Source organism: Shewanella basaltis, assembly GCF_023283885.1.
Lineage (GTDB): Bacteria > Pseudomonadota > Gammaproteobacteria > Enterobacterales > Shewanellaceae > Shewanella > Shewanella basaltis.
Map to the genome: position 1 here is coordinate 1 of NZ_JAKILA010000018.1, position 106,212 is coordinate 106,212.

General features: G+C 43.4%; 95 protein-coding genes, 2 tRNA genes, 1 other RNA gene and 2 pseudogenes. 57 read left to right on the top strand and 43 right to left on the bottom strand.

All coding sequences use genetic code 11. The features are described 5' to 3' along the window. Window positions 1-129 precede the first annotated feature (129 nt). From L2703_RS13010 to L2703_RS13120, 23 genes are all read left to right on the top strand, one after another. Window positions 130-205 (top strand) — tRNA-Gly (locus tag L2703_RS13010). 83 nt (window positions 206-288) lie between these two features. Continuing rightward, a tRNA-OTHER gene (locus L2703_RS13015) sits at window positions 289-380 on the top strand. A gap of 504 nt (window positions 381-884) precedes the next feature. After that, entirely contained in the window at window positions 885-1,340 is a 456-nt protein-coding gene (locus L2703_RS13020) for a hypothetical protein (RefSeq protein ID WP_248971522.1), read from the top strand. Window positions 1,341-1,513: 173 nt separating this feature from the next. Next, window positions 1,514-1,972, top strand: coding sequence for a tRNA (adenosine(37)-N6)-threonylcarbamoyltransferase complex ATPase subunit type 1 TsaE (gene tsaE / locus L2703_RS13025; RefSeq protein WP_248971523.1), 459 nt, complete (start codon window positions 1,514-1,516; stop codon window positions 1,970-1,972). 2 nt (window positions 1,973-1,974) lie between these two features. Continuing rightward, the gene (locus L2703_RS13030) at window positions 1,975-3,315 is read left to right on the top strand and encodes an N-acetylmuramoyl-L-alanine amidase (RefSeq protein ID WP_428848659.1); all 1,341 of its coding nucleotides are present in this window, start codon (window positions 1,975-1,977) and stop codon (window positions 3,313-3,315) included. Window position 3,316: 1 nt separating this feature from the next. Continuing rightward, a complete protein-coding gene (mutL, locus tag L2703_RS13035; protein ID WP_248971524.1) occupies window positions 3,317-5,176 on the top strand; it encodes a DNA mismatch repair endonuclease MutL in 1,860 nt (619 codons plus the stop codon). Window position 5,177: 1 nt separating this feature from the next. Beyond that, window positions 5,178-6,104, top strand: coding sequence for a tRNA (adenosine(37)-N6)-dimethylallyltransferase MiaA (gene miaA, locus L2703_RS13040; protein ID WP_248971525.1), 927 nt, complete (start codon window positions 5,178-5,180; stop codon window positions 6,102-6,104). A gap of 85 nt (window positions 6,105-6,189) precedes the next feature. After that, entirely contained in the window at window positions 6,190-6,447 is a 258-nt protein-coding gene (hfq, locus tag L2703_RS13045) for an RNA chaperone Hfq (protein WP_248971526.1), read from the top strand. A 19-nt stretch (window positions 6,448-6,466) separates the two neighbouring features. Next, window positions 6,467-7,774 (top strand): ribosome rescue GTPase HflX, encoded by a 1,308-nt coding sequence (hflX, locus tag L2703_RS13050; protein WP_248971527.1) that lies wholly within the window; start codon window positions 6,467-6,469, stop codon window positions 7,772-7,774. Between the two features lie 33 nt (window positions 7,775-7,807). Further along, window positions 7,808-8,968, top strand: coding sequence for an FtsH protease activity modulator HflK (gene hflK / locus L2703_RS13055; protein ID WP_248971528.1), 1,161 nt, complete (start codon window positions 7,808-7,810; stop codon window positions 8,966-8,968). Between the two features lie 2 nt (window positions 8,969-8,970). After that, entirely contained in the window at window positions 8,971-9,849 is an 879-nt protein-coding gene (hflC, locus tag L2703_RS13060) for a protease modulator HflC (protein ID WP_248971529.1), read from the top strand. Between the two features lie 387 nt (window positions 9,850-10,236). Then, complete coding sequence (petA, locus tag L2703_RS13065; protein ID WP_248971530.1) at window positions 10,237-10,827, top strand: ubiquinol-cytochrome c reductase iron-sulfur subunit; 591 nt, start codon at window positions 10,237-10,239, stop codon at window positions 10,825-10,827. Next, complete coding sequence (locus L2703_RS13070; protein WP_248971531.1) at window positions 10,827-12,041, top strand: cytochrome b; 1,215 nt, start codon at window positions 10,827-10,829, stop codon at window positions 12,039-12,041. The genes petA and L2703_RS13070 overlap by 1 nt, the downstream gene beginning before the upstream one ends. Further along, a complete protein-coding gene (locus tag L2703_RS13075; protein WP_248971532.1) occupies window positions 12,041-12,739 on the top strand; it encodes a cytochrome c1 in 699 nt (232 codons plus the stop codon). Before L2703_RS13070 ends, L2703_RS13075 begins: the two co-directional genes overlap by 1 nt. A 95-nt stretch (window positions 12,740-12,834) precedes the next feature. Further along, entirely contained in the window at window positions 12,835-13,464 is a 630-nt protein-coding gene (gene sspA / locus L2703_RS13080) for a stringent starvation protein SspA (RefSeq protein ID WP_248971533.1), read from the top strand. Then, entirely contained in the window at window positions 13,464-13,934 is a 471-nt protein-coding gene (locus L2703_RS13085; protein ID WP_248971534.1) for a ClpXP protease specificity-enhancing factor, read from the top strand. The genes sspA and L2703_RS13085 overlap by 1 nt, the downstream gene beginning before the upstream one ends. A gap of 75 nt (window positions 13,935-14,009) precedes the next feature. Beyond that, complete coding sequence (locus L2703_RS13090) at window positions 14,010-14,579, top strand: anthranilate synthase component II (protein ID WP_248971535.1); 570 nt, start codon at window positions 14,010-14,012, stop codon at window positions 14,577-14,579. Window positions 14,580-14,999: 420 nt separating this feature from the next. Next, window positions 15,000-17,489, top strand: coding sequence for a prolyl oligopeptidase family serine peptidase (locus L2703_RS13095; protein ID WP_248971536.1), 2,490 nt, complete (start codon window positions 15,000-15,002; stop codon window positions 17,487-17,489). 100 nt (window positions 17,490-17,589) lie between these two features. Beyond that, window positions 17,590-18,732 carry an HDOD domain-containing protein gene (locus L2703_RS13100; RefSeq protein WP_248971537.1) on the top strand — a complete coding sequence of 381 codons (1,143 nt, stop codon included), beginning with the start codon at window positions 17,590-17,592 and terminating at the stop codon, window positions 18,730-18,732. Between the two features lie 336 nt (window positions 18,733-19,068). Then, window positions 19,069-20,286, top strand: coding sequence for an aspartate aminotransferase family protein (locus L2703_RS13105; protein WP_248971538.1), 1,218 nt, complete (start codon window positions 19,069-19,071; stop codon window positions 20,284-20,286). Window positions 20,287-20,405: 119 nt separating this feature from the next. Then, the gene (astA, locus tag L2703_RS13110) at window positions 20,406-21,425 is read left to right on the top strand and encodes an arginine N-succinyltransferase (RefSeq protein WP_248971539.1); all 1,020 of its coding nucleotides are present in this window, start codon (window positions 20,406-20,408) and stop codon (window positions 21,423-21,425) included. A gap of 9 nt (window positions 21,426-21,434) precedes the next feature. After that, window positions 21,435-22,895, top strand: a complete 1,461-nt coding sequence (astD, locus tag L2703_RS13115) for a succinylglutamate-semialdehyde dehydrogenase (protein WP_248971540.1) — start codon at window positions 21,435-21,437, stop codon at window positions 22,893-22,895. Between the two features lie 74 nt (window positions 22,896-22,969). Beyond that, on the top strand, window positions 22,970-23,770 hold the full coding sequence (locus L2703_RS13120; RefSeq protein ID WP_248971541.1) for a DUF1338 domain-containing protein: 801 nt from the start codon (window positions 22,970-22,972) through the stop codon (window positions 23,768-23,770). 56 nt (window positions 23,771-23,826) lie between these two features. Here L2703_RS13120 and L2703_RS13125 read toward each other — a convergent pair whose 3' ends face one another. From L2703_RS13125 to crp, 4 genes are all read right to left on the bottom strand, one after another. Then, window positions 23,827-25,161 carry a sensor histidine kinase gene (locus L2703_RS13125; protein WP_248971542.1) on the bottom strand — a complete coding sequence of 445 codons (1,335 nt, stop codon included), beginning with the start codon at window positions 25,159-25,161 and terminating at the stop codon, window positions 23,827-23,829. After that, window positions 25,158-25,832: a response regulator transcription factor gene (locus tag L2703_RS13130; RefSeq protein WP_248971543.1), complete on the bottom strand. Its 675-nt coding sequence runs from the start codon at window positions 25,830-25,832 to the stop codon at window positions 25,158-25,160. The genes L2703_RS13125 and L2703_RS13130 overlap by 4 nt, the downstream gene beginning before the upstream one ends. Continuing rightward, entirely contained in the window at window positions 25,813-26,160 is a 348-nt protein-coding gene (locus L2703_RS13135) for a PepSY domain-containing protein (RefSeq protein ID WP_248971544.1), read from the bottom strand. Before L2703_RS13135 ends, L2703_RS13130 begins: the two co-directional genes overlap by 20 nt. 115 nt (window positions 26,161-26,275) lie before the next feature. Next, complete coding sequence (gene crp / locus L2703_RS13140) at window positions 26,276-26,911, bottom strand: cAMP-activated global transcriptional regulator CRP (RefSeq protein WP_011638731.1); 636 nt, start codon at window positions 26,909-26,911, stop codon at window positions 26,276-26,278. A 360-nt stretch (window positions 26,912-27,271) separates the two neighbouring features. On the opposite strand from crp, the gene L2703_RS13145 reads away from it, so the two are divergent. Next, entirely contained in the window at window positions 27,272-28,051 is a 780-nt protein-coding gene (locus L2703_RS13145; protein ID WP_248971545.1) for a tetratricopeptide repeat protein, read from the top strand. A gap of 461 nt (window positions 28,052-28,512) precedes the next feature. On the opposite strand, the gene L2703_RS13150 is transcribed toward L2703_RS13145, so the two are convergent. The 3 genes from L2703_RS13150 to L2703_RS13160 all read right to left on the bottom strand — a co-directional run bounded on the left by L2703_RS13150 (window position 28,513) and on the right by L2703_RS13160 (window position 30,798). Beyond that, window positions 28,513-29,409 carry a phosphoribulokinase gene (locus L2703_RS13150; RefSeq protein ID WP_248971546.1) on the bottom strand — a complete coding sequence of 299 codons (897 nt, stop codon included), beginning with the start codon at window positions 29,407-29,409 and terminating at the stop codon, window positions 28,513-28,515. A 132-nt stretch (window positions 29,410-29,541) separates the two neighbouring features. Next, window positions 29,542-29,790 (bottom strand): YheU family protein, encoded by a 249-nt coding sequence (locus L2703_RS13155; RefSeq protein WP_248971547.1) that lies wholly within the window; start codon window positions 29,788-29,790, stop codon window positions 29,542-29,544. Between the two features lie 21 nt (window positions 29,791-29,811). Further along, the gene (locus L2703_RS13160; RefSeq protein ID WP_248971604.1) at window positions 29,812-30,798 is read right to left on the bottom strand and encodes a hydrolase; all 987 of its coding nucleotides are present in this window, start codon (window positions 30,796-30,798) and stop codon (window positions 29,812-29,814) included. Between the two features lie 112 nt (window positions 30,799-30,910). Between L2703_RS13160 and L2703_RS13165 the strand changes: the two genes are divergently transcribed. Then, the gene (locus tag L2703_RS13165; RefSeq protein ID WP_248971548.1) at window positions 30,911-31,423 is read left to right on the top strand and encodes a TAT leader-containing periplasmic protein; all 513 of its coding nucleotides are present in this window, start codon (window positions 30,911-30,913) and stop codon (window positions 31,421-31,423) included. Window positions 31,424-31,448: 25 nt separating this feature from the next. Then, the gene (locus tag L2703_RS13170; RefSeq protein WP_248971549.1) at window positions 31,449-33,038 is read left to right on the top strand and encodes a GMC family oxidoreductase; all 1,590 of its coding nucleotides are present in this window, start codon (window positions 31,449-31,451) and stop codon (window positions 33,036-33,038) included. Here the strand turns inward: L2703_RS13170 and L2703_RS13175 are convergent. Together L2703_RS13175 and L2703_RS13180 are read right to left on the bottom strand one after the other, a co-directional pair. Then, window positions 33,031-33,501: a TIGR02444 family protein gene (locus L2703_RS13175; RefSeq protein WP_248971550.1), complete on the bottom strand. Its 471-nt coding sequence runs from the start codon at window positions 33,499-33,501 to the stop codon at window positions 33,031-33,033. The genes L2703_RS13170 and L2703_RS13175 overlap by 8 nt on opposite strands. Before the next feature lie 47 nt (window positions 33,502-33,548). Continuing rightward, window positions 33,549-35,459 carry an ABC transporter ATP-binding protein gene (locus L2703_RS13180; protein WP_248971551.1) on the bottom strand — a complete coding sequence of 637 codons (1,911 nt, stop codon included), beginning with the start codon at window positions 35,457-35,459 and terminating at the stop codon, window positions 33,549-33,551. A gap of 146 nt (window positions 35,460-35,605) precedes the next feature. Between L2703_RS13180 and L2703_RS13185 the strand changes: the two genes are divergently transcribed. Next, window positions 35,606-35,803, top strand: coding sequence for a YheV family putative zinc ribbon protein (locus tag L2703_RS13185; RefSeq protein ID WP_248971552.1), 198 nt, complete (start codon window positions 35,606-35,608; stop codon window positions 35,801-35,803). 17 nt (window positions 35,804-35,820) lie between these two features. Here the strand turns inward: L2703_RS13185 and L2703_RS13190 are convergent, their stop codons facing one another. From L2703_RS13190 to sfsA, 8 genes and pseudogenes are all read right to left on the bottom strand, one after another. Continuing rightward, on the bottom strand, window positions 35,821-36,339 hold the full coding sequence (locus L2703_RS13190) for a DUF4124 domain-containing protein (protein ID WP_248971553.1): 519 nt from the start codon (window positions 36,337-36,339) through the stop codon (window positions 35,821-35,823). Window positions 36,340-36,787: 448 nt separating this feature from the next. Next, window positions 36,788-37,645: a pantoate--beta-alanine ligase gene (gene panC / locus L2703_RS13195; RefSeq protein ID WP_248971554.1), complete on the bottom strand. Its 858-nt coding sequence runs from the start codon at window positions 37,643-37,645 to the stop codon at window positions 36,788-36,790. Between the two features lie 63 nt (window positions 37,646-37,708). Beyond that, the gene (gene panB, locus L2703_RS13200) at window positions 37,709-38,503 is read right to left on the bottom strand and encodes a 3-methyl-2-oxobutanoate hydroxymethyltransferase (protein WP_248971555.1); all 795 of its coding nucleotides are present in this window, start codon (window positions 38,501-38,503) and stop codon (window positions 37,709-37,711) included. A 60-nt stretch (window positions 38,504-38,563) separates the two neighbouring features. Next, complete coding sequence (folK, locus tag L2703_RS13205; protein ID WP_248971556.1) at window positions 38,564-39,049, bottom strand: 2-amino-4-hydroxy-6-hydroxymethyldihydropteridine diphosphokinase; 486 nt, start codon at window positions 39,047-39,049, stop codon at window positions 38,564-38,566. A 5-nt stretch (window positions 39,050-39,054) separates the two neighbouring features. Continuing rightward, window positions 39,055-40,526 (bottom strand): annotated as a pseudogene (gene pcnB, locus L2703_RS13210) (polynucleotide adenylyltransferase PcnB). 74 nt (window positions 40,527-40,600) lie between these two features. After that, complete coding sequence (gene gluQRS / locus L2703_RS13215) at window positions 40,601-41,488, bottom strand: tRNA glutamyl-Q(34) synthetase GluQRS (RefSeq protein ID WP_248971557.1); 888 nt, start codon at window positions 41,486-41,488, stop codon at window positions 40,601-40,603. A gap of 124 nt (window positions 41,489-41,612) precedes the next feature. Beyond that, window positions 41,613-42,056 carry an RNA polymerase-binding protein DksA gene (gene dksA, locus L2703_RS13220; RefSeq protein ID WP_248971558.1) on the bottom strand — a complete coding sequence of 148 codons (444 nt, stop codon included), beginning with the start codon at window positions 42,054-42,056 and terminating at the stop codon, window positions 41,613-41,615. A 137-nt stretch (window positions 42,057-42,193) separates the two neighbouring features. Then, entirely contained in the window at window positions 42,194-42,898 is a 705-nt protein-coding gene (sfsA, locus tag L2703_RS13225) for a DNA/RNA nuclease SfsA (protein WP_248971559.1), read from the bottom strand. A 233-nt stretch (window positions 42,899-43,131) separates the two neighbouring features. On the opposite strand from sfsA, the gene pepB reads away from it, so the two are divergent. From pepB to mrcB, 4 genes are all read left to right on the top strand, one after another. Beyond that, window positions 43,132-44,406, top strand: coding sequence for an aminopeptidase PepB (gene pepB / locus L2703_RS13230; protein WP_418358155.1), 1,275 nt, complete (start codon window positions 43,132-43,134; stop codon window positions 44,404-44,406). A gap of 1,034 nt (window positions 44,407-45,440) precedes the next feature. Continuing rightward, window positions 45,441-47,747 (top strand): putative bifunctional diguanylate cyclase/phosphodiesterase, encoded by a 2,307-nt coding sequence (locus L2703_RS13235; protein ID WP_248971561.1) that lies wholly within the window; start codon window positions 45,441-45,443, stop codon window positions 47,745-47,747. A gap of 212 nt (window positions 47,748-47,959) precedes the next feature. After that, entirely contained in the window at window positions 47,960-50,554 is a 2,595-nt protein-coding gene (gene hrpB / locus L2703_RS13240) for an ATP-dependent helicase HrpB (RefSeq protein ID WP_248971606.1), read from the top strand. A gap of 62 nt (window positions 50,555-50,616) precedes the next feature. After that, window positions 50,617-52,917 carry a penicillin-binding protein 1B gene (mrcB, locus tag L2703_RS13245; RefSeq protein ID WP_248971562.1) on the top strand — a complete coding sequence of 767 codons (2,301 nt, stop codon included), beginning with the start codon at window positions 50,617-50,619 and terminating at the stop codon, window positions 52,915-52,917. A gap of 83 nt (window positions 52,918-53,000) precedes the next feature. Here the strand turns inward: mrcB and L2703_RS13250 are convergent, their stop codons facing one another. The 8 genes from L2703_RS13250 to L2703_RS13285 form a co-directional block, all read right to left on the bottom strand. Then, entirely contained in the window at window positions 53,001-53,828 is an 828-nt protein-coding gene (locus L2703_RS13250) for a potassium channel family protein (RefSeq protein WP_248971563.1), read from the bottom strand. A 110-nt stretch (window positions 53,829-53,938) separates the two neighbouring features. After that, window positions 53,939-54,274: a hypothetical protein gene (locus tag L2703_RS13255; protein WP_188737852.1), complete on the bottom strand. Its 336-nt coding sequence runs from the start codon at window positions 54,272-54,274 to the stop codon at window positions 53,939-53,941. Between the two features lie 23 nt (window positions 54,275-54,297). Beyond that, the gene (locus L2703_RS13260) at window positions 54,298-54,951 is read right to left on the bottom strand and encodes a hypothetical protein (RefSeq protein WP_248971564.1); all 654 of its coding nucleotides are present in this window, start codon (window positions 54,949-54,951) and stop codon (window positions 54,298-54,300) included. Window positions 54,952-54,956: 5 nt separating this feature from the next. Continuing rightward, the gene (locus L2703_RS13265; RefSeq protein ID WP_248971565.1) at window positions 54,957-55,646 is read right to left on the bottom strand and encodes a PspA/IM30 family protein; all 690 of its coding nucleotides are present in this window, start codon (window positions 55,644-55,646) and stop codon (window positions 54,957-54,959) included. Between the two features lie 10 nt (window positions 55,647-55,656). After that, entirely contained in the window at window positions 55,657-56,070 is a 414-nt protein-coding gene (locus tag L2703_RS13270) for a YjfI family protein (protein ID WP_160052590.1), read from the bottom strand. A 79-nt stretch (window positions 56,071-56,149) separates the two neighbouring features. After that, window positions 56,150-57,907: a polyamine aminopropyltransferase gene (locus L2703_RS13275; protein WP_248971566.1), complete on the bottom strand. Its 1,758-nt coding sequence runs from the start codon at window positions 57,905-57,907 to the stop codon at window positions 56,150-56,152. Window positions 57,908-57,910: 3 nt separating this feature from the next. Continuing rightward, entirely contained in the window at window positions 57,911-58,810 is a 900-nt protein-coding gene (locus L2703_RS13280; RefSeq protein WP_248971567.1) for a DUF350 domain-containing protein, read from the bottom strand. A 13-nt stretch (window positions 58,811-58,823) separates the two neighbouring features. Next, the gene (locus L2703_RS13285) at window positions 58,824-59,792 is read right to left on the bottom strand and encodes a hypothetical protein (RefSeq protein WP_248971607.1); all 969 of its coding nucleotides are present in this window, start codon (window positions 59,790-59,792) and stop codon (window positions 58,824-58,826) included. A 158-nt stretch (window positions 59,793-59,950) separates the two neighbouring features. Here L2703_RS13285 and glnE point away from each other — a divergent pair, with 158 nt between their 5' ends. Next, a complete protein-coding gene (gene glnE / locus L2703_RS13290; protein WP_248971608.1) occupies window positions 59,951-62,806 on the top strand; it encodes a bifunctional [glutamate--ammonia ligase]-adenylyl-L-tyrosine phosphorylase/[glutamate--ammonia-ligase] adenylyltransferase in 2,856 nt (951 codons plus the stop codon). A 283-nt stretch (window positions 62,807-63,089) separates the two neighbouring features. On the opposite strand, the gene L2703_RS13295 is transcribed toward glnE, so the two are convergent. Beyond that, window positions 63,090-64,043 (bottom strand): sodium-dependent bicarbonate transport family permease, encoded by a 954-nt coding sequence (locus tag L2703_RS13295; RefSeq protein WP_248971568.1) that lies wholly within the window; start codon window positions 64,041-64,043, stop codon window positions 63,090-63,092. 149 nt (window positions 64,044-64,192) lie between these two features. Here L2703_RS13295 and L2703_RS13300 point away from each other — a divergent pair, with 149 nt between their 5' ends. Together L2703_RS13300 and L2703_RS13305 are read left to right on the top strand one after the other, a co-directional pair. Beyond that, window positions 64,193-64,504, top strand: coding sequence for a DUF3081 domain-containing protein (locus L2703_RS13300; RefSeq protein ID WP_248971569.1), 312 nt, complete (start codon window positions 64,193-64,195; stop codon window positions 64,502-64,504). A gap of 740 nt (window positions 64,505-65,244) precedes the next feature. Continuing rightward, entirely contained in the window at window positions 65,245-66,009 is a 765-nt protein-coding gene (locus tag L2703_RS13305; protein WP_248971570.1) for a bactofilin family protein, read from the top strand. A gap of 89 nt (window positions 66,010-66,098) precedes the next feature. On the opposite strand, the gene L2703_RS13310 is transcribed toward L2703_RS13305, so the two are convergent. From L2703_RS13310 to L2703_RS13325, 4 genes are all read right to left on the bottom strand, one after another. Next, a complete protein-coding gene (locus L2703_RS13310; RefSeq protein WP_248971609.1) occupies window positions 66,099-67,016 on the bottom strand; it encodes a L,D-transpeptidase family protein in 918 nt (305 codons plus the stop codon). Between the two features lie 326 nt (window positions 67,017-67,342). After that, window positions 67,343-67,558, bottom strand: a complete 216-nt coding sequence (locus L2703_RS13315; RefSeq protein WP_248971571.1) for a TIGR02450 family Trp-rich protein — start codon at window positions 67,556-67,558, stop codon at window positions 67,343-67,345. Between the two features lie 46 nt (window positions 67,559-67,604). Beyond that, complete coding sequence (locus tag L2703_RS13320; protein ID WP_248971572.1) at window positions 67,605-68,192, bottom strand: HAD family hydrolase; 588 nt, start codon at window positions 68,190-68,192, stop codon at window positions 67,605-67,607. A gap of 42 nt (window positions 68,193-68,234) precedes the next feature. Then, window positions 68,235-68,816, bottom strand: coding sequence for a CIA30 family protein (locus tag L2703_RS13325; RefSeq protein ID WP_248971573.1), 582 nt, complete (start codon window positions 68,814-68,816; stop codon window positions 68,235-68,237). Window positions 68,817-69,168: 352 nt separating this feature from the next. Here L2703_RS13325 and L2703_RS13330 point away from each other — a divergent pair, with 352 nt between their 5' ends. Next, window positions 69,169-70,305 (top strand): endonuclease/exonuclease/phosphatase family protein, encoded by a 1,137-nt coding sequence (locus L2703_RS13330; protein WP_248971574.1) that lies wholly within the window; start codon window positions 69,169-69,171, stop codon window positions 70,303-70,305. Window positions 70,306-70,605: 300 nt separating this feature from the next. Here the strand turns inward: L2703_RS13330 and L2703_RS13335 are convergent, their stop codons facing one another. Further along, complete coding sequence (locus L2703_RS13335) at window positions 70,606-71,055, bottom strand: GNAT family N-acetyltransferase (RefSeq protein ID WP_248971575.1); 450 nt, start codon at window positions 71,053-71,055, stop codon at window positions 70,606-70,608. A gap of 483 nt (window positions 71,056-71,538) precedes the next feature. Between L2703_RS13335 and mdh the strand changes: the two genes are divergently transcribed. Next, complete coding sequence (gene mdh, locus L2703_RS13340; protein ID WP_248971576.1) at window positions 71,539-72,474, top strand: malate dehydrogenase; 936 nt, start codon at window positions 71,539-71,541, stop codon at window positions 72,472-72,474. 66 nt (window positions 72,475-72,540) lie between these two features. On the opposite strand, the gene L2703_RS13345 is transcribed toward mdh, so the two are convergent. Beyond that, window positions 72,541-73,386 carry an SDR family NAD(P)-dependent oxidoreductase gene (locus tag L2703_RS13345; RefSeq protein WP_248971577.1) on the bottom strand — a complete coding sequence of 282 codons (846 nt, stop codon included), beginning with the start codon at window positions 73,384-73,386 and terminating at the stop codon, window positions 72,541-72,543. Window positions 73,387-73,397: 11 nt separating this feature from the next. Next, on the bottom strand, window positions 73,398-73,787 hold the full coding sequence (locus L2703_RS13350; protein WP_248971578.1) for a thiol-disulfide oxidoreductase DCC family protein: 390 nt from the start codon (window positions 73,785-73,787) through the stop codon (window positions 73,398-73,400). Window positions 73,788-73,955: 168 nt separating this feature from the next. Between L2703_RS13350 and folX the strand changes: the two genes are divergently transcribed. The 4 genes from folX to L2703_RS13370 all read left to right on the top strand — a co-directional run bounded on the left by folX (window position 73,956) and on the right by L2703_RS13370 (window position 77,338). Next, complete coding sequence (gene folX, locus L2703_RS13355) at window positions 73,956-74,318, top strand: dihydroneopterin triphosphate 2'-epimerase (protein WP_238106627.1); 363 nt, start codon at window positions 73,956-73,958, stop codon at window positions 74,316-74,318. Window positions 74,319-74,336: 18 nt separating this feature from the next. Further along, the gene (gene folE, locus L2703_RS13360; protein WP_238106628.1) at window positions 74,337-75,005 is read left to right on the top strand and encodes a GTP cyclohydrolase I FolE; all 669 of its coding nucleotides are present in this window, start codon (window positions 74,337-74,339) and stop codon (window positions 75,003-75,005) included. A gap of 173 nt (window positions 75,006-75,178) precedes the next feature. Then, the gene (gene folM / locus L2703_RS13365; protein ID WP_248971579.1) at window positions 75,179-75,907 is read left to right on the top strand and encodes a dihydromonapterin reductase; all 729 of its coding nucleotides are present in this window, start codon (window positions 75,179-75,181) and stop codon (window positions 75,905-75,907) included. Between the two features lie 138 nt (window positions 75,908-76,045). Next, window positions 76,046-77,338, top strand: a complete 1,293-nt coding sequence (locus L2703_RS13370; protein WP_248971610.1) for an O-acetylhomoserine aminocarboxypropyltransferase/cysteine synthase family protein — start codon at window positions 76,046-76,048, stop codon at window positions 77,336-77,338. Window positions 77,339-77,619: 281 nt separating this feature from the next. Here L2703_RS13370 and L2703_RS13375 read toward each other — a convergent pair whose 3' ends face one another. From L2703_RS13375 to zapA, 3 genes are all read right to left on the bottom strand, one after another. After that, complete coding sequence (locus L2703_RS13375; protein WP_248971580.1) at window positions 77,620-78,315, bottom strand: 5-formyltetrahydrofolate cyclo-ligase; 696 nt, start codon at window positions 78,313-78,315, stop codon at window positions 77,620-77,622. A gap of 9 nt (window positions 78,316-78,324) precedes the next feature. Next, a non-coding RNA gene (gene ssrS / locus L2703_RS13380) (6S RNA) lies at window positions 78,325-78,506 on the bottom strand. A gap of 43 nt (window positions 78,507-78,549) precedes the next feature. After that, window positions 78,550-78,858 (bottom strand): cell division protein ZapA, encoded by a 309-nt coding sequence (gene zapA / locus L2703_RS13385; RefSeq protein WP_248971581.1) that lies wholly within the window; start codon window positions 78,856-78,858, stop codon window positions 78,550-78,552. Window positions 78,859-79,105: 247 nt separating this feature from the next. Between zapA and L2703_RS13390 the strand changes: the two genes are divergently transcribed. The 6 genes from L2703_RS13390 to gcvP all read left to right on the top strand — a co-directional run bounded on the left by L2703_RS13390 (window position 79,106) and on the right by gcvP (window position 87,160). Next, on the top strand, window positions 79,106-79,681 hold the full coding sequence (locus L2703_RS13390; protein WP_248971582.1) for a UPF0149 family protein: 576 nt from the start codon (window positions 79,106-79,108) through the stop codon (window positions 79,679-79,681). A 29-nt stretch (window positions 79,682-79,710) separates the two neighbouring features. Beyond that, on the top strand, window positions 79,711-80,955 hold the full coding sequence (gene ubiH / locus L2703_RS13395; RefSeq protein WP_248971583.1) for a 2-octaprenyl-6-methoxyphenyl hydroxylase: 1,245 nt from the start codon (window positions 79,711-79,713) through the stop codon (window positions 80,953-80,955). 23 nt (window positions 80,956-80,978) lie between these two features. Further along, window positions 80,979-82,202 (top strand): FAD-dependent monooxygenase, encoded by a 1,224-nt coding sequence (locus L2703_RS13400; protein ID WP_248971584.1) that lies wholly within the window; start codon window positions 80,979-80,981, stop codon window positions 82,200-82,202. Window positions 82,203-82,421: 219 nt separating this feature from the next. Continuing rightward, window positions 82,422-83,516 (top strand): glycine cleavage system aminomethyltransferase GcvT, encoded by a 1,095-nt coding sequence (gene gcvT, locus L2703_RS13405; protein WP_248971585.1) that lies wholly within the window; start codon window positions 82,422-82,424, stop codon window positions 83,514-83,516. A 128-nt stretch (window positions 83,517-83,644) separates the two neighbouring features. Next, window positions 83,645-84,034: a glycine cleavage system protein GcvH gene (gene gcvH, locus L2703_RS13410; protein WP_248971586.1), complete on the top strand. Its 390-nt coding sequence runs from the start codon at window positions 83,645-83,647 to the stop codon at window positions 84,032-84,034. Window positions 84,035-84,271: 237 nt separating this feature from the next. Then, on the top strand, window positions 84,272-87,160 hold the full coding sequence (gene gcvP / locus L2703_RS13415) for an aminomethyl-transferring glycine dehydrogenase (protein WP_248971587.1): 2,889 nt from the start codon (window positions 84,272-84,274) through the stop codon (window positions 87,158-87,160). 1,205 nt (window positions 87,161-88,365) lie between these two features. Here gcvP and L2703_RS13420 read toward each other — a convergent pair. Continuing rightward, window positions 88,366-88,514, bottom strand: a pseudogene (locus tag L2703_RS13420) (IS4 family transposase); the annotation flags it as partial. A 257-nt stretch (window positions 88,515-88,771) separates the two neighbouring features. On the opposite strand from L2703_RS13420, the gene L2703_RS13425 reads away from it, so the two are divergent. Together L2703_RS13425 and L2703_RS13430 are read left to right on the top strand one after the other, a co-directional pair. Continuing rightward, a complete protein-coding gene (locus L2703_RS13425) occupies window positions 88,772-89,497 on the top strand; it encodes a CBM9 family sugar-binding protein (RefSeq protein WP_248971588.1) in 726 nt (241 codons plus the stop codon). An 88-nt stretch (window positions 89,498-89,585) separates the two neighbouring features. Further along, window positions 89,586-90,011 (top strand): CBS domain-containing protein, encoded by a 426-nt coding sequence (locus tag L2703_RS13430; protein WP_248971589.1) that lies wholly within the window; start codon window positions 89,586-89,588, stop codon window positions 90,009-90,011. 212 nt (window positions 90,012-90,223) lie between these two features. Here L2703_RS13430 and L2703_RS13435 read toward each other — a convergent pair whose 3' ends face one another. Further along, the gene (locus L2703_RS13435) at window positions 90,224-91,417 is read right to left on the bottom strand and encodes a serine hydrolase domain-containing protein (protein WP_248971590.1); all 1,194 of its coding nucleotides are present in this window, start codon (window positions 91,415-91,417) and stop codon (window positions 90,224-90,226) included. A 193-nt stretch (window positions 91,418-91,610) separates the two neighbouring features. On the opposite strand from L2703_RS13435, the gene L2703_RS13440 reads away from it, so the two are divergent. Both L2703_RS13440 and L2703_RS13445 read left to right on the top strand, forming a co-directional pair. After that, window positions 91,611-91,859: a DUF3297 family protein gene (locus tag L2703_RS13440; RefSeq protein ID WP_248971591.1), complete on the top strand. Its 249-nt coding sequence runs from the start codon at window positions 91,611-91,613 to the stop codon at window positions 91,857-91,859. A gap of 219 nt (window positions 91,860-92,078) precedes the next feature. Next, window positions 92,079-92,720 carry a LysE family translocator gene (locus L2703_RS13445; RefSeq protein ID WP_248971611.1) on the top strand — a complete coding sequence of 214 codons (642 nt, stop codon included), beginning with the start codon at window positions 92,079-92,081 and terminating at the stop codon, window positions 92,718-92,720. 209 nt (window positions 92,721-92,929) lie between these two features. On the opposite strand, the gene L2703_RS13450 is transcribed toward L2703_RS13445, so the two are convergent. After that, the gene (locus L2703_RS13450) at window positions 92,930-93,550 is read right to left on the bottom strand and encodes a protein-disulfide isomerase (protein ID WP_248971592.1); all 621 of its coding nucleotides are present in this window, start codon (window positions 93,548-93,550) and stop codon (window positions 92,930-92,932) included. Between the two features lie 80 nt (window positions 93,551-93,630). Next, on the bottom strand, window positions 93,631-94,332 hold the full coding sequence (gene trmH, locus L2703_RS13455) for a tRNA (guanosine(18)-2'-O)-methyltransferase TrmH (RefSeq protein ID WP_248971593.1): 702 nt from the start codon (window positions 94,330-94,332) through the stop codon (window positions 93,631-93,633). A gap of 256 nt (window positions 94,333-94,588) precedes the next feature. On the opposite strand from trmH, the gene L2703_RS13460 reads away from it, so the two are divergent. The 4 genes from L2703_RS13460 to L2703_RS13475 all read left to right on the top strand — a co-directional run bounded on the left by L2703_RS13460 (window position 94,589) and on the right by L2703_RS13475 (window position 98,612). Beyond that, window positions 94,589-94,975: a ribosome recycling factor family protein gene (locus L2703_RS13460; protein WP_248971612.1), complete on the top strand. Its 387-nt coding sequence runs from the start codon at window positions 94,589-94,591 to the stop codon at window positions 94,973-94,975. A 287-nt stretch (window positions 94,976-95,262) separates the two neighbouring features. Next, entirely contained in the window at window positions 95,263-95,472 is a 210-nt protein-coding gene (gene cspE / locus L2703_RS13465) for a transcription antiterminator/RNA stability regulator CspE (RefSeq protein WP_248971594.1), read from the top strand. Between the two features lie 479 nt (window positions 95,473-95,951). Further along, window positions 95,952-96,188, top strand: coding sequence for a hypothetical protein (locus tag L2703_RS13470; RefSeq protein WP_248971595.1), 237 nt, complete (start codon window positions 95,952-95,954; stop codon window positions 96,186-96,188). Between the two features lie 237 nt (window positions 96,189-96,425). Continuing rightward, the gene (locus tag L2703_RS13475) at window positions 96,426-98,612 is read left to right on the top strand and encodes an OsmC domain/YcaO domain-containing protein (protein WP_248971596.1); all 2,187 of its coding nucleotides are present in this window, start codon (window positions 96,426-96,428) and stop codon (window positions 98,610-98,612) included. Window positions 98,613-98,678: 66 nt separating this feature from the next. Here L2703_RS13475 and L2703_RS13480 read toward each other — a convergent pair whose 3' ends face one another. Beyond that, a complete protein-coding gene (locus L2703_RS13480) occupies window positions 98,679-100,163 on the bottom strand; it encodes a CotH kinase family protein (protein WP_248971597.1) in 1,485 nt (494 codons plus the stop codon). Window positions 100,164-100,432: 269 nt separating this feature from the next. Here L2703_RS13480 and L2703_RS13485 point away from each other — a divergent pair, with 269 nt between their 5' ends. Next, entirely contained in the window at window positions 100,433-100,681 is a 249-nt protein-coding gene (locus tag L2703_RS13485; RefSeq protein ID WP_248971598.1) for a hypothetical protein, read from the top strand. A gap of 83 nt (window positions 100,682-100,764) precedes the next feature. Here L2703_RS13485 and L2703_RS13490 read toward each other — a convergent pair whose 3' ends face one another. After that, on the bottom strand, window positions 100,765-101,979 hold the full coding sequence (locus L2703_RS13490) for an ammonium transporter (protein WP_248971599.1): 1,215 nt from the start codon (window positions 101,977-101,979) through the stop codon (window positions 100,765-100,767). Window positions 101,980-102,303: 324 nt separating this feature from the next. Between L2703_RS13490 and L2703_RS13495 the strand changes: the two genes are divergently transcribed. After that, complete coding sequence (locus tag L2703_RS13495) at window positions 102,304-103,473, top strand: lipid-transfer protein (RefSeq protein ID WP_248971600.1); 1,170 nt, start codon at window positions 102,304-102,306, stop codon at window positions 103,471-103,473. Window positions 103,474-103,586: 113 nt separating this feature from the next. On the opposite strand, the gene L2703_RS13500 is transcribed toward L2703_RS13495, so the two are convergent. Then, entirely contained in the window at window positions 103,587-104,681 is a 1,095-nt protein-coding gene (locus L2703_RS13500) for a PepSY-associated TM helix domain-containing protein (protein WP_248971601.1), read from the bottom strand. A gap of 666 nt (window positions 104,682-105,347) precedes the next feature. On the opposite strand from L2703_RS13500, the gene L2703_RS13505 reads away from it, so the two are divergent. Further along, window positions 105,348-106,034: an energy transducer TonB gene (locus L2703_RS13505; protein WP_248971602.1), complete on the top strand. Its 687-nt coding sequence runs from the start codon at window positions 105,348-105,350 to the stop codon at window positions 106,032-106,034. Window positions 106,035-106,212: the final 178 nt, after the last annotated feature.

Consider the following 106,212-nt stretch of genomic DNA (forward strand, 5'->3'; position numbering starts at 1 on the left):
GATGATGCCAGATAGAATCAGTTAGCAGAGCGATACCTTGCCAAGCTAAACGAGATAACAGCGTCATCGGTTCGAACCTCTTTTTGTTTAAAAGAAAGTTCGCTCCAAATTACAAATACTTTTTGATTTGCGACATTAGCTCAGTTGGTAGAGCGATACCTTGCCAAGGTATAGGTCATCGGTTCGAACCCGATATGTCGCTCCAAATCAATATTCTCTTTTCAAGCTCTCCTTGTTAACAATTCCTAGCGAAACTCTAGGCGCTAAATCTGTATTGATTTTTGATTTGCGGCATTATCTCAGTTGAGTTAATTATAAGAGTCGATACCCATCTTTTTCCAAGGTATAGGTCATCGGTTCGAACCCGATATGTCGCTCCAAATCAATATTCTCTTTTCAAGCTCTCCTTGTTAACAATTCCTAGCGACACTCTAGGCGCTAAATCTGTATTGATTTTTGATTTACGGCATCAGCTCAGTTGAGTGAGTTATAACGCTCTCCATCTTTTTTACCAAGCCAAAAACAGATAACCGCGCCATAGATTCGAACCACTTTTTATCCAATAACGGCCGCTCCAAATCCGCTTTTCGCACAGGGCTAGTGACGCAATCTAAAATAGATCACATTCTAATAAGGATTGTTATTACTTATTTATACGCTGGTATATAAGTATCTGCTTTTATGCTTTGTTCCTGTTTACACCATAAAAGACCGTTTATTTAGCCAAACGCGTGATCTATCACTCACTTCTTCATGAATATCTAAATTAGAAGCTTTTGGAGAATGAAAAACATGACATTGCTCAAGTAATTTGCGCTCGAGATCTTTAATAATCAACCCAAGATAAATTTTCAAGCCGTAGTGCTTTAGACGAGGTAAGAGCTATGCGTATTCAACAATTGAGCGAGTTACTAGATTATGTCGCTAAATGTCATCTTGATATGGAAAAACTGTATAAGCGCTTAGATCGTAATGCTGACTCTTCTCGCGTTAAAATGATGTTAACTTATTTTCAACAACATCAAAGACATATATACGAAACCCTAGAAAGTTACATTGAAGATGCGCCAGCAAGAATATTAAACACTTGGTATAAAGACATTACATTTGAGGATTTTAGTAAGCGTTGTGCTGAAACTTCATTACCGGCTAATATGCATGAAGATCAAGTGCTTGAGCTGCATCTTGACCTAGAGAATCGTTTGATTGCATTACTAGAGAAAACAGCGATTAGTAGCCCAACAGATGAAATTAGGAGTGCATTAATGGATCTGGTTCGTGTGGCGCAAACGCAGCAAAAACGTCTTGTTCATAGCACCATTCGTATGGATGACATCTAACTGACCCATTGATATTTTAACATAACTTCCTAAAGTGCGAATTTGCCAGCTATCCCCAGTAGCTGGTTTTTTTTATTAACAAAAAATAACCGCCATAACTGTGGGAGTTAACACATAACTTCTGGTATATTTAGCATTCTTGTAACTCTTTTGTACGGAAGTTGATTTTCTACATGACATCGCTGCTTAAAACCCTTGAAAATGAACAAGCTACAGTTGCACTTGGACAACAAATTGCGCAGTGGATTGTCCCGCCCTTAACACTTTACCTTACAGGCGACCTAGGCGCAGGTAAAACAACGTTTAGTAGAGGGATTATTCAATCTTTAGGTCACCAAGGCGCAGTAAAAAGTCCAACCTACACCTTAGTAGAGCCTTACGAGTTTAGCGAAATGGATGTATTCCATTTTGATTTGTATCGTCTAAGCGACCCTGAAGAATTAGAGTTTATGGGGATCCGTGATTACTTTACTCATAGAAGTGTGTGTCTTGTTGAATGGCCTGATAATGGCCATGGCCTGCTACCTAAGGCTGACATCCATTTGCATTTGCGCTATAAAGAATCTCAACGAGAGGTTGAAATACAAGCTTTATCTCCTGCAGGGCAGGCAATTTTAAGTAAAATAAAATAATAATGACTTTAAAACATATACTTTTTACCGCTGCAGTAAGCATGCTGTTGTTTTTTTTGCCTAATGTCAGTTGGGCAGCAAACCAACTAGACAGCGTGCGCATTTGGGCAGCACCAGAATCAACACGAGTGGTGTTTGACTTAACTCAAGCGCCAAAATATGACAGTTTCAGTTTAACGGGCCCTCATCGTTTAGTGGTGGATATTCAAGATGCAGGTTCAAAAATTAATTTAAATAACATTGCTAACAACAGCAGTATTATTAAAAAAATCCGCTTTAGTACACCACCCCAAAAAGGCATGCTTCGTTTAGTGATGGACTTAACCAAGCCTGTTAAATCAAACCTATTTACATTACCTCCCACAGCACCTTATGGTAACCGTCTCGTTGTCGATTTAGAGGACGCAGCAGGAAGTTCATCGCCAGTGCAGCAAATTGTTGGTCGTTCGGCCAATCAGTCTTCTCGCAACATTATTGTTGCAATTGATGCCGGTCATGGCGGAGAAGATCCTGGTTCTATCGGTCCATCGGGGATGCATGAAAAACGTGTTGTTCTTGAAATTGCTAAACGTTTAGCGCGTAAAATTGACTCCACACCAGGGATGCGCTCAGTCATGACCCGTAGCGGTGATTACTTTGTTAATTTAAACAAACGCTCTGAACTGGCTCGTAATAGTAAAGCTGACTTATTGATTTCGATTCATGCTGATGCATTTACCTCGCCGCAACCTCGTGGAGCATCTGTGTGGGTGTTATCTATGCGCCGAGCGAACAGTGAAATTGGTCGTTGGTTAGAACAAAAAGAGAAACATTCTGAGTTATTAGGCGGCGCAGGGGAAATTATTCAAAATACCGATAGTGAGCAATACCTCGCCATGACGTTACTCGATATGTCGATGAACAGTTCTATGGCTATTAGCCATTCGGTTGCGGGTGATATTTTACGCGATTTAGACTCAATTACACATTTGCATAAAAGAAAACCAGAGTCTGCGAGTTTTGCGGTACTCAAGTCACCTGATATTCCGTCCATTTTGGTTGAGACAGGGTTTATTTCTAATCCGGGTGAAGAGCGTTTGTTGGCAAATGGTAATCATCAAGAAAAGCTTGCTAATGCAATTTACAAAGGGGTTGTTCGTTATTTTCAAAACAACCCACCTGCTGATACTTTAATGGCAAATAAAACAAGCTCTTCAACGACTCGTCACAGTGTAAAACGTGGGGAGTCTTTATCGATTATAGCCCAGCGTTACAGCGTTTCAGTGAGCAGCTTGAAGCAAGCTAATAATTTAAAGTCTGATGTGGTTCGTATTGGCCAAACATTAGTCATTCCAAGGGCTTAGAATGGCAATTCAACTACTTCCTCCACAATTAGCTAACCAAATAGCTGCCGGCGAAGTGGTTGAACGCCCTGCGTCTGTGGTAAAAGAGCTGGTCGAAAACAGTCTAGATGCAGGGGCTACTCGTATTGATATTGATATCGATAAGGGCGGTAGTAAGCTTATTCGCATTCGTGATAACGGTGAAGGCATAGCTAAAGAAGAGCTCGCCCTTGCATTGTCACGTCATGCCACCTCTAAAGTTCACACTCTCGATGATTTAGAAGCTATTTTAAGCTTTGGTTTTAGAGGTGAAGCGTTAGCCAGTATTAGTTCTGTGTCTCGCTTAACACTAACCTCTAAAACGGCCGAGCAATCAGAAGCCTGGCAAGCGTTTGCTGAAGGTTCACAAATGGATGTAAAACTGACCCCAGCAGCGCATCCACAAGGTTCTACCATTGAGGTTGTTGATTTATTTTTTAATACCCCAGCGCGGCGTCGATTTCTTAAAAGTGATAAAACTGAATTTACTCATATTGATGAATGGTTAAAACGGATAGCAATAGCGCGCAGTGATATTTACTTTACATTAACGCACAATAGTAAATTGGTGCGTCAATACCGTCCTGCAAATACCGATATTCAAAGCCAGCAACGTTTGGCCCAAATTTGCGGCCGGGCATTTGCTGAGCAAGCATTAAGTATTGCATGTGAACACGATGGTTTGTCGCTTCGTGGTTATTTACAATCGCCACAAGATACAGTGATTTCAGACACCAGTTTCTTTTATGTCAATGGCCGATTAGTCCGAGACAGATTAGTTAACCATGCGGTTAAACAGGCATTTGCTGAGCAGGGTGTTGAGCATCAGCCTGGTTATGTGTTGATGTTAACACTTGATCCTCACCAAGTAGATGTGAATGTGCACCCAGCAAAACATGAAGTGCGCTTTCATCAGTCTCGCTATGTCCATGATTTTATTTTACAAGCGATACAGTCCGCTTTACTGCAAATGCCAGATTTAGCTCTTACTGAGCAAGCTACAAAGGATTGTGTAGCACGCTCCGTTAATGATGCAACGCCAACAGAAACCGTCGATGTGGCTATTGCAACTCAGGCAAATGCATCGTCTTCAGTTGCTGCAAATAGAGCCATAAATAGCACAAGCCAATACGGCTCAATGCATGTACCGGGTAAAAATAATCCATCCTATGGTGGTTCTTCAGCTGCAATTAAGCCAAGTTATGATAAAAAGCCTCCTGTAAGTACCTCGGCAGGTATGACTAAAACAGCGATAGCAAATTATGGTCAATTATTACAAACACATTCAAGGCATGATGAAAAACACATCAATGAACTCAGTTTGCAAAAGGCCATGCCGCCATTACTCTCTGGCAGCCATTGGGTGATTTGCCAAGATGACAGCCTATCTTTATTATCGTTGCAAACCGTACTGTTAGCGGTGAGAAAAGCCGAAATTAGTACAAAGTTGGTCAATGGTTTAGTGGCTCAGCCATTGCTAATGCCTATTGCGATTGCAACGGATCCTGACTGGCATGAAATTATCGTGGCTCGTGATCAATTATTACGTCAAATGGGTATTGAGTTAAGTATTCGATACCAGCAGTTGATAATTAAAAAAGTGCCCCCATATTTGAGGGAGAGTCAACTAGCGATAGTGATACCAGAATTACTGCAATGGATTTTATTAGAGCAGCCCAATGAGACTGCGATTTCAGACTGGTTAGCTAAGCAAAGTTTAGTGCAATTTGAGTCAGCTCAACAGGTGTGGCAACAATTCTGCCTCTTAGACGATAACATAAAGCAAACTATTTATGCCCAGGCAATTGATTTACCTTGGCAAACCTGGATGAAAAATAATTAACGTGGATACTATCAACAGGCCAAAAGTGGTATTTTTAATGGGGCCTACCGCCTCAGGTAAAACGGCATTAGCCATTGATATGGCAACACAACATAATTGTGAAATTATTTCCGTTGATTCAGCGTTAATTTATCGTGGAATGGATGTTGGAACGGCAAAACCCACAGCTCAAGAGCTTGCATTAGCGCCACACCGATTAATTGATATCCTCGATCCTAGCGAAAGTTATTCGGCGGCAGATTTTCGTCGTGATGCACTTACTGCAATAGAAGATATTATTGCTCGTGGTAAAACCCCGTTACTTGTGGGTGGTACCATGATGTATTTTAAGGCATTGTTAGAAGGTTTATCACCTTTGCCTAGTGCTGATGACGCCATAAGGCAACAGATTTTATTGCAGGCAGAAACCGAGGGATGGGAATCATTACACCGTGAATTATGCGCCATTGATCCTGTCGCGGGACAACGAATTCATCCCAATGATCCGCAGCGATTATCTCGGGCGTTAGAGGTTTACCGTATTAGCGGTAAAACAATGACTGAATTAACACAAACTAAATCGGCTGGTTTGCCGTATGATGTTGTTCAGTTTGCCATTGCACCAAACGATAGATCGGTATTACATCAGCTAATTGCGAAACGATTTGCTATGATGCTGGAGCAAGGTTTTGTCGACGAGGTTGCGCGTTTAAAGGCTCGTGAAGACTTGCATTTAGATATGCCTTCAATGCGCTGTGTAGGGTATAGGCAGTGTTGGCAATATCTTGATAATGAATTTGATCATGCGACTATGGTCGATAAAGCGACTGCAGCTACTAGGCAATTGGCTAAACGTCAATTAACATGGTTAAGAAGTTGGCCTGATTTACAGTGGCTTGAAAGTGGTGTAGAAGGTAATTTAGTTACACTTATGCGACAAAGCCGCTAGCTTATTAGCCGTTGCTGTATAATACTAAAACTAAACAATAAAACTTAATTCAACATATTTTTAAAATAAAAAAAGGAAATTGAAAATGGCTAAGGGGCAATCTTTACAAGACCCATTTTTGAACGCATTGCGTCGAGAGCGTGTACCAGTCTCTATCTATTTAGTGAATGGTATTAAGTTACAAGGCCAAGTTGAATCATTCGATCAATTTGTCATTTTACTTAAAAATACTGTGAGCCAAATGGTTTACAAGCACGCTATTTCTACTGTTGTACCAGCGCGCCCGTTTAATGTCTCTAGTCATCAGGGTGCAACCCATGGTGAAGACAACGCTGCTGAATAATTGAAAAGGAACATACTTTTTGTTTGATCGTTATGAAGCGGGTGAAACAGCGGTACTGGTTCATATCGACTTTTCTGACGAAGAGCGTCGAGAAGATTTGCTTGAGCTTCAACTATTAGTTGAGTCGGCAGGAGCGCGTTCTGTTGGCGTAATCACCGGCAGTAGACGCTCGCCCGATCGTAAGTTTTTTATCGGTACGGGTAAAGCTGAAGAGTTGGCAGCCATGGTTGCGGCTACTCAAGCCAATGTGGTGATTTTTAACCATGCCTTGAGCCCAGCTCAAGAACGTAATCTTGAAATGGTTTGTCAGTGCCGAGTACTAGACCGAACCACGTTAATTCTCGATATCTTTGCACAACGAGCGAGAACTCATGAAGGTAAGTTACAAGTGGAGCTAGCGCAATTGCGCCACATGTCAACTCGGTTAATTCGTGGTTGGACTCACTTAGAAAGGCAAAAAGGTGGTATCGGGATGCGTGGGCCGGGAGAAACCCAGCTCGAAACTGACCGTCGTTTATTGCGTGGCCGGATTAAAAATATTAATCGCCGTCTTGAGAAAGTAGACAAGCAGCGGGAGCAAAGTCGCCGTGCTCGTAAGCGAAGTGATTTAGCGACAGTGTCATTAGTGGGTTACACCAATGCCGGAAAATCGACGTTGTTTAACTCGCTGACATCTTCGGATGTGTATGCCGCCGACCAGTTGTTTGCAACCTTAGACCCAACGCTTCGTAAGTTAGCGTTACCTGACGGGGCGGTAATATTAGCCGACACAGTAGGTTTTATTCGCCATTTACCGCATGACTTGGTTGCCGCGTTTAAAGCGACATTACAAGAAACTCGTCAAGCAGAAATTTTGCTACATGTTGTTGATTGTGCAGATGAAAATATGACTGAAAATTTCGACCAAGTACAAAGCGTGCTAGAAGAGATTGAAGCAGATCAAATCACACAATTAGTGGTATGCAATAAAATTGATTTACTTGAAGATTTTGCGCCTCGTATTGATTACGCAGAAGACGGAAAACCTGAGCGAGTATGGGTTTCTGCGCAAAAACGCATTGGATTTGATTTGCTGTTGAAAGCCATCACCGAGTTAATCGGTGAGGTTATTCGCGAGCTTACATTGAAAATTCCTGCATCTGCAGGGCATTATCTTGGCCAGTTTTATCGACTGGATGCAATACAGCACAAAGATTATGACGATCTGGGGAACTGTATTTTATCTGTTCGTTTATCGGATGCCGATTGGCGCCGGTTAGCTAAACAGAGTCAGGGGGAATTAGAGGCATTTATTTTTGAACCTTCAGAAGTAGACGTCACTTGTTAATCTCATTTATTTCATCCAATTATGGAGTGCTAAATGGCTTGGAATGAGCCCGGTAACAAGGGAAATAAAGACCCTTGGGGAAATAAAGGTGGTAACGATAAAGGACCACCAGATCTCGACGAAGTGTTTCGTAACTTATCAAAACGTTTTGGTGGCAAAGGCGGTAATTCCGCATCTGGCCAGCCATTCAACTCATCAATTTTAATTGTGGTAGCGGTTATCGCATTAATTATTTGGGGGTTGTCGGGTTTATATACAGTTAAAGAAGCTGAGCGTGGTGTATTACTTCGTTTTGGTCAACACATTGGTGAAGTGAGTTCAGGTTTACACTGGAAAGCGACCTTTATTGATGAAGTGTATACCGTAGACGTTGAAACATTCCGTTCAATTCCTGCTTCTGGCAGTATGTTAACGTCTGACGAAAACGTAGTAAAAGTTGAATTAGTTGTTCAGTACAGTGTTTCTGACGCTTACTCTTACTTGTTCAGTGCTGTTGAAGCGAATGAAAGTTTACGTGAAGCGACAGACAGTGCACTGCGATATGTGATTGGTCATAACCGCATGGACGATATCTTAACCACAGGCCGTGATGCTATTCGTCGCGACACTTGGAAAGAGTTAGAACGTATTATTGAACCTTATAAATTAGGTTTACAAATCCGTGATGTCAACTTTTTGCCGGCTCGTCCACCTGAAGAAGTCAAAGATGCGTTTGATGACGCCATTTCTGCACAGGAAGATGAACAGCGTTTTATTCGCGAAGCTGAAGCTTATGCCCGTGAAATTGAACCAAAAGCTCGTGGTCAAGTTGAACGTATGGCGCAGCAAGCTAATGCATACAAAGAGCGTGAAGTGTTGGAAGCTCAAGGTAAAGTGGCTCGTTTTGAAAAGCTACTACCAGAGTATAAAGCAGCACCTGATGTAACACGTAATCGTTTATATTTAGACGCCATGCAATCAGTGATGTCTGATACTAACAAGGTGTTAATTGATGCCAAAAACAATGGTAACTTGATGTATTTACCTTTAGACAAGTTAATGGAATCGTCTAAAAGTACACGCCAAGAATCTGAACCAGAAGTTGAGCGTCATGTTAACTCTGTATCAAATAACAGCGTAAGCACACCTGTAACGAGTATGTCGTCAGACGGACGTCTCAGCCGCGAAGAACGCCTTCGCCAAGGGAGGAACTAATCATGGGTAGATTTGCTCTGATCATCTTGGTTGTTGTTTTAGGGATTGGTTTTTCATCTTTAATGGTTGTTAACGAGGGCGAAAGAGCCATTGTGTCTCGTTTTGGTAAAGTCCTTAAAGAAGAAAATGTCACTAAAGTGTTTGCACCAGGATTACATTTTAAACTACCGGTTGTTGATAAGGTGCGTTATTTAGATGCCCGTATTCAAACGCTTGACGGCGCAGCCGACCGTTTTGTGACTTCTGAAAAGAAAGACCTTATGGTTGATTCTTATGTGAAGTGGCGAATTCGTGATTTTGAAAAGTACTATCTTTCAACTAATGGCGGTATTAAGGCCAATGCTGAAAGCTTGTTACAAGCCAAAATCAATAACGATTTACGCACAGAATTTGGTCGTCGTACGATTAAAGAGATTGTGTCTGGTAAACGTGATGAGTTACAAACCGACGCATTACAAAATGCCTCAGAAAGTGCTGAAAATCTAGGTATTGAAGTGGTTGATGTGCGGGTTAAACAAATCAATTTACCTGCTAACGTGAGTAACAGTATTTACCAACGTATGCGTGCAGAACGCCAAGCGGTAGCAAAAGAGCACCGTGCGCAAGGTAAAGAACAGGCTGAGATTATTCGCGCAACAATCGATGCCAATGTGACGGTCAAGGTTGCAGAAGCAGAGCGTAAAGCGTTAACCATTCGTGGTGAAGGTGATGCGCTAGCGGCTAAGATTTATGCTGATGCTTATAGTAAAGACGTTGAGTTCTATAACTTTTTACGTAGTTTAGAAGCCTACAAAGAAAGCTTTGCGGGTAAAAATGACGTGATGGTATTAGAGCCTGAAGGTGATTTCTTCAAATACATGAAATCATCTAGCGGCAAGTAAGCGACCGTTGGTGTTAGACAGAAAAAGCTCAGTGAAAACTGAGCTTTTTTTATATTTACTCAACAGCAATTTTTATCATTGCTTTGATAAAGACCGCTCATTTATGGCTACTTTAAATAAAATTATTTATAAGCAGTTGATTAATGATAAAATAAAACAGCCATTTTGAATAATTCACATCAAGTGGCATATTTAAAGGTTATGATTTTTAAAGCATTTTTAAATAAATATTAATATCCTCATCATAGATGCGTGTTTTCACTATGATCTGCTTCTAATTTTTCGCTATAATGAGCACCGCCTCAAACTATGATTTTAGCGTTTCACTTTTTTGATCGCTAAAGTATTGAAATATAAAAATTCCAACACCCTCTGGGAGATAAGTGGATGAGCAATGCGCCAGTCGATACCGGACGTCGCAGATTCCTGACAGCCGCAACCGCCGTAGTAGGTGGTGCTGGTGCCGTCGCTGTAGCGGTTCCTTTCATCAAGTCATGGAATCCGAGCGCCAAGGCGAAAGCTGCAGGTGCGCCGGTCGAAGTAAATATTAGTAAAGTAGAACCAGGTCAGTTAATTCGTGTCGAATGGCGCGGAAAACCGGTTTGGGTCGTTCGTCGTACAGAAGCTGTATTAGAGAACCTTAAGTCTCTAGACAGTCAATTACGCGATCCTGCTTCAGAAGAAATGCAGCAACCAGAATATGCAGCTAACCCTGCACGTTCTATTAAGCCTGAATTCTTTATTGCAGTCGGTATCTGTACTCACTTAGGTTGTTCGCCAACTTATTTACCTGATTCATTTGGTGAGCAGGTTGAAGGTGTAACATCTGGTTTCTTCTGTCCATGTCACGGTTCTAAATTCGACATGGCTGGCCGAGTGTTTCAAGGTGTTCCTGCACCATTGAACCTTGTGATCCCGCCACACAAATATGTCAATGACGCTACCGTGCTTATCGGTGAAGACACAGGAGCGGCGTAATGGTTAAGAACATTATTGATTGGATTGATGCGCGTATCCCAATGACGGCGACTTATAACCGTCACGTGGGACAGTATGCGACACCAAAAAACTTCAACTTTTGGTATTTCTTTGGTTCTTTAGCGCTTTTAGTGTTAGTTAACCAATTACTTACTGGTATTTGGTTAACCATGAATTACGTACCAACAGCTGAAGGTGCGTTTGCTTCAGTTGAATACATCATGCGTGATGTAGAGTACGGATGGTTACTGCGCTATATGCACTCTACGGGAGCATCGGCGTTTTTCTTTGTTATTTATTTGCACATGTTCCGTGGCTTAATCTACGGTTCTTATCAAAAACCAAGAGAGCTATTATGGCTGTTTGGTATGTTGATTTTCCTTGTGCTAATGGCTGAAGCATTCATGGGTTATCTGTTACCTTGGGGACAAATGTCTTACTGGGGTGCACAGGTAATTATCTCATTGTTTGGCGCTATCCCAGTTATTGGTGATGACCTTACATTATGGATCCGTGGTGACTATGTTATTTCTGGTGCAACGTTAAACCGTTTCTTTGCATTACACGTTATTGCCTTACCTCTTGTGTTGGTTGTACTAGTGTTTTTACACTTAATTGCACTGCATGAAGTGGGTTCAAATAACCCTGATGGTATTGAAATTAAAAAGAACAAAGATGAGAACGGATGGCCTGTTGATGGCATTCCATTCCACCCATATTACACCGTAAAAGACATCATGGGTGTAGCGGGCTTCTTAATCGTGTTCTGTTATGTGTTGTTCTTCATGCCTGAAGGCGGTGGATACTTCCTTGAAAAGCCAAACTTTGAAGCGGCTAACCCAATGAAGACACCTGAGCATATTGCGCCAGTTTGGTACTTTACACCTTTCTATGCCATTTTACGTGCGATTCCAGATAAGCTAGTTGGTGTTATTGGTATGGGTCTGTCTATTGCAGTGTTATTTATTCTGCCATGGCTTGACCGTTGTAAAGTGAAGTCAATTCGCTATCGCAGCACTATCCATAAAATTAACATCGCACAGTTTACAGTGTCGTTTATTATTCTAGGTTATTTAGGTGTGGTTCCAGCTACTCCTGAGCTAACTATTGCGGCACGTATTTTCACTTTCACTTATTTTGCTTTCTTCGTAGCCCTATGGGTTTACAGTAAGAATGAGAAAACAAAAGAAGTACCAACGAGGGTGACACACTAATGAAAAAGTTATTAATCGCATTAGTTACTTTGTTGCCATCTTTGGCGATGGCAGCGAGTGGTCATAATGTTCACTTAGAAAGCGCTAACGTTGACTTACATGACAAAGCGTCACTAGAGCGTGGTTTGGGTTTATTCCAACAATACTGTTCGGGTTGTCATAGCACTCAATACCAACGTTATGAGCGTGTTGCTAACGATATCGGTATATCAACTGATGATATGCGCAGCAAATACATTCTTAACGATGCAAAAATCGGCGACTTGATGGAAAATGCCATCCCTACTGCTGATGCTGCGAAATGGTTTGGTGCTGCGCCACCAGATTTAACCTTGGTGGCTCGTGTACGTGGTGAAGACTGGGTATATTCATACCTTAAAGGTTTTTATGCTGATGAGACTCGTCCATTTGGCGTAAATAACACAGTGTTCCCATTAGTGGGTATGCCACACGTTTTACAAGACCTACAAGGTATTGCAGTAAAACAAGAAGACGGCACTTTTGTTACCACTGGTGGCAAAATGACGGCAGAAGAGTATGACCAAGCGGTTCGTGATATCACGGGTTTCTTAGTGTACTCGGCCGAACCTGTACAATTAGAGCGTAAAGCTTTAGGTATGTGGGTACTTGGATTCTTGTTTATTTTCTTCATCATTGCGTATTTGTTGAAGAAAGAATACTGGAAAGATGTACACTAGCTATCAATAACGGTTATTATACATTATCCGCATATTGTAAACGGGGGGCTTAGCCCCTCGTTTGTTTTGTTTTTTTTAGATTCTGGAGGGTATCAATGGCTGTTGCTGCCAACAAGCGCTCTATCATGACACTTTTTTCTGGTGCCGATGATTTATATAGTCACCAAGTACGTATCGTATTGGCTGAAAAAGGGGTTACTGTTGATGTTTTGCAGGTAGACCCAAGTGAAATGCCTGAAGAGTTACTTGAAGTAAACCCATATAACTCTGTGCCGACCTTAGTTGATCGCGAGTTAGTGTTGTATGAGTCTCGTATTATTATGGAGTATTTGGATGAGCGTTTTCCTCATCCTCCATTGATGCCTGTGTACCCAGTGTCTCGCGGTCAAAGCCGTTTGATGATGCACAGAATCGACACAGATTGGTATGCCTTAGTTGAGCGTATCCGCAAAGGTGAAAAAGCCGATGCAGCTCGTAAAGAGTTGACTGAAAGCTTAGTCGCATTAGCGCCTGTGTTTGCTGAAATGCCATATTTTATGAGTGAAGAGTTTGGTTTGTCTGACTGCTACCTAGGCCCATTATTATGGCGCTTACCGGTATTAGGGATTAACTTAGACCCTCGTACAGCAAAAGAAATCAATGCTTATATGACTCGTATTTTTGAACGCGAGTCGTTTAAGGCATCGTTAACTGAGGCTGAGCGCGAAATGCGCATGGGCATGTAATGAAACCGATAACACCCAATCGTCCGTATTTATTGCGCGCTTATTATGAATGGTTAATGGATAATCATTTAACACCGCATGTAGTCGTGGACGCTTTTGTTAAAGGTACCCAGGTTCCGCAGCAATTTGTTAAAGACGGTCAAATTGTCTTAAACATTGCAACGGGAGCCGTGGTTAATCTTCATATGACAAACGATGCCGTAGAGTTTAATGCTCGTTTTGGTGGTGTACCACAAAATGTGTTTTTACCTATGGCTTCTATCGTAGCGATATATGCCCGTGAAAACGGTGCAGGTACGGTTTTTGATATGGAAGATGCGTACATGGTTGAGGATGAGCTCGATGAACTGTCATCGGTTCCATCTTCAGTTAAGTCAGTTGAAGAGCCTTCTACATCGCCTGACTTGGCTAAACCGAGTGGTTCAGACGATAAAGCTAAACGCAGAAGTCACCTAACTGTTGTTAAGTAATTTATTATGGTTAGGACATAAAACCAGTCGCAAGGCTGGTTTTTTTTAAGCTAAAAAAAGTGATGAGAATCGATAATGCTATTGATGATTGATAATTATGATTCATTTACCTTTAACCTTGTTCAGTATTTCCAGACACTGGATCAAGCTATAGTTGTCAAACGTAATGATGACATTACCATTGCACAAATTGAATCATTAGCACCAAGCCATTTAGTGATATCGCCAGGCCCTTGTACCCCTAACGAAGCGGGGATCTCATTGGCCGCAATAGCTCATTTTGCTGGTAAAATTCCAATTCTTGGTGTGTGTTTAGGCCACCAAGCCATTGCACAAGTATTTGGAGCAAATGTGATCCGGGCGAAGCGGGTGATGCATGGCAAAACCAGCTTGATTGAACACAATCAGCAAGGCTTATTTGCTGGACTTGCCCGACCTTTACAAGTCACTCGTTACCATTCTCTACTCATCGATGATATTCCCTCCGGCTTTGAATTAGATGCCTGGTTTGACGACCCGGTACACGGCCGTGAAATTATGGCCATGAGCCAGCCAAATTTACGTATATACAGTGTTCAATTTCATCCAGAATCGATATTAACTCAGCAAGGGCATGAATTACTGGCTAATTTTTTGCGTGTATAAACCTAGGGCCTGTTGACCTTTCAAGGTTGTTTTTGCAGCGAATTGTTGGCCATTACTCATATACAAGTGGGCGGCAGAGACTTTGAGGTGTAGTTATTCTACATAAAAAGTCGATAACGCAGTAAAAATGACCAACAAACGCTGCCCACAGGGTTCGGCTAAAAACGTTTTACTCTTTGTTGAACGATGCTTTACAAATAAAGAGTTGCTTAGGTGACTAGGCTACAATCCATTCGCCTCGATTAAAACGTTTTTAACTCGAACAACATTCAACCAGCAAAGATCAACAGGCCCTAGTTTGTTGTTTTAGGTTATTCATATCATAGTGGTATTTTATGTTACAACTTCGGCGTTCTGCGATGGCTGATCTATTAGTATAATGTGCCTCAACTGGCGTTTAAAATAATAAAAAGGATGAACATGAACAGCTTTTTGCGACATTTTGCCATTAGTGCAGTTTCAGTAACCATGATGGGAGGCTGTGCTGCCATCGCTGACTCTAGCGCAGTGACCACTCCTCAGGTACCTACACAAACACAGGCAAGCGTAGCGTTAGCGACGCCGCCTCAAGTTGATCAAGCCCTTACGCTCAAGCAAATTATGGCAAATCCAGATTGGATGGGGATTTTGGCCCAAGGTGCTTATTGGAGTGATGACAGTCTGTCTGTGTATTTTAGTCGTCAAGCTCACCAGTCTGCTGTGCGCGATTATTATCAGCAAAGTATTACGGCCACTAGCGCCAATCAACTTGCACTTTCTCAGTTACATTTAGCTGATCAACGTATTGGTGTTCTTAATTCAGCTAAATCCCAAAAGGCATATATTTATCAAGGCAATGTTTTTGTTAAAAACTTGCAAAGTGGGGATGTTAGTCAAATTACTCGCCAAAATGATGCCATTGATGGCGTACGTTTTTTGAATAACGGTGATCTGGCTTACTGGCAAGGCAACAACATTTTTCGTATACATCAAGCCGATGGCATGGTTGAACAAATTGCGGCTATTCAAATGGCCAATGAGCCTACAGGTATTCAAGATCCAGACAGCTATATTGCTAAGCAACAACACCGATTAATCGGCTATGTGGCTCTGCAACATCGTAATGATAAAACCCGTGCAGATTATAGCCAATCGTTAGCTAAACAAGATCCGACCTTTTCTTCACCGCCATGGTATTTAGGCGAGGCTGAGGTCATTTCTGAAATGAGCCTGTCGCCAGATGGTCGCTATGTCATACTTGCTCTGACCGACAAAAATTACAGTTGGCGAGCAGAGCACGACATCATGCCTAATTATTTGGGTAAAGAGGGTTATGTCGATGCTGTGCCAGCACGAGCCCGTGTAGCAGAAGATGCGTTTCCTGGTCAGCGGTTAGTGTTGCTTGACCTAGTTGAACACACTAAAAAAGACATTACTATCGAGGGATTGACCGGCTTTGATGAAGATGTGCTGGCCAGTGTTAAAGCCGAAAATGCCAAAGCTCAAGGAAAAAGCTATCAAAGTGTCAAAGCACCACGCTTGATCCAGTTGATGCAAGACTGGGAGTGGAGCCAAAGTGCGATGCAGTGGAGTGAAACCGGACAGCAGTTGATGCTGATGCTTGAAGCTGTTGATAACAAAGATCGTTGGATTGCACGTGTCGATTTGCAAAAAGGCAAACTGATCACAGAGCATCGCTTACATGACGATGCGTGGGTTAATTACAATTACAATCAGTTTGGTTGGATACCACAGACAGACTCATTTTACTATTTATCAGAAGAGTCGGGTTTTTCACACCTATATACAAAAACGTTAGCAGGTAAAGTTAGCGCACTGACCAGCGGAAAATTTGTTGTTGATAACGTAACCTTATCTCCTGATGGGCAGTATTTATATTACCGTGCAAACAAAGATCATCCTGGCAGTTACAATGTTTATCGAGTCGAAGTTGCGACAGGCAAAAATGAGCAATTAACCCAATGGTTTGGCACGTTAGATTACAGTTTAAGCCCTAATGGCAAGGCGTTATTGTTAACCGCATCGGCAGCGACTCACCCTGATGAGCTTTATGTTCAGGCCATTGGCGGTGAAATAAAGCAGCTGACTGATTACACAAGCAACGATTTTAAGCAATACCCTTGGCAAGCGCCGCAAGTCGTCGCCGTGCCCTCAAATCATGGCGCAGGCCAGGTTTATGCTAGAGTGTATTTACCGCAAGGTTATGATGCTAAGCAAGCTGAGAAATATCCCGCAGTGTTGTTTAACCATGGTGCGGGTTATTTACAAAATGCCCATTATGGATTTTCTGGTTACTTCCGTGAATTTATGTTCCATAACTTGTTAACACAACAAGGTTATGTGGTGATGGACATGGATTATCGTGGCTCCAAAGGTTATGGTCGTGACTGGCGCACGGCTGTTTATCGTAATATGGGGCACCCAGAAGTAGAGGACTTAAAAGACGGTGTGGCATGGTTAGCCGCAAATGCGAATGTTGATCCTCAACGAGTCGGCACTTATGGTGGTTCTTACGGTGGCTTTTTAACGTTTATGGCATTGTTTAATGAGCCAGCGCTTTTTCAGGCAGGCGCTGCATTACGTCCAGTAACCGATTGGGCTCATTATAATGCACCTTATACAGCCAATATCCTCAACACGCCAGATGTCGACCCTATTGCTTATGAGCGTAGCTCCCCGATAGAACACGCTCAAGGTTTACAAAAGCCGTTGTTGATTATGAGTGGCGTGTTAGATGACAACGTGTTTTTTCAAGACAGTGTGCGCATGGTGCAACGGTTAATTGAACTTGAGAAGCCGATGTTTGAAACGGCGATTTATCCGGTAGAACCTCACGGTTTTGTTCAACCTTCTAGCTGGTTAGATGAATACCGCCGGATTTATAAATTATTTGAACAAGAACTCAAATAACGACTATGCGCAAACAGTGTAAATAAAATCGGATTAAGGCTTTCTTTGGAGAGCCTTAATTTTTATGATTAACCTAAATATTTATCAAGGGTAATGTTGAGTGGCAATTTCAATCGCAGGTGGTGTAAGACCTGGAAAAGTTATCGAAATAGAGCGTCGTCTCTACAATCAGATTATTGTAGGTAAACAACCTGTCAGCTCTATGCTCGATGCTTTTAATACTGAGATAGAAGAAAGTGCTACTAAGCTTGATATTGAACGTAAAGCGTTGAAGTTACGCATTGAAAAACAAGTACAAGAGCGACATATTTATCTTAACGTTGCTAACCATCTGACCCTGACTGTAAATAATGCTATTGAGCACCAATTGGCCATTCCTCAGTCAATTATTGATTCTTGTGGTATCACTGAAAGCCAAATTTTATTATTAGATCTTTTATTAAGTGCCGATCTTAATTTAAATCGCTTACGGCCCATTATTGAAGATAATAGCTGGCTTTGCCGTGATTTGATTAACTTAATTAATAGCCCCTCATCGCGCCATAGACGGCCTAAAAATTCAGATGTACAAGTTACCGATATAAAATTAGCATTAAATTACATTGGCTTAGAAAACCTTCGGTTATTAATACCCTATTTTTGTTTGCGCAACTGGTTACCGTCTGGCAATGCTAATTTACTGTGGATAACCCGTAAATTATGGCGTTATAGCATCATGAGTGCCATTGCTGCACAAGCCCTTGCTGCGCTGCATCACAAAGACCCCAGCCTGACCTATACTTGCTCATTAATGTATCAATTTGCGACATCGATGATCTTAAGCCAAAGCGGACGGACTTTTGATAAAACATGGGGCACCTGGTTACGAGAAGCCAGTCAGAGCCGCGATAAACAAGTGTATGATGCGATTATGGCGACTGATTTTCCTGCAGAGTCGATATTTGAGCAAGTCATGCAACATGGGCATACCTTGAATTGGAAATTACTTAATCTATTAAAATTTGAAGACTCTGCAATCACTCGTGTTTTAAAAGAGCTTGACCATGATTATCACTTTTCAGAGTTATCACCCGATGCCGCAATCGTCGCCAAAGCAAGTTGTTATGCCAAAGTGCTATTATTAGAAGAGCAACAGCTAATTGACCCGCAAGAAAAACGGATCATGTTCGATTATTACGAGTTTTCGGCCCAAGAATTATTACGTCTCAAAGCGCAAAATTTTCGTAAGCTTGATTTACTGTAAGCGGAGTCAATCGTCTATATGGCTGAATGTTAAATTTGTGTAGTTATTCACTTTTGATGAATAGCTACACAAAATCAGCCCAAATAACTTTTTTTGTGACTATTTATGCTTGTTATCCCCCAGATAAACGCTTTGTTTAGTCATATTTTTCAATCTTTATGCAGAATAGACTGAATGCCTGCAGAAGTTAATTGTACAGAACTGGTATTTTGATCACATTTTCGCTAATAATGTCCCATAAATAACACAAGCTTCCGCCGATGCACTTACAGAATATAAAGCAAACAGCGGAAATAGCGGCTTTAAAGCTGCTTTTAACCTGAAGGATAAAATGCAATGAGTCTAGAAATGAATCTAACCCGTGCCCAATTTGATGAAGTTATGGTGCCTAATTATGCGCCTGCAGCCGTTATTCCTGTCCGTGGCGAAGGTAGCCGAGTATGGGATCAAGAAGGTAAAGAGTTCATCGATTTTGCAGGTGGCATAGCAGTGAATTGTTTAGGCCATTGTCACCCAGCGTTAGTGTCTGCGTTAAAAGAGCAAGGCGAAAAGCTATGGCACTTATCAAACGTCATGACCAACGAGCCGGCGCTTGAGTTAGCGACTAAATTGGTTAACTCAACATTTGCTGAACGTGTTTATTTTGCTAACTCTGGTGCAGAAGCAAACGAAGCGGCACTTAAATTAGCCCGTCGTTATGCATTAGATAACCATGGTGCAGACAAAGACCAAATTATCGCTTTTGATAAAGCCTTCCACGGTCGTACTTTCTTTACTGTAACCGTTGGTGGACAAGCGGCATACTCAGACGGTTTTGGTCCTAAACCACAAAGTATCACCCATGTTCCATTTAATGATATTGCAGCATTAGAAGCGGTAATTTCAGACAAAACCTGCGCCATCATGCTTGAGCCGCTACAAGGCGAAGGTGGGATTATTAATGGTGACCCAGAATTTTTAAAAGCAGTGCGTCGTTTAGCCGACAAGCACGATGCGTTAGTTATTTTTGATGAAGTGCAAACCGGGGTTGGCCGTACAGGTGAGCTATTTGCTTACATGGGAACAGACATAGTGCCAGACATTTTAACCAGTGCTAAAGCATTAGGTGGCGGTTTCCCTATTGCGGCAATGCTAACCACGGCTAAAATTGCGGCTCACCTAAAGGTTGGCACACATGGTTCTACTTATGGCGGTAACCCATTGGCTTGTGCTATTGGCAATGCTGTTATGGATGTAGTTAACACCAAAGCAGTATTAGATGGTGTTAAACACCGTGAGCAGTTATTCCGCGATGGTTTAATGGCAATTAATGCTAAATACAATGTCTTTAGTGAAGTGCGTGGTAAAGGCTTATTGCTTGGTGCGGTATTAAACGAAAAATACGAAGGCCGTAGCCGTGATTTTTTAGTGGCATCGGTTGACGAAGGTTTAATGAGCTTAATTGCAGGTGCAAACGTAGTGCGTTTTGCTCCGTCATTGGTGATCCCAGAAGCTGATATTGCTGAAGGCTTAGCACGTTTTGAACGCGCAGTAGCAAAGGTAGTCGCAGGTTAATGAGCAACTGAGCGCTAGCGATATTAGCGCTCTTGTTGTTTGGATTCGCCATAATGGTTTGTTGCGTTGGTATGAAAACTACCAGCGCAGCAAGCTAGTGGCGCAATGAGGAGATTAAGATGTTAATCATACGTCCTATCCGTGCAAGTGATTACGATGCACTTTACAGTATCGCAGTTGAGTCAGGTCACGGTTTCACATCTTTACCAGTAAACGAAGAGTTACTGCGTTCAAAGATAGCTAGGGCAGAAGCATCTTTTACTAAGCAAATTGATAAGCCTTTTGACGAAGGCTACTTAATGGTGCTTGAAGACACCAAAACCAATGAAGTTGTTGGTACTTGTGGTGTTGAAGCTGCCGTCGGCATGCAAGATGCGTTTTATCATTACCGTTTAGGTACTGAAGTTTACCATTCTTCACAAATTGCTGTTCGAAATGAAGTTGAAACCCTCACTCTATGCCATGACTACACTGGCGCTGCTGAAGTGTGCACCCTGTTTTTAAAAGAAGCTTATCGAAAAGGTCACAATGGCCGCATGTTGTCTCGTTCACGTTTTTTATTGTTGGCGCAGCACCCTCATCGATTTGGTGAAACGGTTATTGCTGAAATGCGCGGCGTCAGTGATGAGCATGGTGATTCGCCATTTTATGAATGGTTACAACATCACTTTTTAGGTATCGATTTTGTAGAGGCAGATTATTTATCTGGATTAGGCAAAAAAGCCTTCATGGCCGAAATGATGCCGCGCAATCCCGTGTATGTCTGCATGCTGCCTAAAAAAGCGCAAAAAGTGATTGGTGAAGTACATAAAAATACCAAACCAGCACTGCGTTTATTGCAGGCTGAAGGATTTAAGTTTCGCAATTACGTCGATATTTTTGATGGTGGTCCAACGGTTGAGTGTGCTTTAAGCGACATTCGCTCGGTTAAAAAAAGCCGTTTACTAACGGTTTCGATTGGCCGTATGCCGCATGCCGATCATCATTTTATTATTTCCAACACTTCGCTTGCTGATTATCGTGCATCGGCAGCCAAATTGTTGGTCTCTGACGAACACGATAATGTCGTGCTGAGCCCTGAAATTGCCGCCGGTTTGCTGGTTGGTGAAGGCGAGCAAATTCGTGTTCTCGCAATGTAGGAGAAAGAAATGACACAATATATTCAAGGTCAGTGGTTAGCTGGCGAAGGTCATGACGTTAACTCAATTAACCCAGCAAATGGTGAGGTTATCTGGCAGGGTAAAACGGCCACACCTAGCCAAGTTAATGCCGCGGTGGATGCTGCACGCGCAGCGCAGTTTGATTGGTTTATGTTGGGCTATGAAGCCCGTTTGGCTATTGTCGAAGCGTATCGTGCACAACTAGAAGCAAATAAAGACGAGATCGCAGAAACCATCGCCCAAGAAACCGGTAAGCCACAGTGGGAAACGGCCACTGAAGTGGGCGCAATGATTGGTAAAATTGCGCTGTCTGCCAAAGCGCATGACAAGCGCACAGGGACAGAAACCAATGACCTGCCTGCAGGGCGTGCGGTACTTCGTCATAAGCCACATGGTGTGGTGGCGGTATTTGGTCCGTATAACTTTCCGGGGCATTTGCCTAATGGTCACATTGTGCCGGCATTATTGGCTGGTAATACCGTGGTGTTCAAACCGTCAGAGCTGACACCCAAAGTGGCTGAGTTAATGCTGACATGTTGGGACAAAGCCGGTTTGCCTAAAGGTGTTGTCAATTTAGTACAAGGTGAAGTTGAAACCGGTAAAGCACTGGCGTCGCACCCGCAAATTGATGGGTTGTTCTTTACCGGAAGCTCACGCACTGGGCACCTTTTACATCAGCAATATGCTGGTCACCCTGGCAAAATTTTAGCGTTAGAAATGGGCGGCAATAACCCGCTTATCGTTAAAGGTGTTACCGACACCAAGGCAGCCGTACATGACATTATTCAATCTGCGTATATTTCGTCTGGCCAGCGTTGCACCTGTGCCCGTCGTTTGTACATAGAGGAAGGTGCACAAGGTGATGCTTTAGTTGCTGAGCTTGTAAAAGCCATTAAGCAAATTAAAGTGGGCCCTTGGAATGCACAGCCACAACCATTTATGGGCTCGATGATTTCTGAAACGGCCGCTCGTGGTATGGTTGCAGCACAAGCAACATTACAATCGTTAGGTGGTGTATCGTTAATCGAACTAACACAAGTTGAAGCTGGCAAAGGGATTGTGACTCCTGGTTTAATTGACGTGACTCACGTTGCTGAATTACCAGATGAAGAATATTTTGGTCCTTTATTGCAATTAGTGCGCTACAGCGACTTTGACCAAGCTATTCATTTAGCCAATGCAACACGCTACGGATTATCCGCAGGATTGCTTGCTGACAGTCGTGAAGATTACGACTACTTTTTAGCCCGTATTCGTGCCGGTATTGTAAACTGGAACAAGCAAATTACAGGTGCTTCAGGTGCCGCCCCATTTGGTGGCGTAGGCGCATCAGGCAACCACCGTGCCAGTGCATTTTATGCCGCTGACTATTGTGCTTACCCTGTTGCTTCGATGGAAGCTGATTCTGTCAGTTTACCCGCAACCTTAAGCCCTGGTTTATCAATTTAGTTGATAAGCCCTTCGCATGTCCGTGCTGGTAATACATAAGCCATATTGCCAGCCACATTGATAAGGATTTAACCATGCATACAGATGTAAATACCTTGTTTGCCCAGTTATGGCAAGATTATATAAAGATGACTCCTTCAGCGGCGAAAATTCATCAACTGCTTGGCCAGGGCTCGGCAATCATTAATGATCATATTGCGCTGCGTACGTTCAATATAGCTAAAGTTAATCTTAACGTATTAGCTAAACACTTTACCTCGATTGGCTATGTTGACTGCGGCGATTACAAGTTTGAACAGAAAAAACTGGTAGCTAAACACTTTGAGCACCCAGATCCAACGCAACCTAAAGTGTTCATTTCTGAGTTGTTGGTTGAGGAGTTCAGTCCAGAATTGCAAAAAACCATTCACGGTTTAATTGAGCAAGTTGATGTCGCCGCGACAACGGCGGATAACTTTATTTATTCTGGCCGTCACTGGGACTTAGACAAGGCGACCTACAAAGCGCTATTGGCTGAAAGTGAATATGCTGCATGGGTTGCAGCTTTAGGTTACCGTGCTAATCACTTTACGGTGTCGATTAACGACTTACCGCAGTTTGAGCGCATTGAAGATGTTAATCAGGCACTTAAAGATGCCGGTTTTGTTCTTAATGCCTCTGGCGGTGAAATTAAAGGTACCCCTGAAGTGTTGTTAGAGCAATCATCTACTATGGCCGATAAAGTGGTGGTTAACTTTACCGATGGCGATGCAGAAATACCCAGTTGTTTTTACGAGTTTGCTCGTCGTTACCCTATGGATAACGGCAAACTGTATACGGGTTTTGTTGCCGCCTCAGCAGATAAAATATTCGAAAGTACCAACGTGATGATGTAGCGTTGTCTGTGATAAAAGACCTAATTGAACTTAGGTCTTTTTTATGCGCATTGATTTTATTGTGGTATCAGTACCGTCACGTTTAAGCCTTGCAAGGATTGGCTGCGCCTAAATTGCAAAGTAAAACCATATTGGTCACAAATTTCTTTGACAATAGACAACCCTAAACCATGCCCCATGGTGGCTTCATCTAAGCGAGTGCCTCTTGCGGTTAAGAGTGCCAATTTATCTTGCTCTACACCGCTACCATCATCTTTAATTTGTACCAATATGTCACCATTTTGCATTTGCTCTATGCACACGTTGACTTGGCTATTGGCCCATTTAAACGCATTGTCGAGTAGGTTGCCAAATAATTCCATGCCATCCTCTCGATGAATGGGGATCCTGCTTATCTGGTTTGGATTAACCACCATGCAATGTATGGTTTGATTACGATGCACTTTATGTAAGGTATTAATTAAACTGTCAAAATCTTTTGGAACCGCCAATTGAGCAGCAGGTAACATATTGCCTGTGATCCTGGCCGCAGCCAGTTTTCGCTCTATCATTTTGTGTACTAAATCTAATTGTTGCTGCATTGCCTGCGCTTCATTAGGGTGAGATAAACCCAGCGCTTCAACTTGTTGCTGCATCACGGCAAGCGGTGTCTTTAAGCCGTGACTCAAATTACCTAAATTATTGCGACTGCGTTCTATTTGCTTAGCGGTGTAATCTAATAATTGGTTATAGGTTTCCGCAAGGGGTCTAATTTCTGCCGGAATTTGAGATATTTCTAGCGATGCAATATCGCCTTCGCGAAGTTTTGCGAGCGCATCTTGAATTTGATTTACCGGCTTAAATGATTGTCGAAGAATGATGAAAATCCCCGCGATCATGGCCAATAACATGCCGATATTAATTGCTAGTTTGGTGCCAAAAACCTCACTAAACACTCTACGGCCAATACTTAAATCTTGCGCTACTGTGAGGGTTGCAGTGTTATTGCTATTAGGGGCACCAATGCCAATAGACAGTAATTGCATATCATTATTTTTTGGGCCTTTAGCCTGCCATACTCTCTTTTGTTGGGACGCTAAATTAACAATGTCTAATTCGGCATCCCACAGCGAGCGTGAGCGGATAGTTTGGTTGGGTAAATTAAGTTGAAAGTATCGCCCCGAGTAAGCAGGGCGATAAAAACTAGATAATTGATTTTGGTCGATAACCAGTTCACCATCATCTAGGCGAGTGGCAATGATAATGTGTTCTAAATCTTCTTCTAAACGATTAATGATTGAGTCGTGAAAAGCATCTCGCAACATCGACTCAAACAGAAATAAACCGATTAACGTTGCAATAATAATAAGCGCGCTTAACCATAAACTGAGCTTAAATCGTATCGACATCATTGGGCTAAACCGTGGAAGATATAACCTTGTCCACGGCGGGTCTCTATTGAGGTTTTACCGAGTTTTTTGCGTAAATGGGTCACGTATACTTCTACGACATTACTTTCTTTTTCGTCGTCAAATTGGTACAGCTTATCTGTTAATTGCGACTTTGACAGGAGCTTTTTAGGTGACATTAAAAAGATTTTTAGCAGCCTAAACTCCATCGATGTTAACTCAAACTCTTGTTCACCTACAGTGACTTTTTGTTCGTTCTCATCTAAATGAACGCCGCCATAGGACAGTTGTTTAGAAGATGAATTTGCGCGTCCATGAGCTCGATGAATGAGCGCCTGAATACGGGCTAATAACTCTTGTGCATGAAAAGGTTTACCTAAATAGTCGTCGGCACCCGCATTGAAACCTTCTACTTTTTCGTGCCATTGGCTGCGGGCTGTGAGCATAATCACTGGAGTATTGACTCCTCGCTCACGCCACTGAGTGACAAGTGATAACCCATTTCCATCGGGCAGGCCAATGTCTAAAATCACACAATCGTATTCGGTTTCTTTCATTAGATAATCGGCTTCTACCGCTTTATCGGTAATGTCGGTAATGTAACCAGCCTGCTTAAGTTGTTTTTCAAGCTCAGCAACCAGTAATGGGTTGTCTTCAACGAGTAACAGTTTCATGTTTAGTACATTCGCTCGGTAATTGTGACAATGGATATTTCATGCCATTGACTGCATCTAATTGCAGGTTAATAACATGGCCTTGTGCAAGTTTAAATTGTAAATCGTAGCGCCATTTATCTTCATATTGATAAAGCTGAGCATCAACAAGCTGACCATCACAATACTGTGACACCCACGTTAAATAATCATCTAATGGGCGTATATTACCAGAGGTTACTAATTTTTGAACGTTATCATGATCGAGTGGGAACTCGTTAACAGGAATATCTTGCTGATTAATGGACAGTGCCATTAAGCTAATAGTGGTGATGAACAAGCTATTCATGTTCGCTCCCAAATAAAAAAAGTGGCGTTCAGAGTATGAACACCACTTTAATTATCTTGGCTTAAATCAAGCTGAACAGGGTAACCTGAGGGTTAAATAACCTCGATGCACAAGATTAGCGTGTACCGTAAACCACTATCGTTTTACCGTGTGCTTGAATCAAATTTTGTTCTTCAAGCATTTTTAAAATACGGCCAACAGTTTCACGCGAGCATCCAACAATTTGACCAATTTCTTGACGGGTAATTTTAATTTGCATGCCGTCAGGATGTGTCATTGCATCAGGTTGTTTGGCAAGGTGCAATAATGTTTGTGCAATTCGCCCAGCAACGTCTAAGAAGGCAAGGTCGCCGACTTTTTGGCTAGTGCTTTGTAAGCGATACGCCATTTGTGCAGACAGCTTCATTAGGATTTCAGGATTGACTTGGATAAGCTGTTTGAATTTCTTATATGAAATTTCTGCAATTTCACAAGCTTGTTTAGCACGAACCCAAGCAGTACGCTCAGATTGTTCTTCAAACAAGCCTAGCTCTCCGATAAAGTCGCCTTGATTAAGGTAAGAAAGGATCATTTCTTTTCCTTCTTCATCTTTGATCAATACAGCAACAGAACCTTTAACGATGTAATATAAGGTGTCAGAATCTTCACCCGCATGGATTAATGTGCTTTTTGCTGGGTATTTATGAATGTGACAATGTGAAAGAAACCATTCTAATGTTGGGTCAGGTTTTGGCTTACCAATCAGAGCCATACGATATTCCTCGATTGATTAAAAATGAAAGTAAGTAATGTCTAATTAAGCATTCTACGCTATTGAAACCGTAAAAACTTTGATAGAGATCGTATTTAGAAGTGACAGTAGTGTATATTAACTTATTAACATTTAGATAAAATATATTGTGTTTGTGATCAAGGTCTGTTTTTTATTTAACACCTTACCCGATTGTATTTCACTTAACTAGAGCCAGTTAATGTTTACTGTCAAAATAGCCTTAAAAGATCAACAGGCTCTGGCCAGTTGATTGAATTATTCACTTTTGCGGTTGTCTATTGAACATAGCAGGCGAGTTAGCTACTGTTAAAACTATCTTATATTGTTGTAGAGGTGTGCGTGAAAAAACAGAGTCAAATTAGAGTCGCCGCATGCTTATTGGCACTGAGTGCCCTTAGCTTCTCATCAAATGCATTTTATGTTCCGCCAACGGCAGAGTCTCAGGCTGCCAGTAAATTGGTGCATATCCAAATTAAAGCCAAGCAGGGCGATACAGATGCGCAGTTTTTATTAGGTTTGATGTACCTATCGGGGCGATTTGTTGCTCAAAATACCGAGTCAGGTTTGTATTGGGTTTCACAGGCTGCCACACAAGATCATGTTAAAGCACAACAAACCTTGGCCGATTTGGCCTTTGAAGGAAAGTTATTTCCTCGTAATTTAGCCCTGGCCGAAAAATGGTATCTTGTAATGGCTGAACAAGGTGATAAATGGGCTAACTTCCGTTTGGGTTTTATTTATTCTGCTGGTGGTGATGGCGTAATACGCAATTGTGGTAAAGCAATGGGGCAATTTAATGCAGCGGGTGATGCCATATCATTGGGTAATGTTGCCTGGATTTTAGCCACCTGTCCTGAAGCCGAATACCGTGATGGCTCTCGCGCGGTGTCTATTGCGCTTAAGCTATTAGAGCAAAACCAAAATGACCCAACCGTACTCGATAATTTAGCCGCTGGTTACGCAGAAATTGGCGATTTTAACTCGGCTATTGATGCACAAAAGAAAGCCATAGAAGCATTAAAACAAAACCCAGAGATTGCTCGCAGTGATGAGTTTATTATGCGATTAAAGCAGTATCAGAATAAGCAAGCATACCGTGAAGTTATTCCGTTGATGTAAATAATACCCCTCCTTATTAGCATCTGATCTATTTTAGGCTGCTTCACTAGCCCCAGTCATTTGAAGCCGTAATGGGGCTTATGACGCCCCCCCCGAAGGGCGAATTTATTTGCGTGGTCTTCTTTGTTAGCCTTTCTTAACCAAGTGCACTATGACCTAATGCACTATGCCCTCAAAAAGCTACCTCAAATACCGCACTGATCATTTTCGCTAACAGAGCACATTCTAATGCGGGTTGGTGTAACCTATTGATTTTTTATTATCAATACATCTCTTATCCAGAGTTCAGGTTAAATTGGATTTTGCTTGTGAGGGGGGGAGAATCAAAAAATCAGTTTTCGTTGATGTGCTTAATACGCTAACAGATTAAAGGGGGAATTAGCGTGCCAAGCACATCAACTGTCGTTATTTCGTCTGAAATCACGATAACTCAATGGTAGTACCAATGACTTAAACTAAGCTTAATCAGGTTTTATATCATTGATGTTTTGTAATTCTATTCGCTTTTGTAAAAGATCTTTAATTAATGGTGTCAGAATTAATTCCATTGCGAGTGACATTTTTCCTCCCGGTACAACAAGGGTGTTGACTCGGGACATAAATGATCCCTGGATCATATTGAGATAGTATGGAAAATCGACATTATTAATGCCTCTAAATCGGATTACCACAAAGCTCTCATCAAGACTTGGGATGTCTTTTGCACTAAAGGGATTTGAGGTGTCGACTGTGGGTACTCGTTGAAAGTTAATATGTGTTCTTGAGAATTGTGGTGTCATGTGATTAATGTAATCATCCATGCTGCGCACAATCGAGCCCATGACTTTTTCTCGACTATGGCCGCGTTCTGTGGTGTCGCGAATGATTTTTTGAATCCACTCTAAATTGACAATAGGCACCATACCAATTAGCAGGTCAACGTGTTTTGCAACGTCTGCGTCATCGGTGACCACTCCGCCATGCAGCCCTTCATAATAAAGCATGTCTGTGTTTTCTGGCAGATCTCGCCATTGAGTAAAGGTGCCAGGCATTTGGTTAAAAGGCACGGCCTCGTCGAAAGTGTGTAAATAGCTACGGGTTTGGCCATTACCGGTTTCGCCATAGCTAATGAAGCATTCTTCTAGTTTTTTAAAGTTATTTGCTTCGGGGCCAAAATAGCTAATGTTGCGATTTTCAGCTTGCGACTTACGGATTAATACTTCCATTTCTGCGCGAGTGAAATGATGAAAGCTGTCGCCTTCAACAAATGCGGCATTAATACCAAGTTGCCTGAATATATGAGTAAAGGCTGTTGTCGTGGTAGTGGTGCCAGCACCAGATGAACCAGTTACAGCAATAATAGGGTGTTTTGCTGACATGTTGTTTGCCTACGTTTGTGATTCACCAAAGAAAATCGAGTCACTAGTTATACGGTAATCATCACCTTTTGGTCAATTAATCCCAGGTGATAATGTTAATATTTATAACAAATTATTGCTTAATCATGCAGCTTAATCATTAACTCTTGCTGAAATCTGCTCACGGTGACGAATCGCAATGGACTCGTCATCTTCACTGTATTCAACCACTAACTCTCCTTTTTTGAGCGCCAGTTTACAACGCTCGGTTGCCTGGATCAGTTGCTCTTCATTCACATCGCTGAAGCTGCCGTCTTCAAGTTGCGTGAGTAAATATTCTTTGATCATTGCTTGCAGAGTTTCTTGAGGTAAAGACAGTAACGCTTCGTATGGCACAAGCATGGTTAATCATCCTATCACTGTTTATTGTTGGGTTGTGATGTCGTTGTCAGCAAGTAAAAAGTTAATGATGCGTTGTTCTAAATAAAATGTCGGTTTCCAAGGCCAACCGCCATTTACAAACCCCACATGCCCACCAAATGGGTGAAGCTCATATTCTACCATTGGTGAAAGTTGATCTTTGTTTGGGATCACATCATCGGTCATAAAAGGATCATCTTGCGCATGGATAACTAATGTTGGTTTAGTGATGTGCTGTAAGTAGCTCAATCCGCTCGATTGCTGGTAATAATCATTGACCCCAGTAAAACCGTGTAAAGGCGCTGTGACTTTGTCATCAAATAAATAAAAAGTATTGAGCATTTTAAGTTGTTTTTTACTAATGGGCATTTGTGCCGTGAGATCGGCAGTGTTGATTTTGTCGAGCATTTTGCGTTGTAAACGCTTAATTAAAAAGCGCTGATACACGGTTGAAAAACCACTTTCTAGGCGCTTGGCGCATGCCGCTAGCGTTAACGGGGCAGACACCACAACCGCTTTTTCTATTAAACTGTTTTGCTGCGCGCTGCCCTGGTATTTTGTTAATACATTACCTCCTAAACTGTATCCTACGGCATAAAGCGGGGAGTTTGGGTAATAATGCGTTAATTGCGACAAGGTAAAGGCTAAATCGTTGACATCGCCACTATGATAACTGCGAGCTAAACGATTAGGCTCGCCTGAGCACCCTCGGTGATGATGAACCACGGCGGTTATTTTGGCTTTTTTAGCTTCGGTGAGGATTCGGCGCACATAATGCGATTCTGTGCTACCTTCAAGGCCATGAACCACCACTAAAATGGGCTCACCATTTTGTGCTTGGCCTAACCAATCTAAATCAATAAAATCGCCGTCGGGTAATTCTTGTCTTTGCCTAAAGGTTACCGGTTTGGTCACTTTAAAAATAAACGGTAGAATCGTTTGTATGTGTGGGCTTGTTGCCCACCATGGCGGAGAAAACAACTTGTTCATAAAGGACATGTATCTGCATTAGTTTGTGAATATTTAAACGTGTGTTTAAATGTTGCTCATGCCACTTTAGCATATAAAAATTACTGACAACAATAATCCTAAGGGGAAGTAAATGAAGCGACGTACCTTTCTCACAGGTGCTTTTGCGGGTACGGCCGCACTTGCACTTGGCGTTAATCTGTATTCGCCAACATTAACAATAGCGCCAGATGATATCCATCATCGAGTACTGTTTAGTGTATTCATCCCTATTTTTCTCGACGGCAGCCTGCCAGAGGTCCCTAGTCATCGAGAAATGGCCATTAATCGTACATTAGATGCCATTTCGATATCGATTAGTCATTTACCTCAGGCACAGCAAGATGAGTTACTGGAGCTGTTAGAGTTGCTTGAGGGACGCTTTGGCTTGTTGTTGCTCAGTGGCAGTATGGCGCCATTGTTAGGGCGTGAGCCGCAGCAATTAATTAATATGTTAGAGTTTTGGCGATTTAACTTTCTCGATATGCTAAAAACAGCCTATTCTGGGTTACGTGAGCTGATCATGGCCAGTTATTATTCTTGTCCTGAACATTGGGGGAGCTTACGTTATGCCAAGCCAACGTTTTTGGTGAGTAGTGCAAATTAACCCTAGTGTATAAAGGAGTGCTTTCTTGGCTATTATCGATCCGATTATTACAGGGCTCAGTGCTGGCTGGCACCACATTGATGCCAGTACGCTAGAAAAAAATCGTCATTTTGAGGCCGATGTCGTCATTGTTGGTACCGGTGCCGGTGGCGGCACTGCGGCTGAGATTTTGTCTCAGGCGGGGCTTAAGGTCATTATGATTGAAGGCGGGGCATTAAAATCGTCAAGTGATTTTGATATGGAAGAGCGTCATGCATACCCCAATTTGTATCAACAAGCCGCCGCATTAAAAACCGCCGATAAAGGCGTGAGTATTTTTCAGGGGCGCACGGTTGGCGGCTCAACAACGATTAACTGGACCACATCGATAAGAACACCTCAACCTACACTGGAGTTTTGGCAGCAAGCTAAATCGGTAAAAGGATTGTCTGCGGCAGAGCTACAACCTTGGTTTGAAAAAATGGAACAGCGGCTCAATATAGAGCAATGGCAATATGAAGCCAATCGTAATAATGCAGCGTTGCGTGACGGTTGTGAAAAACTGGGCTGGCAACATACTGTTATAAAACGCAATGTTAAAGGTTGCTGGAACACAGGTTATTGTGGGATGGGTTGCCCAGTAAATGCCAAACAGTCTATGTTGGTTACCACTATTCCCAGCGCGCTTGAGCATGGTGCAACGTTAATTTCACGTGCCAAAGTGGTTAAACTTGAGCACAAAGGCGATAAGGTCGTAGGGCTAACCGCACAAGCCATGACAGAAGGGTTTAAGCCCACAGCATTAACAGTAACATTTAGTGCCAAACATTATATTTTAAGCGCTGGCGCAATTCACACGCCAAGCATATTAATGCGTTCAAATACGCCAGATCCTCATAAACTGCTGGGTAAAACCTTTTTGCATCCGTCATTATTATCTGGTGCGATGTTTTCTGAGCAAATTAATGGTCACAGTGGTGCGCCGCAGTCTATTTATTCTGATGAGTTTGTTTGGCAAGACGGTGCCGCAGGCGAGTTAGGTTATAAGCTTGAAGTCGCGCCGGTGCATCCGGTATTGATTGCTTCTAAAACCATTGGTTATGGGGTTACGCATGCGCAATTAATGGCAAACTTTAATCAAATGCAGGTCACTATAGCGCTTATCCGTGATGGTTTTAATGAACAAAGCCCTGGTGGCCAAGTGCGGTTAACCGATGACAGTTTTGTGCTTGATTATCCATTAACTGAAGGTTTTTGGCGTGGAGCAAAGCGGGCTTTTTTATCCATGGCAGAATTACAATTTGCAGCAGGAGCCAAAAAAGTATTGCCTATGCATGATGGACTGAGTTTTTTTGACTCCTGGAATGATGCTAAACAAGGCATTAATCAGCTTGATTTAGGTTTAATTAAAACGATTGTTGCTTCAGCGCATGTGATGGGCGGCTGCGCAATGGGTGAAGATAAAACCCAAGCCATGGTAGACAGCAATGGGGCTTCTCATTATTTTGAAAATTTGTCTGTGATGGATGGCTCGGTATTTCCGACAAGCCTAGGTGCTAATCCGCAACTATCAATTTATGGTATTGTTGCGCGTAATGCCACGGCATTGGCACAAAAATTAACGGGTGCTACGTGATAATGTGGGGGTATTGTAGCGCCTTGCTGTCTAATGAAAATAAGCGTAAGTAGTTGTCTACATTGGTCGTTGAGCAACAATCGTGTTGGATAGATGGTCGGGTTAATGTATTGAGCTTTTGCTGGATATATTGCTGCGATTTACGCTCCATAATTAATTCGACATCCAACATTTTTTGGTATTCATCAGGAGCTAAATGACGTTTTGCGATGCGGCGCAATTGACGATAAGGCACCAACACTTGGTTATTCCATGGCGCAATAGTATCTGACAACATTTGCCATTGCTCTGTAGTTAAAAAATACACATGTTGGTCAAGGTATTGCGCTAATAGTAGTAAGTTTACATTGACCTGATGGCTGTCCTGCAAAGAGATGTACCACTGAGGATTTTTTGAGTAAGTGTGCTCGCATTCTTGCCATAATGCTTGTGAAAACACAAAAGGATTCATTTTCTGGGGCATGGATTTTCCTAGGGCGTTTACGGGTAAACGCCGCAGTAAAAAAGGGGTTATTGAACCGCTTGTTCAATCTCTTCAATTTGTTCTTGCAGCTCTAACCAGTTCATTTCACTTTCGTCCATCTCCTGGGTCAAGCTTGTCCGCTCGTTAAGCACTTGAGTCATTTTAGCTTTATTTTCAGCGTCGTATAAACTGCCATCTGCCAGTTCGGTTTCTAACTCTGCCAATCGCTGAGCTATCTTTTGTTGTTGGGTTTCCAGTTTAGCTTGCTGCTTTTTTAGCGGAGATGTTTTTTGTCTTAGCTCTGCCTCAATGCGTTTTTGTTGCTTTTTATCAATTTGCTCGCCAGGCGTTTGGTTGTCACTTTTATGGCTAGCCTGTGCAGCTTTGGCCGCGTCGAGTAACCATTGGTGATAATCATCTAAATCGCCTTCAAAAGACTTTACCACGCCTTGATCAACCAAATAGTAATCACTACAACTAAGGCGCAACAAATGGCGGTCATGGGATACAATCACCATCGCCCCTTCAAAACTTTGTAATGCCATGGTGAGAGCATGACGCATTTCCAAATCTAAATGGTTGGTGGGTTCATCGAGTAACAATAGGTTAGGGCGTTGCCATACCAATAATGCCAATACCAGGCGGGCTTTTTCGCCACCAGAAAATGGCCTAACAGGGGCAAGTGCCATGTCGCCATTGAAACCAAATCCACCTAAAAAGTTACGTAATTCTTGCTCGCGAGTGTTTGGCGGGGCAAGGCGAACTAAGTGCTGTAGTGGCGAGTCATCTAGGCTTAAAAATTCAATTTGATGTTGAGCAAAGTAACCAATGTTTAGCCCCGGATTGGGTTGGTACTTACCGGTTTGGGCTTGCAGTTGTCCTGAAAGTAATTTGATCAATGTTGATTTACCAGCGCCATTACGCCCAAGTAGACCAATACGCGCACCTGGCACGAGGTTCAGTTGTACTTGTTTTAAAATGGTTTTTTCGCTGTAACCTATTGATACATTTTCCATGACAACAAGCGGATTTGGCAGGGCTTCTGGTTCTCTAAACGCCATTTGAAATGGGTTATCTACCTGTGAGGGTAATAATTCAGCCATGCGCTCAAGTGCTTTTAAGCGGCTTTGGGCCTGTTTGGCTTTACTGGCTTTATAACGGAAACGGTCAACAAATGACTGCATGTGCGCACGTTCTTTTTGTTGCCGTTCAAAAGCCACTTGTTGTTGTGCCATGCGTTCAGCTCGCACGCGTTCAAAAGCGCTATAGTTACCTTTGTAGAAATTTAATTTATGGTTTTCAACGTGGACAATTTCATCAACGATACCATCAATAAAATCTCGATCGTGACTGATAAGAATTAGCGTACCTTGATACGACTTTATCCAGCCTTCAAGCCAGTACATGGTATCTAAGTCTAAGTGGTTAGTTGGCTCATCAAGCAATAATAAATCTGAACGGCATAAGAGTGCTTGAGCTAGGTTAAGCCGCATGCGCCAGCCACCCGAAAAGCTTTTAACGGGGTTGCTTTGTTCATTTTCGCTAAAGCCTAAACCAGCCAGCAGGGCACCTGCTCTAGCCCTTATAGAATAGCCACCAATGGCGTCTATTTTTCCGTGGATCAGTGCGATAGCGTTACCATCGTTTTCATGCTGAGCCTGATTAAGTTGAGCTTCAAGCTGTCGAAATTCAACATCACCATCTAATACGTATTCTAGCGCTGAGACATCAAGCGCTGGTGTTTCTTGGGCTACAGTGGCAATTTGCCAACCCGCTGGCAAACTAAAATCACCTTTATCAAGATGTAAGTGACCTAATATTAGCGCGATTAAGGATGACTTACCGGTACCGTTAGCACCAACTAACCCAACTTTATGGCCTGGGTAAATAGTCAGAGAAGTGTCATCGAGAAGCGTTTTACTGCCGCGAATTAATTGTGCTTGGCTAATGTTGATCATTAATTACAACTTGAATACTGAATAGAGAATAATGGCCTAGATAATATCTCATCTGCAATTTATTTCCCACAATCGCGGGACGTAACAAGACTAATAGGGCAAAATAGTCGTATACACTTTTATCAAAAATAGACGTAGAGTAAATCATGACCAAAATAAAAAAACGCTTTGTTGCAGGGGCTAAATGTCCTAAGTGTGGTGCACAAGACAGTATTTTGTTGTTTAAAGAAAACGGTATAGAAACCGTAGAGTGTACCGACTGTGATTACCGCGCTCTGCAAACGGACATTGAAGTGCCGAAAAAAGCCAGCGGCAATATGATAGGTGTGTTTAAACCAGATTAAGCCGTTAAGTTATCTGGTTAGTTACTCATGTATTCATCGGGTGGTGTTTCAGCAGATATTTTCATTTTATGCTGATTCAACACCCTAATAACATTAATATTGTTTTTAGTTAATTCATTAAAACGATTTGTAATTTCTTGTAACTCTATACCATAGCTTGGGTCGTCTTTTGGCTTAGTCTGCCAATAGCGTTTTCTGTCAAGCTTCTGAATTTCGCTAGCGCGAAGGATTTCAAAGTAGCTGTTTTCTTGCTTTAGTCGATAGATTTCAGCATCCAATAACTGCAGTAGCTTTTCTTTGGATATCGTTTGTTTGTTTAGCAGGGCTTTAAGCGGATCTTCTTTTAATTCACGCTTGTCTGAGTCTACTTCAGTGGTAATACCGAGCTGATATTCAATTTTGTGTTGACGAAATTCTTGCGGGCAAACCGTTTGACTAAACACGACTTTGTCGTCTTTCATGCATTTGTAAATAGTATTAGCATGAGCACCAAAAGAGCTCAATACGAACAACATGAATAACAGTCTTTTTGCCATGCGGCCACACATCCTTTTGCAGTACTATTCTGATTTTATAACTAAACTCAGTCTATTTTATGACTCTGTCATTTGTGCAACTGACCACCATGTCTAGTGCATAACAAATGATCCAGGCCGTGATTTAACCAGACACTCTTGGGTGTCTGTTTGTTCGACAAGCTAATTGTTCTGATGGTAAAAATCCATCAATTAATAGAGCAGATTAACATAGTTTTACCGTATACAAGTAAGACATTAGCCATCAACGCTACCGGATATTCACTACATTTGAATGCTGTTTACTCGATTGTACAACCATTAGCTGCTCAATGTGGTCTTAATACTGCTTAAATATGGAGCAAGTTTATCGATAAAACCAGTTTTTTGACAATTGATTTTTTATTATAAGAACAATCTTTGTTTTTTATTTTAGAAGCTTAGCTTGTTTTACACAGTCAGGTACTGATTATTCGTTTATGTGACGAGAAAATGACACATTATCAATTAAGCGGGCTTTACCTAGGTAAGCGGCTGCAATAACAACAAGTTGGTTATCATTGGCGGTGGCTTGGGCTAGTGTGTTGGCATTTCTGACATCAAAGTAATCGGGTGTAAACCCTGCATTTTTGAGCTGTTCCAGTGCAAGTTCAATGGCTTGCTGCTGGTCTTCATTACGCTTAATTGCGTGGATGACACTGTCTATAGCCCGTTTTAATGCGGCAGCATTGTGTTTTTCATCTGCACTTAGATAGCCATTACGTGAACTCATCGCTAAGCCTGATGCTTCGCGAATAGTATCAATGCCAATGATTTCGATAGGCATTGATAAGTCTTCTACCATGGTTTTGATGATCAATAACTGCTGAAAATCTTTACGACCAAAAAGTGCCATATCTGGTTGAACAATGTTAAAAAGCTTAGCGACAATCGTTGCAACACCACGAAAATGCCCCGGACGGCTTGCACCACACAGCTCATCTCCAATGTTTGGCACTTCAATATAGGTTTGCTGGGCTAAACCCTTGGGATAAATAATCTCTGGCGTTGGGGTAAATAACAACGCTGCACCAGCATTGATTAGCTTTTCGCTGTCTTGAGCCAATGTGCGTGGGTAGCCGTCTAAATCTTCTTTTGGCCCAAATTGCATGGGGTTAACAAAAATAGACACCACAACGTGATCGGCGCGTTTTTTCGCTTCATTTACCAACGTGATATGACCTTGGTGTAAATTGCCCATTGTCGGTACAAAAGCAACGGTTTCGCCTTTGGCACGCCAAGCTTTTACATGTTCACGAATTGTAGAAATTGCCGCTGTGGTCATCATGGTGTTGTCGAACCTTTATCAAAAATGGTGTGGTGGCGCAGTGTTAAAGGGCTGCACAAACAGTTAATTAAAAGTGTGTTCTTCGGCTGGGAAGGTGCCATTGGCCACTTCGTCAATATATGCTCGAATAGCTGAGCGGATCTCACCTGTTTGTTTGAGGTAGTTTTTAGAAAAGCGAGGAATATAGCCGCTGGAAATCCCCAATACATCATGCATAACCAAAATTTGGCCGTCGGTGTCAGCGCCTGCACCAATGCCAATAACAGGGATAGTAAGGGCTTGTGTTATCGCTTTAGCCAATTGTGGTGGGATACATTCAACCACTAATAATTGCGCGCCAGCAGCTTGCAATGCTTTGGCTTCATCAAGAATTCGTTGGGCATTTTCAGCATCGCGGCCTTGCACTTTAAATCCGCCAAACACATGTACTGACTGCGGAGTTAAGCCTAAATGAGCACATACTGGAATACCTCGTTCTGTGAGCATTTTGACGCTTTCAAGTAACCAGTGTCCGCCTTCAACTTTGACCATATTGGCACCCGCTTGCATTAACAATGCGGCGTTGGTCATGGTTTGTTCTGGCGTGCTGTAGCTCATAAATGGCATGTCGGCTATTAAAAGCGAACGTGAAATACCGCGTTTGACACAAGCGGTATGATAAGCAATATCGGCAATAGTGACGGGTAACGTGTCGTCATGACCTTGCAACACCATGCCCAAAGAGTCGCCAACGAGCAGCACGTCTACACCTTCGCTATCAAATGCGCCGGCAAAACTGGCGTCGTAAGCGGTTAATGCTGTAAACTTTTTACCTTCTTTTTTGAACTTAATCAGGGTAGAACTGGTAACTTTTGACATAGTAGACTCTTAAAAATTAATGATTAAAAACTGAGCTTAATGTGCGGCTTATGCTCAACTTTACTCGATAAGCTTTTGCAATTCATCGTACATTGTCACACTAATCAGGCTTTCAAGGCTGGCACCACAAGGTAGTGTGAGTGTTGGTGCAATCTCTGCTAAGGGGACTAATACAAAGCTGCGTTGTTTCATGCCGTAATGCGGCACAATTAGCCGCGTTTCGTTTATTTGCTGTTGTCCGTATAGCAGCAAATCTAAATCAAGGGTGCGCGGACCCCAGCGTTGTATTCTTACTCGACCTTGTTGTTGCTCAATGGCTTGTAATGCGTCAAGTAACTTAATGGGCGATAATGTGGTAACAAAACCTGCGACAGCATTGACATAGTCAGGCTGGATCACGTCTCCCATTGGTTTTGAGCAATAGTAACTTGAAACCCGCACTGAGCCATCGGTGGCAAGAGTGCTCAGTGCTTCAACCGCAGAGTCGAGTTGCTGTGTCGGATTAGCTAAGTTAGCGCCGAGTGCGACATAAACCTCAATGGCCACGTTAATTACTCAGCCGCGGGTTTCGTTTTAGCAGCAGGCTTACGACGGCGCTTGCGTTGTGGTGCATTACGATTACGACTGTTGCTACCTTTGCTGCTACTTTTAGCGATTTCGCCACGCTCTGTTTCGTCGGCTTCAACAAAGCTTTTCCACCAATCGGCTATTTTGGCAATATTGCCCGATTCAACTTCGCCACGAAGCAATAACAAATCGTACGCGGCTCTGAATTTAGGGTTCTCTATCATTTTAAAAGCACGAGTACCCTGGCTTCTCTCTAAGCGAAGTTGTAATTGCCAAATGTCTTTTGCAGGCGTGCTAAATCGACGAGGAATGCTGATGGTACGACATTGCTGTTCCATCACATCGCCCATTGCTGCAACGTGAGCGTCGTAAAGGGTTAAGCCGCTTTCGATAGCGATATCATCAGCACGCTGTTTAAGCGGATACCATAGTATTGCTGCATAAAAAAATGCTGGTGTGACAGGTTTGTCTTGGCTTACGCGCAAGTCAGTGTTTCTCATAACCGCTTGCAACATTTTGGCTGCATGGCCTTTTGGCGACTCACTTATCAACGCACTCACTTGCGGGAAGAGTGGCGCAAATAACCCAAAGTGTTGCATCATTTGATAGTTTTCTTCTGCTTTGCCTGCAAAGAAGAGTTTTAATACTTCTTCATACATGCGCGCGGCAGGAATGTCGCTTAATAATGGCGCCAATGTTTTTATGGGTTCTGCGGTGGTTGCATCGATTTGCATGTCGAGTTTGGTTGCAAATCGAACTGCACGCAACATGCGCACAGGGTCTTCACGGTAGCGTGTTTCAGGATCGCCAATCAGTTTGATTGTGCGCGCATTAAGGTCGCTTATTCCACCGCCATAGCTGCGAATAGAGTAGTCGCTAATGTCATAATAGAGGGCGTTAATGGTGAAGTCGCGACGTTCGGCATCTTCGTCGATTTCGCCATAAACGTTGTCACGTAGTAAACGCCCCTCTGCATTTGATTTAGACACTTTATCGTCTGTCTCTGAGTGATGACCACGAAACGTTGCCACCTCGATTACATCACGACCAAACACGATATGAGCGAGCCTAAAACGACGGCCAACCAAACGGCAATTGCGGAACAATTTTTTAATGTCTTCGGGTGTGGCATTGGTTACAACGTCAAAATCTTTGGGTTGTAAACCAAGTAAAATGTCGCGCACACCGCCGCCAACCAAATAGGCTTTGTAACCGGACTTATTCAGACGGTAAAGCACTTTTAGTGCGTTTTCACTAATTTGGCGACGTGAAATGGAGTGACCATCTCTGGAGATGATATCCAGACGTAAGCCATCTTCTTGAATGGGCGCTTCAAGGACTGGAGCTACTTTGTTGTCTTCAAATAGCTGTTTACAGAATTGGCTGATACGGCGAAAAATAATACACCTCGTGATACTAGAATAAATTGATTAAAAATCTGGCGGGTATAATACATTAAATGTGATGCAATGAGTATATGTGCGATGTGGCTAAAAGCCGTTAATGCGTCACCTTAATCGCATTTTTTTATTATGTCGCCAGGTTTGTCTTGTCTAATACGATTTCTTTTTGCTTGGGGATCCTTTGCAAGCTAAATTGCGCCACTGCTTGTTGGAGCATAACCTCGACGGCATCGACGTCAACACTGGGTTGACCTAAGAAGCTCAGGGCTGCATTTATACTGGCTTGCGGCTGCTTAGTGTCTATGGCTGGCGCATGGTTTTGTTTTGATAACTTAAATCCTATTTCTGCACAAGCTAATGGTAAATGTAGCCAAGTAGGTGCACTTAATCCTAGTTGCGAAAATAAGCTTATTTGTCGGCAGCTAGCGTCTAATAAATCGCAGCCTCTGACCACTTCGGTGATGCCTTGAAAAGCGTCATCTAATACCACGGCAAGTTGATAAGCGTACAGTCCATCGCTACGTTTGATGATAAAGTCTTCGGCGGCAAAATGGCTGTCGACGGTAACTCTGCCCTGTACAATATCTGTAAATGTACCGACTTTTGCTTGGTTACGGATCCGTATTGCGCCTTGGGTGAGCAGAGGTTGACATTGACCACAGCGCCCGTCGTAAAGCCCACCATTGGCCTGAATGAGTTTACGAGTACATTGGCAAAAATAGGCGAGGTCTTGGCTCACTAGCAGATCTATTTGCTGTTGATAGGCATCATAACGTTGGTGTTGGTATAACACTGAATCATGCCAATGTAGGCCATAGGCTTCTAGTGTGCGAAGAATATCATCGCTGGCACCGGCAATTTCACGAGGGGGGTCAATGTCTTCAATACGAACTAACCATTTGCCTTGCTGGCTGTGGGCGCGCAGGTAGCTACCTAATGCGGCGATAAGTGACCCAAAGTGTAATGGTCCAGAAGGCGATGGCGCAAAACGGCCAATATAGTGAGTATTGCTCATAGCGGTGAATTTTTTAGTCGCTAAGGTTACACAGACAATCACATGGCATGGTGAGTGACTATGCTGTTTATGTCAGTTGTAGAAAACAGAAGGGCGAGATAATCTCGCCCTATTGGATAACGGGTTAACCCGCCATCTGTTTTTCTTTAATCTCTGCTAGCGTCTTGCAATCAATACACTGATCGGCAGTTGGACGAGCTTCAAGACGACGGATACCGATTTCGATACCGCAAGAGTCACAGAAACCAAAATCATCTTCTTCAATTTTCTGCAATGTCTTTTCTATCTTCTTGATAAGCTTACGTTCTCTATCACGAGCACGTAGTTCTAAGCTGAATTCTTCTTCTTGTGCTGCACGGTCTACAGGATCAGGAAAGTTTGCAGCTTCATCTTGCATGTGAGTTAACGTACGGTCGACTTCTTCACGCAATTGGTTACGCCATGCTTCGAGGATCAGTTTAAAGTGACCACGTTGCTTGCTATTCATGTACTCTTCACCAGCTGACTCCTGGTAAGCATCTACACCAGCAATAGCGAGTACGCCAAGTTTTTTAGTGCCTTCAGGCATAACGCATCTCCTGTAATCTTTTGCGTTTTAAGGGCGTCTTAAATTTACGGCCGCTATGTCTTATTTTTACGGCCGCTATCTATACCAGAAACTCTATAGCTAGGCAAATTTTTTGCTTAGTATTTCAGTGTTTTTATTTACAGTATCACGTTACAGGGGGCAATTATTTGACTTACCTGTGGTGAAAGGGCTGTTTTATAAGCTAACACTTCAACGCCCTGAATGACGGCTTGTTCAAGTAAGTCTGCGTATTGTGGGTCAATATGGCGCGCGGGTTTTACTGTTGATATGCCACTGTGCTGCACCACAAACAATAATACTGCTCGGTGGCCCATAGTGACCATTTGGATGAGTTCACGTAGATGCTTTTGTCCCCGCGTTGTGACGGCATCAGGAAAGTAACCCACATGGTCTTCTAGTAAGGTACAACTTTTCACTTCAATATAGCATTCTGGCAGGGTTTGGCTAGTGAGCAAGATATCGATTCTGCTATTTTCATGGCCATATTTTACTTCGCGTTTTAACGTGTCATAGCCTTGCAGTTCAGTAATCACATGTTGCTTGATGGCTTCTTCTGCAAGGGCGTTAGCTCGTCCGGTATTGATACCAATCAAATGTTGTTGATCTGTTTGCATTATCTCCCAGGTGTGGGGATATTTTCGTTTGGGGTTATCTGAGGTTGAAAACCAAACTGGCTGGCCCGGAAATAGGCAGTTTTTCATGGAACCTGTGTTGGGGCAATGAATGGTGATGATCTGTCCATCTGGCAGGCTGACATCGGCTAAAAAGCGTTTATAACGTTTTAGTAATATGCCAGTTTCTAATTTGGGTTCAAATTGCATGTGAGTAAATATGCCATTGGTTCATTTACAACAATGCTAACAAATTTTAGCTTGGTTTATCGATTATGTTTTGTCTACACTACTGCCATTCGCTCGAGTTTTAGACTGGGCTGTTGTTCCAGTATTGATAGTAATGTATTCACTTAATAAGCATTGCTATTTAAACAATTGACGAGTAAAGCACAACCAGCTCTTACGTATTAGCGCTATTTTGCGCACAACAAGGAATGACTATGGATATTATGACGGTAATGCTGACCAATGAGGCGCCGGCGGCTCATTGGGGTAAAGCGGATGTAACTTATCAAGGCGCACAATCTTTGATCCACCTATCTGGTAGTGATGAGTTACGCCAAGTGCAAATGGCAGCAAGAAAAATACGTAATCAAGGCGTAAATGCTGTGCAGTTAGCGGGTGATTTGTGGAACGTGCATTCTCAGTGGGCGTTTGCACAAGGTTTTGCCACGGCTAAAGCGGGTTATCAAGTGCTTTGGTGTGGCAGTGAGTCAGATAAAGCTACGTTAACTCAACGTGCTGAGGCCGCTCAATTTGCTCGTAAGTTAATTAATGACACACCAGAAGATTTATCGCCTGTCGGTTTAGCAACTCAAGCAGCTGCCTGGTTAAAAGACATTGGTGGTGACAAAATCAGCTTTAATATTGTTGAAGGCCAAGAACTGTTAGAAAAAAAATGGGTGGGTATCCATGCTGTGGGTCGTGGCAGTGAGCGTCCACCTGCATTGCTTGAGCTTGATTTTAATCCGCTTGCAGCAGATGCTCCGGTGTCAGTTGCCTTGGTCGGTAAAGGGATAACCTTTGACTCTGGCGGTTATAGCCTTAAGTCATCCGAAGGTATGTTGGCCATGAAGTGTGACATGGGCGGCGCGGCGACGGTGACAGCCGCGCTTGGTTTAGCAATGAAAGCTGGATTAAATAAACGCGTAAAACTGTTTTTATGTTGCGCAGAAAACTTAGTCAGTGGTCGTGCGTTTAAGCTGGGTGATATTTTAACTTACAAAAATGGCACCACAGTTGAAATTGTGAATACCGACGCAGAAGGGCGTTTAGTGTTAGCCGATGGTCTACAGGCCGCGTCAGAAACGGGTGCGCCATTGATTATTGACGCTGCAACCTTAACTGGTGCTGCAGTTATGGCTGTTGGTTCTAACTACAATGCTATCTTCTCACCACAAACCGCCACTCTCCAATTGGCACAAAAACGTGCGGCTGCGGTGTCTGAAAACGTATGGCCATTACCGTTAGATCCTTGGCACAAAGATATGTGTCCATCGGCGTACGCAGACACAGCAAACAGTCGTCCTGTAAAAGGGGGAGGAGCTGGCGGCGCATCTAATGCGGCTGGTTTCTTATGGCGTTTTGTGTCACCACAAGCCAACTGGTTGCATGTTGACTTAGCGGCGGCATTTGAGTCTTCAGCTTCAGCATTGTGGGCTGCAGGTGCAACAACTCATGGTGTGTTAACCATTGCTGAGTTATTAAAAGACTAGTGCCAGTTAATCCTTGCTGGTTACATCTTGTTTAAGTGGACGTTATGTAAGAGTCATCAGCATTATTTGAGGCGTCGGTAATGACTTAAGCCTTGAAAGATTAGCCAACGTTAACCAGTAACATGTTAATCATTAAATTGTAAAAAATGAAATGTAGACCGCTAATAGTGAATCGCCATTATTAGCGGTTTTTTATTTTGCGAAACCCCAATGTTTGCTGACTAGACTGTATGCTAGCTATCTAGAGTTCAGGTTAGTTAAGATTGATATAACCTTAAGAATTAATGTTTTTGGTAGTTTGGACTTCATCGCAATATGAGTAAATACAGCATGCTAATATGTTGCGTTAATTGTTGACTGGAATGGGGTGGTTGATTCTTTTGTTGTTAAAGATATTAATAAACCTCAGCTCTGGATAACAAACGCCTTTCAAGCAGTCCTTTGCCTTCCTCACTGCGTTGAATTAACTTGCAATAGGCTAGCTATTGACGCGTTAATTCGCCTTGTTAGCAAAACAAATCACAAGCTTGACAGTGGATTTTAGTCAATCTATTGATTTATATCGTTATCAATACATCTCTTATCCAGAGTTGAGGTTAATCAGTCTTTCTGTTGATATATACCCTTGTGTCTTCATTTTATTTGCTCAGTAACCCTGAGTAACTGGTCCGATCTACAGGATCTCAAAAACATAATTGCATGTGTAAATTACGCTCTCTAACACACGCCGTACTTGAACTGTATAAGGTTGGCAACCCATGCTACATCATAGATATTTGTTTTATTGATGGTTTTTATTAACTGAGATGAATTGCTCATCTTGGGGAGATTCAAACCGGTTTGCGTAATCCCTTAATTAGTAATGGGTTGAAACCCTAACCCGAATAGATTATTAATACAGCATGATATAAACAAATCTCGTTAATTGTGATTGACTAAACTACACTAAAAACAAGTGTAAGTGACAAACTTAACGAAAACCCATGTTTTTATTCCTGAGCAAATTGAATTGCAATCTTTGATTGAGTTGATGAATGGCAGATAGCACCCAACAACTGTTGAAAAGTGTTTTTACGAATGGACCTATTGAAGGGAATAATACTTCGGTGTTAGATCTGCTCAATCGGGCGCTTGAGCTTGTCTGTGAGCGACTTGAATGCAGTGCTGCATTTATATTGACCAGCCAATTTGATAACGTGTTTGCACCCGACAGTGACATCATCGACACTACCGAACAGCATTGTGCCAGTCACTTTGCCGCGTTAACTGATGTTAGTGTTCAATTTAATCAAGCGGTGCAGAGCCATCAAAAATTATGTAAATCGCTACTAGAAAATACTCAGCCCATTATTTATTGCGCAGTAGATGATAATCAAACCGTATTCGATGAGGCGCCTTTGCTGGTGCCATTATTACAAACTTTTTCATCGTTAAACATTGATTGCCAACATCTTGCAATCAGTCCGGTATTACAAGTTGGTAATGTTAAAGTCATATTAGGCGCCTTGTGTGTTACCGACTCCAAAGGCGCCACAAGTCAGAGCAATCCATGTGAGTTTGTGTATAAATTACTTGATGACACAGCCTATCAACTCGCGTCGGCGCTAGAACTGCGCCGTTTAGCTGTGGTGCTTGACAGCAAAGATAAGCAGTATCAGGAGTTATTCCAGCTACTGCCAATGGCATGTGCCTTAATTGATTTACATAATACCGTCGTACTGCAAAATGATATTTGGCTAAGTATTTTGCCTATTAGGCAAGGCGATAACCTCTTTCACGTATTACGTGATGAAGACCACCCGTTGCTTAATGACACCTTACATATTGTTCGCGAAGGTATTTTACGGCAGGCGTGGTGTGAGATCCCTTTACGCAATGGTGCCCAAAATCATTGGTACAAGTTCAGCTTTTGTCATGCATTAAACCGCCAAAAGCAACTATTACTGATGATAGAAGATGTTACCGAACGTTACCGTTTGGCCGATGAACTGTCTTTCCATTCCCATCATGACATGCTGACCGGACTGCCTAATCGAGTGCAGTTTGAGAATATGCTCGACGATTTACTAAACGATGAAGAGCATATTCCGGCATGCATTGCCTTTCTCGATCTTGATCAATTTCAGGTGGTTAACGATCTCAGTGGCCATTTGGCGGGTGATCAATTATTGCAACAAGTTGCCGTGCGTTTAAAGCAATTGTTACGCAAAGGCGATGTTGTTGCTCGCCTTGGTGGTGATGAGTTTGGTTTATTAATGCATTACTCAGACAAGGCTTCGGCGCAACTGGTTGCTAAACGAATCTGCCAGCAACTGTTTGATCATGAATTTATTTGGAAAGGCATTAAACACAATATCAGTGCCAGCATTGGTATTGCACAGGTCGACTATGGTGATAGCGATATTTATGGCGTAATGAGTAAAGCCGACGCTGCATGTCAGTTGGCAAAAGAAGACGGCCGCAATCGCTGGCATTTCTATAATCCAGACGATCCGCAAATGCACATCATGTATAACCAGATGTTAGCGTCTGTCGATATTGCCGGGGCTTTGGCACTCAATCAATTTGAATTGTTTTACCAACTCATTGAGCCGCTTAATAAGCAAGAGAGCGGCATACACATGGAAATCTTGCTACGCATGGTACAAAGCGATGGTTCCTATGTGTCCCCAGGAGTGTTTTTACCCGCTGCAGAACGCTATAACCTAGCGCCGCGTGTCGACAGTTGGGTCATTGATAATTTACTAAAATGGGGTGGCGAAAACCTCAATGTTTGGCAGCAACTGTCTATGGTGTCGGTTAATTTGTCAGCCATGTCATTGGCGGACCAAAAATTTATGAACTGGCTTGAAATGCGCTTAATGGTTGAGCCTGAGCTTGTTGATAAATTGTGTTTTGAAATTACCGAGACCGCTGCTGTTAGCCAGTTAGAGCAAGCCACAGGATTAATCGATTTACTGAAACCATTTGGTTGTAAATTGGCCCTAGATGATTTTGGTTCTGGTTTTTCCAGTTTTGCTTATTTAAAGTGCCTTGATGTTGATTATGTCAAAATTGATGGTCAGTTTGTGGTGAATTTATGCAGTAATCGCCACGACAAAGCCATTGTGTCGGCGATTTGCCAATTAGGTAAAGACATGAATTTTGAAGTGATTGCCGAGTTTGTTGAAAACACAAACATTGGTGAATACCTGAGAAACATTGGCGTTGATTATGCCCAAGGTTACGCAATCAACAAACCTACTCGTTTAATTGAGCTTGTTAGCGGCCTTCGAAGCCCTTGGTTAACAGACGCGACGAGTGTCATTACTGAAGAAGAGCGAAAAGCATTAGACCTTTAGCATTACAGGTGTTGATATTATGGTGTTTGTGTGTCGGGCTCATTCTTGCAAAGATAAGTATTGTGAAAGATAAGCTAAGATTTATGCCCCACACCTTGCTTACCTTTATGTAAAATCTGACGTTAATTGAACATCTTCAGCCGCATTGGGTATATGCTCTCGATTAGTATAAAATACCGCGTAAAATCACTGCCACAGTAAATACCTTGACCATACCTAACACCGCCAAGTCAGACTCATTACGCTCCACCCAGCAGGCGGGTGCCGCCTCTTTGCCAATCCATGATGTGTTAGTCGATATTCGCAGCGCCATTAAACAGCAGTCTCAACTTATTATTGAAGCGCCTACCGGTGCAGGTAAGTCAACTGCATTGCCATTAGCCATGCTAAGTTGGCCAGAAATTAACGGCAAAATACTCATGCTTGAACCAAGGCGAGTTGCGACACGAAACGTGGCGCAATTTATTGCTAAACAGTTAGGCCAGCCAGTAGGCCAAGATGTAGGTTATCGCGTTCGTGGCGATACCAATGTAAGTCAACAAACTCGCCTTGAAATTGTCACCGAAGGTATTTTAACCCGGATGATCCAGCATGACCCTGAGTTAACAGGGGTTGCGGTGATCATTTTTGATGAAATCCATGAACGTCATTTACCCACAGACTTAGGCCTTGCTCTTGCCCTTGAAGTACAGCAATCCCTGCGCGCTGACTTAACCATTATCGCTATGTCGGCTACGTTATCTGGTTTGTCGTTGAGCAATTTAATGCCTGATGCGCGGCAAATTAATAGCCAAGGGCGCAGTTTTGAAGTGCAGCATCAATATTTGCCTTGCCCTTCGCAGCAGCCATGGTTAGTGCATATGGCCCGTGTGATTAACGATACCGTAAATGATGCCAGCTTAGCTGAATATCAACTTGGCAGTGTATTGGCGTTTTTACCTGGTAAAGGTGAAATCAATAAACTGGCTCGTTTGCTTAATGAGCGTTTAGACTCATCATGGCTAATTTATCCTTTGTATGGGGATTTACCCCCAGCAGAGCAAGATCGCGCCATAGGGTTAACTGAACCTGGCAAGCGCAAAATTGTATTAGCAACCAATGTTGCCGAGTCCAGTTTAACCATTGAGGGGATAACGATTGTTATCGACAGTGGTTATCGGCGCGAGGCCAGTTTTAACCCTAAAACCGGTGTAACGCGTTTAGGGCTTAAGCGCATTAGCCAGGCTTCTGCTGTGCAGCGCAGTGGTCGAGCTGGACGTTTAGCTCCAGGGTATTGTGTGCGTTTATGGAGCCAAGAAGAACATGGACGATTACGCAAAGTTGACGAGCCAGAAATTAGCCTAAGCGAACTGACTTCAATGGCATTAGACTGTGCCAATTGGGGCGCTAAGTCATTTAGTGAGTTGTCGTTGTTAACGCCGCCGCCAGCGATTCATGAACAGGTTGCCTGGCAGTTGTTACAGCAGTTAGCGTTAACTGACCCACAACGAAAATTAACATCATTGGGGCACGAAGCTTACGCATTAGGCTGCCATCCGCGTTTGGCTCACATGCTACTTAAAGCGAAACACCTGGCTCACGCAGAGTCGCAACCGCAATTGTGTGTGTTAGCCTGTGTGTTAGCCGGTATTATTGAAGCGCGTGGTTTACCCAAAAAAGGCGCTGATATTCATCATTATCTTGGCGAAGCGCTTCATGGGCAAATAAAACAACAAGTGCACCAATGGCAACAATCTTTGGGTGTCTCTGGGTCGGTACAAAACGCCATTAGCCAGGCATCAACTCGAGACGTGAGTTATTTGTTAGCGCTTGCTTACCCAGATCGTATTGCCAAAGCGCGTGGTCAAGATGGTTTTTTATTAAGTAACGGAACTGGCGTGGTGATCGCTGCGGATGATAGTTTGGCGCACGAACCATGGTTAGTGGTTGCTGACTTTCAAGAGACTCAGGGCCGAAACGCGGGCCAAGTCTATTTAGCCGCTAGGTTCGATGATCGACTGTTTAATGATGAATTAAAGGCGTTAGTCACCCAGCAAGTGCAAGGAGGCTGGGATGAGGTTAAAGGACGATTTTTTGCTGAAAAACAAACCAAAATTGGGCAAATCATCATTAAAACGGAAACCGGCATCGCGCCAGAGCGAGCTCAAATTACCGCGGCATTGTTAGAACAAGTTCGTGTTAAAGGGTTAACAATCCTTAATCGTGATGACGCATTAATCCAGTTACAATACCGAGTCGAGTTAGCTCGCTTTTATGCTCCAGAATATGACTGGCCTTGCTTAACTGACACACACTTATTGGCTAGCTTGTCAGATTGGTTAGGGCCATATATTGAACAAGTTAACTCGCTGGCGGCTTTAGCTAAGGTCGATGCTTATGGGTTAGTTAAAAATAGCTTAAGCTGGCAGCAGCAAACATTACTCGAACAGTTAGTGCCCACACATTGGCTAATGGCAACGGGAACACGGGCACCGATAACCTATCAAATGCCCCTTGACGAGAATGGCCATTTTTATCACAGCGATGCAGAGCAGGGCCGAGCTTTATTAAGTGTTCGTCTGCAAGAAGCCTTGGGGATGGCACAAAGCCCGAGTATATTGCAGGGAAAAATGACCGTGACCATGGCGTTACTCTCACCAGCACAACGTCCATTGGCGGTAACGGCTGATTTAGCCAGCTTTTGGCAAGGGCCTTATGTTGAGGTGAAAAAAGAAATGCGGGGTCGTTACCCTCGCCATTTGTGGCCTGACGATCCTGTTAATACCGTAGCGACAAAATTTACTAAAAAGAAAACCCCTGGATTATAGGCGCCTTATTTATTTAACGATGGCGTATTGATTATTGTGCAAAATGACATGAAAAATGACTTATGACAAAAAAAACAACAACGAACAAACCTCGCGCTAAAAAAGCGACCAGATCATGGTGGCGATCGTTATGGTCTTTAATCTGGAAGCTTACCTTAGTCGGGCTTGCGGTAGTGACTTTTTATGCGATCTATTTAGATCAAATTATTGCGCAAAAATTTGAAGGACAAAAGTGGCATTTACCGGCGCAAATGTTCAGTCGTTCTATGGCCTTATATCCTGGTGCCGCGGTTAACCACCCGCAATTAATGGCGGAATTAAAACTACTGGGTTATCGCAAAGTCGCTAACCCACGCCAAGTGGGTGAGTTTTCTGCATCAAGTACCCGTATTGAGTTATGGCGTCGTCCATTTTTGCACCCAGAAGGCAATCAAGCCGAGCAACGAGTAATGATAAGCTTTGATTCTGAAGGGGTTAGCTCGGTTAAGCGCATGTCTGATAAACGTGAGTTGGCCGTATTTCATTTAGAACCTGTGCTACTTGATCGCATCATTGCCGGTGACGGCGAAGACCGTTTATTTGTTCCCGCACCACAGATGCCGCAAAGTATTATTGATGCGCTAATTTTAGTCGAAGATCGCAGTTTTTATGATCACCATGGTGTTAATCCATTAGCGATTGCCCGAGCTGCATTAGTTAACATCAGTGCAGGTCGTACGGTGCAGGGCGGCTCGACTCTGACGCAACAGTTAGCCAAAAACTTCTTTTTAAGCAGCGAGCGCTCTATTGTGCGTAAAGTACGTGAAGCACTTATGGCACTGATTATTGATTTTAGGTACAGCAAAGATGAAATTTTAGAAGCCTACCTAAATGAAGTCTACATGGGGCAGGACAAGGCCCGCGGTGTACACGGAATGGGCTTAGCCTCGCAGTTTTATTTTGGTCGCCCAGTGGGTGAATTAACTGTGTCACAGCAAGCATTTTTGGTGGCTGTTATTAAAGGGCCGTCTTACTACAATCCTTGGCGTTACCCTGAGCGGGCGCAAGAGCGTCGTGATTTGGTTCTGCGTTTATTGATGGAAAATGACAAACTGACTGTTGCGCAATACAAGGCTGCAGCTGAATCTCCGCTTGGCTTACGCAGCTCGCAAAAATCAGTGCATCAAAAACTACCGGCCTTTTTTGCTGTGGTAAAACAAGAATTACGTGAGCGTTATGGTGACTCGTTGCTGCAGCAATCTGGTGTAAAAGTGTACACAACACTTGATCCTATGGCGCAAGAAGCTGCCGAAAAAGCAGTATCATCGACTATGGCTTCATTAGACAAGCGGGCAAAAAATATTCAGGTTGGCATGGTCGTTACCGACAAATACACCGGCGGGATTGCGGCAATGGTGGGTGATAAAGTGCCTGGATACGAGGGCTTTAATCGTGCCGTGGAGATCCGTCGTCCTATTGGCTCGTTAATTAAGCCTTTTGTGTATGCCAGTGCGCTTAATCAAAGCGATAAGTTTTCGTTGGCTACGCCAATTGACGATAAACCTATAACCTTAAAAAACGAGCAAGGCAAAACCTGGTCTCCTAAAAATTTCGATAAAAAGTTTAGCGGCCAAGTACCATTACTCACCGCAATCAAAGACTCGATGAACGTACCAACGGTCAATGTAGGCTTGGCAGTGGGGGTTGATAATGTGGTGTCTACCTTACAAAAGTCGGGTTGGGATGAGTCTGTATCGCCGTATCCGTCAATGTTACTTGGTGCGGTCAATGGCTCACCATTGATGGTGGCGCAGGTTTATCAAACCCTGGCAGACGAAGGTCGATATCGTAAATTAACCTCGATTACCGCGGTGTTAGATAGCCAAAACCAGGCGTTGGATGTGAGTCGAGCACCCAGCTCGCAAGCGATAGCGCCAGCCACTGACTACCTAGTGCAATATGCCATGAATCATGTGGTGCGTTCGGGTACAGCTAAGCGTTTAGGTGCTGCGTTCCCTGGGGTGCGACTTGCCGGCAAAACGGGTACCAGTAACGACAGTCGCGATTCTTGGTTTGCAGGCTTTGATGAGCGTAACGTGGCGGCTATTTGGGTCGGTCAAGATGACAACAGTAAAACGGGTTTATATGGCAGTAGCGGCGCAATGGCGGTGTATCAGGCCTTTTTACAGCAACGTCCACCGTTGAGTTTACGGATGGTTCCTGTCAATGGTGTGATTAACGGTTACTTCGACCGTACGACGGGTGTCGCGAAACAAGGTAACTGTGACAACATTATCAGCTTGCCAGCATTAGAGACCAGTTATCGTCCCGCTGAAAATTGCGGTGAACCTTTATCCTGGTGGCAAAAGCTGGTGGGTGGCTAGCAAGTTATTTGCCGTTAGTAAAAAGCCCAAGGTCTAGTCGACGTTGGGCATTTTTGTATGTTTGTTACGCAGATATGATCTTGCTAGGGTTTGTCGAGTTGTTGCCTTAGCTTGGTAATTTCAGCAAGCATCGCTTGTTGATTTTGCTCCATCTGTAATTGATTTTGCTGCATTTGCTCAAGCGCCGCTTCAAGTTTACTGTTGATCTGTTCTTTGTGGGCTTCTTTTGCATCTTGCTCTTCTTGACGTTCGGTTTCATCAGGGGCGACAAATACCGATGCCATATAACCAGATATTACCCCGAAAAAGCTCACACCACTGACAATAACTAACCCACCAATCACATGACCTATGGTACTCACCGGATAAAAATCACCGTAACCGACAGTAGAAATGGTCACTAATGCCCACCAAATAGCTTGTTCTGCTGTTTGAATATTGGCATTGGGCTCGGCACTTTCGACTAATAAAATCAATACCGAAGCCGTAGCAAGAATGAGTACCATCGCCACGAGTAAGCTGGCTAATGTGGCTTGCTTGCGCTGACGAAGCAGGGGGAGTAGTAGTGAGCGACTCATGCGGATTAACCGGATCACCCGTAAAATTTGAAATATCCGTGCAAATCGCAGTGCTTCAATTGCCGGAATGCTCGCGACAAAATCAATCCAATGATGACGTATGTAGTAGGATTTATTTCGTGCCTTGTATAAGCCATGAAAAAATTTGCTTAAAAAGATAATACAAATGCTGGTGTCGATATACATGAGCACTTTATTGGTTTCGGCATTTAAACGGCCAAAGGTAATGGTTAACACAATCACCACAGACACCAATGACAGTACCATCATGGCTAATTCAAATGGACTGGGACCATCGACGTTTTTAAGTGTCCAACGTTTAGATTCAAACATGAAAGCCTGCTTTGATTCATTGTGAGTAAAGTATAACTTTATCATAACAAAAAACGCACAAGAGGTGAGTCTAGTGCGTTGTTTTTAAGCGATATAACACATAATGAATGTTAGGTAGATGATTTTTTATCGACAAAGTGTACTAAATCATCGAGCACCCGCTTTTTTATTTCTAACTGAGCGTCGCTGTCTAGGCCGTACTTTTGTGCTAATAGCACGTAGTCTTCGCCGCTGAGTGATACGGTTAAACGCGGTCGCTTAGGACGCTTAGATACGGATAGTCCTAGGATGGTACGTATTTGATCAGACGGACTTACGCCTTTATCTAATGCCGCTTTGCGGATGGAATATTGAAACTTTTCATCAAGATCAAAAGCCACTTGTGTGGCTTTTGCGGCTTGTTGGTTTTTAAGCCATTTGTCGGGTAACGGTTTACCTGAGCTCATAAGAAGGTTATCTCCTACTTGTTTCAGCTTGCTGGCCAGTATTCTCTAATGTCTGATAACGGACGATATAAGGTTAACATGACTTCAGTGTCGCCGCCTTCATATACTTCAATATCAATGGCATGAGAGTCTTGGTTGTTCACTAGGCTATAACTTTCAAAGCTTTCACCTCTATCACCATGTTCATCTTGTGGTGGGGTTAAGCCACGATAATCCTGGCGATGAAAATAACCAAATCCAGCAAATTCAACCTGATGGTATTCATCACTCAACCATTGACCAAACTCGGTTTCAAGTTCTGCAGAGAGTGGTAGAGGAGTGAGTACCGCGTTACCGGGTTCTTCAAAAACTTCAGCAAAAGCATCAAGGTCAAATAGGCGTTCAACCTCGGCGCGATTAATTTTAATTGAAATACTGAGGTAAGACTCATCTTCTTGAATGTAAGATAAGTAAATTGCTGTGCCAGAATGGCCACGTAATAAAAATTCGCAAAGCTGCGAGCGCTGATATTCATAAGTATGAATGGCTTCAACCTTGAGCTGTTGCCCACGCAGCAGCGCGGGCAAAGCAAAACTGTCATCAAGGGTTAACATATCACCCTTGAGCAGTTTATTAGGATGGTCAAGCTGGCGCTTCGGGGCTTCTTTTTTGCCAAAAAGGCCGCTAAGAAATCCCATATTGGTTAACCTTTGCGCGCTTTGATGCGATCTAATACCGCATTAGCGTTAGACTTTTGCTCGCCAATTCCGGCCTCAGCCAGTTTAGCATGCAATGACTTGTCGCTGTTTTCTTCAGCTAGGGTTTCTGCTGCTTTTAAGCGGTCATCAAACTGCTGCTGACGGGCTTTAATGCGCTCTAAAGAGTCTTTAGCATTAAGCAGTTTTGAGTTGCTCGATGCAAACGAATCAGTAATCGTTGCCGTGGCTTTTTGTACGCTTTCAGTGGTTTTAACCATGGTTAATTGGCGTTGATAATCGGACAATTGACGCTCGGTTTTTTTCACTAAATCTTTTAAGCGTACCGCATGTGAGCTAAAGCTGTCGTTAGCGGTTTGTTGTTCAGCTAACTCTTCGTCAAGCTGAGCAATTTTTTCAGCAACTTCAATGGCTAATGCCTCGTTGCCTTTGTCTAATGCTTGAGTTGCATAACCTTCGTGTTCAGCAATGCTGCGCTTTAAACGATCGATTTCACGGCTCGCTTGCATTTCTTTGGCCATGACGTCAGTTAATTCACGCTTAGCTTTGGTTAAATGCTTTTCTGCATCACGAATTTCTTGTTCAAAAATACGAGTTGAGTTGGCGTCAACGATAGTTTGGCCAACCTCAGTTGCACCACCACGAAACGCTGTAAGAATCTTGTTTAGAATGCCCATAGTTGGCTCCTTAGTTTAAAAATTCGACGAGTTCGTCGATGACTTCCAGACAGTTGTCTGACAGTACTGCTAATTCTTGTTCAATTTCAATCATGCTTGATTGCACTGACAATGCCCCGTAAACCACGTATTTATCATCAATTTTTGCAAATGAAGATAATGGCATTGGAATGTTGAGCTCTAACATGGTCTCAAACATTTCTGCGCGGCGAGCTTGGTTGACTTCGTTTTCGCCCCATAAATAACTGATACACAATATTTGGTTGTCAGTTACTGATACAAACACCGGAATTTCTTCACGGCCAACAACATTAACTTGTAACACTTCCACATCACCATCAATGGGATAACAGTCGAACTGAAAACCTGTTTGGCTTTGGTCGCACAGTCCGTTTAGGTGACTCGCAATTGTATGTATGTTCATATTCGTCCTTAATTGACATATTATGTCTGTGAGTAAAGATAGCATCCAGACATAATATGTCAAGCGCTATCTGATCCAATTAAAAAAGATTAATTACTTCGTTTTCTGACCAGGCTGCTAAATGGTAGTGATATAACTGTAATGAACCAATTTCGTTGACCTTAATCTTATCGATGTCGTCGTAAAAATGTTTTGGAAACTCAAACGATGCATGAATAAGTCCTGGTGTTAACCAATCTTCAGGTACCGGAATGTCAGTGAGGGCAGCTAAGCGTTGCTGCGGATTTTTGCCCATTTTACTGCCAATACTCCAGCCCCATTCACCAAAGCTTGGTACATTATGGTGATACTGTTTAACGTTAAATCCAGCCGCGCTGAGGGTTTTGCCTACCGAAATAAAAGCATTAGGTGCATGATAAGGCGAGGTTGATTGCACCGTGATGACGCCGTCTGCGTTGAGTAATTCATTGAGCTTTCGGTAAAACAAATCAGAGTAGAGTTTATTTAAATCTGGGTGACTTGGATCGGGCAGGTCAACAATAATGGCATCAAATAACTGGCCATTACTGAGTAGTTTATCCACGCCATTAAAGGCATCGTCGACCATTAAGGTTAAACGAGGATCGTTGAGCGCATCACCATTAAGCGCTAATAAGGCATTACTGAGATCTGTTGGCATGTCAGCGGGTGGATGTTTAAATAATGACAATAAGTCTTGGTCTAAATCCATTAGGGTGACTTCTTTAGGTTGCCATTTGAGCACCTGTTTAAGCCCAAGGCCGTCGCCACCACCGATAATTAACACCTTGTCGTGCCGGGCACTGGCTGCCAAGGTTGGGTGTACCAGAAAGCTATGATAGATATGTTCATCGCTGCTGGAAAACTGTAAACGGCCATTAATGTACAAGTTGTACACGGGAGCCAGGCCCCCGCCGCGAAGGCGTTCGGTAAAGTTTAGTTGTTGAAAACGAGTGGCTTTAGCGTAGACCACTTTGTCTTTATACAGCAGATTATTAAAGTGTTGTTCCCAGCTTGGGCCCTTTACTGCCAACAAACCAATGATCACGCTGGCAACGATGTGACCAACTAATAATAATTTTACATGGCGAATTTGCGACCAAAAGCGCCAAATAAACGCAAGCCCTGCTAATAGGTTTACGCTGGCAGTTAATGCCGCCGCTAATTGGATATCAATTGCCAGCATAAAAGCGACCCAAATGGCCGCACCCACACCAGCACCAATATAATCGGCACCATAAATGGTGCCAGCATTGTGCAGCAAATGTGCGTCAGATAACGACTGACGTACACGGGCAATGAGTGGGATTTCCATACCAATCATTAACCCAAGTAACACGCCCCAAGCATAAGGTAAATACTCGCTTAAGGTTTGTAAACTGGCAATAAAACCGCCATTAGGTAAATGATCTGAGGGTAAGCCAAGGGTATTGGCAATGGTAAGTGGTAATTGCTGACCAAAACCAATCACAGCTGCGGTAATGATAATGGCAAATGAGCCACACAAGGCAACGGTGAGCTCGAGCATGGCAAAGCCGGTAAAGGCGCATTTTATTTTACGTGCCGCAAACGCGCCCATCCCCATCGACACAATCATCAAGCCAATCATGGTGTAAATGGCGGCTTCTAGCGCGCCTAAAATACGCCCAGCGTAGTGTGACAATAGGTATTCGTAAATAAGGCCACATCCCGCTAGTGCCGCCATAATACCCAGTAATAAGGCATCATCAAACCTGGAAACATGGCGAGATACAGCAGGGCTTTGCTCTTTGCCCCCTGTTATGATTTGGGGGCTAGGGTCAAGCAAAGGGGTTGTCATAGATTACGCCATTAACGCCGTTAAAATAAATGCGACAGCAATACTAATGGCCATTTCGACCGCGGCGATGCCGATGTTGTGCTGCTTTTCAACTTCTTCAGCTAAGTTAATCCCGGCTAATACTAGCTTTTTAACAAGTGCAATGAGTAACGACAAGGCAACGAGCATAATTAACGAGAACACAAACCAGCCAATAATATTGGTAACGTAAGCTGTGGGTTGGTAAATAATAAAGTGGCTTGCAGCATTAAAACTTAATGCCATGGCGATCATGTAACCGCTGTGACGAAGTGCTAAGGCGGTTTGACCTTGTGCTAAGGCCTGTTGCATTGAGGCATTTTGATTGCGTTTGGCATAACGTCTTTCACGTAAACGTGTTAGCAGCACTAACATGAGTTGTGAGATTAAAAATGCGCTAAAAATCGCAATAAAGGTGTTTACGGTGATGTCTTCTGCCCACATCAATACGGCGCGAATAATAATGGCAGTCGCAATAGCGGCTGCGGCATCAACCACGGCAACCGAGACGTTTCCTTTTAAAATTTCGGTATTTTTGGCAAATTCGTTTAAGGCGATTTTGTCATGTAAAAAACGCCCTAGTTTAATGAGTACTAATCCAAAAAAACCATAAGCGGACATGCCAATTGCTTCAGTTAAGTATGAGGGCGCGGCTTCACCGGTAATGGCGCCTGTTAGTACAATACCTAGCGCGGCAACCGCGCCAGCAGTGCTAATACCAAAGGCAAAATTGTCGCGTTCTGCCAGTTCTGCACTGCTATTAACTTTAATGCTCCAACCTTGCAAATAACGCATTAGCGCCAACAACACAATCGCGATAGTTAAGTCGATTGCTAAAATGATCGCCAGAGGTTGTGTTAAGCCATATTCTTGAAAAAATGTCATGGTGAGTCCTTACCTATTTACCACGGCTAACACCGCGACTAGTGCGGCTGCTTGAGTTGCGAAAACTGCTGTCTTTAGAATAATTTGAACGAAACTTGCTGCCAGAGCTTGCCGTGCGAGTTGTGCTACTGGGTTTTGGTGCACTTGTGCTTTGACGTGACAAGGCGCTAGAGCCTTGGCGTGTTTTTGCATAAGGGCTGTCGAAGCGTTTGCCTTGGCTGTCAAAGCGTTTTTTGGTTTGTTCAAATGTTTTGGCTTGTGAAGTGGCCTGTTTTGGTGAGGTATAACGATAACGGCCTACGTCGTTATAGTAACTGTAACCACGTCGGCTCGACCAATTGTCGTAATATATTGGGCGGGTAAAATTAGAAAACATCGCATACATACCGTACCAAGCCCAAAAAGACATGCCATTTGAGCCCGTTTGCCAACTACCGTAGGCTGGGTTTCCTACAAGTTGGCTACCAGGTTCAGTACCGTCAGTACCGTTTGCTAAGGCTTCTGCTTCACGGCTAATGGCATTAACGCGTGCCAATTGGCCTTTAGACATGTCGGCAACCACGTTAACTGGGTCCGATAGCATGTCGTTAAATAAGCTCGGATCCGCAGCTTGGTAAATATTTTGCGCTTCGGCCAATTGTTGGTCTAAGTCAACAAAGTTGGCACTGTTACTTAAGTCTTTAAACCGGCGCGTTAATGACTGAAACATTGGTCCATCTGTGCCTGCGTCTTTGGCGAGCTCGTCAAGTAAAGGGCGTAAGTCAGGTTGGCTTTTCGCTAAAATACTGGTGTATTGCTTGAGTAAATTGGCATTGCGTAATTGATTATCATCAAGCGAAGTTGATAGTAAATCAAGACGCTGCTGCGTCAATTGCTGGTACTTAGCAATTTGCTCCGGCCTGTCATCGCCACAAGCACTTAAGGCAAGCGCAACAATCATGACGGTTATCAATGTGAGTACACGGGGGAGGTGACCTACCATGTTTTCTCCAAAATGTAGATTTTTCATGTGCTAATTCAATATGACACAGGTTATAGTAATCTTGATGTCAATGATATTAATCTGCATCAATAGACTGATCATTAGATATAGCATTCACGACATAATATGTCCAACATTCATTTTCTTTAGGGATATTTATTGCCATGCAAAACCAAAGTAACAAGGTGTTATCTGCAGCGCTAGTAGAAACGGCAGATCGTTACTGGTTAAGACTATGCGAAGTTTGGCCTGAAGCTAAAACAGCGCTGTCGGCCAAGCAACAGCAAGAGTTAATGTCGGTTTTTGCATTGAGTGATTTTATCGCCGAGCAATTATGCCGTCATCCACAATGGATTTCCCAGCTATTTGATGGCTTGCTAGATGAAGTGGTTCGTAGTCAGTTTGATATTGAATTGCATGCACTTTTAGAAGACGTTACCCAGGAAGAACAGGCCAAATCTGTATTGCGTCGATATCGCAATCTGCAAATGGTGCGCCTAGCGTGGCGCGATTTTTTAAACTATGCCAAGGTTGAGGCATCATTACTCGACTTGTCTGCGCTTGCTGAAGCTCTTGTTATTGCTGGCCGCGACTGGGTCTATAAAGACATGTGCAAGCAATTTGGCACGCCAACGAGTGCAGATGGAAAGCCGCAACCCCTACTTATTTTAGGTATGGGAAAACTCGGTGGTCGTGAACTGAACTTTTCATCCGACATCGATTTAATTTTTACCTTTCCTGAACACGGCGAAACCGTGGGAGGGCGCCGGACTCAAGATAACCAACAGTTTTTTATCAAAATGGGTCAACGTTTGGTGAATATTCTTGATCAAGTCACCGTTGATGGGTTTGTGTTTCGTGTTGATATGCGCTTGCGTCCTTATGGCGAAAGTGGGCCGTTAGTGGTCAGTTTTAGTGGGCTTGAGGATTACTATCAAGAGCAAGGGCGTGATTGGGAACGCTATGCCATGGTCAAAGCTCGCGTGTTAGGCCCTTGGAGTGGTTATTGCGACGAGCTGCATGACTTGCTGCGCCCATTTGTGTATCGCCGTTATATCGACTTCTCGGCAATCGAATCGCTACGTAAAATGAAGCAATTGATTGCTCAGGAAGTAAGACGCAGACAATTAACCGACAACATTAAATTGGGTGCTGGTGGGATCCGCGAAGTCGAATTCGTGGTGCAAAGTTTTCAATTAATTCGTGGTGGTCGTGAACCTGCGTTACGTCAGCAAAGTTTATTCGGTGCTATTGATACCTTATACAGCCTTGGGCAATTAGAATACCTTGCTGTTGATGAGCTTAAACACAGCTATATACTGCTACGCCGAGTGGAAAACTTACTGCAAGCCATTGGCGACAAGCAAACACAAACGTTACCCAATAACCCGCTAGACTGGCAACGATTGTGCGTGCCGCTCAAACTCGAAGATGAAGCGCAGTTACGTGAGCAAATTAATGAGGCCATGGCGACCATTCATGGGCATTTTAATGCCACAGTGGGGGGCAGTGATAATCAAGATTATAATGATCACTGGTCGTCATTGTTTTGGAATATTCAGCAAGATGATGATGCGGTAACACTCCTGCAAGAGCAACAAATAGACGATGAAGCCCTATGGCCATTACTCAGCGATTGGCGCCAAACAGTGGCTAAGCGGTCAATTGGTCCTCGTGGTCGTGAAACGCTCGACAAACTCATGCCGAAGTTGCTCGAAGAGTTGTTTAATCAGTCTACCCCTAGCCTAGCTTTTAAGCCTGTGTCTAATGTGCTGGATAAAATTTTAACCCGTACGACATACCTTGAACTACTGTGCGAAAACCCTGGCGCAAGGCAACAATTAGTGAGTTTGTGTTGTGCCAGTCCGTGGATTGCACGTGAGCTGGCTAATTTCCCCATGCTACTAGATGAGCTTATCGATCCATCACAGCTCTATGATATTACCTCTATTGATGACTACCCAAGCGAGCTGCGTCAATACCTACTGCGCGTGCCAGAAGATGATATGGAACAGCAAATGGAAGCGCTGCGACAGTTTAAGTTGTCGCAGCAGTTAAAAATTGCCGCTGCGGATGTCACCGGAGTGCTGCCTGTTATGCAGGTTAGCGATCATTTAACTTTTTTAGCTGAAGCCATTATTGAGCAGGTCGTACTTCAAGCTTGGCACCAGGTTGCGGCTCGACATGGTGTGCCAGAGGGTACAAGTCCAAGTAATATGGGCTTTGCGGTGATAGGGTACGGTAAGTTAGGTGGTATTGAACTGGGTTATGGCTCAGATTTAGATTTAGTGTTTTTACATGGTCATAGCGGCACAGGTAGCACCAATGGAGAACGTTCTATTGACAACAGCCACTTTTATTTAAAACTGGCTCAACGTATTGTGCATTTGTTTGCTACTCGCACAACCTCTGGAGAGTTATACGAGGTTGATATGCGTTTGCGCCCATCGGGGGCATCGGGTTTGTTGGTGAGCGAAATAGAACAGTTTGGCGAGTATCAATTAACCGAAGCGTGGACGTGGGAGCATCAAGCGCTGGTGCGCGCCCGTTTTGTATTTGGCGACAATGCACTCGCTGCAAGGTTTAGTGAGGTTCGTGGGCAAATATTGCAACAAAAACGTGATCAACACGAGCTGGCAAAATCTGTTCGCGATATGCGCACTAAAATGCGCGATCATTTACTGCAAGTGGAGCCTGGACAGTTTGATCTTAAGCAAAGTGCTGGTGGTATTGCTGACATTGAATTTATTGCTCAGTACTTGGTATTGGCTTATGCGCATCAGCATCATGAATTGACCATTTGGTCCGATAATGTGAGAATTTTCGAAGTGTTAGCCGACCTGGAGTTAATTCCGGTAATGCATGCGCAACATCTTACACAAACCTATTGTTGGCTACGTGATGAAAATCATGAGCTCACGTTACAGCAATTACCTGGCAAGTTACCACATCAAAGTGTGGAGCGAAAAACTGACGCAGTCATTGAAATTTACAACGACATTTTACAGCCATAACAGGATGGCAAACTGCGCTTCATACTGATGTGGCTCGAGCATGAAATTAAACAGGCCTACTGTGAATATTCAGTAGGCCTGATACTTAACCTGAGTTTGGGATAAGGGATAAACTTATACTATTTAAAATCAACATGTTACCTTTCCACTTTCAAGCTTGTCATTTGTTCTGCTAACAAGGCGAATTGACGCGTCAATAGCTAGCCTATTGCAAGTCGATTCAACGCAGTTAACAGGGCAAAGGACTGTTTGCAAGGCGTTTATTATCCCGAACTCAGGTTACTTACATTAACAGTTGTTCAATCCACATTTGATAAAGTGGCAAGCCAATAAGCACATTTACAGGGAATGTAATTCCGAGGGAAGCCAGCATTGCAAGACCAATATTCGCGTCAGGGATCGCGGCTTTAATTGCTGCAGGTGCAGCAATGTAAGAAGCACTGGCACTTAAGCCTGCTAACACTAAAATACTGCCAGAGGGTAATTCAAGGGCAAAGCCTAAGGCGATCCCGACCCACGCCAATACAAACGGTGCCACTGCTGCAAATACCAATAGTCGCCATTGTTTGTAAGGGATAGGAAAGCACACCTTGGCAGTACTGATCCCCATTTCTAATAAAAATAGCGCGAGTAAGGTTTTGAATCCTGCGAGCAACATGGGCGTTAGTGGTGCCATGCCAGAAGATCCGTATATCCAGCCTATCACCACACCACCGCATAACAACACTACGCCACGGCTTGTGAGCGCTTCATGCAAAATACTGCCAGCAGAAGAGTGCACTTCACTGCCAGCAATTTTAGCTTGTAGGTAACGGTGTAACCACAACATGATAATAATCGCTGGCAACTCAAGTAAAACCAAATATAAGGTTGTTTCTGGTCGGAGTGGCCATTGTGATTTGTCGACCATTGCCATCACAACCGCGAATGTACCAGCACTTACCGAACCATAATGGGCGGCAATACTGATGGCTTCTTTTTGTGGCAGTTTGATCAGTTTTCTCAGTAATGGATACAAGCTAAGTGGGATAATAAATCCCAACGCAATCACTGCAAGTAGTTCTGATATTGCTAAATTAGCTGTCTCGCCGTGTAACGCCATACCGCCTTTGAGGCCGAGGGTTAACATCAATAAAATAGACAGGGTTTCGTAGGTGGCTTTGGGGACTTTTAAATCTGATTTAATCAATCCAGCAATTAAACCGAGCGCAAAAAAAGCAATTACAATATCAGGCATAGTATCGGGTCTGTCTGTTATTTAAGTATGGCGATTTTGCCTTGTTGTATTGCTAAAGGGAACTGTTTTAGCATTTATTTTAAGACTATTGGACAGTATTGTCTTTGTAGGCGTATTGTAGGGTGAGTGATATTTATAGGATGCATATTATGAAAAACGAAATAGATATTCACCGCGCACTAAAAGTGTTTAATAAAGTGACTCAATACGGTGAGAAACGAATGACTGCTAACACAGATGCTAAAGCGAGTGTGTTTGGCAGCGATTACTATTTGTGTGGTATCAGTGCACAAACTGATCACGATGGTTACACCATTGTGCTGTCGGATGCACAAGTGAGTTTAACGGTGTTTTTTCACAACAAATATCAGTTTGAATATCCATCTAATGATGCTTTAGACAACTTTTTACGCCGCTTTAATGACGTTGAAAATTATCAAGCTGCACCAATAGATGCGTGATAGAAAGTCGATAAATTCAGCCGCTACGCTCGCTCCCTTACTGGCGTCGCCCGTGTTTCAATTTAGTTTGGCGGCTAAACGTTTGTCTCGATTTAAGCGCCAACTCAATTAGCAAGCGGCGACAGTGTATGACAACGGTCACTTTTTGATGACAGCGTTTATCAACTAAGCAAATAGCTCTTGCAGTGATGCTCACTAATCTGTCGATTTCCGCCCTTTTTGTGTCCCTCAACGCCCTTATCATGCAGCAAGCTTACCGCCTAATAGCAGTTATTAGGCTTAAACTGAGTATTGCTGTTTAATCAACCTCAGCTCAGGATAACAAACGCCTTTCAAGCAGTCCTTTGCCTTGCTCACTGCGTTGAATTAACTTGCAATAGGCTAGCTATTGACGCGTTAATTCGCCTTGTTAGCAAAACAAATCACAAGCTTGACTGTGGATTTTAGTCAATCTATTGATTTATATCGTTATCAATACATCTCTTATCCAGAGTTGGGGTTAATCACATGCTAATAAGGATTGGTATAACACTCATATTCTTTTGCGTTAATAAGTCATTGGTGAGGCGATTTATGCTTAGCAGGTAAGGGGATAAGGATATGTGCACCACTTAAGGTGAATTGTTGAACTGGGTAATATTGCATAAATCGTATGCTTTATTATGCAGCACATTTCCTTTAAGCTTTAAGGTTACCTGTAACAATTTATTAACCCTAATCAAACCCGAAAAGGATACTAAGTGAATAATAAGAATAAGGGGATAACCTATATAGGTGCCGATATGTCATTAGAAGGAGACATGTCTATTAAGGGGCCTGCCATTATTGCTGGTAAAACAAAAGGCAGAATTACCTCAAGTCATCACATCAATATTGACATAGGTGGCCAGGTTGAAGGTGAAATATTTTGCCAAGAAATCCGTGTATCAGGCACGTTTAAAGGTAAATTACACTGTAACAAGTTAGTGATTGTCAGCTCTGGTGTTGTCGATGGCGAAGTGGCCAGTCATCAGATGGAAATATACGATGGTGGTCAGTTTATTGGGATGCGAACTAAAGGGCCGGAGTCATCTGAGTTACCTCTGTCTGAGCATGGGGACGCTGCAACTGACATGCCCCAAATGACAAAATCACCTACACAAACGTCATCCAAATGGGCTTATGCTGCAGTCGCCGGTGCAATAGTGCTTGGTGGTGTTTTATTATTACCTAAAATGCAGTCGGCAATTAATTCGCCAGAAACAGCCGCGGCGCAACTTGAGCACAACTCACCAGCTTTAGATCATATCACTGAAGATGCCGCAGCACTCTTGTATGATGTTGAGCAGCAAAGCGCCTTTGCAGAGCAGCGAGAAGAACTTATTGGCGCTGGGCAAAGCGACATCAACACCGCGATGGAAGACTTACACGCCCTTGAGCATGCAAATCAAAGCTTGGCTGAAACCGATGATACTTCGGTGTCAGAAGATAACGTCATAGCAGACTCATCATTAAATAATCCTTAAGCGTTATCGAAAAAAATGGCTTAATAACCAGTATTAACGCTGGTCATTAAGCCATTTGTGCTTGATAAGATTAGTTAAAATACGGTCGATTACGGGTTAATGCGAGTTGGCATACCGTTACGTATTTCTAATGTGCGCTTTAATGTCATCGAATCCGTTTCTGGATGAGCTAAAAAGCGTGTCATGTCTTTGTCTAATGTTAATGATACAGGCTCTTTTGAATCAAACTCAGCTTGAGTTTTAGACAACGGCTCGTGTACCTCAATATATCGGCTACCGTCAGGTTCTGCTGTGGCTTTAATTGGCTTGTTTAAAAACTCAACGCGGGTACCAACAGGTACGGTTTCAAATAAGTGTTTAATGTCATCATCGCGTAAGCGGATACACCCCGAACTCACACGAAGACCAATACCAAAGGTCGCGTTGGTGCCGTGTATAGCAAATAAGTTACCCACATACAGAGCGTATAAACCCATTGGGTTGTCAGGGCCTGCTGGCCACACTGCGGGTAGGGTAATACCGTTTGCCGCATAAATTCTACGCGTGTTAGCGGTAGGTGTCCAAGTGGGTCTTTCACGTTTACGTTGTACTGTTGTCACCCAGTTTTCAGGGGTATCACGGCCGATTTGGCCAATACCAATAGGTAACACCTCAACAATATTTTTACCCTTAGGATAATAATAAAGGCGCATTTCTGCTGAGTTAATCACAATGCCTTCCCGCTTAGTGTCAGGCAAAATTAACTGATGAGGAATAATAAGCGTGCTGCCAGGTTTGGGTAAGAATGGGTCTACACCAGGGTTTGCTTCGATAAGGTTTGTTAACCCTAATTGAAATTCTGCAGCAATTTGCTCCAGTGTAAGTTTGCCTTCTTGTGGCACCACATAATACTGGTTTTCGCCAACTAATTTACTGCCATTCGCCGGTAAGCGGTATTCGACTGCAGCACTTGAAAAGCTTAACATTATTGCAGACGCGGCAACGAATGCAGTGCGTAACGAATTCATCATAAGGGGGTTATCATTCCTAAAAATAGACGTTATATAAGTCAGAGTACAATATCTTGCGAAGCTTGACTATTGAATAGCGCGCATCCTTACTTATTACGGCTAATATTTCAACTGATTTTTTTGCACTTTAGCCATTTAAATCTCAAGTGTTTTGTTAAACGGTGCAAGTTGCCTAAGATAAGCTTGTGGCCTCATGCGGTTGCAGGGCAATAGACCTTAAGTGGCTTAATACTTAGGGGTAAATTGACGGTGAATTTTAAATGTTACATCTCGTAAGTTGTTGTGTGGGTTAAGATGTTGCTAATTGTTTAACGGGGCTTTTTTTATTGCCAGCCTATTTTCCACTGCTGCGGATCTTTTAAATCGCGCCACTCAATAGCAAATTCAGCGGCATTTATTTCTGCGCGAATAATGCATTCAATCACATTTTGCAGTTCATCATATTCCACTTTAATAACAGTAAAGTGCTTAAGCTTATTGACCACCTCAACTTTAGTCCATTTGCTGTGAAGTAATTTTTTAGGATGAATTTGATTCATTGTTTTCTCACATTTAAAGGTTATTGACGACGATGTTAGTGCCAGATTACTGGATAAATGGCAGTAATTGGTTGAGCTCTTCAATCACAATATCAGCAAGCTCTTGATAGCGCTTGTCTACGCCGTGAGTAATTAAACAGGCAATCATGCCGGCATTATTAGCCGCTTGAATATCATATAAATAGTCACCAACATACATAATAAATTCAGGTGCTATTTGCCATTGATTAGCGATAGCTAATAATGCATCGGGTGCAGGTTTTGCTGGGTAGTCTTCTCGGGTTAACACCTGTTCAATCGCGATGGCATTTTGTTTTATTTTCATTGTACTGGCCGCAAGGCTATTACGGGTGACAATCGCTGTTGGTAGTTTTGCTGTGTCAATGGCGTTAATTAATTCAGCCATGCCCTTAATCGGTTTTGCGGTGATTGCGTCTTGGTATTCATGCTCAATAATAATGTCATTGGCACGTGCCTGGCTGGTTTGACAGCCTAATTCATCAACGTATTTGAGTAGGTCGATGCCTTCAGGGCAGCCTATTTGTTGGCGAATTAACTCAAAATCTAAACTCGATTCAACTAGGGTGCCGTCTAGGTCGAAAATGATGCCTTTAATTTGCATAGGTAATGTCAATGTTTAGCCTTTATGTTGCCGATAAGCGTGAAGCGATTATTGTTAGTCGTCAAATGCGACAGAGTGTAACTCAATTGCAAAAGGGCCTTGTTGTTTTTGTGCAACTAGAAAGCCTATTCGCCCAATATCGATTAAGTTTAATATGGGTGAGTTGTTGATCTCTCGCCCTCGAAAGCTGACCGTAAAATGTTCAGCTGTAAACGTGTGCTCAGTAAGTAAGCCTGCTTGTGTGGTAAAATTAGCGACATAGGCTTCACCATAAGACAGTGCGGGTGTTTTTAAGCGCAACTGGTAAACCTTACCGTCTCCCCTAACTGTGATGGTGAGCTTTGAAGCAGAAGCGAGATTTGGGCTAAAGCGAGATTCTGTAGATGCAAATCCACCGTTATTTTCTAACGATACAGATCCGGTAAATAACATGGCTTGCTGTGGAGTCTGGGTCATTTTACTCTGGGATATGCCACCCATTACAGTGTCATTATTAATATCCCAGTGGCTAAAATGACGTTCATTGATAAAATGAAATAACATATCATCCTCATTCGCACTGTATGCAGAATTCATGAACAATAATGCAGCGATTAACCCACCGCTGCGGCTTTTATCTGTAGTAAAGGCTAGCATTATTTATCCTCTCATTCTTATTGTTTTCTCTTTGCCAAGTTAATCACCAGGCAAAAAAATGGCTTATCAGGGTGAGGGATAAGCCAAAGGTCTTACGGAGGTTGGTTGCACTTGCATACAGGGTTAAATCGGGTGATTTAATAACAACTTGTGTAATAAGTGAGTATATAAACACTAATTACGTTATCTTTTACGTCAGCTATTTGCATTTGGTTCAGTTTATTTGTGATTAAATGTGCATCACTCTTTGTACAAGGAGGGATCTTAAGTTGAGTCAGTTTGTGTATGTAGGTTATTCGACAAATCAAGGTGTTGCCAGTACCCTAGCCGAAGCTTTTATTGGGATGAGTATATGTTAAACCTAAACGACGGAACATTGATTACCACATCAGAGCTGAGCTTTACTGTGGTGAGCATTAACTTATTTAATTTTATTGAGCCACCGCATGCGTTTTATGATTTTGAAAATATCTACAGCGACAAGCAATGGCAAAAAAAGTGTGCCTGGTTAAGTGATTTTATTAATCAAAGTCAGCCCGATATTATTGGTTTTCAAGAGGTGTTTAGCCCAGATGCATTAGCTAAACTGACCCAATCATTAGGCTATGAGTATTTTGTAGCGTTAGATGAACCAGAAGTGATTAGCGACTATGTTTATCGCAGCCCTGTAGTGGCCATTGCATCAAAATACCCGATTGTGGATTCAGTTAATGTCAGCCCCGATCCGCAATGGATTACTCAATTAGGTTTAGCCGATACCTTTGCTTTTAGCCGCAAACCGCTTCGTGCCACCATTCGATTACCGGTATTTGGGCCGTGCGATTGTTATGTTATTCACCTTAAATCAAAACGCAGCGGTGTAAGCCGTGATGATATGAGTGAAAGCGGTTTGCAAGGTGGGCCAGACTTTGTTGCACGCCAGGTGCTGGGGCGGTGGGCCTCAAGTTTGCAGCGTGGCAGTGAGTCAGCATTGTTGTGTCATCAAATGTTAATGCGCCGCCAACAAAGCCAGCAGCCGCTTATGTTAATGGGTGATTTTAATGACACTCTAGGCAGCGAGCTGTTAGCGGCATTTAATCATCAGTTGCGGGTGTTTCGCAGTGACATTGAAGACCCACAATTAGCCAAGCTTGGCGAAACCTCGTTAATGGCAGAATTGCATCAAAGCAGCTTGTACGACAGTTATGAATTGTTTATTGCGGCAACTAAATGTAATGCCACTTTGGCGCAAGATGAGTTTGAATCAGCCTCATTGCTTGATGATGAACCCCATGCAGTAAGACAAGCTACGCACTATTATGGCAACACAGGATCTGTGCTTGATTACATTTTAGTGTCGAGTGAGTTCAACCCGGCTCAACAGCAAAATTTGGCGCATATTATTGATTATCAAACCTTCGACAGGCATCTTGTTCGCCCAGATTATGAACGCGACAGCGACAGTACCGACCATGCTCCCGTTATGATACGTTTTGCCGTTAGAACTTAAGCCTAGATAATCTTAGCCTAAATAACCTCAACTCTGGATAAGAGATGTATTGATAACGATATAAATCAATAGATTGACAAAAATCCACTGTCAAGCTTGTGATTTGTTTTGCTAACAAGGCGAATTAACGCGTCAATAGCTAGCCTATTGCAAGTTAATTCAACGCAGTGAGCAAGGCAAAGGACTGCTTGAAAGGCGTTTGTTATCCAGAGCTGAGGTTAAATAAACATCAGCAAAGCATTGGCTTTACTGATGCGATGTTTGCAGGTGCGATATAGTGGGTTATTGACGTAATCGCGCCTATTTGGTGTTTTCTTCATACATTAAATAATGGCTTTGTTGCATGCCCAATGCTGCGTAAGTTTTTTGAGCAACGGTGTTGTCATGTTCAACGTATAATCTAAAACTGGCGGTCCCCCCATTGGCCGCGGCAAAATCTTTAACTGCTTGATAGAGCTTGCCATAAATGCCTTGGCGACGATTTTGTGGTCGAACATACACGCTTTGAATCCAGTAATAATTACTGGCGCGCCAGTCGCTCCACTCGTATGTGACCATCAGCGACCCGACAATTTCACCATCTATTTCAGCGACTAAATAAACTCCGCGTTCAGGGTGAGTTAACAGCCCCTCAACCCCTTGAGTGAGCTTTTTGGTATCTAGGGTCAGGTTTTCGGTTTCCATTGCCATGGCTTGATTAAAATGAACCAAGGCGTGCAAATCGGCGTGTTGGCCAGCTCTTATTATCATGAAACTCTCGCAAATAATTGGATATTGAGGAATGCCGCGATTGTTATTGAATTTTTATTTATTCGCTCGCGGCAGCTTTAGTGTACGCCAATATTGCACTGCTTCGTAAGAGCCTGTGACCAAACTCACGGGATAAAATCAGCGTTAAAGGGGGGGGGGCTTGAGAAAGTAAACACTGCGCGGGCAACAATGGCTTACCGTGACTTTGTTTTAAGCCTAAATCGAACAGTTGGTGCATATTTATACACAAAAAATGACTGATTGTAGTCAATAAAAGCGAGAGTATAGATAAGGGATTTCACTCTGCGGTGAGGCTAATCTTGAATATTTTTCATGCACAGGCTTTCGCTTAAACCTTATTAGCGCTTACTTATTTACCACTGTCCACTAACGTATAATTGAAATTATTGTGACGATGCAGTAATGTGACGCCACGACAATTTAGATCAATGTCACAAACTGCATAAATTGATGGAGATAATTATGAAAGTTGCTGTATTAGGTGCTGCTGGTGGTATCGGCCAGGCGCTAGCTTTACTGTTAAAAACTCAACTGCCTGCGGGTTCAAAGTTGTCTCTATATGACATCGCTCCTGTTACTCCGGGTGTTGCGGTTGACTTAAGTCACATCCCAACAGACGTAGAAGTAAAAGGTTTTGCTGGTGAAGACCCAACGCCAGCATTAGTTGATGCTGACGTCGTATTAATGTCTGCTGGTGTAGCGCGTAAGCCTGGTATGGATCGTTCAGATCTATTCAACATCAACGCTGGCATCGTGCGTAACCTAATGGAAAAAGTGGCTGTAACTTGCCCTAAAGCATTAGTGGGTATTATTACTAACCCAGTTAACACCACAGTAGCCATTGCTGCTGAAGTATTAAAAAATGCTGGTGTGTACGACAAAAACCGTTTATTCGGTATCACAACTCTAGACGTAATCCGTAGCGAAACCTTTATTGCTGAGCTTAAAGGCTTAAACGTTGCTGACGTTAAAGTTAACGTTATCGGCGGCCACAGCGGTGTGACGATTCTGCCATTACTTTCTCAAGTTGAAGGCGTGACTTTCTCTGATGAAGAAGTTGCAGCAATGACTACTCGTATTCAAAACGCGGGTACTGAAGTTGTTGAAGCTAAAGCCGGTGGCGGCAGCGCAACATTATCAATGGGCCAAGCTGCATGTCGCTTTGGTTTATCATTGGTACGTGGTTTACAGGGCGAAGCTAACATCGTTGAATGTGCCTATGTAGACGGCGGCAGCGAGCACGCTGAATTCTTCGCTCAGCCAGTATTACTTGGCAAAAACGGCGTAGAAAAAGTATTACCTTATGGTGAAATCAGCGCATTTGAAGCTAACGCTCGCGATGCAATGCTAGATACCCTTAAAGGTGACATTAAATTAGGCGTTGAATTTGTTAAGTAATTAACAAAGCAATGCGATAAAAAACGCGAAGCTAATGGCTTCGCGTTTTTTTTGCTAACCCAAAAATTACCAGTTAATCGGCTTGCCTTGCCAGTCGAGGTAGCTGGCTTCGCCATCGGGTTCACTGTGGTCCATAATTTGGTGAAGTTGGCTGGCGACAAAGGCTGGGGTAAAGAGTTTGCCTTGTGGCACATTGGTTTGAAAAGGTTTTGATAATGGCGTGTCGGTGGTGCCGGGGTGAAACGCAATCAGCTTCACGCGTTTAAGGCGTCTAGCATATTCTACTGCCGTGGTTTTAATGAGCATGTTTAAAGCCGCTTTTGAGGCGCGATAGCCATACCAACCGCCGAGGCGATTATCTGAAATGCTGCCCACTCTGGCACTCAATATACTGATAACACATTTTTGTTGGCTGCTTACTTTATTTTGTGGCTGCAACAACAGTGGGGTGAGGGCGCTGAGCCATAGCATGGGTACAATACTGTTGGCATAAAACAGTTGCTCTAACGAGTGAGCATCAATGTCTTCTATGCGTTTTTCTGGCATTAGGTCAGGATCTGCTGTTGTGAGGTGTTGGCTTTTACTGTGCAAAACGCCATTACACATCACTATGCGTGTGACTTTGCCTGCAATGGCTGCAATATCGGTTACACATTGCGTTATTGAATTTTGTTGATAATCGCAGCTAAAGTGCTGGTGGCTAACACTTCCTGTTAGTTCACCGTCCATGAGTTCTGGCAATTTAATACTAGCCTGACGGCTAATTGTGATGATTTGTAACGGCACTGCGACAGGTAAGTTTAGCTGCTGTTGCTTTATGTGTTGATGACAGGCTTGCTCAATAAAGGCTTTGGCAATAAAGGATGACGCCCCAATGACGATCATGGTTTCTGCTAAGGTTGAATCGCTCATGCGCTTTGCCCTTATTTAATGTTACAGCTGCCGGTGTCGCAGCGCTTTTTACCGGTCAGTAAATACGATATCCGGTAGCGATTACGGGCAAAAGCCAAATAGGCGAGGTCTGCCACAGGTTTAATCACGGGCAGACGCAGCAGTTTCACCCAACCGTGTTTACCGGTTAATCCCCATGCCTTAGCGGTAACATCTAAGCCATAAAGCCAAGTGCCATCGGCTTGCAGGCCATGTAATAGGGTATTGGCTTGCACTACATCTAAGTCAGGAAAACGCTGATTAATATCTGCGGCGTTAATGTCTTCAAGGGCGATGCGGTTTAAGCTGTCGTGACGCTTTAATTGCTTCATTTCGTTAAGGCACAGCGGGCAGGTGCCATCGTAAAATATTGTCAGTTCCATTATTTACCTCATGCCATTAGCATTGCTATGACTATTCTACGCATTAGCTCGCAAACTAGTTTACCTTTTTGTTAGTGGTCTTTAGCGATCGGCATGATCGTTTTAGATTTATGATCTTTTTATTTCATCCTGGCGTATAGCTTAAAAACAATTCACTAGGGCTAAATCATGCCATTAAGCCAAGCTATTATTAACGTCACCAACTTACGTTTACGTACCTTTATTGGGTTTAATCAAGAAGAGCGCGAAAAGCAACAGGATGTGGTGATCAACATAGAGATCCACTACCCGGCAGATCGTTCGTTTCAAACCGACGATGTCGCAGATGCGCTAAACTACAAAGTGATCACCAAAAAAGTGATCCAGCATGTCGAAGAAGGTCGTTTCTTATTACTTGAAAAACTAGTGGCTGACGTGCTCGACATTTGTCGTGAGCACCCTAGCGTAACCTTAGCCCGAGTCACTATCGATAAACCCCATGCATTGCGTTTTGCTGACTCTGTTTCTTTGTCTTTAGAGTATCAAGCCTAATTTATTAAGGATGTTATTATGACCACCATTAATGACATAACTCGCGCAGAATTGTCTGCCGAGGCACTAAAAGTTCAACAAGCGTTGCTTGCCCATGGTCTTGAAACGCCTCTTATCCCAAGTGAGATGACCAGCGAGCAAAAATATCAGCGCATTAAAGGTTTAATGACCGAAGTTGTCTCAACCCTTGGGCTTGACTTAACCGACGACAGCCTAGCCGAAACGCCGCACCGTATTGCAAAAATGTACGTCAATGAGATTTTCTCCGGCCTAGATTACGCTAATTTTCCTAAAATCACCCAAATTGACAACAAAATGGGTGTTGAAGAAATGGTAAAAATTAGCAATATCAGTGTGGTGAGTACCTGCGAGCATCATTTTATTACCATCGATGGGTTAGCCAAAGTGGCATACATCCCTAAAGGCAACATTATCGGCTTATCTAAAATTAACCGTATAGTGCGCTTTTTTGCTCAGCGGCCGCAGGTGCAAGAGCGCCTCACGCAGCAAATTTTAGTGGCGCTGCAAACCTTGCTCGAAACCGACGACGTTGCAGTGAGCATCAATGCGACCCATTATTGCGTTAAATCCCGCGGCATTATGGACACTTCATCAAGCACCCAAACCACAGCGCTTGGCGGCTGTTTTAAAGCTAATCCAGCCAGTCGTGCTGAATTTTTAGCCTAATGTCACACGGTTAACTTCAATTTATTGAATGGCTTCACCTCCCTGAGTTGAGGCCATTTGTTTATTTTAAACCCTATATAAAAACATTACCCCGAGATTACTTTGAGATAAGCACCTAATTTGCTTATGATAAGTTTTAGGGTATGTCATTAATTAAACATAAAGAGAGCATTATGGAACGCACAATACTGATAACCGGTGTAGGTAAGCGCATTGGTTATGCACTGGCTAAACATTATTTGGCTCAAGGTCATCATGTTATTGGCACCTATCGCACTCATTACGACAGTATTGAGCAATTGGGTAAGCTAGGCGCAAGCTTACATTCGTGCGACTTAACCGACCCTGCGGCTATTGAGGCGTTAATTGCCCACATCAATGAGCACCATGCTCGTCTTGATACCATTATCCACAACGCCTCAGACTGGTTGCCAGACAATAATGGCTTAAGCCCCGGTGATACCATGGCGCGAATGATGCAAATTCATGTATCAGCGCCTTATCAAATCAACCTTGCATTAGCGCCATTGTTGATTGCCGCCGCTAAAACTAATGACGACAATATCGGTGCCAGCAATATTATTCATATTACTGATTATGTTGCTGAAAAGGGCAGTAAAAAGCACATTGCCTATGCGGCCAGTAAAGCGGCATTGCATAATATGACCTTGTCGTTTGCCAGCTTACTTGCGCCCTACGTTAAAGTGAATTCGATTGCCCCCGCGATGATTTTATTTAACGAGCACGACGATGATGCTTATAAAGTTAAAGCGTTAGCAAAGGCAATATTGCCAAAAGAAGCCGGCAATAATGAAATCATCAGCCTTATCGATTATCTGCAAAATAGCCATTATGTGACGGGCCGCAGTTATGCCGTCGATGGGGGCAGACAGTTAAAATAAGCTAACTTGTAGACGCTGGAATTGATCCTTTTCAGGTTGATTAGGTATAGACTTCTAGATGGCTAATTGATAGTGTAGATATTCACCAATATCTGCACCGTCTATTATCTCAAGGAAGTCACTATGTCTGTAGAAAACATGAAACTGGAATCGCTGGCATTACATTATGGTTATGAGTCAGAAGCGACCACTAAAGCCGCTGCCGTGCCCATCTACCAAACCACTTCATACACCTTTGACGATACCCAACATGGCGCAGATCTGTTTGACCTTAAAGTCGCAGGTAACATATACACCCGCATAATGAACCCAACCACCAGTGTATTAGAACAACGTTTAGCTGCGATTGAAGGCGGTATTGGTGCACTGGCTGTGGCATCTGGCATGGCTGCCATTACCTATGCGATTCAAGCGCTTACTCAAGTAGGCGACAACATCGTCAGTACCAGTCAACTCTATGGTGGCACCTATAACTTATTTGCCCATACTCTGCCGCGCCAGGGCGTTGAAGTACGCATGGCGGCATTTGATGATTTTGACGGGTTAGATGCATTAATAGATGACAATACCAAAGCGCTTTTTTGCGAATCGATTGGTAACCCAGCCGGTAACATCGTCGATTTACAGCGTTTAGCTGATATTGCCCATAAACATGGGGTGCCACTCATTGTTGATAACACTGTGGCTACACCGGTATTGTGCCGCGCTTTTGATCACGGCGCCGACATTGTTATCCATTCATTGACCAAATACATTGGCGGCCACGGCACCACCATTGGTGGGGTGATTATTGACTCAGGTAAGTTTGATTGGGTGGCCAACAAAGCACGCTTTGCGATCCTTAACCAGCCAGACCCGTCTTATCACGGCGTGGTATACACCGACGCCTTTGGCCCTGCAGCTTACATTGGCCGCTGCCGTGTTGTGCCACTGCGCAATACTGGTGCAGCCTTGTCGCCACAAAGCGCGTTTTTACTGCTGCAAGGACTCGAAACCCTTAGCCTGCGTATGGAGCGCCATTGCAGTAATGCACTCGCGCTGGCAGAGTTTTTACAAAAACACCCAAGTGTTAGTTGGGTCAATTACGCCGCACTGCCAGACAGCCCATACCATCCCACCTGTCAAAAAATCACTGGTGGTAAAGCTTCAGGTATTATCAGCTTTGGCATTAAATCTGCTGATGCCGAAGCAGGTAAAATTGCTGGTGGTAAATTTATTGATGCGCTGCAAATGGTGCTGCGTTTGGTCAACATTGGTGATGCTAAATCGCTAGCTTGTCATCCTGCCAGTACCACTCACCGCCAACTTAGCGGTGCAGAGCTGGCGAAAGCGGGGGTGTCTGAAGATCTCGTGCGTATTTCTGTGGGTATTGAACACATCGACGACATCATTGCCGATGTCAGCCAGGCACTAGATAAAGCAATGGTATAAGCTCATTTTGAGTTGAATCAGTTAACTAACCTGAGCTTGGGATAATAAATGCCTTTCAAACAGTCCTTTGCCCTGCTCACAGCGTTGAATCGACTTACAATAGGCTAGCTATTGACGCGTCAATTCGCCTTGTTAGCAGAACAAATGACAAGCTTGAAAGTGAGAATGGGTAACATGTTGATTTTAAATAGCATAAGTTCATCCCTTATCCCGATCTCAGGTTAACTAAAAAGCCCCATCAATAAGATGTATTGATGGGGCTTTTTTATTACAAAACGATTTTAAATAGCCAATCGTCTTGTTGGGGTAATAATCACTGGCAAAGGCACATCCCAAAAGTCGGTTGGTACCTGGCTCACTTCTTGGCAGTCGTGGGCAAAACCAACGGCTAACGGTTTGTTGTTTATCACTTGCGACAAAGTGCGGTCGTAGTAGCCGCCGCCCATTCCCATCCGGTTTCCATGTGCATCAAAGGCCACCAGGGGAGTGATGATCATATCGAGCTTATCAAGGGTAATCACATGCTGAACATTGAGTTGTGGTTCGCTAATACCGTATTGGTTTTTAACCATTACCGTGTCGGGTGCATAACGAACAAACAACAAGTGGCCTTTACAAAATGGATGAATAAGCGGCAAGTAAACATTGATGTTGAGCTCCCACAGCGCATCAATCAATTTCTGTGTGGCTAATTCGCCGTCGTGGGTTAAATATAGCGCCACATGCTCTGCTGAGTGAGCCTGAATTTCTGCCAGCATGTGCCTGCTGGCAATCAACGCAAATTGGCTTTGCTCTTCGAGGCTGAGGCTGTTGCGCTCTTGGCGGACATGGCGACGAATATTGTCGCGGCTCATGTTGGTGCTATCAAATAATGGTTCTTGCAACTCAGTTGGGGTAGCAAAGTAGCTAATGCGTGCAGAAGAGGTAGACGTAACAGGACGGTTGTCTGTGTTAGTCATAAAACGAGTGATAGTCATAAAATTAGGATGCTCCCCAAAATACCGCTGCCGGCGTAGCCCTTGAACCGTAGGTTCAAGGCGGGTAAATGTTTATCTCCTAAGGCTTCTTGGTACTTGCCAAGCATGCACAATGTCAATAAAAGCATTCACCCTGGGTTTGTAAATATCGGCACAGGGACATAGCCAACTCGCGCATATCCCAGGGAGCAAAACAGGGTAGAACCAAGCGTTGCTTAATTCTGAAATCTTAGTTTAGTCATCCTTGCGACTTCGTTCAACCAATGATGTCTCTAATGTTGATTGTAACAACGAAATACGCTCATCCATTTGCGCCATGTACTGTTTGTTTTTAAGCTTTTCTTCAAATAATTCATTGCCAATGTTTAGTGCAGCCATAATGGCCAGTTCTTCACGGCTTAAATTGTTAGTGCGCGACTTTAAGGTTGTGAGTTGGTTTTCAACTTCTCTGGCAACGGTGCGTAATGCATCTTCGCGTCCTTTTGGACAGCCAATAGAATAGGTTCGCCCTAAAAGGACGATTTCAACAGCACTGTTGCTCATAATGTCGCCTCAGATCCCTTAGTCATTTCGCGAACTATATAGGGCTGAATTTAAAAGAGCAAGGCAACATCAAGGGTTTTTAATTATTTGCTGTTTGAGTGAGCAAATCACCTGCAATCGCGCAGACTCAGTCTACTGCAATTTGGTATGACTATTCACAAATTTCAGTACAAGATGCGCTAGTATTTGGAGCATCATCTTAACTCTGCTAGCATTGAGACTGATATTGCGCTATTAGGAAAAAACCATGGCAACCCCACCTTCGTTATGTATCGAAAATCTTAAAAAAGCCCTAGATGCGGCCGAAATTGGTCAGCACCCAGTAGAAGTGCATGGCGCACTTGTTGGGCTGATTTGCGGTGGTGTAAAACAAGACAATTTAGCGTGGTTAAAACCGCTGCTAGATTTAATGAATGACGGCCAGCCGTTAGAGGCAGAGTTACAGCAATTAATTGCCGAACTTTATCAAGACACGGTGGCTCGTTTGGCCGATTTTGAATTTGGCTTTACCTTATTGCTACCAGAAGAAGAAGTGTCGCTCAGCCATCGTGTTGAAGCTCTGGCATTGTGGACACAAAGCTTTTTAACAGGCATTGCGATTATTCAACCTGAGTTAGCTAAATCGTCGCCAGACGTACGCGAAGTCATCAAAGACTTGGCCGAAATTGCCCAGGTTGAATTTGATGTTGGTGATGATGAAGAGTCAGAAACCGCCTACATTGAATTGCAAGAGTTTGTCAGAATGTCAGCGATTTTATGTTACTCAGAATTTGGCCTAGACATGCCGTTAACTGACACCGATAAGTCATCGACTATTCATTAATTTTACCAGTATTAGCAGCGGCGCAGCGAATGACCTCAGTACAACACTCAACACAACCTCAATCCGTTGATATTGCTATTGTCGGTGGTGCAATGGCGGGAGCCACCTTAGCGTTGGGGTTAGCCAAATTATCAGCATCACTTACGCGCCCGTTGCGTATTGCCTTAATTGAAGCCCATGTTGCAGATAGTCATCACCCTGGGTTTGATGCTCGCTCTATTGCCATTGCCCATGGCTCTATTTTTGAGCTGAGCCGTTTAGGTATTTGGCCACAGCTTAAACATTTAGGCACGCCGATTGAAAATATTCACGTGTCTGATCGCGGCCACTTTGGTATGACCGAGCTGAATGCCAAACCATTAGGGTTAGATGCGCTAGGGCAGGTTGTTGAACTGGCTAAAGTGGGCAGTGTGTTGTTTGCAGAACTAGCAAAAACCTCGGTGCAGGTTTATTGCCCCGCTAAAGTCACCCATTTACACACTCAGCAAGATGGCCATTTATTGTCGTTAGACAATGGCACCCAACTCCATTGTCAGTTGCTGGTGGCGGCAGACGGTGCCAACTCTGTGGTACGCCAACATTTGCAACAACCCACTGAGCAAGTTGACTTTGAACAAACGGCCATAGTCGCCAACGTGACAACCGACAAACCACATCAGTATTGGGCTTATGAACGCTTTACCCAAACCGGCCCATTGGCATTGTTGCCTATGCAGTCGGTGGTTTCAGTACCTACAGCACAATCACGGTTTTCATTGGTTTGGGCGTTACCGCCTGCTCAGGCCGAGCAGCTTAAACAGGCCGATAAAGCCACCTTTTTAGCTGCATTACAACAGGCCTTTGGTAACCGTGTCGGCCAGTTTGTCGATGTGGGCCAGCGTGTCAGTTATCCGCTTACTTTGTCATACATGCCAAGGCCGATATATCACCGCTGTGTGTTTGTCGGTAATGCCGCGCAAACCTTACACCCCATTGCAGGGCAAGGGTTTAACCTAGGCCTGCGTGATGTGGTGGGTTTGCTAGGTGTCATTGAAAAGGCATACGCAGCCACAGGGAGCGAACTTGACCTTGGCAGTAGCGACATAGTGCATCTATATTTGGCCTCAAGACAAACAGATCGCGACAGCACTTTACGTAACATCGAATTTTTAGTCCGCGGCTTTTCAAACCAATATTGGCCATTAGTGGCTGGGCGTAATCTTGGGCTGCGTTTGCTGTCATGGCTGCCACCGCTAAAGCGCCCCGTTGCACAAACAGCTATGGGCTGGCGTTAACTTATTTAAGCTAAGGATTAACCATGTTTTCAACCAAAACATATGATGTCGCCATTGTCGGCGGTGGTATGGTCGGACTCGCAACTGCCATTGGGTTAGCCAATGCCGATCTGAATGTGGTGGTCATTGACGCTGGAACAACCCAAGCGGTGAATGGCGATCCTAAGTTACGTGTGAGTGCCATTAATAAGGCTAGCCAGCAACTTTTAGAAAACCTTGGTGCATGGCAATACCTTGACGACAGCCGCATTAGCCCCTACCAAAAAATGTCAGTGTGGGACAAAGACGGCCTAGGTAAAATTGAATTTGATGCTCACAGTATTAGCGAAACCTATTTAGGCTCGATTATTGAAAACGATGCCATCAGTTTTGCTCTTGCTAAACGTGCCAGCGAAATGAGCAATTTAACCCACCTTGAAGGCCAGCGCCTCGAGCGTGTTGCTTTTGGCGAGCGCGAAGCCTGGCTAACCTTAGCTAACGGAGACAATGTTAGTGCTGCTGTAGTGGTGGCCGCAGACGGTGCCAACTCATGGGTGCGTCAGCAGTGCAGTATTCCGTTAACGTTTTGGGACTACGGCCACCACGCGATTGTGGCCACCGTTCGCACAGAACTCGCTCATGATGCTACCGCCAGGCAAGCGTTTTTGCCCGGTGGCCCATTAGCGATGCTGCCACTTTACGAAGCTAATTTATGTTCAATTGTTTGGTCGGTGTCGCCTGAGCAAGCCGAGCGCTTACTCGCCCTCGATGACGTTGAATTTGGCAAAGCATTAACTGCGGCACTTGATGGCCGTTTAGGTGTGTGTCAGCTTGAAAGTGAGCGTCAATCGTTCCCACTGCGCATGCGTTATGCGCGTCACTTTGCTCGCCACCGTTTAGTCTTAGCTGGCGATGCGGCACATACGATTCATCCATTAGCGGGGCAAGGTGTCAATTTAGGGTTGTTAGATGCCGCCAGCATTATCGACACCTTTACCGAACTGCATGAGCAGAACAAGGATTTAGGCGAATATAGTCATTTACGCGCCCTAGAACGTTGGCGTAAAGCTGACGCAACGGAGATGATTGCAATTATGGAAGGCTTTAAAAGATTGTTTGCAGGCAGTCATCCGCTTAAAAAAGCCGTTCGCGATATTGGTCTCACCCTAGTTGATAATGTCGCTGGGCTGAAAACAGTGTTCATCAAACAGGCTATGGGTAACAAAATGACATTACCTAAACTTTGCCGTGCGTCAATTTCACCATAGCTAATGTAGAAACTTGTTTAATATCAGGCAATACAGCTAAATCAGTCAGTTTATTGTAAAAATATGTGTAAAAAAATTACAGCAATGGATTAGCTAAACTAATGCGATAACAGTCGGATTAGAAAATTTTTTTGTATACAAAACAGGTCTGCGGAGTATAATTTTGACCGCATTTTATCAAAGACCTACACAAGAAAGGCCTCAAAAAAAGGGATAATAATGGCTAGCAAAACTGTACTTTTTAACAAGCATTTAGAATCAAAAGCCAAAATGGTTGATTTTCACGGTTGGGAAATGCCAATTAACTATGGCTCTCAAATTGAAGAACACCATGCAGTGCGTCAAGATGCAGGCATGTTCGACGTTTCGCACATGACAGTGGTTGATGTTACCGGCAATGACGCTTGTGCCTTTTTACGTAAGTTACTTGCTAACGATGTTGCCAAATTGACCGTACCAGGCAAAGCCTTATACGGCGGCATGCTAGATGAAAATGCTGGCATTATCGACGACCTTATTACCTACTACCTTACCGATACTCATTACCGTGTCGTGGTTAACTCTGCCACACGCGACAAAGACTTAGCCTGGATCAACAAACAAGCCGCTGCATTTGATGTTGTTGTAACAGAACGTCCTGAGCTTGCCATGATAGCTGTACAAGGTCCTAACGCTAAAGCCAAAGCTGCGCAGGTATTTACCGCTGATCAAAACGCTGCAGTAGACGGCATGAAACCCTTTTTTGGCGTGCAATCGGGCAGCTTATTTATTGCAACAACGGGTTATACCGGCGAAGCAGGCTACGAAATCATTGTTCCTGAAGCCGAAGCAGAAGCCTTATGGCAAGCACTATTAGACACAGGCGTTAAGCCATGTGGCTTGGGTGCACGCGACACGCTACGTTTAGAGGCTGGCATGAACCTCTATGGCCAAGACATGGATGAATCGATTAATCCGCTCGCTGCCAACATGGGCTGGACTGTTGCATGGGAGCCAAGCGAACGTGACTTTATTGGTCGTGCAGCATTGACCGCAATTAAGGCGGCAGGTACAGATAAATTAGTTGGTCTAGTCATGGAAGAAAAAGGTGTTTTACGCCATGATATGCCTGTGTTCTTTACCGATGCAGAGGGTGTAGAGCATCAAGGTGTGATCACCAGCGGTTCGTTTTCGCCAACATTAGGCTACTCTATTGCCATGGCCCGTGTACCTAATGGTATCGGCGCTACTGCTGAAGTTGAAATGCGTAAAAAACGCGTAGCAGTAAAAGTGATTGCCCCAAACTTTGTACGTAATGGTAAACAAGCCTTTTAATGTTAGCGGCTGACTTTGTTGCGTTTAGTCAATAGATAGCAACACATAACCGACTAAAGTTGGGTTGTCGTTTACCCACAAGCATTTAATGATTAAGAACTAGAACATCAGATAAAGGAACAACAACAATGAGCACTATTCCAGCAGACTTGAAATATGCATCTTCACACGAATGGATCCGTCAAGAAGCAGACGGTAGCTACACAGTAGGTATCACTGAGCATGCTCAAGAGCTTTTAGGCGATATGGTATTCGTAGAATTACCAGAAGTAGGCGACACTGTCACTGCTGGTGAAGACTGCGCAGTAGCTGAGTCAGTTAAAGCGGCATCAGACATCTATGCACCTATTTCTGGTGAAGTGATTGCGGTAAACGAAGCATTAGAAGACTCGCCAGAGTTAGTTAATAGCGACGCTTACGGCGACGGTTGGTTTTTCCGTGTGATGCCATCTGACGAGTCAGAAGTTGATTCATTACTTGACGCCGATGGTTATCAAGAAGTGATTGACGAAGAATAATCGCCAATGACGCAGGAAGCTCCCTCGGGAGCTTCTTTGTTATATAACGATAAACATGGTGCGTCTAGCGTATTGCCGTTTAAGTTGTATCAGTAAGTGGCCTAAAGAAAACCACTGACAACAATCGCACGCAGCACCAATAAACCCTTTATGGGTTAGTCACGTATTACACGTTTTCACCCTAATCCAGTTCTGTGCCCTACCGCCAAAACTGGTCGATTTGGAACAAGGTTTAACATGACCAAGCAAACCCTGACACAACTAGAGCAACACGAGTTATTTCTAACCCGCCACATTGGCCCAAATGCTGAGCAGCAACAAGAAATGCTCAACTTTATTGGTGCCGAGTCGTTAGAAGACTTAACCGCGCAAACTGTTCCTGGCAAAATTCGTTTACCACAAGAGCTCACAATCGGTGAATCATGTGGCGAAGCCGAAGGTATCGCTTATATTCGCAACATAGCAAACAAAAACAAAGTGTTTAAAAGCTATATTGGTATGGGTTACTACGGTGTACAAGTGCCAAACGTTATTTTGCGTAACGTGTTTGAAAACCCAGGTTGGTACACTGCTTATACTCCATATCAGCCAGAAATCGCCCAGGGCCGTTTAGAAGCCATTTTGAACTTCCAACAAGTGTCAATGGACCTAACAGGTCTTGACCTAGCGTCAGCCTCATTGCTGGACGAGGCCACTGCCGCAGCAGAAGCCATGGCACTTGCTAAACGTGTGTCTAAAGCCAAAAAAGCCAACACCTTCTTTGTTGCCGACGATGTATTTCCGCAAACATTAGACGTAGTAAAAACCCGTGCAGAATGCTTTGGGTTTGACGTGGTTGTTGGCCCAGCGAGTGAAGCGGTTAATTACGAATTATTTGGTGCCTTATTTCAATACACCAACCGTATCGGCCAAATTACCGACTACACCGAGCTATTTGCTCAACTGCGTGATAACAAAGTAATTGTCACCGTTGCTGCTGACATTATGTCGCTAATGTTACTTAAATCTCCAGGTGCAATGGGCGCAGACGTAGTATTTGGTAGTGCACAACGTTTTGGTGTGCCAATGGGATACGGCGGGCCACACGCGGCCTTCTTTGTTGCCCGTGACGAGCACAAACGCTCAATGCCAGGCCGTATTATTGGTGTGTCAAAAGACACCCGCGGTAACAAAGCCTTACGTATGGCCATGCAAACGCGCGAACAGCATATTCGTCGTGAAAAAGCCAACTCAAACATTTGTACCGCACAGATTTTACTGGCCAATATGGCGTCGTTCTATGCTGTGTTTCACGGCCCACAAGGTTTAAAAACCATTGCCTCACGCATCAACCGTTTGGCAGACATTTTAGCTGCGGGCATACAGGCAAAAGGCTTAACCTTAGCTAACACCACCTGGTTCGACACCATCAGCGTAAAAGGTGCAGACGTTGCCGCCATTAACGCCCGTGCTATTGCCGCGCAAGTTAACCTACGTATCGACGCCGATGGCGTATTAGGTATCAGCCTAGACGAAACCACCACCCGTGAAGACATCGCAGTATTGTTCGACGTTATTCTAGGTGCCGGTCATGGTTTAGACGTCGCAGCGCTCGATGCCGACATCGTTGCTAATGGCAGCCAATCAATCCCACAAGCGCTTGTAAGGCAAGATGCGGTATTAACGCACCCAACATTTAATCGCTACCAAAGCGAAACCGAGATGATGCGTTACATCAAACGTCTCGAAACCAAAGATTTAGCCTTAAACCACTCAATGATTTCGTTAGGCTCATGTACCATGAAACTTAACGCTGCCGTAGAAATGCTGCCTGTGAGCTGGCCAGAATTTGCCAACATGCACCCATTCTGCCCGCTAGATCAGGCGCAAGGTTACACACAATTAATTAACGAGTTGTCTGAGTATTTGGTCAACATTACTGGCTACGATGCGGTATGTATTCAGCCAAACTCAGGTGCACAAGGCGAGTACGCTGGTTTATTAGCAATTAAAAAATACCACGAGTCTCGCGGCGACGCGCACCGTGACATTTGTTTAATCCCGCAATCTGCACATGGTACTAACCCTGCGTCAGCACAACTTGCTGGCATGAAGGTTGTTGTGACCGCGTGTGATAAACAAGGTAACGTCGATTTAGAAGACTTGCGCGCTAAAGCCTCAGAACTTGCTGACAACTTATCGTGCATCATGATCACCTACCCATCAACCCACGGTGTGTACGAAGAATCAATCCGCGAAGTATGCGAAATCGTCCATCAATATGGCGGTCAAGTGTACCTTGACGGTGCCAACATGAACGCACAGGTTGGCTTAACATCACCAGGCTATATTGGCGCCGACGTATCGCACTTAAACTTACACAAAACCTTTGCTATTCCGCACGGCGGCGGCGGTCCAGGTATGGGCCCAATAGGTGTTAAAGCCCACCTTGCGCCATTTGTTGCTGGCCATGCTGTGGTAAAACCGGGCCGCGAAAGTGACCATAACGGCGCAGTCTCTGCTGCACCTTATGGTAGCGCCAGCATCCTGCCCATCAGCTGGATGTACATCAAACTGTTAGGCACTAAAGGCATTAAACAATCGACCCAAACGGCATTGTTAAACGCTAACTACATCATGAAAAAGCTATCAGCCCATTACCCAGTGTTATTTACTGGCCGAAATGATCGCGTTGCCCATGAATGTATTATCGATTTACGCCCATTAAAAGAAACCTCAGGCGTGACCGAAATGGACATCGCTAAACGTCTAAACGACTACGGTTTCCATGCGCCAACAATGAGCTTCCCGGTAGCGGGCACCTTGATGATTGAGCCAACGGAATCTGAGTCTAAAGTTGAGTTAGATCGCTTCATCGAAGCCATGATTTCTATTCGTGGTGAAATCGCTAAAGTTGAAGCAGGCGAGTGGCCAGTAGACAACAACCCACTGCACAATGCACCGCATACACTCGCAGACATTATGGATCCTGAGTTTGACTCACGTCCGTACAGCCGCGAAGTGGCCGTGTTCCCAACCGCAGCGGTTAAGGCGAATAAGTTTTGGCCAACGGTGAACCGTATTGATGATGTGTATGGGGATCGAAACCTTATGTGTTCGTGCGTCCCACTCAGTGACTACGAATAAATGATAATGACTACTTGGCCTCGATAATACGGCGTCAGCCGACACTTTTCTCTTCTCATTGACACCAGTCAACTCCGAGGAGAAAAGCATCGGCTTCCTTGTCTTCTCATCGGCAGTAACGCCATTATCGTGGTAGTAGGCTTCATTTGAAATTTAGAATTAAAAAGCGACCGCAAGGTCGCTTTTTTGTCTTACTTTCGGCAGTAACGCTATTTAGGCTTCAGCTGAGAGTTTTCGCATAGCTCGAAATAAGGAGTTTGACACCAGTCAACTCCGCGACGAAAGCCTCAAACTTCATTGTCTTATCATCGCCAGCGACGCAATTATGGTGGTAGTGGGCTTCAATTGAGCTCCAAATATTTAAAAGCGACCGCAAGGTCGCTTTTTTGTTTTACTCTTGGCAGTAACGCTATTTCGGCTTCAGCTGAGAGTTTTCGCATAGCTCGAAATAAGGAGTTTGACACCAGTCAACTCCGAGGAGAAAAGCATCGGCTTCCTTGTCTTCTCATCGGCAGTAACGCTATTATCGTGGTAGTAGGCTTCAATTGATACCTTCTGAGTAAGAGCATTAAAAAGCGACTGAAAGGTCGCTTTTTTGTTTCCAATACATCAGGGGCGTCCAAAAAGCTGTCATTCCGATTATGTTTATATTTACGTCTTTCCGGTAATGCTTTTGAGCCGGAATCCAGCTTGTTTCTTTTGTCTTAATCTTAGCTATGGCCTGCGGCCACTAACGTCGTGGCGCGTCGCCCACACCAGACCAAGAGGAAACCAACGGCTGTTCCCTCTTGGAACTCCCAGCCGCCCCGCAACATTTTCAAACAGCGAAAAGGTCGCCATGGGGATTGATCCAGCTTTGGCCAACATTTGAATCCTGCTGCGGCCTTACTCGAAAATGCTAACGCTTCCGATGGTACATCCTGTACCGCGAAAGCTAGCCTGACGTCCTGTCAGGCTCACGCTATTTTCTTCAACGGCCTCAAGTAAAATGGAGCCTGCAGATATAATATCTAAAGCATTAAAAAAGCGAACAGGTTGGTTCGCTTTTTGTTTCCGTCATTCCAGTCATGTGTAAATATTCGTCATTCCGATTATGTTTATATTTACGTCATTCCTGTAATGCTTTTGAGCCGGAATCCAGGTGTTTTCTTTTTGCTGTGTACTTATTTACGACCTGTGGCCACTAACGTCGTTTGTGGTCTGCATCGGCCAAGCCCTGTGATTGATAATGCTCCACCATTCATTGAGCTTTCAATTGCAGAGAACAGACTTTGTCGGCGAGTTTTGTGTGTTTTATGCGTTAACAGAGGGGGCAAGTGAGAGGCATTTTTGATAAAACGTATTTTACATTCATGGCATTGACTCGTGGTAATTTTTTGTTTGGCGATAAATTTGATCACCCAATGTCATGAATGTTCCTCCGTTTTTAACCTATCTCATTATTTTTATTCATTCTTTTGTGGGGATTCGTCAGACTCTGTTCCCATTTATTTGATCCCACTTATTCAGTAGATTGTTTAGCTTAAACTAAGCTTGATTCGCTGGGTTCACTGTGGTTGTATTCAATGCTTGTTTAAGCCAACTTATATCAAATTGATAAAAGAGAGCCTTATGAAATATTTGTTACTTGGTTTGGGATTACTGTTTAGTAGCCATGCGTTGTTTGCTATGGATGTTAGCTATACTGCAACGCCTATCAAAATTGATGGGGTTGCTGACTCTGCCTGGCAAAAGGCGCAGTGGCAGTCTATGCCTTATTTAATGCATGGGGTGTTGCCTGATTCGGCGAGTGATTTTAGCGGTAAATATAAGTTGCTGTGGGATGAGCATTATTTGTATCTGCAAGCTGAAATTACCGACGATGTGTTGCTTGATACCCATGCCAGCCCAACAGTAAATTATTGGAATGATGACACCTTAGAGGTGTTTATTGATAGTGATGCATCAGGTGGCGATCATCAATTTAATCATAGTGCATTTGCTTACCATATTGGCCTAGATAATCAGGCGGCTGATTATGGCCCAGATAAACAGGCTCACCTGTATAGCTCGCATTTAATTAGTCGTTGGCAGCGCAGTAGCGAGGCGCCTTACAATGTGATTTGGGAGGTGGCGATTAAGCTGTATCCTAATGACTTTAAAGAAGGACAGGAAGACAAGCCGTTATTACTCACGCCGAATAAAGTGATCGGTTTTATGCTTGCCTATTGCGATAATGATGGCAGCCCGGTAAGAGAGCATTTTATGGGGTCTCATGAGATTACCCCGGTTGATGGTGACAAAAACCGAGGGTTTATCGACGCCGGTGTGTTTGGCCGTATCACACTTAAACGTTAGTTTTGTTTTACGACTAAGGCCATGGTCTCTGGCTATTTATTAGTGGTTTGGCTACTCTTTAAGCATATATAGGCATAGGAGTAATACCATGAAAGTGCGCGATATCATGACCCCAAATCCTTTTTGTATTAGCCATGAAGCCAGCCTTAAAGATGCACATTTGTTGATGCAAACTCGTAATGTGCGCCATTTGCCGGTTATTTCGGAAACTACGGGGGAGTTGATGGGAATGCTTACGCACAAAAAGATGATTGCGACTGTGTTAACCATGCTCAATAAATATGGCCAAGGGGCATTAGATAGGCGCGAGCGTTATACGCCGATTGCACAGGTGATGGACACCCAAGTGCAAAAATTAGGCTTGGATGAGCCGTTAACCATTGTGGTGCAGTATTTTATCGACAATAAACTGGGCTGTTTACCTGTTGTTGATGACAACAATAAAGTGCTTGGTATTGTTACCTCGTCTGATTTTGTCAAACTGTGCCAGCGTTTGCTGCTGGTACAAAAGTAACGATTTAGTCATACCATTACACATTAATAAGTGATCAGAGTTTGCGTCAGAAAAATCGCTTAGAATAAGGTAAAAATTGCAGCATGCGAGTTGTTTTACCTTTAACATGTCTAACAAAGTGATAACCAGTAAGCATGTTCACTTGTGTGCTGATTGACATAACAAAGCGACCAAATGGTTGCTTTGTTATTTTTGTCATATGGCTTGTTGAGTTATGGCAATGACGCCACGATCTCGCGGAAAAATGCGATGGTTTCATGCTTTGAATTTAATGCATCAAGAAAGCCTAAATCGGCACTGTTTTTTACTATCACCACATTGTGTTGTTGGTTTACGTAGATATATTGCCCATACACGCCAACACAAAAAAACTCACCTTGTTGTGCCGCTGGCGGTAACCAAATTTGGTAGCCGTAACCTAATTTATCAGCCTGTGGTTTAAGGTATTCTGCTTGTGGTGTTGTGGCCGCTTTTATCCATTGTGCAGATACGATTTGCTTACCGTTAAACTCACCATTATTCAGTAATAACTGACCAAAGCGGGCATAGTCACGGGTGGTGACATTTAATCCACCTAAAGCAAATTCAGCACCATGGGAGTCGGTTAGCCAGTAGGCATCACTTTCCATGCCGATGGTGTTCCACAGGTTTTGCTGTATCAGTTCGACTAACGATTTATTGGTCACGCGCCTAAGGATCATGCTGATCACGTGGGTGTCCATGCTGACATAATGAAAGGCGTTACCGGGTGTTGATTCATTGACTAGTTCGCTGGTCATTTGATCTAACGAACCACCGATGGCTAACACACGGCCCATTTTGTTAATGTCAGAATAAAAATCCAGGTAATCTTCGTTCCACTTCACGCCAGACGACATTTGCAATACGTGTTTTACCTTGACGTTGCCATAACCCGACTTGGCCAGTTCTGGTAAATAAGCGCCGACGGTTTGTTCAATGTCTATGTTGCCAGCATCAACCTGCATACCAAACAGAATCGACACAAACGATTTGGCCATTGACCAAGAGATGCGTTTATCATCGCGTTGGGTACCTAAAAAATACTTTTCATAGGTGATTTGGTCGTCTTTGAGTACCAGTAACGCGGTTGTTGCTCTACGAGCCAGAAAGGCTTCGGTGTTAGTGACGTTATTTCTATAATTAAACGATTCTGGTAGCGACGTCGGGCGAGTGTTAAATAAAGAGGGCTGGCCTTGTGCAACGATTTTTTTGTTAAAAAAAATCTCTTTCATATTGGAAAAATTATCAACAACGCGGGTTTCATCAAATAAAGTGACCACGCTGTATAGGCGATTAACGCTTTGCCAATTGAGCGCCACAACTATAACAGCGGTAGCAATAATGGCTAAAAAAGAGCCTTTGATGAGCTTTAACAAAGTTGACATGAATGTTTCCAAATAACGTAGGCATTAACACTAACCTAAAACTATCGTGGCTATAAATCAAACAGTTAACGCTGTGGCAGGGCGAAAGCTTGTGCGACCTATTTAAGCCGCTCACATTTATGCTTGCTGCTATTGAGCATCTTGCTGCTATTGCCTACAATAACGCACGTTTTATTAACTACAGTATATGACCATGAACGACACTACAGCTAAACCTGCTTTACCTGATCGCTTAAGCGTTAATCCACGCAGCCCACACCATGTTGCGGCAATTTTTGAATTTGATATTGGCATCAGAGTGAACGGCAAAGAGCGTTTTGATGTTGAAGAGTACTGCATCAGTGAAGGTTGGGTTAAAGTGCCGGCGGGTAAAGCGTTAGACCGTCGTGGCCAACCGCTTACTATGACGGTAAAAGGTACGATTGAAGCGTTTTATAAGTAAGCATTAATCGTAAATAACATAGGCTAACCTGCATGGTTGGCCTTTTTTATTTAGTTGATTAGTCGGTCTTTATTTGATGTTAATCACGTTATATTTGTAAACAATCCCTGCCAGTTCGACCTACCTTTAAAAGCTTAAACGCTACCATCATGACTTTCATTCATGTTCAATGGCTGTAAAATCCGCGCCGTGTTTTACCTGCCTATTTGCGAACTTATGATGATTGATTTGGCATTACTGCCTGTTTATTTAACCACTGTGGTGGCGTTACTGTTAATTCCTGGCCCTGATATGTTGTTGATTGCCAGTTCTAGCTTGAGCTATGGCCGTAAAGTAGGGGTGTATGCCAGTTTTGGTAATGCAACCTCGGGTGTTATGTTAACTCTGCTTGCAGCTATGGGCGTGTCTGCACTTGTGGCGTTAAATCCGTTGGCATTAGCACTATTGCAGATGTTAGGCGGCGCTTATTTACTCAAAATGGGCTGGGACTGTATGCGCAGCAGCGCCAGTGAAGCTCCTGAAATCAATGAGCAAAATAATCTGGCTAAGTTACTCTATCGCCGTGCTGTATTAAGTAATTTACTCAACCCCAAAGCATTACTGTTTTTTGTGTTGTTTTTACCTCAGTTTGTGTCGACTCAGCTTAATGCGAGCTCAGGTGAGCAAATGTTGGCGTTAGGTTTATTGCTCAACGTGATGGGCCTGGCTTTTAATTTACTGCTTGTAGTTTTAGTGGGGCACCTGGGTAAATCATTACTGGATAATGATAAATTTCGTACTTACCAAAACAAATTTATGGGCGTGGTATTTTTTATCCTAGCCCTTTGGTTACTGGCTTCTCAGGTGCAGGGGATTAGCTAATGCCACTGTGCATTAAAAAACCTGAGTGTTGGACTACAAATGCCTTTCAAGCCGCTCGCTGCCTGTTAACTTATTGAATTAAAATGGTATACGTAGCGATGTAGCAGGTTAACGTGTTGATTTTTAATATTATCAACACGTATGTTATTCATGCACAATGGCTTTGGTATGCATAAAAAACCACGGCCATTGTCCGTGGTAGCTTGGGATTAATTTTGAGCCTGTTTAATGGCAGCTATTTCTTGTTCTACTGCGGTAACCACCTCTTGTGGTGTTTTAAGGTATTTTGAGTGGTCAATAAAAATGGCGTTGTCGTTAACAGTCATTATTAGTGCCGGAAAACGCGTTGTGGCAATAACCTGTTGAATTTCAGCTATGCCTTCTAATATGAATTCAGCATCGGTAGTGAGCTCGTCCCTAAACACTTTATTATTAGGGGATAACTTAAACTGTTCGACGATGTCATTAAAGTCGTGTTTATTGTGAAATGGGTTACCATCAATAAAGTGAGCGGTTTGTAATGCATTAAGCAATGCCAATTGTTTGTTGGCTTGTTTGTCTTGCATCCAAGCCATTAAATTAGCTGTTTTTATGGAGCTTTTAGGGCTGTTAACATAACGTGTATGTTCACGACCAAATTTAACGCCACTGGCCTTGGTCACTGCCTGCATTTGCTCCTCACCTGCGCTGTCTTTGCCGTGGTAATGGGCGCAATGTAGCAAGTGTACAGTCATGTTTGGGTAGGCGTGCTGCAACGCATTGACCAATGGTGTGGTGGCATAGCTCCAAGGGCAGTGAGAGTCGTAGATAAAATAGAGCTCGGTGGTCATGTTGTGTATTCTTATTGGCTATCAGATCGGATGATCCTAATGAGTTTCATGTCAATATTCAATCATTGGCTAAGTGTCGCTTACACCGTTAAAGCTTGCGGATCGGGGGCGCGCATTCTGTCCCACCAAGCTTTATCGGCAACAATTTGACCCTGCTCATCAATGGCTGGGTAGGGTATTTGTTTACGCCGACACGCTTTGGCATAAACCGGATGGCCTTGTTCAAACAGCATTTTTTGGCAATAGGCGTGGTCAAGTTTACGAGTACCGTACATATTGGCTTGTTCGCGTTGGCGCTGTGCTTCGTACATCACTAAAGCTGATGCCACAGAAACGTTGAGCGATTGCACCATACCGCGCATGGGGATAATAATATGCTGATCTGCCGCGGCAATGGCTTCATCACTCACACCATCACGTTCATTGCCCATAACAATGACGGTGGGCTGCGTGTAATCGATGTCACGAAAGTCTATTGCCGAATCTGAAAACGTAGTAGTTAACACCTGCATTTTTTGTGCTTTAAATACTTGATGAGCTTGCGCAAACGTATTGTGTTTTACTGTGCTGACCCATTGTTGGCTGCCAGAAGCTGTATTACCTGAAACGCGCATTTCGATGTCGGGCCACACAGCATGAATTTGATGAATGCCTACACAATCTGCCGAGCGAATAACCGCGGCGATGTTGTTGGTCATGTGCACTTTATCAAGACAGATGGTAAGGTCGACTTGGCGGTTATCTAGCATGTGGTTTATACGGGCAAAACGTTCTGGACTCATGGCGTAACTCTATTTATTTGTTCAATCACACTTAGGCATAAAAGATTGTGCATTATGTGCGTTATATTGACGTGCGCTTATTGTGGTGATGATGTTGAGCGGCATTATAACGCATAAATAGGCTTATATTGGCAATGATATGTTTTATAACAAGCGCGATAAGTTTCAAGCTTGCCTATTGATATCAATGGTCACAAGAGGTTTGTTGTTATGGTGTGGGATGTTTTCGGCTGTGGGAGGGGAGTGATTGAGTGATATAGCCAATGAAATTACGATACATTTACCCTCATTAATTCATCGTATTGGTGGTGAAAAAACCAAGCAAACGAAGACGATTGCACTGCAATATCAGTGTTTTCTTAAACGTGTTCGTCGTTCTCGTCATTGGGTGTTAATGGGTGAGGCCATGAGTATTCAGGCTTTAGTGGTTTGTTTACAAGCGTTAAATGATGATGATTTACGTTATTTAATTAAAAAAATTCAGACTGCCTTGACTCATCACAGCGATAAGTTAGAGCCGCTCGATGCCAAATTATTGCGGTTAATCAGTCAAAATCTAGGGATCACTTTAGGGGAACTGATTCAAAAGACGCAATGCACTGAGGCGCAGGCGCGTATTGCGCGTTTTAATGCCGACGTGTAGTCATTTTTTGCCAGGCCCCATAACCCTATCAATTGAAGCGTTAAAGTATTTATCTGAGCGGCCTAAAGAAATGCTTTACAATATTTAAAACTCATGTAATATCAGCCTCGCTCTGACATTCAGAGTTATTAATGAACATCAAGTAAAAGAAAAGCCTTAGAATCTCTGCGTTATCGTTGTTATCCTCTGTGTTTCCCTTAGCTTTATCGTGACATTCAATAATTCAAGCTTGAGCGCATCGCATTTTCGCGACAGATTGATTAATTTACATTTATAAGGGACACAACATGTCTAAAACAACTGGTTTAGTAAAATGGTTTAACGAAGATAAAGGTTTTGGTTTTATCACTCCTGATAACGGCGGCGCTGACGTGTTCGTTCACTTCCGTTCTATCACTTCAGAAGGTTTCAAAACTTTAGCTGAAGGCCAAAAAGTATCTTTCGAAGTTGAGCAAGGCCAAAAAGGCCCACAAGCTGCTAACGTAGTAGCTTTGTAAGACTCACTTTGTAAGATAGCGCAAATAGTCTCGCGACTGTTTGCGCTTTTTTTTGCCTGTTAATGTTGATCTACATCAACACCCATCTGTTTTGGTTGCTTCATTATTAATGCTAATACCAATTAGCACAAAATGTGATCATGCTTACTGGCTAACGTTAGAAATGTTAAAGGTAGCACAACGACCTCGCTACAATTTCAGTCTTGTTCTAAGCGATTTTTCCGACGTAATCTCTGATCACTTATTTAACCTGAGCTCGGGATAAGGGATGAACTTATACTATTTAAAATCAACACGTTACCCATTCTCACTTTCAAGCTTGTCATTTGTTCTGCTAACAAGGCGAATTGACGCGTCAATAGCTACCCTATTGTAAGTCGATTCAACGCAGTGAGCAGGGCAAAGGACTGTTTGAAAGGCATTTATTATCCCGAGCTCAGGTTATTTATCCTGATTGATATTATGTAAATGGGGGAATTATGTCGGATGCAAAGTTGGTATTACTACTGAAGATTTGCATTTTAATTGGTATTATGCTGATTTTTATAGGCATTTATCTTCATGATTTTAATGATGCCATAGAAAAAATGGGTGTTACCGGTATTGTGATTAGTGCCATGTGTGTGGCATTTGGCATGATTTTATCTTTGCCTACCAAGATGTATTTAACGTTTATATTAGTCACACGTGAAGCGCAAGCAAACCGTGAGCCGTGAACGGTATTATGCTCGCTTTTTTATTACCGATAAAACCGCTCGCCGCCATATATCATAACCGCTGTCTTGATCTTATCTTTTGTCAACGTCTCTGAGTTTTGTAAATAGAATCAACACAAATAGGTTAATTAGCTTTATTTAGGCAATTAACCCAAGACTATTGGGCTAAAAACACCGATAATTCACGGTAATTAGACAAGCTAGCCATTTGGCTGCGCATGACAGTGGAAATATTCAATGGAAATCAAAGTAAACTTTCTCGACAATTTGAGACTCGAAGCCAAATTTGACGACTTTACCGTAACGGCTGACCAACCTATTCGTTATAAAGGTGATGGCTCTGCCCCAAGTCCTTTTGATTATTTTTTAGCCTCATCTGCCTTGTGTGCTGCTTACTTTATTAAGGTGTACTGTAAGGCTCGCGATATCTCAACTGAGCACATCAGGTTGTCACAAAACAATATTGTTGACCCTGAAGATCGCTATAACCAAATTTTTCAAATTCAGGTTGAGCTGCCCGATGATATTTCGGATAAAGACCGCGAAGGTATTTTACGCTCTATTGACCGTTGTACCGTAAAAAAAGTGGTGCAAACTGGCCCAGAATTTAAAATCGAAACCGTCGAGAACCTAGACGCAGACGCCAATGCCATGTTGATGGGGCAACCAGACGGAGACTCAAATACCTTTATTTTAGGTAAAGACTTACCGCTTGAACAAACCATAAAAAACATGACAGGTTTATTGGCTGATCTTGGCATGAAGATTGAGATTTCATCGTGGCGTAATATTGTGCCTAACGTATGGTCTTTGCATATTCGTGATGCGGCATCGCCTATGTGTTTCACCAACGGTAAAGGTGCCACTAAAGAAAGTGCATTATGCTCGGCTTTAGGCGAGTTTATTGAGCGTTTAAACAATAACTTTTTTTATAACGATCAATTTTTTGGTGACGAGATCGCCAATAGCGAGTTTGTTCATTACCCGAACGAAAAATGGTTTGCGCTTGAAGACGATGACGCGCTACCAACAGGTTTACTTGATGAGTATTGCTTAGACATTTATAACCCAGATGAAGAACTGCGCGGCTCGCATTTAATTGATACGAACTCAGGCAACAAAGCGCGCGGCATTTGTGCCATTCCTTACACGCGTCAGTCAGATGGTGAAACGGTATATTTCCCGTCTAATTTAATCGAAAACCTATTTTTAAGTAATGGCATGAGTGCAGGCAACAACTTGCCAGAAGCCCATGTGCAATGTTTGTCTGAGATTTTTGAGCGCGCAGTAAAACGTCAAATCATTGAGCAAGAAATTGTCTTACCAGACGTGCCAATGGCGGTGTTAGAAAAGTACCCAAGTATTTTAGCGGGTATTAAAGGCCTAGAAGAGCAGGGGTTCCCTGTTGTCGTAAAGGATGCCTCATTAGGCGGGCAGTTCCCGGTAATGTGCGTAACCTTAATGAACCCGCGCACCGGTGGTGTGTTTGCCTCATTTGGCGCGCACCCAAGCTTTGAAGTGGCATTAGAGCGCAGTTTAACTGAGTTGTTACAGGGTCGCAGTTTTGAGGGCTTAAACGATGTGCCCAAGCCGACCTTTAATAGCATGGCAGTAACCGAACCTGAAAACTTTGTTGAGCACTTTATTGATTCAACAGGCATTATCTCTTGGCGTTTCTTTAGCAGCAAATTTGATTATGAATTCTGCGAGTGGGACTTTAGCGGCACCAATGAGCAAGAAGCCAAGGCGCTGTTTGGCATTTTAGAAGACATGGGCCGTGAGGTGTACATTGCTGAGTTTACTGACTTAGGTGCATCGGCGTGTCGGATTTTAGTGCCCGATTATTCTGAAGTGTACCCAGTGGATGATTTAATTTGGGATAACACCAACAAGGCACTTAACTACCGCGAAGACATTTTAAATCTGCACTCGTTAAGCACTAAAGCCTTGTCTAAGTTGGTAAACCGTTTAGAAGAAAGCCAATTAGATAATCAAACCGATATCCCAACCTTGATTGGCATTGTGTTTGATGAAAATACCGTTTGGGGCCAGTTAACCATTATCGAGTTAAAGATTTTGATTTATCTTGCACTCGGTGAACACGAAGACGCGTTAGAGCTTGTCGAAGAGTTTTTACAGTTTAACGACAACACTGTGCAGCGCCGCTTGTTTTATCAAGCCGTGAATGCCGTGCTTGAAGTGACCTTAGATGAAGACCTAGCGCTTGAGGACTTTATCGGTAACTTTACCCGCATGTTTGGTAAAGAGGTCATGGATAATGTGGTTGGCTCGGTCAATGGTACTGTGCGTTTTTATGGTCTGACTAAAACCAGTATTAAGCTGGAAGGCATTGAGCCACATTTACGCCTCATTGAAAGTTATAAAAAGCTGCACCAAGCACGAAAAAGTAAAGCGGGGTTGTAAACTCGTTAAGTCAGCCTGTTAAAATAAAGCCCATCGTAGTGATGATGGGCTTTATTTCATGCCTAATTACTGTGTATCTAAGTAATTATCAACTGCTGTGGCGCGGTCTTCAGCGTGTTCTAACAGTGTATCGACGGCGTTATAAAAGTCGCTGGTGCTTTCTAAGAAGGTGTAACCAGACACTTCAGTGGTTGCATAGGGTTCAATCAGTGCCGAGTAGGTGTTGTACTTTGCCTGCATTTTATTGGTTTCAAATGCATCGCTAATCACCTCGAGTAAATATTCGTTATAGCGTTCACGGTAGACATCATCCGCGTACAGTTTTGAGATGAGTGGCCAACTACTTGAATTGAGATCCGAGAAGTTTAGTGCTAGCGCTCCACCTTGTTTACCATCTTGGAAGGCCTCGTTGTTGTCCCATGGGATCCAGGTGAGCTTTGAGGTTTCTGGATTGTTGTATAGGTAGTAGTTGTGGGGCATTCTACCGTAGGTGTCCCAGTTTTGAATAATGCCATTAACGGCTAGGTATTTTAAAAATACGTCAACATCAAATACTGCTTCTAAATTGGTGCGCCATGTCGCCGGATCGCTTGTATAAGTATCGTCATGTAGGGCACTAAATAATGCCTCGATATCAGACCAATCTTCGTCGTCTTCGTTGGTCTTTTTCTCAAAATCGTCTTGATTAAATGACCCTTCAACAAACATTGCGCCATCATCTTCTGGTTTGTACAGGTTGCCTTCGTCGCTTGAGAATTGTGTGTCGATTAGTGTGTCATCCACTTCTTCAACTAAGGTGTATAAACCAAAATATTCAGGGCCGTCGCCGTGGTCAATGTATAAGGTATAAAACCCAGTGTTAGAGACGGCAAGCCCTGCATCTTTAAACACATCGGCGGCGACTTTTTCACGCAACATTGATTCATCATCAAAATTATTTTTTAAACTAAACTTTTTAAAACCATAAAAACGTTGGTTTTTAATTTGTGGGTAATCATCTTCAAATTCGTCAAAGTCGAGCTTTAAAGCCAGTTTTAAAATGCCTTGCTGCCAACTGGTTTGCAGTGATGAGTTACCTTTAAAGCGGATACCAACACGATACCATTGGGTACCGTTATAAAACACTTCTGCAGGTACAAAGATAGGATCGTCTTCATCCACTAGGCTGCTTGAACTGGTTCGGCCAAATGTGCCATAGAGATCAGTCAGGTTGTCTAACATGCTTTGCCAGCGCGTTTGGGTTACAACAATATCAAGTCGTTTTACTTCTGTGTCACTGAACACTTCGTCAAAGTTAGGGTCGACATTTTTGCTATGGGTTTCGTCTGTCCAATCTGTTGCTTCAAAATCAGCATCATCAACGTCGGTATCTGTACTGGTTTCTGTGTCTGTTGTGTCTGTGCTGGTCACAGTTTCTGTGACATCGGTGTCGCTGTCACTTCCACCACAGCCGCTTAGCATTAGAAAACTGCAGAAAATGAGCGTAAGAAATAGCGTAATAGGCTGGCTAAAAAGCCTATTGCTGTTAAGCAAATGATTACTGGTAAGCATCAGATTCTCCTGACAAATGGGTAAACTAGGTGATTCGATTAATTGAAATAAAATCGTTAACAGTATGTTAGTGATAAAAAGTGTAAAAATTGTGCAGAGAGCGTGGATATATAGAGCAAGTTGCTAAAAATGAGATAAATGATGACCCACAGTGAATTGCGCTTTTTTTGATGGTTTAGGCACGAAAGTGGATAAACTGAAGATTATTACAAATCAATGCGCTAAAGTAACCGCCAAGTTAATTGAGTACTAAGTTGTTAGGAAGTTAAATGAATATTGGAAATGAAGTAATTGATAATTTAGCCGATTTAGAACGTTTTTTACTCTTAGTCGAGAAAGGCGGTCTAGGTTTGCAGGGCGTAGCTGGTGTGGGGATGGCCACCAGTAATGCGGATGGTCGTCATTTTGTCGCTGTTTTTGGTGATAACCATAAGCTTTTACTTGGCCGCTGGGTAACGCCGGAAATTTTTGAAACGGGTCAAGATATGGTTAAAAATGGGGTTAAGCCTAAGCACTGATCCCCCCCAGGTTTAATCAAGATGAATACCGTTTAAACAAAAAGGCAGAATACGATTCTGCCTTTTTTACTCGCTGATTTGAGTTACTTGTCTGAGTTAGTTGAGCCAATTTTATGAATGGCTAAGTCAGCGCCAATAAATTCATGTTCCTGGCTTAAACGTAAGCTTGAGATTTTATTTACCATGCCGTAAACGATTAGACCGCCCATTAATGCGACAACAACACCAGCAACACTACCGACTAATTGAGACATTAAGCTTACCCCGCCAAGGCCGCCCAATGCTTGCTGGCCAAAAATACCTGCCGCAATACCGCCCCACACGCCACATAAACCGTGAAGCGGCCATACACCGAGTACGTCATCTATTTTACTGCTGCGTTGTAATTTAGTGTACACCCACACAAATAAACCGCCCGCGATACCGCCTACAATAAATGCGCCGACAGGGTGCATTAAGTCAGAGCCAGCACAAACGGCAACTAAGCCTGCTAACGGTCCGTTATGAATAAACCCTGGGTCGTTTTTACCCACAATTAGCGCGATAACCGTGCCGCCAACCATGGCCATTAAACTATTGACTGCCACTAAGCCGCTAATGCCATCGAGTGTTTGTGCTGACATCACGTTAAAGCCAAACCAGCCCACTATCAGCACCCATGAGCCTAGCGCCAAGAAGGGAATGTTAGACGGTGCAAATGCAATACCCGGTTTACGACCACGACGAGCGCCAAGTAAATAAATGGCTACAAATGCAAGCCACCCTCCCATGGCATGTACTACTACAGAACCGGCGAAGTCATGAAATTGGGCGCCAAATTGGTTTTCTAACCAGGTTTGAAAGCCATAATTGCCGTTCCAGATAATGCCTTCAAATAACGGGTATACAAAAGCCACAATCATGGCCGAGGCAAACAAGAAGGGCCTAAAACTGCCACGCTCGGCAATGCCGCCCGAAACAATGGCTGGGATCGCCGCTGCGAAGGTTAATAAAAAGAAGAACTTAACTAACTGATAGCCGTTATCTGCGCCAAGCGTTTCAGCACTCACAAAAAAGTGGCTTCCGTATGCGATTTGATAACCAATGACAAAGTAGGCAATGGCCGAAAAAGCAAAGTCCGTCAAAATTTTAACCAGGGCATTTACCTGGTTTTTGTGTCTTACAGTACCGACTTCTAAAAATGCAAAGCCAGCATGCATGGCCAAAACCATGATTGCACCAAGTAAGATAAATACCGTGTCCGCACTTTGTGCAATGACACTAATTGCATCGCTAATGTTATTTGTTTCAGTTGCCATTGAAGGATTCTCTTTGGGAATTCATGCGCTTATAAAGCAAAAGCCATTCCGTTTTTTTGATTAAAGCCTTGCTCTGTGGGCACTCTCGGTGCAAATCTATGAAAATGTTGTTGAAATTATTTGAGCCTTGCTCGTTTTTTGTGCATGGGGTTGAATTTATTATGCTAAAAATGATGGGGTTTTTAGTGGAATATGTTGAGGTTGTACCAATATAGTGCGCTCACGCTTTGTTTTGGTGCAGCCTGGTGTTGGGGGCATTAACATGATATTAACTTAAGTGTAGGCGAGTTTATTGACGTGAGCGTTGAGCCAATAAGGATCTGTATGACAAGTGTAAGAATTGCAGGTGTGGGGATGATCCCCTTTTGCAAACCAGGTAAACACCAGCCTTATCGTGTGATGGCTGCCAAAGCAATAAAACTGGCATTAGCCGATGCTGGGCTTGAGGAAAAATGGATTCAGCAAGCTTATGGAGCCTATATTTATGGCGACAGCACAAGCGCCCAGCATGCTTTATATGATGTATGCCAAAGCGGTATTCCGATTATTAATGTGAACAACAATTGCTCGAGTGGTTCAACCGCATTGTTTTTGGCTCGCCAGGCGGTGTTATCGGGTCAGGTTGAGTGTGCATTAGCATTTGGCTTTGAAGAAATGCAACCTGGCGCGTTAGGCTCACATTGGCAAGACAGAGAAAGTCCATTCGAGCGGCTCGATCCTGTATTGCAGCAATTCAACGCACCACAAGGGCCTATTGCGTTACGTGCTTTTGGCGCGGCTGGCCGCCATTATATGGACAAATACCATGTAGGCGCTGATATCTTTGCTAAGGTGGCCGAAAAGTCACGCAGACATGCCATCAATAATCCTTACTCAATGTTTTCAACACCATTAACATACCAACAAGTGCTAGACGATAAAGTGATATACGACAATTACCTTACGCGCTTAATGGCGTGTCCGCCAACCTGTGGCGCCGCCGCGGTTATCGTATGCAGTGAGGCATTTGCCCGCCAGCATGGTCTTTCGTCTCAGGTCAAAATACTTGCACAAGCCATGGCAACCGACACCGAACTTTCGTGGCAAGACCCTATATACGCAGTAGGCAAAAGTATGAGTCAGCAAGCGGCACAGCAGGTTTATGAAGATGCTGGAGTGAGTCCAAACGACATTGATGTGATTGAGTTGCATGATTGCTTTACCCCAAATGAGGTGATTACTTATGAGGCTTTAGGGCTGTGTCCTGAAGGTGGTGCAGCACAATTTATTGCCGATGGTGACAACACTTATGGCGGCCGTTATGTGATTGGGCCATCGGGCGGGTTAATGTCAAAAGGCCATCCTATTGGGGCGACCGGTTTAGCGCAATGTACTGAGCTAACTTGGCATTTACGAGGCCAAGCAGGTCATCGTCAGGTGGATAACGCTAAACTGGCATTACAGCATAATGTGGGGTTGGGCGGTGCCGTTGTGGTGACCTTATACGGCGTGTAGTTTGCCTTTTTAGTCATGCAGTGCGAGGCTTATCGCACTGCATGCTAATACCATTGCGCATTCATAATTCTCGCTGCGAGCTCATTGACTCACGTGCAATGGTATAAATAATGTTAAGCGGCTTTTTTCGCTTTACGACCAAAAGTGCGACGACAAAATGTCACCAAGCTGAACGATAAAATGCCCGTGCCAATCAACGAGACTAATGTAATCAATGCCACATAACTGGCCGGCATATTCAGTCCATCGTGCAGTGGGCGTACAAAGCTGGCAATCCTGCCCGATAACGGCCTATCGCTGTGTTTTAATGCCGACTCGATAACGCCTGTGGTGTGGTTGATGCTAATGCGATCGGCTTCTCTTAACCAAACACCTGGATGCTCGTCAAATTGAATCGAAAATATCTGTGCTTGCGGCTTAATCGCATCGCCTTGCATGTCAGGGCTAGGCTTTTTTCTTGGTTTTGAACGAGGTTTACTCACTGAGACTAACTCTGCGTCTGGCCACACTTGTTGGGCACTCGTGAGCTGGCTTAACCAATCATTACTTTGGCTTAGTGGAAACGATTGAGTAACAGGTTTTTGATTTAGCGCCCCAGTCCATAAGCTATTGTAGGTTATTAAAAAGCCGCTCAAGCACAAAATAAATAAAGGTATTGAGATAAATAGCCCAAGCTGAATATGGCTTTTTAGCAGACTGCTTGAACGAGTATTTTTTGGCAGTGTTTGTTTTAAGCGAAAGCCGTTACGTACCCGCCACCATAAATAAATCCCAATTAATGTGACAATCGCGCCAGCCAAAGAGGCCCATGCATTGATGTATTTACCGCCATTGTCGATTAAAAAATTACGATGTAACCAAAAGGCGGTTTCATAAAAAGGCAGGTCGAATGAAGCGCGGTTAGCAAGCTCATTGAGCTCACTGTCTAATGCGATAGCTTTGCCGCGCGTGGTGGCTTGAATATAAGGAGTATGTTCTGTTGGAAAACGTACCGTGCTCATTTCGGGGTAGCGTTCAAATACCTTTGCTACCGTTTCTGCTTTTTGCTCAATCGTTTGCGGGACAAAGGTTTGGCCTAAACTGTCTGTGCGCTTTAATAAATCTACGCTGCCTAAATAAACCCCTGTCGTTAGTACTATTAACATGGTGATGCTAATAACAAAGCCTATCCAGTTATGAAGCCATTTTAATATTGAAACCATATTCATGTTGTATTTGCTCAAATTACACTGTGATGTGTTAATGTTTTTGGAAGTGTTGTAAATAACCTAAATTCTGGATAACAAACGCCTTTCAAACAGCCCTTTGTCTTTCTCACTGCGTTGATTTAACTTGCAATAGACTCGCTATTGGCGAGTTAATTCGCCTTGTGATTAACACAAATGACAAGCTTGAAAGTCGACAAGGGTTAACCTATTTATTTTTTCGTTTTATCAATTCATCTTTTATCCACATTTTAGGTAAAACGATTGAATATAGTAGATAAAGTGAGCTCTTTACTGTTAAAAGAGTCCGCTCACCACGCAATGGTTGGTAATGATAATTAATCTCAATTATTTGTTCAATTGGAGTGTTAGAAACGAGGCGACTGAGTATGTCATTCGCTTAGATTGTTAGTGTTTGGTTTTTTAGATGTTGGTTTTTTGTTTGTTGGTTTGAGGGTTAGAGCTATATGTAACAAAATATTTTACATATATTGGTATTGTTGCTAACAATTAATGGGCACCTTACTTTAATTCTCGTTAACTCCTGATTGTAAATACAGCCTTAACAAGGCTGATAGCTGATATCACTATTAAACGGTTGCATAGGTTTTATGGTGATATTGCAGATCCTAGTTATTTTAGTCTTGAGTTACTCATAAAGGATTGTCTATGAACTCACATACGTTGCTTGGCCGACAAGATGGATTTTTGCATGCAAGTGTCATCAATACGGGGGGAGCATTTTATTACCCAATATGGTTTAGGCAAACTGCCATTTTAATCACTGGCGCAGTGGTAACCTTAGGGTTATTTATATTTATGTCTCAACTGGTTAAAAACGATCAAATCTATATTGGCGAGCCAAGCGATGCTCCGGTTATTAGTGTGGTTCAGGATACGCCTAAACCCATACCACCTAAAACGGTTGAGCGATTAAAACCCAAACCAGTAATCCCTGCCATTGAGCGCGTTGCAGTACCTAGTGCTGGCGGAACTGAAGTGACCATGATACCCAATGAGCTTTTACCGCCAGTGATGCCGAGTCAGTCTGAAACTTATGAGCGTGGTGTTAGCTCAAGTGATGCATTGCCTGTTGTGCAAGTTGCTCCTCAATATCCAATTATTGCGGCCCGTGATGGGGTTGAAGGATATGTTATTGTTGAATTTGATATCAATGAAGTGGGTGCTGTAATAAATGTCAGTGTGATAGAAGCTCAGCCTAAACGCACATTTGATCGCTCTGCAATTCAGGCTGTCAAAGGTTGGAAGTACAAACCTAAGGTGGATCAAGGCCATGCAGTTAGCCAACCGCGCCAGCAAGTGAGGCTCGACTTTACCTTAGAGAAAAGCAATTAATGAATCTTGGCCTATCGCCTAAGTGGCCTTGTCATTTAGTGCAACAAGATTTGAAGCCGCTACCCTCGCTAGGGCCTGTTGACCTTTCAAGGTTGTTTTTGCAGCGAATTGTTGGCCATTACTCATATACAAGTGCGCGGCAGAGACTTTGAGGTGTAGTTATTCTACATAAAAAGTC

Excerpts from the sequence above, each read along its gene's own strand:
- L2703_RS13020 (WP_248971522.1), top strand. The coding sequence starts at position 885 with ATGCGTATTCAACAATTGAGCGAGTTACTAGATTATGTCGCTAAATGT.
- tsaE (WP_248971523.1), top strand. The coding sequence starts at position 1,514 with ATGACATCGCTGCTTAAAACCCTTGAAAATGAACAAGCTACAGTTGCA.
- L2703_RS13030 (WP_428848659.1), top strand. The coding sequence starts at position 1,975 with ATGACTTTAAAACATATACTTTTTACCGCTGCAGTAAGCATGCTGTTG.
- mutL (WP_248971524.1), top strand. The coding sequence starts at position 3,317 with ATGGCAATTCAACTACTTCCTCCACAATTAGCTAACCAAATAGCTGCC.
- hfq (WP_248971526.1), top strand. The coding sequence starts at position 6,190 with ATGGCTAAGGGGCAATCTTTACAAGACCCATTTTTGAACGCATTGCGT.
- hflK (WP_248971528.1), top strand. The coding sequence starts at position 7,808 with ATGGCTTGGAATGAGCCCGGTAACAAGGGAAATAAAGACCCTTGGGGA.
- hflC (WP_248971529.1), top strand. The coding sequence starts at position 8,971 with ATGGGTAGATTTGCTCTGATCATCTTGGTTGTTGTTTTAGGGATTGGT.
- petA (WP_248971530.1), top strand. The coding sequence starts at position 10,237 with ATGAGCAATGCGCCAGTCGATACCGGACGTCGCAGATTCCTGACAGCC.
- L2703_RS13070 (WP_248971531.1), top strand. The coding sequence starts at position 10,827 with ATGGTTAAGAACATTATTGATTGGATTGATGCGCGTATCCCAATGACG.
- L2703_RS13075 (WP_248971532.1), top strand. The coding sequence starts at position 12,041 with ATGAAAAAGTTATTAATCGCATTAGTTACTTTGTTGCCATCTTTGGCG.
- sspA (WP_248971533.1), top strand. The coding sequence starts at position 12,835 with ATGGCTGTTGCTGCCAACAAGCGCTCTATCATGACACTTTTTTCTGGT.
- L2703_RS13085 (WP_248971534.1), top strand. The coding sequence starts at position 13,464 with ATGAAACCGATAACACCCAATCGTCCGTATTTATTGCGCGCTTATTAT.
- L2703_RS13090 (WP_248971535.1), top strand. The coding sequence starts at position 14,010 with ATGCTATTGATGATTGATAATTATGATTCATTTACCTTTAACCTTGTT.
- L2703_RS13095 (WP_248971536.1), top strand. The coding sequence starts at position 15,000 with ATGAACAGCTTTTTGCGACATTTTGCCATTAGTGCAGTTTCAGTAACC.
- L2703_RS13105 (WP_248971538.1), top strand. The coding sequence starts at position 19,069 with ATGAGTCTAGAAATGAATCTAACCCGTGCCCAATTTGATGAAGTTATG.
- astA (WP_248971539.1), top strand. The coding sequence starts at position 20,406 with ATGTTAATCATACGTCCTATCCGTGCAAGTGATTACGATGCACTTTAC.
- astD (WP_248971540.1), top strand. The coding sequence starts at position 21,435 with ATGACACAATATATTCAAGGTCAGTGGTTAGCTGGCGAAGGTCATGAC.
- L2703_RS13120 (WP_248971541.1), top strand. The coding sequence starts at position 22,970 with ATGCATACAGATGTAAATACCTTGTTTGCCCAGTTATGGCAAGATTAT.
- L2703_RS13125 (WP_248971542.1), bottom strand. The coding sequence starts at position 25,161 with ATGATGTCGATACGATTTAAGCTCAGTTTATGGTTAAGCGCGCTTATT.
- L2703_RS13130 (WP_248971543.1), bottom strand. The coding sequence starts at position 25,832 with ATGAAACTGTTACTCGTTGAAGACAACCCATTACTGGTTGCTGAGCTT.
- L2703_RS13135 (WP_248971544.1), bottom strand. The coding sequence starts at position 26,160 with ATGAATAGCTTGTTCATCACCACTATTAGCTTAATGGCACTGTCCATT.
- crp (WP_011638731.1), bottom strand. The coding sequence starts at position 26,911 with ATGGCTCTGATTGGTAAGCCAAAACCTGACCCAACATTAGAATGGTTT.
- L2703_RS13150 (WP_248971546.1), bottom strand. The coding sequence starts at position 29,409 with ATGTCAGCAAAACACCCTATTATTGCTGTAACTGGTTCATCTGGTGCT.
- L2703_RS13155 (WP_248971547.1), bottom strand. The coding sequence starts at position 29,790 with ATGCTTGTGCCATACGAAGCGTTACTGTCTTTACCTCAAGAAACTCTG.
- L2703_RS13160 (WP_248971604.1), bottom strand. The coding sequence starts at position 30,798 with ATGAACAAGTTGTTTTCTCCGCCATGGTGGGCAACAAGCCCACACATA.
- L2703_RS13165 (WP_248971548.1), top strand. The coding sequence starts at position 30,911 with ATGAAGCGACGTACCTTTCTCACAGGTGCTTTTGCGGGTACGGCCGCA.
- L2703_RS13175 (WP_248971550.1), bottom strand. The coding sequence starts at position 33,501 with ATGCCCCAGAAAATGAATCCTTTTGTGTTTTCACAAGCATTATGGCAA.
- L2703_RS13180 (WP_248971551.1), bottom strand. The coding sequence starts at position 35,459 with ATGATCAACATTAGCCAAGCACAATTAATTCGCGGCAGTAAAACGCTT.
- L2703_RS13185 (WP_248971552.1), top strand. The coding sequence starts at position 35,606 with ATGACCAAAATAAAAAAACGCTTTGTTGCAGGGGCTAAATGTCCTAAG.
- L2703_RS13190 (WP_248971553.1), bottom strand. The coding sequence starts at position 36,339 with ATGGCAAAAAGACTGTTATTCATGTTGTTCGTATTGAGCTCTTTTGGT.
- panC (WP_248971554.1), bottom strand. The coding sequence starts at position 37,645 with ATGATGACCACAGCGGCAATTTCTACAATTCGTGAACATGTAAAAGCT.
- panB (WP_248971555.1), bottom strand. The coding sequence starts at position 38,503 with ATGTCAAAAGTTACCAGTTCTACCCTGATTAAGTTCAAAAAAGAAGGT.
- gluQRS (WP_248971557.1), bottom strand. The coding sequence starts at position 41,488 with ATGAGCAATACTCACTATATTGGCCGTTTTGCGCCATCGCCTTCTGGA.
- dksA (WP_248971558.1), bottom strand. The coding sequence starts at position 42,056 with ATGCCTGAAGGCACTAAAAAACTTGGCGTACTCGCTATTGCTGGTGTA.
- sfsA (WP_248971559.1), bottom strand. The coding sequence starts at position 42,898 with ATGCAATTTGAACCCAAATTAGAAACTGGCATATTACTAAAACGTTAT.
- pepB (WP_418358155.1), top strand. The coding sequence starts at position 43,132 with ATGGATATTATGACGGTAATGCTGACCAATGAGGCGCCGGCGGCTCAT.
- L2703_RS13235 (WP_248971561.1), top strand. The coding sequence starts at position 45,441 with ATGGCAGATAGCACCCAACAACTGTTGAAAAGTGTTTTTACGAATGGA.
- mrcB (WP_248971562.1), top strand. The coding sequence starts at position 50,617 with ATGACAAAAAAAACAACAACGAACAAACCTCGCGCTAAAAAAGCGACC.
- L2703_RS13250 (WP_248971563.1), bottom strand. The coding sequence starts at position 53,828 with ATGTTTGAATCTAAACGTTGGACACTTAAAAACGTCGATGGTCCCAGT.
- L2703_RS13255 (WP_188737852.1), bottom strand. The coding sequence starts at position 54,274 with ATGAGCTCAGGTAAACCGTTACCCGACAAATGGCTTAAAAACCAACAA.
- L2703_RS13260 (WP_248971564.1), bottom strand. The coding sequence starts at position 54,951 with ATGGGATTTCTTAGCGGCCTTTTTGGCAAAAAAGAAGCCCCGAAGCGC.
- L2703_RS13265 (WP_248971565.1), bottom strand. The coding sequence starts at position 55,646 with ATGGGCATTCTAAACAAGATTCTTACAGCGTTTCGTGGTGGTGCAACT.
- L2703_RS13270 (WP_160052590.1), bottom strand. The coding sequence starts at position 56,070 with ATGAACATACATACAATTGCGAGTCACCTAAACGGACTGTGCGACCAA.
- L2703_RS13275 (WP_248971566.1), bottom strand. The coding sequence starts at position 57,907 with ATGACAACCCCTTTGCTTGACCCTAGCCCCCAAATCATAACAGGGGGC.
- L2703_RS13280 (WP_248971567.1), bottom strand. The coding sequence starts at position 58,810 with ATGACATTTTTTCAAGAATATGGCTTAACACAACCTCTGGCGATCATT.
- L2703_RS13285 (WP_248971607.1), bottom strand. The coding sequence starts at position 59,792 with ATGGTAGGTCACCTCCCCCGTGTACTCACATTGATAACCGTCATGATT.
- L2703_RS13295 (WP_248971568.1), bottom strand. The coding sequence starts at position 64,043 with ATGCCTGATATTGTAATTGCTTTTTTTGCGCTCGGTTTAATTGCTGGA.
- L2703_RS13300 (WP_248971569.1), top strand. The coding sequence starts at position 64,193 with ATGAAAAACGAAATAGATATTCACCGCGCACTAAAAGTGTTTAATAAA.
- L2703_RS13310 (WP_248971609.1), bottom strand. The coding sequence starts at position 67,016 with ATGAATTCGTTACGCACTGCATTCGTTGCCGCGTCTGCAATAATGTTA.
- L2703_RS13315 (WP_248971571.1), bottom strand. The coding sequence starts at position 67,558 with ATGAATCAAATTCATCCTAAAAAATTACTTCACAGCAAATGGACTAAA.
- L2703_RS13325 (WP_248971573.1), bottom strand. The coding sequence starts at position 68,816 with ATGCTAGCCTTTACTACAGATAAAAGCCGCAGCGGTGGGTTAATCGCT.
- L2703_RS13330 (WP_248971574.1), top strand. The coding sequence starts at position 69,169 with ATGTTAAACCTAAACGACGGAACATTGATTACCACATCAGAGCTGAGC.
- L2703_RS13335 (WP_248971575.1), bottom strand. The coding sequence starts at position 71,055 with ATGATAATAAGAGCTGGCCAACACGCCGATTTGCACGCCTTGGTTCAT.
- mdh (WP_248971576.1), top strand. The coding sequence starts at position 71,539 with ATGAAAGTTGCTGTATTAGGTGCTGCTGGTGGTATCGGCCAGGCGCTA.
- L2703_RS13345 (WP_248971577.1), bottom strand. The coding sequence starts at position 73,386 with ATGAGCGATTCAACCTTAGCAGAAACCATGATCGTCATTGGGGCGTCA.
- L2703_RS13350 (WP_248971578.1), bottom strand. The coding sequence starts at position 73,787 with ATGGAACTGACAATATTTTACGATGGCACCTGCCCGCTGTGCCTTAAC.
- folX (WP_238106627.1), top strand. The coding sequence starts at position 73,956 with ATGCCATTAAGCCAAGCTATTATTAACGTCACCAACTTACGTTTACGT.
- folE (WP_238106628.1), top strand. The coding sequence starts at position 74,337 with ATGACCACCATTAATGACATAACTCGCGCAGAATTGTCTGCCGAGGCA.
- folM (WP_248971579.1), top strand. The coding sequence starts at position 75,179 with ATGGAACGCACAATACTGATAACCGGTGTAGGTAAGCGCATTGGTTAT.
- L2703_RS13370 (WP_248971610.1), top strand. The coding sequence starts at position 76,046 with ATGAAACTGGAATCGCTGGCATTACATTATGGTTATGAGTCAGAAGCG.
- L2703_RS13375 (WP_248971580.1), bottom strand. The coding sequence starts at position 78,315 with ATGACTATCACTCGTTTTATGACTAACACAGACAACCGTCCTGTTACG.
- zapA (WP_248971581.1), bottom strand. The coding sequence starts at position 78,858 with ATGAGCAACAGTGCTGTTGAAATCGTCCTTTTAGGGCGAACCTATTCT.
- L2703_RS13390 (WP_248971582.1), top strand. The coding sequence starts at position 79,106 with ATGGCAACCCCACCTTCGTTATGTATCGAAAATCTTAAAAAAGCCCTA.
- ubiH (WP_248971583.1), top strand. The coding sequence starts at position 79,711 with ATGACCTCAGTACAACACTCAACACAACCTCAATCCGTTGATATTGCT.
- L2703_RS13400 (WP_248971584.1), top strand. The coding sequence starts at position 80,979 with ATGTTTTCAACCAAAACATATGATGTCGCCATTGTCGGCGGTGGTATG.
- gcvT (WP_248971585.1), top strand. The coding sequence starts at position 82,422 with ATGGCTAGCAAAACTGTACTTTTTAACAAGCATTTAGAATCAAAAGCC.
- gcvH (WP_248971586.1), top strand. The coding sequence starts at position 83,645 with ATGAGCACTATTCCAGCAGACTTGAAATATGCATCTTCACACGAATGG.
- gcvP (WP_248971587.1), top strand. The coding sequence starts at position 84,272 with ATGACCAAGCAAACCCTGACACAACTAGAGCAACACGAGTTATTTCTA.
- L2703_RS13425 (WP_248971588.1), top strand. The coding sequence starts at position 88,772 with ATGAAATATTTGTTACTTGGTTTGGGATTACTGTTTAGTAGCCATGCG.
- L2703_RS13430 (WP_248971589.1), top strand. The coding sequence starts at position 89,586 with ATGAAAGTGCGCGATATCATGACCCCAAATCCTTTTTGTATTAGCCAT.
- L2703_RS13435 (WP_248971590.1), bottom strand. The coding sequence starts at position 91,417 with ATGTCAACTTTGTTAAAGCTCATCAAAGGCTCTTTTTTAGCCATTATT.
- L2703_RS13440 (WP_248971591.1), top strand. The coding sequence starts at position 91,611 with ATGAACGACACTACAGCTAAACCTGCTTTACCTGATCGCTTAAGCGTT.
- L2703_RS13445 (WP_248971611.1), top strand. The coding sequence starts at position 92,079 with ATGATTGATTTGGCATTACTGCCTGTTTATTTAACCACTGTGGTGGCG.
- L2703_RS13450 (WP_248971592.1), bottom strand. The coding sequence starts at position 93,550 with ATGACCACCGAGCTCTATTTTATCTACGACTCTCACTGCCCTTGGAGC.
- trmH (WP_248971593.1), bottom strand. The coding sequence starts at position 94,332 with ATGAGTCCAGAACGTTTTGCCCGTATAAACCACATGCTAGATAACCGC.
- cspE (WP_248971594.1), top strand. The coding sequence starts at position 95,263 with ATGTCTAAAACAACTGGTTTAGTAAAATGGTTTAACGAAGATAAAGGT.
- L2703_RS13470 (WP_248971595.1), top strand. The coding sequence starts at position 95,952 with ATGTCGGATGCAAAGTTGGTATTACTACTGAAGATTTGCATTTTAATT.
- L2703_RS13475 (WP_248971596.1), top strand. The coding sequence starts at position 96,426 with ATGGAAATCAAAGTAAACTTTCTCGACAATTTGAGACTCGAAGCCAAA.
- L2703_RS13480 (WP_248971597.1), bottom strand. The coding sequence starts at position 100,163 with ATGCTTACCAGTAATCATTTGCTTAACAGCAATAGGCTTTTTAGCCAG.
- L2703_RS13485 (WP_248971598.1), top strand. The coding sequence starts at position 100,433 with ATGAATATTGGAAATGAAGTAATTGATAATTTAGCCGATTTAGAACGT.
- L2703_RS13490 (WP_248971599.1), bottom strand. The coding sequence starts at position 101,979 with ATGGCAACTGAAACAAATAACATTAGCGATGCAATTAGTGTCATTGCA.
- L2703_RS13495 (WP_248971600.1), top strand. The coding sequence starts at position 102,304 with ATGACAAGTGTAAGAATTGCAGGTGTGGGGATGATCCCCTTTTGCAAA.
- L2703_RS13500 (WP_248971601.1), bottom strand. The coding sequence starts at position 104,681 with ATGAATATGGTTTCAATATTAAAATGGCTTCATAACTGGATAGGCTTT.
- L2703_RS13505 (WP_248971602.1), top strand. The coding sequence starts at position 105,348 with ATGAACTCACATACGTTGCTTGGCCGACAAGATGGATTTTTGCATGCA.